The organism is Paenibacillus bovis, assembly GCF_001421015.2.
In the GTDB taxonomy this organism is placed as follows: domain Bacteria; phylum Bacillota; class Bacilli; order Paenibacillales; family Paenibacillaceae; genus Saccharibacillus; species Saccharibacillus bovis.
The window spans coordinates 1,035,343-1,150,685 of sequence record NZ_CP013023.1 but is presented as its reverse complement, the minus strand read 5'-3'; the positions used below and the strand labels follow the sequence as shown (position 1 = coordinate 1,150,685).

92 protein-coding genes and 1 riboswitch (1 of these 93 running past the window's edge) are annotated in these 115,343 nt (G+C 49.6%); of the genes, 40 read left to right on the top strand and 52 right to left on the bottom strand.

The genetic code is table 11. From position 1 onward, the window contains the following. Together AR543_RS04925 and AR543_RS04920 are read left to right on the top strand one after the other, a co-directional pair. Positions 1-837, top strand: the 3' portion of a protein-coding gene (locus tag AR543_RS04925) for a M15 family metallopeptidase (protein ID WP_060532331.1). The gene continues 30 nt to the left of window position 1, outside the view; the window shows 837 of its 867 coding nt (coding positions 31-867); the start codon falls outside the window, past its left edge; its stop codon occupies positions 835-837. A gap of 28 nt (positions 838-865) precedes the next feature. Next, on the top strand, positions 866-1,441 hold the full coding sequence (locus AR543_RS04920) for a VanZ family protein (RefSeq protein WP_060532329.1): 576 nt from the start codon (positions 866-868) through the stop codon (positions 1,439-1,441). Between the two features lie 378 nt (positions 1,442-1,819). Here AR543_RS04920 and AR543_RS04915 read toward each other — a convergent pair whose 3' ends face one another. Further along, positions 1,820-2,128: an MTH1187 family thiamine-binding protein gene (locus AR543_RS04915; RefSeq protein WP_060532327.1), complete on the bottom strand. Its 309-nt coding sequence runs from the start codon at positions 2,126-2,128 to the stop codon at positions 1,820-1,822. A gap of 345 nt (positions 2,129-2,473) precedes the next feature. On the opposite strand from AR543_RS04915, the gene AR543_RS04910 reads away from it, so the two are divergent. From AR543_RS04910 to AR543_RS04895, 4 genes are all read left to right on the top strand, one after another. Beyond that, on the top strand, positions 2,474-4,732 hold the full coding sequence (locus tag AR543_RS04910; protein ID WP_060532325.1) for an anaerobic ribonucleoside triphosphate reductase: 2,259 nt from the start codon (positions 2,474-2,476) through the stop codon (positions 4,730-4,732). Next, entirely contained in the window at positions 4,732-5,235 is a 504-nt protein-coding gene (gene nrdG / locus AR543_RS04905) for an anaerobic ribonucleoside-triphosphate reductase activating protein (RefSeq protein WP_060532323.1), read from the top strand. Before AR543_RS04910 ends, nrdG begins: the two co-directional genes overlap by 1 nt. A 397-nt stretch (positions 5,236-5,632) precedes the next feature. Next, a complete protein-coding gene (locus tag AR543_RS04900) occupies positions 5,633-6,463 on the top strand; it encodes a TerC family protein (RefSeq protein ID WP_060532321.1) in 831 nt (276 codons plus the stop codon). A 327-nt stretch (positions 6,464-6,790) separates the two neighbouring features. Further along, positions 6,791-8,377 (top strand): methyl-accepting chemotaxis protein, encoded by a 1,587-nt coding sequence (locus AR543_RS04895; protein ID WP_060532319.1) that lies wholly within the window; start codon positions 6,791-6,793, stop codon positions 8,375-8,377. A gap of 76 nt (positions 8,378-8,453) precedes the next feature. Here AR543_RS04895 and AR543_RS04890 read toward each other — a convergent pair whose 3' ends face one another. The 3 genes from AR543_RS04890 to AR543_RS04880 form a co-directional block, all read right to left on the bottom strand. Then, positions 8,454-10,163, bottom strand: a complete 1,710-nt coding sequence (locus AR543_RS04890) for an NAD(P)H-hydrate dehydratase (protein WP_060532317.1) — start codon at positions 10,161-10,163, stop codon at positions 8,454-8,456. Between the two features lie 322 nt (positions 10,164-10,485). Further along, positions 10,486-11,118, bottom strand: coding sequence for an NAD(P)-dependent oxidoreductase (locus tag AR543_RS04885; RefSeq protein WP_060532315.1), 633 nt, complete (start codon positions 11,116-11,118; stop codon positions 10,486-10,488). A gap of 81 nt (positions 11,119-11,199) precedes the next feature. Beyond that, positions 11,200-11,646 (bottom strand): Rrf2 family transcriptional regulator, encoded by a 447-nt coding sequence (locus AR543_RS04880; RefSeq protein ID WP_060532313.1) that lies wholly within the window; start codon positions 11,644-11,646, stop codon positions 11,200-11,202. A 343-nt stretch (positions 11,647-11,989) separates the two neighbouring features. Between AR543_RS04880 and AR543_RS04875 the strand changes: the two genes are divergently transcribed. Further along, a complete protein-coding gene (locus AR543_RS04875) occupies positions 11,990-12,313 on the top strand; it encodes a hypothetical protein (protein WP_060532311.1) in 324 nt (107 codons plus the stop codon). 103 nt (positions 12,314-12,416) lie between these two features. Next, entirely contained in the window at positions 12,417-13,268 is an 852-nt protein-coding gene (locus tag AR543_RS04870) for a hypothetical protein (RefSeq protein ID WP_060532309.1), read from the top strand. A 110-nt stretch (positions 13,269-13,378) separates the two neighbouring features. Here AR543_RS04870 and AR543_RS04865 read toward each other — a convergent pair whose 3' ends face one another. The 6 genes from AR543_RS04865 to AR543_RS04835 form a co-directional block, all read right to left on the bottom strand. Next, positions 13,379-14,446 (bottom strand): lactonase family protein, encoded by a 1,068-nt coding sequence (locus AR543_RS04865; RefSeq protein ID WP_060532307.1) that lies wholly within the window; start codon positions 14,444-14,446, stop codon positions 13,379-13,381. A 102-nt stretch (positions 14,447-14,548) separates the two neighbouring features. Beyond that, positions 14,549-15,631 (bottom strand): AbrB family transcriptional regulator, encoded by a 1,083-nt coding sequence (locus AR543_RS04860; RefSeq protein WP_060532305.1) that lies wholly within the window; start codon positions 15,629-15,631, stop codon positions 14,549-14,551. Next, on the bottom strand, positions 15,628-16,356 hold the full coding sequence (locus AR543_RS04855; RefSeq protein WP_060532303.1) for an MBL fold metallo-hydrolase: 729 nt from the start codon (positions 16,354-16,356) through the stop codon (positions 15,628-15,630). Before AR543_RS04855 ends, AR543_RS04860 begins: the two co-directional genes overlap by 4 nt. 126 nt (positions 16,357-16,482) lie before the next feature. Continuing rightward, on the bottom strand, positions 16,483-17,550 hold the full coding sequence (locus AR543_RS04850; RefSeq protein WP_158523930.1) for a GGDEF domain-containing protein: 1,068 nt from the start codon (positions 17,548-17,550) through the stop codon (positions 16,483-16,485). A 303-nt stretch (positions 17,551-17,853) separates the two neighbouring features. After that, a complete protein-coding gene (locus tag AR543_RS04845; RefSeq protein WP_060532299.1) occupies positions 17,854-18,483 on the bottom strand; it encodes a nitroreductase family protein in 630 nt (209 codons plus the stop codon). A 408-nt stretch (positions 18,484-18,891) separates the two neighbouring features. Further along, the gene (locus AR543_RS04835; protein ID WP_060532295.1) at positions 18,892-20,100 is read right to left on the bottom strand and encodes an amidase; all 1,209 of its coding nucleotides are present in this window, start codon (positions 20,098-20,100) and stop codon (positions 18,892-18,894) included. Between the two features lie 232 nt (positions 20,101-20,332). On the opposite strand from AR543_RS04835, the gene AR543_RS04830 reads away from it, so the two are divergent. From AR543_RS04830 to AR543_RS04820, 3 genes are read left to right on the top strand one after another with little or no spacing between them, the layout of a single operon-like run. Continuing rightward, a complete protein-coding gene (locus tag AR543_RS04830) occupies positions 20,333-20,821 on the top strand; it encodes a chromate efflux transcriptional regulator ChrS (protein ID WP_227871836.1) in 489 nt (162 codons plus the stop codon). A gap of 5 nt (positions 20,822-20,826) precedes the next feature. Continuing rightward, positions 20,827-21,459 carry a chromate efflux transporter ChrB gene (locus AR543_RS04825; protein ID WP_269466992.1) on the top strand — a complete coding sequence of 211 codons (633 nt, stop codon included), beginning with the start codon at positions 20,827-20,829 and terminating at the stop codon, positions 21,457-21,459. Further along, positions 21,459-22,019, top strand: a complete 561-nt coding sequence (locus tag AR543_RS04820; RefSeq protein ID WP_060532293.1) for a chromate efflux transporter ChrA — start codon at positions 21,459-21,461, stop codon at positions 22,017-22,019. The genes AR543_RS04825 and AR543_RS04820 overlap by 1 nt, the downstream gene beginning before the upstream one ends. A 159-nt stretch (positions 22,020-22,178) precedes the next feature. On the opposite strand, the gene AR543_RS04815 is transcribed toward AR543_RS04820, so the two are convergent. The 7 genes from AR543_RS04815 to AR543_RS04785 all read right to left on the bottom strand — a co-directional run bounded on the left by AR543_RS04815 (position 22,179) and on the right by AR543_RS04785 (position 32,290). Then, on the bottom strand, positions 22,179-22,631 hold the full coding sequence (locus AR543_RS04815) for an Lrp/AsnC family transcriptional regulator (RefSeq protein WP_060532290.1): 453 nt from the start codon (positions 22,629-22,631) through the stop codon (positions 22,179-22,181). A gap of 255 nt (positions 22,632-22,886) precedes the next feature. Beyond that, the gene (locus AR543_RS04810) at positions 22,887-24,026 is read right to left on the bottom strand and encodes a hypothetical protein (protein WP_060532288.1); all 1,140 of its coding nucleotides are present in this window, start codon (positions 24,024-24,026) and stop codon (positions 22,887-22,889) included. A 40-nt stretch (positions 24,027-24,066) separates the two neighbouring features. Next, complete coding sequence (locus AR543_RS04805; RefSeq protein ID WP_145953944.1) at positions 24,067-25,503, bottom strand: glycosyltransferase; 1,437 nt, start codon at positions 25,501-25,503, stop codon at positions 24,067-24,069. Further along, entirely contained in the window at positions 25,484-26,599 is a 1,116-nt protein-coding gene (locus tag AR543_RS04800) for a HEAT repeat domain-containing protein (protein WP_060532286.1), read from the bottom strand. Before AR543_RS04800 ends, AR543_RS04805 begins: the two co-directional genes overlap by 20 nt. After that, positions 26,596-28,770 carry a response regulator gene (locus AR543_RS04795; RefSeq protein WP_060532285.1) on the bottom strand — a complete coding sequence of 725 codons (2,175 nt, stop codon included), beginning with the start codon at positions 28,768-28,770 and terminating at the stop codon, positions 26,596-26,598. Before AR543_RS04795 ends, AR543_RS04800 begins: the two co-directional genes overlap by 4 nt. A gap of 119 nt (positions 28,771-28,889) precedes the next feature. Then, the gene (locus AR543_RS04790; RefSeq protein ID WP_060532283.1) at positions 28,890-31,901 is read right to left on the bottom strand and encodes an ATP-binding protein; all 3,012 of its coding nucleotides are present in this window, start codon (positions 31,899-31,901) and stop codon (positions 28,890-28,892) included. Further along, positions 31,901-32,290, bottom strand: coding sequence for a response regulator transcription factor (locus tag AR543_RS04785; protein ID WP_060532281.1), 390 nt, complete (start codon positions 32,288-32,290; stop codon positions 31,901-31,903). Before AR543_RS04785 ends, AR543_RS04790 begins: the two co-directional genes overlap by 1 nt. A gap of 578 nt (positions 32,291-32,868) precedes the next feature. Here AR543_RS04785 and AR543_RS04780 point away from each other — a divergent pair. Continuing rightward, a complete protein-coding gene (locus AR543_RS04780; protein ID WP_060536641.1) occupies positions 32,869-33,369 on the top strand; it encodes a CcdC family protein in 501 nt (166 codons plus the stop codon). A gap of 309 nt (positions 33,370-33,678) precedes the next feature. On the opposite strand, the gene AR543_RS04775 is transcribed toward AR543_RS04780, so the two are convergent. Next, positions 33,679-34,695, bottom strand: a complete 1,017-nt coding sequence (locus AR543_RS04775) for an NADP-dependent oxidoreductase (protein WP_060532279.1) — start codon at positions 34,693-34,695, stop codon at positions 33,679-33,681. 539 nt (positions 34,696-35,234) lie between these two features. Here AR543_RS04775 and AR543_RS04770 point away from each other — a divergent pair. Together AR543_RS04770 and AR543_RS04765 are read left to right on the top strand one after the other, a co-directional pair. Further along, positions 35,235-36,191, top strand: coding sequence for an L-lactate dehydrogenase (locus AR543_RS04770; protein WP_082472121.1), 957 nt, complete (start codon positions 35,235-35,237; stop codon positions 36,189-36,191). A gap of 327 nt (positions 36,192-36,518) precedes the next feature. Then, complete coding sequence (locus AR543_RS04765) at positions 36,519-36,980, top strand: hypothetical protein (protein ID WP_158523929.1); 462 nt, start codon at positions 36,519-36,521, stop codon at positions 36,978-36,980. A 236-nt stretch (positions 36,981-37,216) separates the two neighbouring features. Here AR543_RS04765 and AR543_RS04760 read toward each other — a convergent pair whose 3' ends face one another. The 3 genes from AR543_RS04760 to AR543_RS04750 form a co-directional block, all read right to left on the bottom strand. Beyond that, on the bottom strand, positions 37,217-37,663 hold the full coding sequence (locus tag AR543_RS04760) for a universal stress protein (RefSeq protein ID WP_060532275.1): 447 nt from the start codon (positions 37,661-37,663) through the stop codon (positions 37,217-37,219). 186 nt (positions 37,664-37,849) lie between these two features. Further along, the gene (locus AR543_RS04755; RefSeq protein WP_060532273.1) at positions 37,850-39,064 is read right to left on the bottom strand and encodes an MFS transporter; all 1,215 of its coding nucleotides are present in this window, start codon (positions 39,062-39,064) and stop codon (positions 37,850-37,852) included. Between the two features lie 241 nt (positions 39,065-39,305). After that, complete coding sequence (locus AR543_RS04750) at positions 39,306-39,740, bottom strand: MerR family transcriptional regulator (protein ID WP_060536639.1); 435 nt, start codon at positions 39,738-39,740, stop codon at positions 39,306-39,308. A gap of 275 nt (positions 39,741-40,015) precedes the next feature. Between AR543_RS04750 and AR543_RS04745 the strand changes: the two genes are divergently transcribed. After that, the gene (locus tag AR543_RS04745; protein WP_060532271.1) at positions 40,016-40,255 is read left to right on the top strand and encodes a hypothetical protein; all 240 of its coding nucleotides are present in this window, start codon (positions 40,016-40,018) and stop codon (positions 40,253-40,255) included. A gap of 273 nt (positions 40,256-40,528) precedes the next feature. Here the strand turns inward: AR543_RS04745 and gnd are convergent, their stop codons facing one another. Both gnd and zwf read right to left on the bottom strand, forming a co-directional pair. Further along, positions 40,529-41,428: a phosphogluconate dehydrogenase (NAD(+)-dependent, decarboxylating) gene (gnd, locus tag AR543_RS04740; RefSeq protein ID WP_060532269.1), complete on the bottom strand. Its 900-nt coding sequence runs from the start codon at positions 41,426-41,428 to the stop codon at positions 40,529-40,531. A gap of 264 nt (positions 41,429-41,692) precedes the next feature. Beyond that, the gene (zwf, locus tag AR543_RS04735; RefSeq protein WP_060532267.1) at positions 41,693-43,192 is read right to left on the bottom strand and encodes a glucose-6-phosphate dehydrogenase; all 1,500 of its coding nucleotides are present in this window, start codon (positions 43,190-43,192) and stop codon (positions 41,693-41,695) included. A gap of 459 nt (positions 43,193-43,651) precedes the next feature. Between zwf and AR543_RS04730 the strand changes: the two genes are divergently transcribed. Next, the gene (locus AR543_RS04730) at positions 43,652-44,110 is read left to right on the top strand and encodes a MarR family winged helix-turn-helix transcriptional regulator (protein WP_060532266.1); all 459 of its coding nucleotides are present in this window, start codon (positions 43,652-43,654) and stop codon (positions 44,108-44,110) included. A gap of 104 nt (positions 44,111-44,214) precedes the next feature. On the opposite strand, the gene AR543_RS04725 is transcribed toward AR543_RS04730, so the two are convergent. Continuing rightward, the gene (locus AR543_RS04725; RefSeq protein ID WP_060532264.1) at positions 44,215-44,736 is read right to left on the bottom strand and encodes a hypothetical protein; all 522 of its coding nucleotides are present in this window, start codon (positions 44,734-44,736) and stop codon (positions 44,215-44,217) included. Between the two features lie 52 nt (positions 44,737-44,788). Beyond that, entirely contained in the window at positions 44,789-45,391 is a 603-nt protein-coding gene (locus tag AR543_RS04720; protein ID WP_060532262.1) for a TetR/AcrR family transcriptional regulator, read from the bottom strand. Positions 45,392-45,596: 205 nt separating this feature from the next. Here AR543_RS04720 and AR543_RS04715 point away from each other — a divergent pair, with 205 nt between their 5' ends. Both AR543_RS04715 and AR543_RS04705 read left to right on the top strand, forming a co-directional pair. Beyond that, positions 45,597-46,898, top strand: a complete 1,302-nt coding sequence (locus tag AR543_RS04715) for an aldehyde dehydrogenase (protein ID WP_060532260.1) — start codon at positions 45,597-45,599, stop codon at positions 46,896-46,898. A 1,056-nt stretch (positions 46,899-47,954) separates the two neighbouring features. Then, complete coding sequence (locus AR543_RS04705) at positions 47,955-49,469, top strand: CoA transferase (RefSeq protein ID WP_082472119.1); 1,515 nt, start codon at positions 47,955-47,957, stop codon at positions 49,467-49,469. A 90-nt stretch (positions 49,470-49,559) separates the two neighbouring features. On the opposite strand, the gene AR543_RS24870 is transcribed toward AR543_RS04705, so the two are convergent. Next, positions 49,560-49,691: a hypothetical protein gene (locus tag AR543_RS24870; RefSeq protein WP_257790510.1), complete on the bottom strand. Its 132-nt coding sequence runs from the start codon at positions 49,689-49,691 to the stop codon at positions 49,560-49,562. A 349-nt stretch (positions 49,692-50,040) separates the two neighbouring features. Here AR543_RS24870 and AR543_RS04700 point away from each other — a divergent pair, with 349 nt between their 5' ends. Both AR543_RS04700 and AR543_RS04695 read left to right on the top strand, forming a co-directional pair. Further along, positions 50,041-51,810, top strand: a complete 1,770-nt coding sequence (locus AR543_RS04700; RefSeq protein ID WP_060532258.1) for an alpha-glycosidase — start codon at positions 50,041-50,043, stop codon at positions 51,808-51,810. A gap of 379 nt (positions 51,811-52,189) precedes the next feature. Further along, the gene (locus AR543_RS04695) at positions 52,190-53,131 is read left to right on the top strand and encodes a cation diffusion facilitator family transporter (RefSeq protein ID WP_060532256.1); all 942 of its coding nucleotides are present in this window, start codon (positions 52,190-52,192) and stop codon (positions 53,129-53,131) included. A 289-nt stretch (positions 53,132-53,420) separates the two neighbouring features. Here AR543_RS04695 and AR543_RS04690 read toward each other — a convergent pair whose 3' ends face one another. Continuing rightward, entirely contained in the window at positions 53,421-54,089 is a 669-nt protein-coding gene (locus AR543_RS04690) for an SGNH/GDSL hydrolase family protein (protein ID WP_174703727.1), read from the bottom strand. Positions 54,090-54,614: 525 nt separating this feature from the next. Here AR543_RS04690 and AR543_RS04685 point away from each other — a divergent pair. From AR543_RS04685 to AR543_RS04675, 3 genes are all read left to right on the top strand, one after another. Further along, positions 54,615-56,741 (top strand): BglG family transcription antiterminator, encoded by a 2,127-nt coding sequence (locus AR543_RS04685; protein ID WP_060532254.1) that lies wholly within the window; start codon positions 54,615-54,617, stop codon positions 56,739-56,741. Next, complete coding sequence (locus AR543_RS04680) at positions 56,738-58,711, top strand: PTS mannitol transporter subunit IICBA (RefSeq protein ID WP_060532252.1); 1,974 nt, start codon at positions 56,738-56,740, stop codon at positions 58,709-58,711. Before AR543_RS04685 ends, AR543_RS04680 begins: the two co-directional genes overlap by 4 nt. 205 nt (positions 58,712-58,916) lie before the next feature. Then, positions 58,917-60,071 (top strand): mannitol-1-phosphate 5-dehydrogenase, encoded by a 1,155-nt coding sequence (locus AR543_RS04675; protein WP_060532250.1) that lies wholly within the window; start codon positions 58,917-58,919, stop codon positions 60,069-60,071. Positions 60,072-60,336: 265 nt separating this feature from the next. Here the strand turns inward: AR543_RS04675 and AR543_RS04670 are convergent, their stop codons facing one another. The 4 genes from AR543_RS04670 to AR543_RS04655 all read right to left on the bottom strand — a co-directional run bounded on the left by AR543_RS04670 (position 60,337) and on the right by AR543_RS04655 (position 65,348). Further along, positions 60,337-61,362, bottom strand: coding sequence for an EAL domain-containing protein (locus tag AR543_RS04670; RefSeq protein ID WP_060532248.1), 1,026 nt, complete (start codon positions 61,360-61,362; stop codon positions 60,337-60,339). A gap of 412 nt (positions 61,363-61,774) precedes the next feature. Then, complete coding sequence (locus AR543_RS04665) at positions 61,775-64,063, bottom strand: bifunctional 2',3'-cyclic-nucleotide 2'-phosphodiesterase/3'-nucleotidase (protein ID WP_060532246.1); 2,289 nt, start codon at positions 64,061-64,063, stop codon at positions 61,775-61,777. 394 nt (positions 64,064-64,457) lie between these two features. Next, on the bottom strand, positions 64,458-64,646 hold the full coding sequence (locus AR543_RS04660; RefSeq protein ID WP_060532244.1) for an aspartyl-phosphate phosphatase Spo0E family protein: 189 nt from the start codon (positions 64,644-64,646) through the stop codon (positions 64,458-64,460). 285 nt (positions 64,647-64,931) lie between these two features. Continuing rightward, entirely contained in the window at positions 64,932-65,348 is a 417-nt protein-coding gene (locus tag AR543_RS04655; protein WP_060532242.1) for a pyridoxamine 5'-phosphate oxidase family protein, read from the bottom strand. A gap of 215 nt (positions 65,349-65,563) precedes the next feature. After that, positions 65,564-65,673: riboswitch (TPP riboswitch) on the top strand. A 79-nt stretch (positions 65,674-65,752) separates the two neighbouring features. On the opposite strand from AR543_RS04655, the gene AR543_RS04650 reads away from it, so the two are divergent. The 5 genes from AR543_RS04650 (at position 65,753) to AR543_RS04630 (ending at position 69,736) form a co-directional block, all read left to right on the top strand. Next, positions 65,753-66,793 carry an ABC transporter substrate-binding protein gene (locus tag AR543_RS04650; RefSeq protein WP_060532240.1) on the top strand — a complete coding sequence of 347 codons (1,041 nt, stop codon included), beginning with the start codon at positions 65,753-65,755 and terminating at the stop codon, positions 66,791-66,793. Positions 66,794-66,929: 136 nt separating this feature from the next. Beyond that, the gene (locus AR543_RS04645) at positions 66,930-67,220 is read left to right on the top strand and encodes an MTH1187 family thiamine-binding protein (protein WP_017814052.1); all 291 of its coding nucleotides are present in this window, start codon (positions 66,930-66,932) and stop codon (positions 67,218-67,220) included. Next, complete coding sequence (locus AR543_RS04640; RefSeq protein WP_060532238.1) at positions 67,220-68,014, top strand: ABC transporter permease; 795 nt, start codon at positions 67,220-67,222, stop codon at positions 68,012-68,014. The genes AR543_RS04645 and AR543_RS04640 overlap by 1 nt, the downstream gene beginning before the upstream one ends. Beyond that, entirely contained in the window at positions 68,007-68,861 is an 855-nt protein-coding gene (locus AR543_RS04635) for an ABC transporter ATP-binding protein (protein ID WP_060532236.1), read from the top strand. The genes AR543_RS04640 and AR543_RS04635 overlap by 8 nt, the downstream gene beginning before the upstream one ends. Further along, positions 68,858-69,736 (top strand): TatD family hydrolase, encoded by an 879-nt coding sequence (locus tag AR543_RS04630; RefSeq protein ID WP_082472117.1) that lies wholly within the window; start codon positions 68,858-68,860, stop codon positions 69,734-69,736. The genes AR543_RS04635 and AR543_RS04630 overlap by 4 nt, the downstream gene beginning before the upstream one ends. Positions 69,737-70,009: 273 nt before the next feature. On the opposite strand, the gene AR543_RS04625 is transcribed toward AR543_RS04630, so the two are convergent. Continuing rightward, positions 70,010-72,316 carry a response regulator gene (locus AR543_RS04625; protein WP_060532233.1) on the bottom strand — a complete coding sequence of 769 codons (2,307 nt, stop codon included), beginning with the start codon at positions 72,314-72,316 and terminating at the stop codon, positions 70,010-70,012. A gap of 436 nt (positions 72,317-72,752) precedes the next feature. On the opposite strand from AR543_RS04625, the gene AR543_RS04620 reads away from it, so the two are divergent. Further along, complete coding sequence (locus tag AR543_RS04620) at positions 72,753-74,138, top strand: MDR family MFS transporter (protein WP_060532231.1); 1,386 nt, start codon at positions 72,753-72,755, stop codon at positions 74,136-74,138. A gap of 214 nt (positions 74,139-74,352) precedes the next feature. Here AR543_RS04620 and AR543_RS04615 read toward each other — a convergent pair whose 3' ends face one another. The 7 genes from AR543_RS04615 to AR543_RS04585 all read right to left on the bottom strand — a co-directional run bounded on the left by AR543_RS04615 (position 74,353) and on the right by AR543_RS04585 (position 81,806). After that, positions 74,353-76,023, bottom strand: coding sequence for a PH domain-containing protein (locus tag AR543_RS04615; RefSeq protein ID WP_060532229.1), 1,671 nt, complete (start codon positions 76,021-76,023; stop codon positions 74,353-74,355). Continuing rightward, complete coding sequence (locus AR543_RS04610) at positions 76,020-76,511, bottom strand: PH domain-containing protein (RefSeq protein WP_227871835.1); 492 nt, start codon at positions 76,509-76,511, stop codon at positions 76,020-76,022. Before AR543_RS04610 ends, AR543_RS04615 begins: the two co-directional genes overlap by 4 nt. A gap of 301 nt (positions 76,512-76,812) precedes the next feature. Further along, positions 76,813-77,556, bottom strand: a complete 744-nt coding sequence (gene nfsA / locus AR543_RS04605) for an oxygen-insensitive NADPH nitroreductase (RefSeq protein WP_060532225.1) — start codon at positions 77,554-77,556, stop codon at positions 76,813-76,815. 168 nt (positions 77,557-77,724) lie between these two features. After that, positions 77,725-78,138, bottom strand: a complete 414-nt coding sequence (locus AR543_RS04600; RefSeq protein WP_060532223.1) for a hypothetical protein — start codon at positions 78,136-78,138, stop codon at positions 77,725-77,727. Between the two features lie 74 nt (positions 78,139-78,212). Beyond that, complete coding sequence (locus AR543_RS04595) at positions 78,213-80,747, bottom strand: heavy metal translocating P-type ATPase (protein WP_082472115.1); 2,535 nt, start codon at positions 80,745-80,747, stop codon at positions 78,213-78,215. A gap of 339 nt (positions 80,748-81,086) precedes the next feature. After that, a complete protein-coding gene (locus AR543_RS04590; protein WP_060536634.1) occupies positions 81,087-81,299 on the bottom strand; it encodes a copper ion binding protein in 213 nt (70 codons plus the stop codon). 168 nt (positions 81,300-81,467) lie between these two features. Further along, positions 81,468-81,806 carry a metal-sensitive transcriptional regulator gene (locus AR543_RS04585; protein ID WP_060536633.1) on the bottom strand — a complete coding sequence of 113 codons (339 nt, stop codon included), beginning with the start codon at positions 81,804-81,806 and terminating at the stop codon, positions 81,468-81,470. A 381-nt stretch (positions 81,807-82,187) separates the two neighbouring features. Here AR543_RS04585 and AR543_RS04580 point away from each other — a divergent pair, with 381 nt between their 5' ends. Further along, complete coding sequence (locus tag AR543_RS04580) at positions 82,188-82,532, top strand: Hpt domain-containing protein (protein WP_060532221.1); 345 nt, start codon at positions 82,188-82,190, stop codon at positions 82,530-82,532. An 89-nt stretch (positions 82,533-82,621) separates the two neighbouring features. After that, positions 82,622-83,191, top strand: a complete 570-nt coding sequence (locus AR543_RS04575) for a thymidine kinase (RefSeq protein ID WP_060532219.1) — start codon at positions 82,622-82,624, stop codon at positions 83,189-83,191. A 368-nt stretch (positions 83,192-83,559) separates the two neighbouring features. Here AR543_RS04575 and AR543_RS04570 read toward each other — a convergent pair whose 3' ends face one another. After that, a complete protein-coding gene (locus tag AR543_RS04570) occupies positions 83,560-84,513 on the bottom strand; it encodes a GNAT family N-acetyltransferase (RefSeq protein WP_060532217.1) in 954 nt (317 codons plus the stop codon). A gap of 140 nt (positions 84,514-84,653) precedes the next feature. Further along, positions 84,654-85,952, bottom strand: a complete 1,299-nt coding sequence (locus AR543_RS04565) for a hypothetical protein (RefSeq protein WP_060532215.1) — start codon at positions 85,950-85,952, stop codon at positions 84,654-84,656. A gap of 306 nt (positions 85,953-86,258) precedes the next feature. Between AR543_RS04565 and AR543_RS04560 the strand changes: the two genes are divergently transcribed. From AR543_RS04560 to AR543_RS04545, 4 genes are all read left to right on the top strand, one after another. After that, positions 86,259-86,777, top strand: a complete 519-nt coding sequence (locus AR543_RS04560) for a hypothetical protein (RefSeq protein ID WP_158523928.1) — start codon at positions 86,259-86,261, stop codon at positions 86,775-86,777. Further along, positions 86,774-87,223 carry a hypothetical protein gene (locus tag AR543_RS24940; protein ID WP_335582707.1) on the top strand — a complete coding sequence of 150 codons (450 nt, stop codon included), beginning with the start codon at positions 86,774-86,776 and terminating at the stop codon, positions 87,221-87,223. The genes AR543_RS04560 and AR543_RS24940 overlap by 4 nt, the downstream gene beginning before the upstream one ends. A gap of 5 nt (positions 87,224-87,228) precedes the next feature. Then, positions 87,229-88,704: a glutathionylspermidine synthase family protein gene (locus AR543_RS04550; RefSeq protein WP_060532210.1), complete on the top strand. Its 1,476-nt coding sequence runs from the start codon at positions 87,229-87,231 to the stop codon at positions 88,702-88,704. Between the two features lie 225 nt (positions 88,705-88,929). Next, positions 88,930-89,337, top strand: a complete 408-nt coding sequence (locus AR543_RS04545; protein WP_060532208.1) for a DUF350 domain-containing protein — start codon at positions 88,930-88,932, stop codon at positions 89,335-89,337. Between the two features lie 249 nt (positions 89,338-89,586). On the opposite strand, the gene AR543_RS04540 is transcribed toward AR543_RS04545, so the two are convergent. Further along, positions 89,587-91,137 carry a DUF6359 domain-containing protein gene (locus AR543_RS04540; protein ID WP_418304218.1) on the bottom strand — a complete coding sequence of 517 codons (1,551 nt, stop codon included), beginning with the start codon at positions 91,135-91,137 and terminating at the stop codon, positions 89,587-89,589. A gap of 795 nt (positions 91,138-91,932) precedes the next feature. Here AR543_RS04540 and AR543_RS04535 point away from each other — a divergent pair. The 3 genes from AR543_RS04535 to AR543_RS04525 all read left to right on the top strand — a co-directional run bounded on the left by AR543_RS04535 (position 91,933) and on the right by AR543_RS04525 (position 94,761). After that, the gene (locus AR543_RS04535; protein ID WP_060532204.1) at positions 91,933-92,613 is read left to right on the top strand and encodes a FadR/GntR family transcriptional regulator; all 681 of its coding nucleotides are present in this window, start codon (positions 91,933-91,935) and stop codon (positions 92,611-92,613) included. A 3-nt stretch (positions 92,614-92,616) separates the two neighbouring features. Further along, positions 92,617-93,867: a CynX/NimT family MFS transporter gene (locus AR543_RS04530; RefSeq protein WP_060532202.1), complete on the top strand. Its 1,251-nt coding sequence runs from the start codon at positions 92,617-92,619 to the stop codon at positions 93,865-93,867. Positions 93,868-93,930: 63 nt separating this feature from the next. Next, on the top strand, positions 93,931-94,761 hold the full coding sequence (locus AR543_RS04525) for an aldo/keto reductase (protein ID WP_060532200.1): 831 nt from the start codon (positions 93,931-93,933) through the stop codon (positions 94,759-94,761). A 261-nt stretch (positions 94,762-95,022) separates the two neighbouring features. Here AR543_RS04525 and AR543_RS04520 read toward each other — a convergent pair whose 3' ends face one another. The 5 genes from AR543_RS04520 to AR543_RS04500 all read right to left on the bottom strand — a co-directional run bounded on the left by AR543_RS04520 (position 95,023) and on the right by AR543_RS04500 (position 99,490). Then, positions 95,023-95,214: an aspartyl-phosphate phosphatase Spo0E family protein gene (locus AR543_RS04520; protein WP_017814027.1), complete on the bottom strand. Its 192-nt coding sequence runs from the start codon at positions 95,212-95,214 to the stop codon at positions 95,023-95,025. 272 nt (positions 95,215-95,486) lie between these two features. After that, positions 95,487-96,260, bottom strand: a complete 774-nt coding sequence (locus AR543_RS04515) for a GTP cyclohydrolase II (RefSeq protein ID WP_060532198.1) — start codon at positions 96,258-96,260, stop codon at positions 95,487-95,489. Positions 96,261-96,335: 75 nt separating this feature from the next. After that, positions 96,336-97,436 carry an FAD-dependent monooxygenase gene (locus tag AR543_RS04510; protein ID WP_060532196.1) on the bottom strand — a complete coding sequence of 367 codons (1,101 nt, stop codon included), beginning with the start codon at positions 97,434-97,436 and terminating at the stop codon, positions 96,336-96,338. 242 nt (positions 97,437-97,678) lie between these two features. After that, positions 97,679-98,617 (bottom strand): EamA family transporter, encoded by a 939-nt coding sequence (locus AR543_RS04505; RefSeq protein WP_227871834.1) that lies wholly within the window; start codon positions 98,615-98,617, stop codon positions 97,679-97,681. Positions 98,618-98,668: 51 nt separating this feature from the next. Beyond that, positions 98,669-99,490 (bottom strand): purine-nucleoside phosphorylase, encoded by an 822-nt coding sequence (locus AR543_RS04500; RefSeq protein WP_060532192.1) that lies wholly within the window; start codon positions 99,488-99,490, stop codon positions 98,669-98,671. Positions 99,491-99,825: 335 nt separating this feature from the next. Between AR543_RS04500 and AR543_RS04495 the strand changes: the two genes are divergently transcribed. Continuing rightward, positions 99,826-101,037: an ROK family protein gene (locus AR543_RS04495; RefSeq protein WP_060532190.1), complete on the top strand. Its 1,212-nt coding sequence runs from the start codon at positions 99,826-99,828 to the stop codon at positions 101,035-101,037. Positions 101,038-101,296: 259 nt separating this feature from the next. Here the strand turns inward: AR543_RS04495 and AR543_RS04490 are convergent, their stop codons facing one another. After that, positions 101,297-102,436: an NADH:flavin oxidoreductase gene (locus AR543_RS04490; RefSeq protein ID WP_060532188.1), complete on the bottom strand. Its 1,140-nt coding sequence runs from the start codon at positions 102,434-102,436 to the stop codon at positions 101,297-101,299. 257 nt (positions 102,437-102,693) lie between these two features. On the opposite strand from AR543_RS04490, the gene AR543_RS04485 reads away from it, so the two are divergent. Beyond that, entirely contained in the window at positions 102,694-103,272 is a 579-nt protein-coding gene (locus AR543_RS04485; RefSeq protein ID WP_060532186.1) for a TetR family transcriptional regulator, read from the top strand. 43 nt (positions 103,273-103,315) lie between these two features. On the opposite strand, the gene AR543_RS04480 is transcribed toward AR543_RS04485, so the two are convergent. From AR543_RS04480 to AR543_RS24650, 4 genes are all read right to left on the bottom strand, one after another. Further along, positions 103,316-105,601, bottom strand: coding sequence for a DEAD/DEAH box helicase (locus AR543_RS04480; protein ID WP_060532184.1), 2,286 nt, complete (start codon positions 105,599-105,601; stop codon positions 103,316-103,318). Beyond that, the gene (locus tag AR543_RS04475) at positions 105,598-107,031 is read right to left on the bottom strand and encodes an ATP-binding protein (protein ID WP_060532182.1); all 1,434 of its coding nucleotides are present in this window, start codon (positions 107,029-107,031) and stop codon (positions 105,598-105,600) included. The genes AR543_RS04480 and AR543_RS04475 overlap by 4 nt, the downstream gene beginning before the upstream one ends. Positions 107,032-107,038: 7 nt before the next feature. Further along, positions 107,039-110,953, bottom strand: coding sequence for a TerB N-terminal domain-containing protein (locus tag AR543_RS04470; protein ID WP_082472114.1), 3,915 nt, complete (start codon positions 110,951-110,953; stop codon positions 107,039-107,041). 196 nt (positions 110,954-111,149) lie between these two features. Then, complete coding sequence (locus tag AR543_RS24650; protein ID WP_060532178.1) at positions 111,150-112,997, bottom strand: FAD-dependent monooxygenase; 1,848 nt, start codon at positions 112,995-112,997, stop codon at positions 111,150-111,152. Positions 112,998-115,343 lie beyond the last annotated feature (2,346 nt).

Genomic DNA, 115,343 nt, shown 5'->3' with positions numbered 1-115,343 from the left:
GGCATATTGCTCGGCTGCGCGATTCTGGAAGCAGTCGTATGGTTTCATTACAAAGACAGACTGCTTGTTGATCTGGAACCTGCAGGAAATACCGATTGGGATTACAGTGTACCTTTGACCGCCAACCTGCAGAGCTGGGTACATAAAGGAGATTTACTACTCGTCAATACGTCCTATGCAATCCGTCCGGAAGGAGTAAAAAAAGATATTGTGGTTCTTGCAGACCACGACGAGCTGAACAGCGGCTTTGTCTTGCTGGATCGGGATATGAGTCTGTCCCGGCAGGTAGCAGAGCGATTTCAGGAGATGACGTCAGCCGCTGCAACAGAAGGAGTTCATTCCTTTTTGATAAGCAGCGGATACCGTGACCTGGACAAGCAGGATGAGCTGTTCCAGGAAAAAGGGGCCGATTATGCCCTCCCTGCAGGACACAGCGAGCACAATATAGGCTTGTCCCTCGATATCGGTTCTTCCCTGACCAGAATGGAGCAAGCGCCGGAAGGAGATTGGCTGGAGAAGAATGCGTGGAAATACGGATTTATCCTGCGCTATCCAAAGGACAAAGTAGATATTACAGGCATTCAGTACGAACCCTGGCATTTCCGTTATGTAGGACTGCCGCATAGCGCCATTATGTACAAAAAGAATCTGGTGCTGGAACAGTACCTCCAGCTGCTCAGGGAAAAGAAAGAAATGTCGTTCTCGCTGAACAATCATGATTATAATATCCGCTATTACCCTATCGCTTCCGAAGCGAATATTTACGTTCCCCGGCAAGGCTCCTACGTCATATCCGGGGATAATATGCAAGGTATCATTGTGACCGCCAGCAATTAACGGTCCTATGACCGGAAAGGAAACCAGCATGAAGCATAACCATACCTCACCGGGCAATCCGTATAAACACAGCCTGCAGATTATTCCGTTGATCCTGTTCGTCGCCTATCTGTACCTGCTGACACAGATTATTCTGTTCAAAGGAGGCCCTGTAGACCCCGGTATCATCAAAGTACAGCTGATGGCATGGCTGCAGCAGCCGGATCTAATCTATACGCGTACGATCAACCTGACGCCGTTTCAGGAGATTACCAGAGACTGGCACCGACTGTCCCTGCATCCATCGGGTACATCGATCCAGCTGATTGGCAATGTGCTGGCATTTTTCCCGCTGGGGATTTTTATTCCTGTGCTTCTGCGTCACCCGGTATGGTCCGGCATTCTCGTATTGCCGATCTCGCTGCTGCTCAGTCTAGGGTACGAGGTCACGCAGCTGTTGACCGGCATAGGCATATTCGATGTGGATGACCTGATGCTCAACACAGCAGGCGGCGTGATTGGTTATTTGGCATTTATGACAACCGTCTTGTGCGGTAAATGGCTGATCGGTGCCAAATCGTCTTCTGTCACTGCAGCGCCGTCTACAGAAAATAGAGCTTTATAAAAGAACAAAAAAAGAGACTCCATCATTCGCAGCTGATGGAGTCCAAGATATAGTAATTCAAAAGGGGTTATTACAGACATTGTAGCCTGCTCATCTTAAAATAACCTGATAGAAACCTTAAAGAAACATTAATTTTCGATTTTTAGGTATCTTCTTTTATAATATTATGCCAAAAAAAGTGAACGCCACGGTCGCAGTCCATGGCGTTCAATTCGTTTATATATTCAAAAGGGGTATGCATTTACTATAACCGGATTATCTTAAAGGTTTATGAACTGTACCTAAAAATCGCATTAATTTTACGAAAAGCCACGTTAAGAAGCTTTATTCCGCTTGGCAAATGCTATATTCAAACACTTTACTCTACTCTGCAGATGCTCAGGAATCGGCCAATTTCTGCCGAACCGACTCGATTTTGTACTGGGCGGATGTAGGATGGTCACGACGATCATCAATTTTGACAGAAGTCGATACACGGCCTGCTCCCTCGTCGAACGGACATTCATGCAGTGCCAGAATAGCCTGCATCACATCCTTGATATCTCCCTCAATAATCGTACTCATCGGTGTCAGCTGGAAAGTAATTCCCTGCTGGCTGTTCAGCACGCGCTGCATTTGTGCTACATATGCACTCAGGCTTGTACTGCCTGTACCAACCGGAATAACGGTTACTTCTGCAATTGCCATACGATCTCCTCCTTGGTCTGATCAAAATAGGTCTATTCTTATATTAAACCTGTTGGGTGCCCTTTCCAACTGTACCCTCGCAGAAGAGACTTGCAGATGGTCTGCGTTGGGCGCCTGTTGATCCTTTTTTACAACTCTACGCGATCTTCAGTCAGACAGCCAGCTTCTTTTATTCGCCATTTTCCTGTCACATTCTCTTCTTATCCTCCTATGCTGCTATCGTTTGATTTGTCAATATATTGGGTCATATCATCACATACACATCTATATATAGAATAAGATGAGATTTTGTTGCCTTACAACGGACTGCTCGATCCTATACTATATCGGAAAAGGATGATAACCATGACCATACTGCGACCTTCTTCCACCTATCAGCCTGAATCACCGGCTGCTCCTGCTTCAGATACCTACGCCCACCTGCTGCCTCTGGCTGAGCTGGGAGATCATATTATTCACGGTGAACATGAATCCGCCCGCGAGAACGCCAACCTGAACGGAGACAGCTTTTCCGGCAAAATGAGTCGTCTTGGCAGTGAATATGCCCGCTGGTATACCCGCCAGAATGTGCTGCCTGAGCCGGTACAACAAGCTGTACAGCAGAATCGCATCTATATCCATGATCTGGACCATTATGCACTGGGTACCACCAACTGTATTTTTATTCCGTTCGAGAAACTGCTGCGTGACGGATTCAGCAGCGGCAATGGCAGTCTGCGCACACCCAACTCCATCATGACAGCGATGGCGCAGGTCGCGATTATTTTCCAGTGTCAACAAAATGCCCAGTACGGAGGCGTCGCCGCCAATAAGCTGGATTATGATCTGGCACCCTATGTGACCCGCTCCTTCCGTAAGCATCTGCGTAAAGGTCTGCGTTATTTTGAATCATCAGTAAGCCATACTGCGGCGAATGCTGCTGCAGGAACAGGCGAGTTTACAGCATCGAGCGGTTCGTCGGATGTACAACCTCCGTCTGCTGGCCGGCTATCCGATTGTATACAGCATCCAGGTTCTACACTATTTGAGCATGCAAATAGAAATGATCTGGAAGAGATGATTCTGACCGCGTCTATGGGCGATGAGCAGCTGGCTGCCCGTTATCCTCATGCTTATGCATATGCTGTGGAAGAGACGCGTACGGAGACGTACCAGGCGGCAGAGAGCCTGGTTCACAACCTAAATACGATGTCCAGCCGCGGCGGTGGCCAGATTCCTTTTACCAGTATCAATTATGGTACCTGCACATCGACCGAAGGGCGTCTGATCGTACAGAGCCTGCTGGCTGCTACAGTACGTGGATTGGGACATGGCGAGACGCCTATTTTCCCGATACAGATCTTCAAATGCAAGCAGGGCATCAATCAGCAGCCCGGTGACCCCAATTACGATCTGTTCCTGCAGGCTATCGAATGCTCCTCCCGTCGACTGTATCCGAACTTCGCCAATCTGGATGCGCCGCTGAACGCGGAATATATGATTCCCGGCGAGCCCGATACGGAATTTGCTACCATGGGCTGTCGTACACGGGTTGTAGCTGACCGATTCGGACGCAATCATCTGTCTGGCAAAGGAAACCTTTCATTCAATACGATTAATCTGGTGAAGCTAGGAATCGATCACGGAATGTACCGGAACCCGCTTGCTTCGTTCCATCGTCAGCAGAATCAGGAACAGCGACCAGACAGCAGACTCGACAATTCCACACTACGGACGACTCATGTACATATGGCTGCGGACTCCGCTCCTGCACTGCCGGATGAAAAAGGATTCTATCGTGCACTGGACGAGTGTATTGCTATCGCTGCAGAGGCACTGCTGCATCGTTACCGCATTCAGGCAGTACAGCCTGCCAAGGCATCGGACTTTATGATGCGTGAAGGTGTCTGGGAAGGTGGAGATCAGCTGCAGCCGGATGAACAGGTCGGCGACTGTCTCAAGCATGGTACTTTGTCGATCGGATTCATCGGTCTGGCCGAATGTATGAAAGCTCTCTATGGTGCCCATCATGGTGAGGACGAGCAGGTATACGAACGCGCTCTCGCACTGATCACCTATATGCGCGAGGCCTGTGATGCACTGAGTGAACAGCACAATCTGAACTTCTCGTTGATGGCTACACCTGCCGAAGGACTATCCGGCAAATTCGTACAAAAGGATCGCCAAACCTACGGCTCTATCGAAGGAGTGACCGACCGGGAGTATTACACTAATTCGTTTCATATTCCGGTCTATTATCCAGTGACTGCCGCGCGCAAAATCCGGCTGGAGGCGCCATTCCATCACTACTGCAATGCCGGAGCGATCTCCTATATCGAGCTGGACGGCAATGCCAGACAGAATCCCGAAGCAATGAATTCTATTATCCGGTATGCACTGTCACAAAATATCAGCTACTTTAGTATCAATCATCCTATCGATCGCTGTACGGCTTGCGGACATGAAGGCATCATCGGTTCACACTGTCCGAACTGCGGCGCATCCGAGCAGGAAGTGCATATTGCAAGACTTCGCCGGGTCACCGGTTATCTGACAGGCGATTACCAGACCCGGTTCAATCCGGCCAAGCAGGCCGAAGTCCGTGACCGGCTGAAGCACAGCTGATGAATATCTGCGGTTATATTCCCGAGTCGATTAATGAAGGACCCGGACTGCGTGCAGTGGTATTTATCAGCGGCTGCACGCATCGTTGTCCCGGCTGCTTCAGTCCGCATACATGGTCTTTTCAGGCTGGCAAGCCATTTACCCTGGAACTGCAGCAGCAGATTATCGGGGAAATGGCCGAGAATCCATTGCTCGGCGGTCTGACAATTGCCGGAGGCGATCCGTTCTTTTCCGCAGCCGAAACAAGTGAATTTGTGCAGCGCGTCCGGGCAGCTTTGCCGGATTTCTCGATCTGGATTTATAGCGGATATACATGGGAAGAAATTATTCATTCGAATCATCCGGAATATTTGAAACTTTTGCAATTATGCGACGTATTGATAGATGGTCGATTCGATCAGCAGCAGCGCGATGTGTCCCTGCTCTATCGCGGAAGCCGCAATCAGCGTATTGTCGATATTAATCGTAGTATGGTGAGTGGACAGGCGGTATGCCTGCTATAAATCAGCTGTATCCGGCACTGGTATGTAATTTATTCCATATCAGAAAAATGCTGGAAATAAAAAGATTGACTTTCGCGATTGAATTGCATATGATTTGCTTAAAGTAGATTGATTTTGCAAAAAATAGGCTTGATCCATACCGGGCGTAAGCAGCGGTATCAACCTCATAATTCTATTCCTGTTAAAGGGGAGTAGCTGTACAGGCACAGTCGTCATTACGGGTGAATAACCCCGGTTCTGCCTGGCAATGAATCACAACCATTGTTAGCGAGACCTTTACCACAAATTGGTGAAGACTCGCTATTTTTCGAGAAACCTTTACCTTTGTGGTAAAGGTCTTTTTTAATACACGCCGAGTCATTTGACCGGTATATATTATATTTTTAGGAGGAGTCTTATGGATGCAGCTTTGTTGTTAGAGTATGGCTGGGTATTACTCGTATTGATTGCACTGGAAGGTCTGTTGGCCGCAGACAACGCGCTTGTACTGGCGATTATGGTAAAACATCTTCCGGATGATCAGCGTAAAAAAGCTTTGTTTTATGGATTGTTTGGAGCTTTCATTTTCCGCTTCGGCTCCCTGTTCGTCATCTCCTTCCTCGTCGATGTATGGCAGGTTCAGGCGATTGGTGCTCTTTATCTGTTGTACATTTCCATCAATCATATTGTTCGTGCGCTGCTCTCCAAGCGAAGCGAGACCGAGGAAGCTGCCGAGGATAAAGGCCCGGCAGCCAACCCGAAAAAGCAGTCCGGTTTCTGGATGACTGTATTCAAGGTCGAAGTAGCCGATATCGCTTTTGCCGTAGACTCGATTCTGGCAGCCGTTGCGCTGGCAGTAGCCCTGCCGGCCAGTGGATTGCCACCGATCGGCGGACTCGATGGCGGACAATTCATCGTTATCTTCCTGGGTGGTCTGATCGGATTGATCATCATGCGTTTTGCGGCTTCCTTCTTCGTCAAGCTGCTTCAAGAGCGTCCGGGTCTGGAACTTGCTGCATTTGTAATCGTCGGCTGGGTAGGTATCAAGCTGACCGTTATTACACTGGCACACCCGTCTCTGGCTATCATATCTGAGCATTTCCCTGAAAACTCGATCTGGAAGCTCAGCTTCTACATCGTCCTCGTCGGGATTGCACTGGCGGGCTGGTTCCTATCCAGCAAGAGGACTGTTGATGAAAACGGAAATGCTGTCAAAGAGGTTAAAGAAGAAATCAAGCAGGATCTGTAAGTACAATCTTTCGAGCAAGCGAGCGAAGTCTCCATCCGGGGCTTCGCTCGTTTTTTTGTGTATTTTACTTTGTCGATGGCTATTGTAATACCCGATATACATAGACTAGCTAATTAATTTTCCATAATTTTGAATTAACTATTATAATTTTGAATTTATGGACGAAATAATAATCATACGTGCTCAAACAAGGTGAGTTCTTCAGAGCTATATATGGATTATATTTCAAATTATAGAAATTAAAAGGTTTATGATTATATAATTTGGATAACTGTGTTACATAAGCTCTGCAAGAAGCTTACACTACAATACATTGGAGTGAATACTATGCGACTAGCCGGTAATTTCAAAACATTCACTAAATTGATCAGCGCTTTTATTCTTGTAGCCCTTATCCTTGCAGCGGTAGGCATCTATGGACTGAACAATCAGAATATAATGAAAAAAAATATCGACGGTCTATATACTAACAATCTGGTCTCCATGCAGTCCCTGGCCGCCGCCGAACTGTCCCTTCAGAAAATGCGTGTAGCCTCTCGTGATATCGCCCTAAGTACAACTACTGCCGATAAACAAAAAGTAATGGATACCATCCCCGATCTGATCACTACTGTAAATGAAAATATGGCTAAATATCGCAGTACTCCCTTGAGCGCTGCTGAAAGTGCAGAGCTGCAGAACTTTGACAAACTATGGGCCAATTATCAGGAACTGTATAACCGTGCCGTGACTCTGGCAGAAAATTCTTCTCCTGCGCAATTCCAGCGTTTTGTCCAATCCAAAGTGCTTCCTGCCGGAACCGATATGTACAGCAGTATCGGCAAACTGAACGAACTGAATATCAAACAGGCTGGAGAAGCTTACAATACAGCCGGAAATGTATTCAACAGCGCCAAGCTGTGGACCACCATCTGGATTATCGTCTCGTTCCTGTTCTGTCTGCTGCTCGGTACCGTAATTGCCCGAATGATCAGTGCACCACTCAAAAATATCGCCGGCCTGCTCAAAAAGGTAGCTTCCGGTGATCTGCGCGAACGCTCCAGCCTGACAGGCAAAGATGAGATTGGTCAGCTGGCTGCAGCTGCCAACGAAATGACCGAACGTCTGAATGTGCTTGTATCCGAAATTGTCGATTCTGCCCAGACTGTAGCCGCCACTTCCGAACAAATCTCGGCCAGTACACAGGAGATCGCCGGCAGCAGTGCCAACCAGTCTCAATATGCACAATCGATCGCCCAGCTGTTCAAAGATATGTCTGTAGCTATTGATGATGTCGCTCACAGCGCCGAAGAAGCAGCCGAACTGTCCAACAACACCGTTAACAAAGCGCAAAAAGGCGGCGAAATTGTCTCTCAATCCACTACGGGCATGCAGGAAATGAATCAACAGATGTGCAATCTGGAAAAAGACTCCAATCAGATCGGTGAGATTATCGGAGTCATCGATGATATCGCCGATCAAACCAACCTGCTCGCACTCAATGCTGCGATCGAAGCAGCACGTGCCGGAGAACAGGGTCTTGGGTTCGCTGTCGTGGCTGATGAAGTACGCAAACTGGCTGAACGCAGCAGTGCTGCTACCAAAGAAATTACCGGCATTATCCGCTCCATGCAGTCCAATATGAAGCAAAGCCTGAACGCTGTGGAACGCAATGCCCAGTATTCGATTCATACAAGCGAAGCTTTTACGGATATTATCAACCGTGTCAGTGATTCTGCGATGAAGATCAACGGAATTGCCGCCGCCAGTGAAGAACAAAGTGCCCAATCTGTCGAGGTGATGCACTCTGTCACAGAGATTGCTTCTGCCAGTGAAGAAGTAGCATCGGCCTGTGAACAAACAGCTAGTTCTTCCCAGGATCTGGCACAGCTCGCCGACCGTCTGCATTCGTCTATCAATACATTTAAAATCTAATACCGATAGAAAAACCTCCTGTTCGCCGATTATCTGGCAGCGAACAGGAGGTTTTTGTTTATTGCTTGGGTTATTTTTATAAAGATTCAATAATATCGCCAGCCAGCAGAGATGCCGGGTTGCCTGTCCGCTTGCGGGCTGCCTCTTCTCCGGCATGTCCATGCAGATGCACTCCAAATGCAGCTGCCTGCAGTCCGCTTAGCCCTTGCGCCATCAGACCGGAGATGACACCGGTCAGTACATCTCCCGAACCTCCGGTAGCCATGCCCGGATGACCCGTCGTATTTACGAAAATATCTCCCTGCGGAGAAGCCACGATAGTTCGCGCACCTTTCAGTACAAGCACTACCCCGTGCTTGCTCGCAAAATCACGAGCGATCCCGATCCGGTCGCGCTGGATATCGGCAGTGGATACGCCGGCCAGCCGGGCCATTTCTCCAGGATGCGGAGTCAGTACCGTATCCGCCTGACGACGGGGCCAGCGTGACAGTCCTTCGGCTTCGGATAATATATTCAGACCATCGGCATCCAGCACCAATGGCTGCTGTGTCTCTTCCCACAGGGTACGCAGCCATTCGTTATCATCCTCAAACCGACCCAATCCCGGACCGATCGCGAGCACATCCGCTTTGGCGGTCTGCTCGACAATAGTCTGTGCTGTATCTGCTTTCCATTGTCCATCCGGGTCCTCGGAAGCCGGGATCATCATCAGTTCGGGTACATGCCCAACCATATGCTTCATCAGCTGCTCCGGCAGTGCCCAGCTCACCAGACCACTGCCTATGCGAAGTGCAGAGCGGGAAGCCATCAATCCGGCACCACTCATCTTCATACTGCCGCCAATTACCATAACATGACCGTAGGTGCCTTTGTGTCCATCGATCGCACGGGCACGGCTCGTATCGATCTGCAGTACGTCCCGAAGCACATCGTCTGTAATAAGATGCGCGCGCAGGCCGGCTTGCTTTGCAGTAGAACGCGGAATGCCTATTGATCGTACCACGACTTCGCCTGCGGCTGTCGCTCCGGGATACTGGGTAAGTCCCTGCTTGAGAAAAGCGAGACACACTGTAACTTGGGCCTGAATGCAGTTCTCTGCCACCTCTCCGGTATCCGCGTTCAGACCGCTCGGAATATCCGCAGCAATAATCGGTTTACCTGAAATATTCGCAGAGCGGATGATCGATGCATACGGTTCACGCGGCTCACCTTTGCTGCCGGTACCGAGCAGTGCGTCGATAATACCGGTATAGTTGCTCCATGGATGTTGATTATGCTCTGCCTGTTTCGAGCCGGAAGCGGTATGATTGATGCCGCTTTCCTGTTTATTGCCTTCTTCCGTTTCTGCATGCAAATTCCACTCCTCACTCCAGACCCGATATGCAATACCGGAACGATGGGCGGCATCACGCTGTGCTGCTGCATGTCCTGTAAGTTCCTGCGGATCCTGGGCGTAGAGCAGCGTGACCGCGATTCCTGCATCCATCAGATAACGTACTGCGACCAATCCATCTCCACCATTGTTGCCTTTGCCGACCAATACGAGCCAATGCTGACGGGAACGATCCGGAATGACTCTCTCGTCACTGCGGATGCCTCCTTCGTTGGTGAGCGCTCGTCCACGCGGCACATCGGCCTGCTCCTCTTGCTGTCCGCCGCACCAGGCAATTACTTCCTCCGCTATCGCTTTGCCTGCACTCTCCATCAGGGACATCGCCGGAATTCCCAGCTGTTCAATCGTATATTGATCCAGATCACGCATCTGCTGCGCGGTTACAATGTACATGGTTCTGCTCCTTTCCTGATTCACCGTGTAAGGCTTTCTTTTACTATATAACCGTATTTGTGGTTGAACAAAAATCAGGCTTGTTGAATAAGAGCTACCTGTACAAAGTGATTCGGGTTGTCCGGTATATATGTTTGGTATTTTTCAGGCATATTTTTATTGCTTGATACTTATAGCAAAGCGATTATCCACTTGAGCGACTATACCAAACAAGCGACCTTTATCTGATCCGAGATCAATAAAGGTCGCTTGTTATTATTCAAGGTATTCATTTAAAAGGACGACGTTCTAACTGTTCCTTCTGTATTGTTCAACAACCTGATCAGTAAGCTACCGTAAAACGGTCGTGGATAAATTGTGGATCTTCCACTTCGTCAAACAGAGCAGCGGCATAATCCTCAGCCGAAATGCGGCTGGCTCCGTCATCATCCGTGATCAGGCGGGATGTGCCAATACGGAAATTGCCTGTGCGCTTGCCGGGCTCGATCCAGCTAGCAGGACTGACATACGTCCATTCCAGATCGCTGTGACGATATACGTCGTAGGCTTCTACGTGTGCCAGTGCGAGCGGTTTGATTTCTACCGGGAAATCGGGCGTGTCCATCAGACGTACGCCTGGTTCCACTTCCAGACTACCTGCTCCGCCAACAATAACCAGGCGGGAGACACCCGCTTTTTTCATACCTTCTACAATCGAACGCGCTGCTTCCGGCAGATCGGATTCCTGTCCAAATTGCGGACCAAATGCATTAATAACTACATCATGTCCGGCGACAGCCGCTTCGACGCTGGACGGCTCCATTACATCCAGACGAATGCCGCTCAGACGCTCGGTGTTGGGATCGATTTTGGAAGAATCGCGTGTAGCAGCAGTCACTTCATAGCCGCGTCGCAGTCCCTCCTGCACGAGACGCTGTCCAATCGTACCTGTTGCACCAATAATAATTACTTTCATTGTTATTCATCCTTTCCGTCTTGACCGATTAAGCCTGTTTCTGTTTTTTACATACCCTCGGAAGCTGCTGCTGATTCAGTCTTAGCTCTGAATCGCCTGGCGAACTTCTTCCATCTGATGGATATCTGTCGTAATCTGATGCAGTGTAATTTGCTCCAATTCCTGCTCCATCGCACGCTGGGCGCGGGCAAATACCTGTTCCAACTCCTGCTGGATATTGCGTCCAACCTCACAATTGGGATTGGGATTATCGTGTATAGCAAATAATTCATCCCGTGCATCATTCTGCGTCGCCCGGTAAATATCGAGCAGTGTGATCTGGTCAGCGGAACGGGTCAGCTGTGCACCGGCAACCCCTGGCTGGGTACGCAGCAAGCCTGATTTGGTTAACTGGCTAATCATTCGCCGGATGACCACCGGATTGGTATTAACGCTGCCTGCGATCATCTCTGAAGTAATCCGTCCCTCTGTGGAATCAAGCAACGACAATGTATGAATCGCTACAGCAAAACGACTGTTATACGCCATCTGGATTCCTCCTTTCCTGCTGGCATTCTGATACGGCGATCAGGTTCCCATTTATATGAATAATCGTCTATTTATAATGATTACAATTCCAGTCCATAATTTAGTATACCAGCAATTTGCGCAAAACCAATACGGTTTATCGATCAGGTACGGACAAACCGTGCTTTTTGTGGAGACACTTTATACAGAAATAGAGCAATCTGCCATGTATGCCTGCTACCGTCAGAATATCTGCCTTATTTTGAAGCTCAAAAACGGATTTTTCGTTTAATAGAATAAGAGTGAGTATTTTATCGTCCTGTCGGTTTGATATAGATCTTTTTTCGGAAAGGAAGCTGATATCATGTCAACTGCATTGCCTGTATTAAAATGGATCACCTTTGCGCTGGAAGCATTGATGGCAATTCCGATCATAGGCGGAACATTCGTAATCTCCTATGGATATTCGCCGCTGTTTATCGCTTTTATCCTGCATCTGGTCGCGCTGGTGCTGGCCGTACGTCTCGGACGCTCGCCGTTCGGTAACGCTTTTGGTGTTATCACGTCGGCACTGGCCTGGATTCCCTTCCTCGGCTGGATTATGCACTGTATCGCGGCTGTCCTGCTGCTGATCGAATCGATTGCCGTAACCGGAACCCGCAGTACAGATCGTTATCGTCGTTACTAAGCCGGACTCTGCTTCTCTCCCACCTGTTCTTATATTATAAATAGTGATATTATCAGCATAACCATATTGTTCGTATCAATTGATCAACAAAGGAGTGAATCGGGTGGGATCACTGGAATGGACTTCTTTTCAACATGATCCGGCACTGCTGATCGCTGTCAGCTTTGCCGGATTGGTGCTGCTCGTCCTAACGTATAGCCTGTCTGCCAGACAGCGGCAAAGTACAGACCGGGAACGCATGCGCAGGATTCAATCCAGCCTGGATTATTTTACCCAAGCAGCCGGACACTTGTATCCGGCTGTTGCTGCGCCTGTTGCCATGCAGTCTGCTGCCGCAGCCAAGTCGTACAGTATAACAGATAATCGGAGTTCAGCTTCGACAGTTATTCTAGGCTGCAAAGCGGCTCCCTACGCCTCTGGTGAGCTGCTGAAGCGGATTGACGAATACCTGGAGCGTTCGGATCGGCAGTCCACGCTGCTGCTCTACCGGACACTGGAGATGGAGATTAGCCGGCTTACGCGTGAGCGTAATGGACTGCTGACACGCGGCGAGCATCCGCGCTGGGGCACGCTGTTCTGGATGACACTGCGTCCGCTGCTGCCATTTGCAGCATTGATCGTAGAAATGATGTTCTGCTGGCAGCTGATTAACGAGCTGCAGTATTCGGAACCCTCTGGGGACGCGCCTTTGTTCGCTGTCATGCGGTTTGTGTCCTGCAGTGGAGCGCTGCTGCTGCTATATGGTGTGATCCGTACCGAATTCCGGGAAAGTGGGCGACGGGCTTCCTTTGTCATCGTCACGCTGATTATATGCGCGCTGACGCTGCTGCACATACTCGGATTGACCGCTGCGCCGTATATTCTGGTTGCACAGATTCTGATGTATGCTGCCGGATATCGGCTCACCCGTGAACCCAAGCGCAAAGAACGTCCCTATGCCGGAGAATATGAATAAAAAAGGTGCAGTTTCTGCCATAACCTTGATCGGGTTATTCAGATACTGCACCTTTCTTATATGTGAAGCAAGGTTATTTATTGACAATAGTCCAGTGAATCGTAATCCTATCAGCCTTCCACTTCGTTCAGATCTGCCATCAGACAGACTGGACGGTTCAGGGTAAGCTCATGGCCGGTAGGCGTCAGACGACCGGTATCCGGTTCGGCCGCAAACTGGACAATGTTATTGCTGTCCTGGTTGCAGACGAGTACATATCCGCCAGGCACTACAGCAAAGTTGCGTGGTGTCTGCCCTTTGACCGGCACCCATTCTACAGGGGTCAACTTACCAGACTGTTCATCGATATCATAATGGATAAGACTGTCGTGACCACGGTTGGAAGCATATACGTAGCGACCGCACAGGGACAGGCGGATATCGCCGCCGGTATTTTCGCCCTGGAAATCTTCGGGAAGTGTCGATACCGTATCCAGAATTTCCAGTACCCCATTCTCGACGTTACGTGCATAGGAAGTGACGGTGCTGTTTAGCTCATTAATGCCGTAGGCGAGCTGACCGTTCGGATGGAACACCAGATGACGCGGTCCGGACTGCGGTGGCAGTTCGGTGACTCCTGCTTTGACCAGTGTACCGTTCTCGATCGTATAGCTGACAATCTGATCCAGTCCCAGATCGGAGACATAAGCCATGCGGCTATCCAGTGAAGATACAGCAGAATGAAGATGCGGAGCATCCTGACGCTCCGGATGCGTACCACTGCCTTCATGATGAACTTCGCCGCTCATTTCGCCAAGACTTCCGTCTTCTTGCACCGGGAAAATGTTGGCATTCTTGCCGCTATAGTTGGCGACCAGCAGATGCTCTCCATTGGGCGTCAGCTGTACGTAGCATGGTGCACCGCCACCGGTAGCTTTGCGATCGACCAGATGCAGCTCATGCGTCTGCTCATCTATCGTAAAGGCAGCAATCTCACCTTCATCGATCTCGCTGGCAGCATAGAGATGACTTCCTTCTGCGGACAACGCCAGATAAGACGGGTTCTCTACTCCGGCCATTTCCGAGACGATGCGCAGCTCTCCTGTCTCCTGATTCATCACAGCGACATGAATACCGGCTTCTTCCTTGCCTGCATATGTACCAATGTACATCCATACCTGATTATCGGTTACCGACATGACAATTCCCCTCTCGTATCCGTATTGGCCTGCCGCATCATATAGCGTACAGCAGGCTGGTTCATTCTCTAATTAATACCGATTCTACGAGAGGATGAATCATCAGCGCATCGTTATCCTGCGGATAAACATACGCAAAAAGGTCGGTACCGCCAGAAAAATCAGCAGCGTACGGAACAGCTGGTAGCAGCTGACCGTGGCAATATCCGCATTGACCTCATGTGCAATAATCCCCATCTGATCCATACCGCCGGGTGCCATACTGAGCAGCGCGGTTGCCGGTGTCAGCTGATGCCACTGAATCAGAATAACACTCATGACGCAGGCAAAAATAAGCAAAACCACTCCACTACCGACAGCGAGTATAATCATCTGCAATTTGCGGTTCAACTGCTCTGGATGAAGCATTAGTCCAATAGAGCTGCCGATCATTAGCTGGGCTGCGTCCAGCAGAGATGCCGGAAGCGCCGGACCCGGGATACCCATTAGCTGGATAACCGCAGTCACCAGCATCGGCAGCAGCATATAAGCGGTCGGGAAATGAAATCTTTTGCCGATCACTGCCGCAACAGGACAGACAATAGCGAACAACCAGATCGTTGGCGGCAGTGACGACCAACCCGGCGAAGAATGGGTCATGGCTTCTGTCACTGTATTCAGATCCACGCCAAACAGCGGACTGAAAATCAGCAGCGGTACAAAAATCACAATCATCATCAGCCGGGATACCTGCAGAAAGGTAACGACTGTCAGATCAATCCCTTTCAGCTCCTGTGCCAGTAAGACCATCTGGGTCAGTCCGCCGGGAATACTGCCGATCAGTACAGTCGGAAAAGAAATCCCTGTCCAGCGTGAGATGAGATAGGCAGTCGCTGTTGAAAATAAAAGCAGCAGTACCGTCATAACGATCATTGACGGCAGCTGCTGCCCAATCCGGGATAAGGTAGAGACTGTCAGCGATAATCCCAATGAATAGCCGACAATAATTGTACCTGCATCCCGCGCTGCTGTGGGCCAGGCCAGCTGCAGCCTGTGCCCACGGAACAACCGGGAACCGATAAATACCAGAATCATGGGTCCGAGTAGCCATGGCACTGGCAGATTGAGCCATTTGAACAGCAGCCCGCCCAGCAGTGCCAGCAGCAGCGTATAGCCCCAGCTCAGCCATTGGAACCGGTTATTCACAGAGACGGTACCAGTTCATCCAGTCGCTGCTGCAAATCACCACGGAACAATCCGCCATGATAGCATACGACAGTATCTACATCCAGCTCGCGAAAAGCATTGAGTGATTGCAGCGCCTGATCCATATTCGGTGTAAACTGCGGCACCGGTCCCATCAGCTGACCTTCATTGATGACCATCGCATCTGCCGTAATCAGCGTTTTGCTGGCAGGATGGTACAAGCTGATATGCCCCGGCGTATGTCCAGGTGTATGAATAACCTGAAGACCGCCTGCAAATGGCAGCATTTCCCCGCCATGCAAAGTATGGGTTACATTGCCCGGTGTCTCTGTCGAGAAGACCGAGCGGAATGCGTCCTGCTCCGGCTGCGGCAGCGTAGACAGTATTCCATTCAACCGCTCTGGTGAAGCTTTGAGAATAGGTGCTCTGCCGTCAATCGCCGGCTGATCTCCCGTATGTGCATAGACGTTCAGCTTGCCCGGCGCCGCCTCCAGCAGCTGTGGCAGTGTACCGATATGATCAAGATCCTGATGTGTCAGGATCACAGAGCCTACAGAAAATCCTGGACGAATATGCTGCATAAGCGTATCGTAGCCACCCGGAATTCCGGTATCGATCAATACAGCCTGTTCTCCCTCGTAGATCACGACTGGATAAATAACCATTTCATGCTCGCCATATTTCGACTTGATTTCAATAACTTCCATTGTGTCTGTAATATTCATTATGCCCCAAAGTCTAATGCTAGACTTCGGTTCACCTCCTTGTAATGTATACTTGTTCTTGCATCTATTATCCCGTGCTCTATAACCACCTGTCAAAAAGCGAGTCCGACGGCTGTCTGAACTGCTTTATATTCCGGCTGCACAGACCCGGTTGCGCCCTTCGTTCTTGGCCCGGTACAGTTCCTGATCGGCCTGGTCCAGCAGCTCCTCCGCCGACCGATCCGGGAAAACAGAAATGCCGATCGAAGCCGTAATACGCAGCTGTTGACCATCCGGCAGCGGGAAAACATGCTGCTCGATCTGCTGGCGCAGACGCTCTCCTGCCTGCCGGGCCTGCTCATGATTGCAGCAGTGCAGCAGAACGACGAATTCCTCTCCGCCTTTGCGTGCACAATCATCCGAAGAGCGGACAAAATGATGCAGCAGTTCGCCGATCTCGGACAATACCGCATCTCCTGCGCTGTGGCCGTACGTATCATTAACCGATTTGAAATGATCAATATCCATCATCAGCAAAGCAAACGGCTCGTGGGTACGCATGGCATGCAATACCTTTTGTTCAAAAATCGCTTCAAATGCCCTCGGATTATGTAGTCCGGTGAGATAGTCGCGACTGGCACTCTCTTTGAGCAGATAGATGGAACGATTCGAACGGCTCAGGTACGTCAGCAATAGATACGTAAATAACCCGCCCAGTGTATAAACAAACATAACCAGCAAAAATGGCAGTACAATAGTGCCATTGTACATCAGATATATAGGGATGCAGGGCAGCACCATACTGCACTCGACAATAATAGCCCAGCGCCGCCAGGAGTAATTATGTTTCCCGTCAAATAAAAGACTCGACAGCACAAACGCCAGAATCAGCATAGTCGTTCCAATAAACAATCCGGCTGGATTACTCGTATCCAGCAGCAGAAATCGTGCAAGCAGCAAAATAATCAGACTGATGCCTCCTGCCAGACGGCCGGACATATAGACTGCACTGATAATAGCCAGTACACGCAAATCCAGATGAAAACCGCCAGGTGCACTGACATTAAAAAACATCAGCCCAATCCCCAGCAGACCAAGCAATAGCCCGGTAATATAAGGGAAAGTACGGCTGTATTGAGGGAAGCTTTCCTGGATCTTGTTCAGCAGCAGATTGCACAGAAACAGAAAAGTCGTCATTAATGTTAAATTATTCAACAGATTAATCAGCATGATATCCAGCCTTTCATACAAACGGTATTCATGGGATTCGCCTTAGACGAACTCCTTCGGCAGCAATACAGCCAGAAGAACCCATGTATAGTTACGGTCTTCAGAAGCAAATGGTTCATTTGCACAGACCTTCTCCATTATAACCGGATATCTTCTATCATCTGTTACACGTTCTTCATTTATGCGCAAATACATTCCGGGTCAGTTGGTAAGCTTTGCAGAAAACAAATAAAAAAACCTGGCGTCCGATAGGGCCAGGTCTTTTATACTTTTTAGTACAATACGAAATTAGAATGAATTTTTGATAACTGCTTCTTCCAGGGAGAAGCGACCTGACGCATAAGCAGGCTTCGCCGCTTTACCGACAGAGATCAACAGTGTTGGAATATAACGTGCAGGCACATTGAAATGTTCCATGAATGCAGCAGCGTCAAATCCACCCATTGGGCAAGTATCATAACCGAGTGCTTTGGCAGCCAGCATCAGGTTCATCGCTGCATAAGAAGCATTGCGGTTGGCACTGTCACGTGCTACATCAGGGCTCTGGTATGCGCCATTGATCTGGTTAACCAGTGTATCGCGGATTTCCTGTGTCATCGCACCGGCTTCTACCAGGGAATCATAGACAGGTGCTGCATTACGGTTCGCTTCCAGGTCACCCAGTACCGCTACGACAAAAGAACTGTCACTGATCTGGGACTGATTGTAGGCGATAGGCAGCAGTTCCTGCTTTTTGGCTTCATCATCAATTACGAGGAATTTCCAGTGCTGCAGATTCCATGCGGAAGGAGCGGCATTGGCAGCAGACAGGATCGTCTCCATGTCTTCTTGCGGAATAATATAGCCTTTTTCGTATACTTTGACCGAATGACGTTCTTCCATTACCTGAATTGTTTCCGGTTTGACCATATTGGACATCATAACCACTCCTCGGGATATTTTAAGTCAGGAATTATAAGCAGGATGACTGAATGCATAACTATCAATATTAGTTACCAATAGTAATTAAGTATATATTCCATTGTGATTATATAATCATACCTATCCACTGTCAACTATAGGATTTATATATGTTCATATTACCTGTATTTTTGAATATACTGAGGATTTAATCTCATTTTTCAGGAGTGATTAAAAGTGTACAGCGAAAACGGAAAATACCCTGATTGCAAACAGATTAAGCGTGTCGTAGAAGTTCGCGGACTGACAAAAACGCAGCTGCTCCATAAGCTGCAGCACTCTATAATGATGAATGAATTAGGAGAAACATTGACGGATGACAAAAAGGATCGTTGCAGAGATACCAACGATCCTTTTTGTATATATTTATGATGTGATGATTGCACTCTGACGCACCCACTGAAGCAAGCGCAGATCCTGATGTGCCCCGGCAATGACCGACAGGCCGACAGGTGCTCCGTCTACCTCGCCTGCCGGAATCGTAATCTGCGGCAGGCCGGCCAGACCGGCTATCGAGGACAGCTGCATCGTCTGCGAGCGGCGGCGTTCACTATCTTCACCCTGAATATGCAGTGATGGTGCCGGCCCCGTCGCCGTTGGCAAGATCATCAGGCCATCTGTGCCCAGCAGCGTTCGCAGCGAGTCCCGCACGGTATTCATTCTGGTAAAGGCTTCGCTCTGCTCCTCACGCTTTAGCGTACTTGCCCAGGCGAAGCGTTCGGCTATATCCGGGGCAAATACCGGCTGTACCAGTTCGATCCATTCCCGGTGCTGCTCCCAGATCTGAATACCCTGCACACTGCGAAATGCAGTCATCCAGGTACCCAGTCCTTCCGGAGCGATAGAGATCCATTCCCCGGAGGATGAATGCCCCGGCAGTCCGGACAGCAGCTCCTGCGCAGCTGCCAGCAGCAGTTTTCTTGTGTTTTCTTCGGCAATATCCCATGCTTCCCGCGGCCAGTATACCCTGGCAAAATGTCCGTTATCCGGTGAAGTCTGCATTGGGTCAGCCGCCAGCAGAACCTGCCCCACATCATGCAGCAGTCCTGCTGTCTTCGCCATCCAGCCTACCGTGTCAAAGCCTGCTGCCAGCGGAATCACCCCTTCCAGCGATACCGCATTATGGGTTGGACGCATACCGTAGATTCCACAGTAGGACGAAGGAATCCGTACCGATCCACCTGTATCTGTACCGAGAGCAAAATCGCGCAAACCAGCGGCTACCGCTACAGCCGAACCGCTGGAAGAACCACCCGGAATCCGGTCTGCTGCACGAGGATTAACCGGTGTACCATAATGGCTGTTTTGTCCGTTCAGACTGTACATCAGTTCGTCCGTATGGGTAGTGCCTTTCAGGACAGCGCCTGCGTGCAGCAGATTCAGAATCGCAGGAGCAGTATCGGACGATGGCTCATGCGTACGCAGCCAGTCCGGATTGCCTGCCCCTGACGTGTAGCCTTCCAGTGCAAATACATCCTTGACCCCAAAGGTTAACCCGCTTAGCAAACCTTTGTCGTTCTGGTTCCGTGTTAGCGTAAACTGCTCATTTACAAATGCATTCCACTCAGAAGTCATACGGAGTCCTCCCCTATAGTCGGTTAACGGCAGCACAGCCACCCTGTCAAACGTAAGCCGAATTTCATTTTTAATATTGAAAACGATTTTTAAACATTATATATTTATCCATATTGTAATTAAAAGTATTATTTTTCATTCAAAAAGAAAGTTGTCATACTATTATTTCAGCTATTAGGTAATTGTGCATCATGCACTATCGGACAGCTGAACAACCTGGGAGTGAATATAAATGAGCCAATCCAAATCCTCCGGCGGCGGCATGCAGGAGAATCATATTGATGATATCGACCGCAAGATTATTGCTATTCTCAACCAGAATGGACGTATATCCTATACCGATCTGGCCAAAGACATCGGCTTATCGCGTGTCGCTGTACAGGCACGGGTAAATGCATTGATGGAGAATGGAACGATTGAGCGTTTTGCAGCTGTTATTAATCCGGCCAAAATAGGCATCGCTGTCTCTGCCTTTTTTAATGTCGAGGTAGAGCCCAAGCATCTGCATGAAACTGCGGATCAGCTGGCCGAGGAGCCATTTGTAACGAGCCTGTACCATATGACCGGACCCAGCAAGCTGCATATGCACGGTCTGTTCAAGGATAATCAGGAGATGGAGACTTTTTTGCGCGAGAAATTATACAATATGCCGGGTATTATGAGCGTGGACTGTCAGGTGCTGATCACACGCTACAAAAGCCGGATGGGAATGAGGTTATAGGCATCATGACTACACATGCTCCCCCTTCTTCGGCTTCTGCCGATGCCCCGGCTTATCGTCAGGCGACCTATAGTGAACTGGTCTGGTCTATGATCCGTACCGGTGTACTCGGATATGGCGGAGGACCTTCGGTTATGCCCTTATTCCGGTATGAAGCTGTCACCCGTTACCGCTGGATCAGCGACGACGAATTTGGCGAAATTCTGGCGCTGGGCAATGCGCTGCCCGGACCGATTGCGACCAAGATGGCTGCCTATCTGGGCTATCGCGGCAAAGGCATTCCGGGAGCGATTCTGGCTGTACTCGCACATATTGTGCCTTCTTTGATCGCCATGATTGTACTGCTGTCGGCGGTCGCCTACCTTAGCAGCTCCAAAGTCATCCAGGGCATGATCGCCGCCGTCGTACCGGTTATTGCCGTCATGCTGGGTGTAATGGCTTATGAATTTGGCGAGAAAGCAGTCAAGGGACTGGGCAAGACGCTCGGTATTATTTTGTTCGTGATCGTGTTTGTTTTGCTGCAGCTGCTGAATGTGCATGCTGCTATCGTGATTGCGGCATTTCTGATCTACGGGGCTTTTCATTTCAAGCTGGTACAGCGTCTGCGTGAACGACGCATGAATGGAGGTGGACGCTGATGTCACTCGTAAATGACTGGCTGGAATGGCTGCGGCTGCTGTGGGGATTCTTCCTGGCCAATGTACTTGGTTATGGTGGAGGGCCGGCTTCGATCCCGCTTATGTATAATGAGATCGTTACGCATTACCACTGGCTGGATGATACGGCATTCTCCAATGTACTGGCACTCGGCAATACGCTGCCAGGACCGATCGCGACCAAGATCGCTGCTTTTGTCGGCTTTGATGTGGCAGGTATTCCAGGTCTGTTGATCGCTCTGCTGGCGACGATTGTGCCTTCGGCAGCGGCAATGATTATTCTGCTGCGACTGCTGCAAAAGCATCGCTCCTCTCCAGTGGTCAAAGGACTGACGCTACTGGTCCAGCCTGTTATAGCGGTCATGATGCTGGTATTGACATGGCAGCTGGCAGATGAATCCTATGGCTCTATCGGATTGTGGCAGACGCTGGGGATTGCTCTGGTCGCATTCTGGGCTATGCAGATTCGCAAGATTCATCCAGCCTTTGTCATTTTGGCGGCTTTTGCCTATGGAGCTATTGTACTGCCTTATTTTATCTAAACGATTTGTCATTAAAGCGGCGGCTGGGCTGTTATCCGGTTATAACCGAATCCAACTACGCCGAAGACCCTGCCAGATATTCATGGCAGGGTCTTTATTATGGATATGCATTATAAGTATGTATAGACTGCCGCTCGGTGAATAGACGGTATTCTCTATTTAGACCAGCCGCTGATCTTCCAGCAGATTCGGCTTGAGTGCTTTGTGTTCGATCGGAGAGGATAGTACAATCAGCGTTGTATAATCTCCATGATTGCTAATCCTGTCTTCAAAATCCTCCAGCTCGCGGATCGAAGAGGTGACTACCTTGAGCAAATAATTATACGCGCCGCTGGTCCGATGACACTCTACAATCTCTACCGCTTCCCGGCAGAAATCCAGAAAGTTCAGACCATCGCTAGCCCGAAACAAATAATAGGCTGTAGACTGATGCCCAATTTTCTCTGGGGACAGGATCGCCCGGTAGCCCTGAATGATGCCGCTCTCCTCCAGCCGGCGTACCCTTTCGGTCACGGCAGGCTGCGACAGTCCGACCGCCTTGCCCAGATCCGTCATCGAGATACGTGCCTGCTGCTGCAAATGCAGCAGGATATTTTGATCTACCTGATCCATTTCTTTCCCCCTCCATCTTCATGCCGGTCTGTATCCAGCAGCCTCCTGCCATACATGCCGGATTTGTACATGAAGTGCAATCATTCACCTGCTTAATCATCGATATTTCCCCGGTTGTTATATGTATTAGTGCGATAGTATCACAGAAGCGGTATAGAGTAAATCCATCTGACCGCAAATAAAAAGTCTCCATCATGAGCAGGAAAAGCCCGGGAGCTTCCCCGCTTATGATAGAGACAGACAGGTATCACGCCTTTATTTGCTGCTGGCTGCGGCCGTTTCCTGAAGAATCGATTTCATCAAAGGCACATAAATATGCCAGTAAAAAGCGTCTTCGCTGTTGGGACGGTCAAATGTCAGCCAGCGTTTGAAAGTCTCCCAGCCCTGATACTTGCGCCAGAACGAATAGTGATCGTAGTCCGCATAATCTCCTGCAAAGTAATACGATACATAGGTGTCATGCTGCTGCCGGATTACAGCCGGGAATTCATAACTGATCCCGGCGGCCTGCAGCTTGTGCTTGCCATCCTCGGTCAGACCCAGATTGTAATTGGCCAGTACTTCTGTGCCTTCAGCAGGCTTCATTACGTCAAACCAGTAATTGTAACGAATCGTGCTGTCCAGTCCCAGCCGGGCTTTGCCCTGGGTCGTCAATATCGTCTGTACACCTTCTTCGCCGATCTGCTTGCCTTGTTCCAGCACGACCACCCGACCGTCTTCATGGACAAATACTACGCCAGGCCCGGTATATGGCCAGCGATTCGGATCACTGCCATCCCCGCTCAGAAAGGCAGGCACTTCGCCGCCGCGGGTCAGATCGCTGAAATATCTGCCTGTCCATCCGGTCCATTCCGCTCCAATCAGCGGATAAAATTCTTTGCGGGTACCGGGCTGTGTAGGTGTCGCGAGACTATTGAACTCGGCGATCAGCGTTTTTACCCCACCACTTGTCACCGCACTGCGAATCCGCTGCACATCCGGGACGGTCAGTCCTCCGTAGAGCATTCCTGCCGATAGATCACCGGTGGTCGAATTGTCCTTGTTATACTGGGCACGTTCGATACCGTACGTATCGGTTACATAGATCATGTCGGTACCCGTTAAGTCGGCTGGCAGTCCGGTGGTCTCATACTGATGATCCGGCTTTGGAAAAAATCCATAATAATCTTTGGTATAATCATAAGGCTGCTGATCCGCTTTGACATATTTTTGCTGATTGAGCAGCCAGACGAGTCCTTTATGCTCACGGTACGTCGTATCCGGTACCGTTTTGTCGAGAATAGCCACCTGCAGCGTAGTCGCCGGCTTGGCTTCCCACCATATCCACGGGGTCAGCAGCAGGGCGATGACCAGCAGAGGAATCAGCCAGAAGGTCCAGGTACGTTTACGTTTCATGGCTGACCTCCATTAGTCCGGTTATCCGGTTTTTTGGAGTTCATGACACCACCGCGTGCCATACCCCCCAGCCCTGATTTTTGCGCCGTACAATCTGAACCAGTCCTTCAAACCGCCAGAGTGTCATAATCGGACGATACCAGAAGGTCTCGGATAATGCGAACAAAAACAGCCGTGTCAGATCCGCTACCCGGTTGTATCGCTTGAAGCACCATTCCTCGAACAAGACTGCCCCCATGGACAGCAGGGAACCGTACAGCAGCATGAGCAGAGCCAGTACAATCGTAATCCGCACATCGACCGTATCGAGGAAAATCCCTACGATGACAGTCAGCACCCCTGCCAGCTCAACGACTGGTCCGAGCAGCTCCACGAACAGAAAATAAGGCATCGAGATCATACCGATCTTGCCGTACTTGGGATTGAACAGCATCACTTTGTGCCGCCACAGACTCTCATATAGACCGCGATGCCAACGGGTACGCTGACGACGCAGAATTTTGGCTTTCTCCGGGGCTTCGGTCCAGCAGACCGGATCGGGCACATAGACGATCTGTGCTTTGCTTTTCTTTTCCTGAATCCGGCGATGCAGGCGTACGATCAGCTCCATATCTTCACCGACCGTATCGACCTCATAGCCACCGACCTCGATTACCCAGCTTTTTTTGAAAATACCGAATGCACCGGATACGATCAGCAGCAGATTATGCCGGCTGAGTCCGATCCGCCCCATCAGGAAAGCGCGCAGATACTCGATAACCTGCATCACCACCAGCGGCTTGCTGGACAGACGCACACTCTCGCGACTCAGATAACCGCTATCCACATAACTGCCGTTGGCAATCCCCACACTGCCACCTGTAGCGACAATCTCTTCATTGGGACCGGCATCCATAATCGGCTTCATAACTTTGATAAAAGCATCCTGGTCCAGTACGGTATCCCCGTCCAGCGAAGCAAAGTACGGATACTGGCATACATTAATACCTACATTCAGGGCGTCGGCTTTGCCGCCATTTTCCTTGTCGACCAGCACCAGATTGTTATGCTGCAGCGAACGGTAAATCCCCCGGATCGGCTTGGTCGGCTTACCCAGTCCGGACCAGCGCACCCGGCTCTTGACCTCGACCATATCGAATTCATCGATCAGATACTGTACCGTCTGATCCTTGGAGCCGTCATTGACGACTACAATCTCGAACTGCTTGTAATTGATACCCAGCAGCGAACGCACACTCCAGACAATATTCAGTTCTTCATTATAAGCCGGTACGATAATCGACAGCGGCGGAGCGAGCTCTTCTTCCAGCACCTGATCATACTGGCTCTCGTTCAGGTCCTTTTCCCGGTTCAACTTCCGTGCTGCCACGAAAAATAGAACAACATAAGCAATACTGACACTGACGACATAGATCATAATAATAATGCTCAGGATTTCGAAAATGGTTCCTGTAATATCAAGCCAGATTCCGCTCATATTGTTTCCTTTCCAGCGTCTCCTCCGCCATCTCGCGCGCATAGCGGTCCGCATGTTCACCGGCAGCCACCTTTTCCAGCAGCTCCAGTCCGTTTTTGTAGGCAGCCAGGGATTCGGCTGCCTGCTGGCGAACCCGGTAAGCCGAATCCCCCAGCATTTCCTCCAGATAGGGTACGAAGATATCTTCACGGATATTACCCATGACTCTGGCACGCATCAGCCGTTCCGGCCAGGATACCTGTTCTACCGCCTGATCATGCTCATGCTCCATCTTCTCTACCAGCTGCCGGGTCGCTTCCGGCGTTAGATAGCCAAAGTTGGAAATTGCCTTGAGTGCGCGGATACGCAGCTCACTGTCGTTTCCAGCCAGCTGACGCTCCAGCAAGTTCAGCACTTCGGCAGATCGAATATTGCGAATACGCAGCGAATCAATAAAACTGCAGCGCACCCGGAACGGATACTGGTCGAATTCGGCAATCAGCTCGCCCTGCAGCTCATCATTCAGTGGAAGCAAAATCTGCAGCAGCTGACTGTCGGACAGATCATGGTCATTCCCTTTCAAATATTCAGGGATTTTATGGCTGTTCAGTTTGGACAGAATTCGCAGAATCTGAAAATATTCTTCTTCCGAACACTGCGGATCGTTCATCCATTCGAGCAGATCCTTTTCCATAGATGTCATCTGGAACTGTTCAATCCAGAGCAGGGTATTCATACGGGTGCTCCACTGGCGATCATGCAGTGAGTGTTCATATTGACTGGAAAAATACTTTTCCGCAAAATCATAAATCCGGCTGCGTTCCTCAGGCGTACGACTGATCGACAGCCGATGCAGCAGCGCCTCCTGAATCGCCTCCATTCGAAAAGGCTCTTTGGTGGACAGACGGCGCGATGTCTCGCCGGTCAATAGATATTCTTCCAGCACCGAGTCGGATTGCTCCATTTCCTTGCGCAGTTTGTAGACGGCAGCTGCTCTTCGATTGAATCTGGATTTACGTATTGCCAGATAGACATACAGTGCGACCAGTGCGGCCAGCATCACAGCGCAGAGCCATAGTACAACAGTCAGTACGGAATCGGGATCCATGCTGTTCATAATCCCATCCTCCCGAGCAGACGCCGGATACGGGCTTCCAGTTCTACAATACTGAACGGCTTGGTCAGGTAGTCATCCGTGCCGGCCCGGATAGCCTCTGCGACTTCACGATCATCGCCGACACTGGTCAGCATGAGTACCATATAATTGGCCCGCGTCTCCATATTGCGAATCCGGCGCAGTACTTCCATTCCGTTCATTCGCGGCATCATCCGGTCGAGGATAACGACATACTGCGCATCTTCTCCATGCCACGGATCGGTGAAAAAGTCTTCACCATCGCTAAATGTTCGGATTTCCAGCGTATGTTCGATATCCAGTCCGCCCAGCCGTTTACTAAGCATGCCGCGGATCAGGTCATCATCATCAATAATAGCCAATCGCCACGGCTTAATCCCGGCAGGTGGCACAGGAGCCTGCTCTACCTCCGCCACCTGCCGGCTAACGAGCGTCTGCTCCTCATAGCCTACCCATTCCAGCATAGCGCGGTGTCCACCACTCTCTCCGGTTGCTTCACGTTCACGAATCATATCGGTTTGAAGCGGCAGCGAAGATTCCACAACCGAAGATATCTTCTGATCGACAGCACCCGGTAGAACATGATCTTCTTCGAGCATCCCTTCTGCTGAACCGGCTGGATCTACAGACGGTTCACTTTTATCAAACCCAGTAGTTTCCTGTTCGGATGGCATCAATTGACGAGATGGATCTACAGTCGGTGTAGCAGACTGCTCTTCCCGGTCGATAGAGAAAATAGGCTTTTTGTCCGCATATTTCTTGATACGGGAAGAAACAGAGCTTAGCAGCGCTTCTACCTGATTCGCTGCGTGTTTCTCTTCCTCTACGACAGAATCCGGAACGTTACTCATCGTCTCAGCCGATTCCGGGTTGGATCGTACAGTCGCCGCCGATAGTTCGCTTCTCGTTTCTCCGAATAGATGGGCTGGATGAACCTCTGCAATCCGGCGTCGCTCCGGTACGATCATGACCCCGTCATGCCTGCGCTTGGCTTCTGCTACGATGCGCAGAATCTGATCATAGCAAGACTGCGCCGTCATCCCCGCCTTCAGCTCCAGCACTCCTGCCGAAAAAGTAACCCGGTAGCTGTCGGGGCCAATCAGATGTTCTTCCCTTTCCAATCGTTCCAACAGCTGATTGGCAAAAGAAACAGCTTCCTTTTCCCTGATGCCGGGCTGGAGCAGATAAAACCGGTCATGCCGATCACGTGCCCAGATATCTTGCGGTCCGAGCGAACGACGTACCAGATCGGAGAAATAACGAAGCAGTCGATCTCCTTCTGCATAACCGTAACGCTCATTGATATGACGGAAGCTGTCCAGATCGAATAAGGTCAATACCGCCGGCTCATGATGATCGGCTAGCCGCTGCAGATGACGAACCAGTTCCTGGGCAAAATAAGTACTGTTATACGCGCCGGTCAGTTCATCCGACATAAGCAGCGTGTTCAGCTTCATCCTCCGCTGTACCTGATGACGAATACGTAAAATAAATTCTTCCATATCCAGCGGTTTGCCGATAAAGTCATCGGCTCCCGAGGCATATGCTCTCATTCGTGTCGTCCGGTCTGCGCTGGTACTTATCAGAATAACCGGAATCAAATACTGCTCACTGCGTGCCTGAATTTCCTGCAGCAGCTCAAATCCATCCTTATCGTGCAGCATAATATCCAGAATGATACAATCCGGCTTCATATTATAAAAAAGCTCCATCGCCCGCGTACCGTCCGAAGCGGCAAATGTCATATAGCCTGCCTGCTCCAGCTGATCCTTGAGCATTTGCAGCAGACTCGTATCATCATCCACTACCAGCAGCGTACCCTGATAGACCGGAGCCGGCTGGGTCTCCGGCTCATTTGCAGGCACATCGTCTTCTTCGGCATCTTCATCCGCCAGCAGAAATAAATAGACCATCGGTGCCAGCAGCTCTCGTACCTGCTCTGCCGACCATACTTTTTCTCCTTCCGGCTCCAGACGATCTATCAATTCTGCAGCTGCGCCAAACCAGTCATCCAGTCCAATCGTGCCGGAGGTGCCTTTGGCAGAATGCACCAGACGATACAGCTCCGGCTCGGGTGTCGTTTGACCAGTCAACGTCATTTTTTTGATTTTATCTTTCATCTGTTTGATAAAAAGCCGCTGATATTTATCCATACTGCCTCCCCCGGCTGTTCTGCATTTGCGCGATCAGAATACAGCGCCTATGAAGCAGCCAGTTTTCATATCCAGAATAATTTCCTTTTACTGTTTCATTACCCATTTTGGAGGAAGTATCAGTCTTCTTCTCCCAGCAGATCTACGCTAATAAAATCTTCGTTGACCTTCATGTGCACAGCCTGCAGTCCATTCTTTTTCAAAGCCGACTGAATTACCTGTTCATTATGCCCGGCGATCACCACATCCGTTGTATGGGTGCCCTTCTGAATTAGCGCAATACCAAGTTCTTTCATCCGCTCTACCGTAAACGGCTTCTGCAAATACTTTTCATTCGGTTTCTCTGCAAAGTCTCCCGGCTGATCCAGCGCAGACGAGACAATTACAGGCACATGGCGGCTTTCTTCCCGGTTTTTGAGAATACTGATAAAGTCCCAGCCGCTGCGCGAGCCGGACAGCTGAATATCTACAATGCACAGCAGCGGCGGCTTCTCGCTCTGCTCCAGGCTGAGTATGGCTGCTTCTGCTGTCGTCAGCGACAGGATATCATACTGCTGTTCCTCAAAAGTAGCCCGGATCAGACCGGACAGATTATCATCATCCTCGATAATTACGACTTTATTATCCAGCTGCGAGATATTGAACTTGGGTAAACGTACTGCAAATGTACTGCCTTCACCCAGACGGGAATCAAAATAAACGTCCCCGCCTAGATCGCGTACGATTTCACGTACAATCGCCAGACCCAGTCCGGTTCCGCCAATCTGGCGGCGATCCGAATTATCTACCCGATAGAATTTACCGAACATTTTATCCTTGGCTTCGTCCGGTATGCCGAGTCCGTAATCCTGCACCTCGGCGATCCAGTCGGTTCCACCATCGACAATCCGCACATCAATCTGCGGCTGACCCGGCGAATACTTGATGGCATTGCTGATCAGATTGTGCATCACCTGGGTGATCCGGTCTGTATCCGCATCGACAAAACACGGATCTTCCGGCAGCATAATCTGTATCTGGTGCTCCTGCTTGCCGTCCCACTGACGGGCAACATCATGTACAATCGGTCTCAGATCAAATGGAACCCGCGTATAATTTTGCTTGCCGGACTCCATGCGCTGCAGATCCAGAAAATCGCTGATCAGATTGGATAGCCGATTCGCTTCCCGGTGGATAGTCTCCATGTATTTGCGTGATTTCTCAGGTTTCACTTCACGATGCAGCAGTATCTCCACAAAACCGAGAATACTGGCCAGCGGCGTACGCAGCTCATGTGAGACGATGCTGACAAATTCATTTTTCATCTGATCGGCCTGTTCTTCTTCGGTACGATCGCGGAAAACCAGCAGATAATATTCCTTCATATCCGCTCCTGTAATCGTATTGATATACAGTTCCAGATAATAAATAGAGCCGTCACGGCCGCGCAGGGAAAACTGGGTTTTCCAGTCATTTTCCATTCCCTGGATAGCCTGCTGAATCTGTGCACTCAGATTCTCCGCATGAACGCTATGTGTATCCAGATAATCGCCCAGCGCCATAATGCTTGCACCTGTACGCAGATCCGGCAGTACACGGCTTACCTGCTCATTGGAAAAGGAAACCGTTCCTTCCTGGTCGCACAGCACCAGTCCTTCATGCAGCGAGTCGATAATCTCCTGAATGGTATCGCGCTGCTGACGAATCATCAGCTTTTCCACTTCCAGCTCGGCATTCAATTCTTCCAGGCGGATACTCTGCTTGAGACGTTCTTCTCCTGCGAGCTGTGCCTGATAGGCCATTCCGAACTGATTAACCAGTCCTTCGGTCAGCATTTTGTCATGTATCTGAACGGCTGCACTTCCATAGGTCGTCAGCAAAAGAAAACCGATTACTCTCATATGATCATCGCAGAGCGGATAGTAATGATCATCTGCGCGTTCATAGCCCAGATGAATGCCGCGTTCTTCTCCGCTCAGTACCCGGCTGCGTATAATCGGTCTTTTTTCTTCCATCACCTGGAGTGCGGGACCGAATAACCCGGTGCGATGAGACGGCTCTGTATGTCCGGGCCACCCAATCGCATGAATCGTATGAAATACCGATGCTTCCTGCTCCGACTGGATCACGAGCATCAATGCATCATGATGGGTTGCCTGCAGCAGTGCGCGCAGACTGCTCTCCAAAAATTCGCTCATTGTTGTAAAGCCGGTCAGCTTTTCCTGATAAGAGTTAATTAATTGCAGCTGTCTCTCCCGGTCGGTCAATTTGGCCAGAATGACTTCCTGCTCATGCTGCTGTACCAGAATTTCCTCGTTTTGTGCTTCCAGTTCATCATGCTGTTCTGCCATATGCTGCAGCGTTTTTTCCAGTTCCTGATGGCGTTCCTGTAACTGGTCACTCATATGATTAATGCCATCCATAAGACTGCCGATCTCGTCTTCATTCACCCGATGATCCAGCCGTACATGTTCTCCCTGGCTGATATGACGGACGGCAGATTCCATCTGTATGACCGGCTTGACGATCAATTCCCTTAGATAACGGATCAGCAGCAGCGCCGCTATTAGTCCGAGCGCAATAAATACCAGCGGGATAAATAGCACCAGTGAATTGAGATGCTGGCTCTTTTGCATCAGCAGAGTAACTTCGTTGCGTTCAGCAGCAATCAGCTGCTCCATTTCTCCATTAACCGTCTTGACCAGTGCGCTTGTCGTCTGGGACAGACGCTCAATCTCTGTCTGGTTGCCCTCCTGCTTCATCTGCTGAATCGTCGGGAAATAACTGAAATACTCCTCGCTCTGACGCACCAATCCATCCAGCTGTTCGGTCATGGTCGTACTATGGCTCAGCTGTGTACGATAATCGTTCAGTTCACTGCGAAATTGATCCCGATCCGTACGGGCTGCTGTCAGAAAATCTTCACGGTCATATGCCAGATACGCCCGAAAATTCGATACTGTCGAGCGATAGTCTTCCCCCATCTTTTGCAGGCGATTCTGCTGATCAAGATGGTAATTAATCTGATCCGTGATCTGCGAAACCTGCTGCTTGAATGTCCATTCCACAGCAAATACAATCAGTCCAAAAATCAGAAAAACAATGATCGTCCACCGGGCAATTCTGCGTGCCAATCCCCCGCCGGCCTGCATCAGTTATCCCTCTGCGTACCGGATAGCAATTCTTCCACAGCATCCAGCAGCTGCAGCGGACTAAATGGCTTGGAAATATAAAGGGTAACCCCGGCCTGTTCTGCCCGGATCCGATCCTTCTCCTGTGCTTTGGCAGTCAACAAAATGACCGGTTTATCTTCATTGATACCACCGCTGCCCCGCAGCCATTCACATACTTCGATCCCTGTAGCTTCCGGCATCATATAATCAAGAATAATCAGATCATAAGACTGCCCGGCCAGCTTCTCCCGTGCCAGTCCGCCATCCTCGGCTTCTGTAACCTGGTACCCTTCGTCTTCCAATGTCTCCAGCAGCAAAAAACGCAGCGCAGGTTCATCCTCCGCAATTAAAATCTGATATGATGACATCATTGATTCCTCCTTGTATAGTAAATAGAACAAAATAAATAGTTGCTGTTATATGATAATTAACAATAAATGGACTATTTTAAAAACAATAGCAATTTAATTTTAACACAATTGTGCCAATCTGCTCCTGTGGACCTGATAAACCATCGAATTGGGCGGACCTTTACTTTCGTGTTGGAACAAGTATTAGAGATCGGCCTATCCGTTAACTTATCGTCGGTATAAAGGGCAGACTTTCTTCTATAATGTCGGTTGGCGAGTAGAATCTAAAAATAGGACCTAATACGCAATCTGCGTATTGTGTGGGTATAAGTAAGAGGTTGGATCGGAGCATATATCTTATGTACGAAGACGATATTCATATGGATTAGCTTGTATGCGGCAGGCTTTTCGCTATTGTTTAAGCTGTCAAAAGATGTTCAATATGGATTGTCGCACACAATAGGGTTGCTCCCCAAAATATGATATACTAATAAAGTATTTCACTGCATTTTCGATATTCTACTGGATACAGGTCATTCAACATCATTTTGGAATTTAACATATTTTATATTCAGGAGAGGGGTTTGTCCTTTATCATGTTACAATTCAGTCCCTCCTTTTTACAGATAGGTTCTACTGTCGGTCTGCTGGTTATTGCTCTGACCGCTATTCTTGTACGTTCCCGCACCAATCATCGACCAGTTAACGCCAAAAAGATTCTGATCCCGCCGCTTGGCATGAGTACCGGCTTTTTCATGTTTGTGGTGCCGGATTTCCGGGTGTCCTGGCTATGGGCGTTGGGTGCTTTTCTGGTGGGCTGGTTTATTTTCTCGTATCCGCTGATTCGCGGAACCCGGTTTGAGCATAACGGAACCGATGTAGTCGTACAGCGCTCCAAAAGCTTTTTGTTTATTCTGATCGGACTGCTGCTGATTCGTCTGCTGCTGCACCGTTTTATCGAGCATTACATCACCATCCCGCAGACAGCAGGTGTGTTCTTTATTCTCGCTTTTGGTACACTGCTGCACTGGCGGCTCGATATGTTCCGCAAGTATCGCAAAATTACCGAAGCTGCAGATTCCAAACCAACCGCATAAGCAACCTGGATTAGCATCAAAACAAACTATATCATTATCAAAATGAACTTATATCATCAAAAAGCTAGCCATCCGGTCTGATCCGGTGGCTAGCTTTTTTATTTGGCCTAATGCGTTTTTATTGGGTCTGCTGCAATTGGAAAAAGAAAGGCAGTACGATCATAGAAGGAAGTGTAGACTATTGGCTAACCAATCTGCCTTTTCTCCTGCCTGATGGATTATTCCGAATTGCATGAAGTGACAAAACGTGTATTACCTGTACATTCTCTCACAGAACCATTCCAGACAAGACAACATAACGTGATTCTTTTATTCTTCTGCTACTTTGACCAGCTGTTTACCCAGGTTCTCGCCGGTGAACAGTCCGAGGAAAGCTTCTGGAATGCGGTCGAATCCTTCTACAATATTTTCCTTGTATTTGAGCTTGCCTTCACGTACCCATTGTCCCAGTTCCTGCAGGGCCTGTACATTCTCATCGGCGTAATCGCCTACGAGGAAGCCTTTGAGCAGTACGGTACGGGTCAGCAGTGCCGGCAAAATACGTGGTCCAAGCTCCGGATTCTCCTGATTATAGAGCGAGATTTGTCCGCACAGTGGAATACGCGCATTACGGTTGAGCTGCTCGATTACAGCATCAGTAATATCCCCGCCCACATTTTCAAAATAGACATCGATACCGTCCGGGCATGCTTTTTGCAGTGCTTCGCGAATCGGCTGATCTGTTTTGTAGTTAATCACTTCGTCAAAGCCCAGTTCTTCCTTGAGATATCGGTTCTTCTCATCCGAACCGGAGATGCCCACGACACGTGCGCCTTTGATTTTGCCGATCTGTCCGGCGATCATGCCGACCGCACCGCCTGCGCCGGATACGACCATCGTCTCGCCCGGCTGCGGATTCCCGATACGCAGTGTACCGTAATACGCAGTCAATCCGGTCATGCCGAGTACGCCAAGCGCTGTAGTGATCGGAGCCAGTTCCGGATCGACTTTGCGCTGACCTTTCCCGTCTACAATCGCATATCGCTGCCAGCCCCAGCCGCCTGCGATAATATCGCCTTCCTGGTAATCAGGATGCTTGCTGCTCAGAACCTTGCCGACCGACCCGCCGGTAATCGGCTCTCCAACCTGAAATGGTGCCGCATAGGATTTGGCATCTTTCATCCGCCCACGCATATAAGGATCGACAGAGACGTACAGTGTTTTCACTAACAGCTGTCCTTCTTCCGGATTACCCAGTTCTGCCTTGTTAAACGAAAAGTTCTCCATTTGAGGTGTACCCTGCGGGCGACTCGCCAGTGCAATATATTCATTTTGTTCTTCAGCCATGTTGATTCCTCCCAAAAGTATAAGTATCTGCGTTCCATAATATAGAACATCCGCATGCCCAATCATCCCGTTATCCAGTATTATTGGCATGCCACCTTTTATTATTACCCTTTCTACCTGAAATTAAGATGAAATTTATCTATTTCTATATCATGTCTGTGTTGTTAACTCCTTGTTTATCCTCCTGGTATAGATCATTTTGGCTTAAATGTATTGTTAACTTGTTCTTTTATAGGTGAGCTTTTTATTTTGGACAGTTTGTTTTCTTTTTAATTTCGCTTTCCAAAAAACAAATAGACAGTATTGTTCGCTTTTATCTCTGTACGGATAGAATACCAGACCCATTTCCTATCTTTTTTAAGCAATAAGTTAATTATTGTGACATATTTCCTTATTATCATTCTGGTAAAAGTATGTATAATAGTAGATATGGAAAGTAAATTGACATTCAAATATGTATTCTTTCTGATTTAATTTATGTAATTTTTGACATGGTAGAAAGTATATCATGATTATAAATAGCAGGAGGGCTGTACAACGTGGGTAAAAAGAACAGAAAAGTAGCAATTGTCGGCGTAGGAATGGTCGGAGCAGGATGTGCCTATTCAATGATTAACCAGTCGATTGCCGACGAGATTATGATGGTGGGACGCACCCATGAGAAGGCGGTTGCCCAGGCGCTCGATCTGTCGCACTGCATGGACTTTACGTCCCATCGTACCAAAGTATACGCTGGTACACTGCATGACTGCGGAGATATGGATATTGTCATCATTACAGCAGGTCCCAATCCCAAACCAGGACAAGACCGCATGACCCTGCTACATGAAGCGTCCGAGATCGTACGCGACATTACCGATCCGATCATGGCCAGTGGATTTGACGGCATATTTATTATCGCGGCCAATCCGGTAGACGTGGTCACTTACCTCACATGGCAGTACTCCGGTCTGCCGCGCGAACGTATTATTGGTACAGGTACCTCTATCGATTCTTCCCGCCTCAAAACGATTCTGTCCGATGTGTTCTCTATCGATCCACGCAGCGTCCACGGCTATGTACTCGGTGAACATGGCGAATCCCAATTTGTCGCCTGGTCGCATGTGACGATTGGCGGCAAGCCGCTGCTGCATATTATGGAACAGCATGCGCTGCGCTTCCCGGAGCTGAGTCTGGATGATGTCGCGCTCAAGACAAGGGATGCAGGCTGGGAAATTTTCACCCGCAAAGGCCACACCCAGTTCGGGATCGGCAATGCCCTCGCCCATATCGCCCGCTCGATTCTGTACGATGAGCACCGGATTATCGCAGTCTCCGCTATTCTCGATGGCGAGTATAACGAGCAGAATGTATGCGCAGGCGTACCGGCTATTATTTCCGGAGAAGGTATCCAGGAAATCATTGAACTTCGTCTGGAAGAACATGAACAGCGCCAGTTCCATCATTCCTGCCAAGTGATCCGCTCGGCTATTGAACAGGTTCAGGTGATGGTGTAGGACATTCGGCGATTGACCATTGGTATTCAGCTCGTTATATGCACGGAGCCATACGCCAATATTGGATTTACTGTTACGCATATAAAAGCGAATATGGAATGGAATACAATATGATTTTATAAGCTTACAAGACCCAGCGATTTATAGGTATTGTCTATGAACTTATAGGTAGATAGCGATCATATGGATATGCAGAACCCGGGCGATTGATCCGGGTTCTTTCTATTTTAATATCTTGCTTTCATTGTTACTGTGTGTCCTCCTTGACTGAATATGGAATGTGGAATGTGAAATATAGAATATTAAAAGGCTACCCAAAACATCACATTGAATAAGCTAATGGGTTGCGCTATGCTGGAATATAATCATCCACCTTTTGAAAAAGGAGATCGTATTGTGCATCCGCTGATCAAGCATTATGTATGGGTTACACTGCTAACTTCGGCCATTGTTCCTGTCCTGCTCGTGATTATGGATAGAGATTCGGACACCGATCTGATCCATTTCGGCTGGGGAGACCTCATCGGAATAGTCATCTTCGCGATAATGACCAGCTGGAGCTTTATTCTGATCGGCGGAGGTCTGTTATCTGCACTACTTCGTTATTTTGTGGCACAACGGCTGGTACTGCCCCTTTTTCTGGCTATTGCACTGGTTCTATATGTAGTCTCTGTCTTGGCTGCACTAAATATACAAATTTTGCCGATTTATATAGCCGTATTCGGGCTGTTCGATGCACTGCTATATAGAAACAAAGACCAACGAATACAAAAAAGCACCGATACATGACTATAATGTATCGGTGCTTTTCCATTTATCATATTACCTGTTCACACGCTGGATACGACAAAAACAGAAGCACATCAAAACCATATTTTAATTCTCAATAAGTCTTTTCGCTTTAACCTCAATACGTTCAAATCATCTATCCAGAGTCGAAGCAAACCCAGTAAAACTACGGATTATTACATATAATCTTCTGTACGTTCTTATCCATTAATCTTTGTAAGTTCTTATCCGTTCTTTTATTTTACTGTCATAACCGGACATTCCGCATGCTGGATGACCTTATGACTCACACTGCCAAGGAACAATTCGGAAACTGCGCTTTTGCCACTTGTCCCCATAATGACCAGATCCATCTTTTCATCATTGGCAGCATCACAGATCACAGTCGCCGGATCACCGGTATGATAACGAACTTCATACTGTACACCTGTCGTATTCAAATACGTACGATACGGCTCGGTTACCGCATGTCCTTCTTCATCCAGACGTTCATCCACATCCACTCCCAGCGGCGGCTCTGCCACCATCATAACCGGATTGACATGCAGCACCGTCAGACGACTGTCTGCTTTCAAAGATTTCACCAGCTGCACCGCATGCTCCAATGCGCGCTGCGCATGCTCCGAACCATCTACCGCTACCAGTATACGCTCATACGCTGAACTTCCCTGTACTTCTGACATGATCTGTTCCTCCATTTCATCTATTGATATACAACTTCCCTGCACCAAGCGGAGCAAAGAGAATTCTGCCAATGACCGACATTTAAGCAGGGAGATCGACCACTATGTGGTCATTCCAGATCTCCCTGCTTAACCGGAGGGAATGGCAGAATCTCTTTGCGCAGCGGATGATGCAAACAAGCAAAATCAATGCCCGTGCGACACATCAATTCCCGCCAGATGACGACGACGTACCGCCAGCACGATAACCGCTACCAGCACCATCGCACCGCCAAAGTAGAACGGAGTTGCCGAGTTGTACCATTCTGCCAGTTTACCAGCCAGGAACGGCGATACCGCACCACCGAGGAAACGAACAAAGCTGTACGCTGCCGAAGCAACCGAACGTTCGACCGGAGCCGATTCCATGACCGCTGTAGTAATCAGCGTATTGTTGATACCAAGGAAAATACCGGCTACGATAACACCAATAATGACCAGTGTCGGTGAACCTGTCGCTGCACCTAGACCCATAAATACCAGATCCAGTGCGAACAGGGTAAGCATTACGCCCATTGAACCTGCCAGGTTAAAGCGCGCCTGCAGCTTCGGTGCCACAAATACGGAAGTGATCGCCAGCAGAATTCCCCAGCCAAAGAATACATAACCGAGACCATGCTCATCCAATCCCATTACATAAGGAGAATACGCCATCAGGGTAAAGAAACCAAAGTTATACAGAAAAGCAACAATCGCCAGCGTTTTCAGTGCCGGGAATTTCAGTGCGCGGAACGGGTCCGCCAGGGTGCTGCGTGTTTTTGGTTTTGGAATCTTGGGCAGCATCACCATAATAAAGATAAAACCGATCAGCATCAGTACACTAACACCGAAGAAAGGACCTCTCCAGGAGATCGAACCCAGCTCGCCGCCGAGCAGTGGGCCGACAGAGATACCAAGACCGAGTGCAGCTTCATACAAAATAATCGCTTTGGCTGTACCGGAAGTGGACAATCCGACGATAGCGGACAATGCAGTGGCGATGAACAGCGCGTTACCAAGTCCCCAACCACCGCGGAATCCGACGATTTGGCCGATCGTATTGGAATAACCACCAAGTGCCGAGAAAATAATAATCAGTACAACACCGCTGAGCAATGTCCATTTGACACCGATACGGCTGGATACGACACCGGTAATCAGCATTGCCAGACCGGTTACCAGATTATAGCTGGTAAATAGCAGAGATACCTGACTTGGCGTTGCGTTCAATTGACTCGCAATCGCCGGTAGAATAGGGTCAACCAAGCCCAGACCCATAAATGAAATAACACAGGCAAAAGCAACGGCCCATACGGCTTTGGGCTGGGATAACAATCCGCCCTGCTGTGGCAGCTGCTTTGCAGTCGCTGGTTTACTACTCATAATGAAAAACTCCTCCTTGATCCTGCTGATTCACATCAAAATCATTTTATTGTTTTGCTAAGTATTTAGAGACAAAAGGAAAAACCGGCTCCATCGGATACTCGGTGTGTGTAAAGAAAGCCTGTTTTAAAGAAAACAAAAATGAATGAACTGTACTTCAGAGACACTAATGTATCCATTGACATATTAACCACTAATCTGAAATCTATTCAGTCACTAACCAAATGACTGCTAAATCGTATCAATTCTCTACTTCACTGTTCAGCCTCGCCAGTCCATCGCGAACCTGCTCGCGCAGCTGTTCAGCTTCCGCCTTAAATGAATGAATTGTACGAATCTTCTCTTCCATCATCTCCAGCTGCTCACCCAGAGTCTGGTCAATCTGTTCCAGCTGATGTCGGCGTTCCTCATGATCAGTGATGCTGCGATAACGTTCCCGCTGACCTCTCAGCATCTCCACCACTTCGATATACCGCTGCAATTCCTGTAACGAGAATCCCAGCACATCGCGCGCGCTGATGATTTTCTTGAGCCGCTCGATATCTTCGCGTGTATACAGCCGGGTATTGCCATCACTCCGCTGCGGCGACACCAATCCGATCTCCTCATAATAACGAAGGGTGCGCTTGGTCAGATTGCACTCGGTAGCCACTTCATCAATTTTATAGAGTGTTATTGTGTCCACCTTCTCTTTATTTAATTATTTACATATCTTATATGAATATAATAGTACAATCTAACGTTAACGTCAACGTTATTAAGAAAATAAATAGATTTTTTCAGAAAAAAATGAAATTGTGGCAAGGCAGAAAACATTTTTATCCTGTTATTCTGAATGTTCCTCTGTTTCCTTAATGGAGTGCGCTTTGTATTTTGTTTCCGCAGACAGTTATGCTATGGTGAATAAGATCCTGAAAGCGAATACCAAATCTCATTCAGCAGGAGGAACCTATGAATATCACCAAATCACAGGCTTATATCGAACTGACAATTGCCAGCTGGGAAAATACATCCCTGGGCGCGACACTGGCCGAGATCGTCCGACGTCAAAGGCAGTACCAGAATGATTATGTAGAAGTGCATCAAGTCGTTGAACTATTCAAAACCGAGGACAAAGCTGATTTTCTGGTCATTCTGAATGTCATTCGTGATGTGGATAATCCTGGCGATCCTGTCCCTCAGGAGAGCTGATCAGACAGACTTGTACCAAAACAAAATAGTATTTCTATCCTTATATAAAATAAGGACCGATCTTAAAACCCTATGCGCGATAAATACACGGCATACACCATCAGAAGTTCTGAACATCTATAGGTATCGTCTCCATTGTGCCAAGACATAAAAAAGCCTCTGCTGCCCGGACAAGTCATTCTCCGGGTGCAGAGGCTTTGCTGTGAGCAGAAATGCTCCAGCTGCTTTTTCCAAGCAGTCGGTAAGCATTCCTGTTCTGTTTATTTATTGATCTTACTTATTGGATTTCTCAACAGCGTGGCCGCCAAATTCGTTACGCAGAGCAGCTACGACTTTACCTGTGAATGTATCGTTGTCCAGGGAACGGTAACGCATCAGCAGGGACAGCGCGATAACCGGCGTTGCCATTTGCAGATCCATAGCTTCTTCCACAGTCCATTTACCTTCACCGGAAGAGTGCATGATACCCTGGATTTCTTCCAGACGACCATCTTTGGCAAATGCATTTTCAGTCAGTTCCATCAGCCAAGAGCGGATAACGGAGCCATTGTTCCATACGCGTGCCACTTTTTCGTAGTTGAAGTCGTATGGGCTTTTCTCCAGAACTTCGAAGCCTTCACCGATTGCTGCCATCATACCGTACTCGATACCGTTGTGGACCATTTTCAGGTAGTGACCGCTGCCTGCTTCACCAGCATACAGATAGCCGTTTTCTACAGCTGTATCGCGGAAGATTGGTTCTACAACTTCCCAAGCTTCTTTGTCGCCACCAACCATGTAACAAGCACCGTTACGAGCACCGCTCATGCCGCCGGAAGTACCTGCGTCCATGTAACGAATGCCGCTTTTTTTCATTTCGTTGTAGCGACGGATGGATTCTTTGTAGTGGGAGTTCCCTGCTTCGATCACGATATCGTTCTCGGACAGCAGCGGAGCCACTTCAGCCAATACGGAATCTACTACGCCGTGAGGTACCATTACCCATACCACGCGTGGAGCTTCCAGTTTGCTAACCATTTCAGCGATTGTATCTGCACCTTGTGCACCCAGACCGGACAATTCTTTTACCGCTTCTTTGTTCAGGTCAAATGCAACCACTTCATGATTGTGATCCATCAGGTTTTGTCCCAGATTCATACCCATTTTGCCTAAGCCAATCAGTCCGATTTTCATTGTATAGTCCTCCGTGTTGTTGGGGATGTTGTATCCCTCTTTTTTTGGTCGTACTCTCTATCCACTGCAGCGAGTGCGGAACACTCACCCCGGACGCTTGTTTATGCGTCCGAATCTATTACCGCATTATGCATGGAGACACAAAGCGGTTTGACAAAGCCGGAAACCGGCTCTGAAAGCATGGAGAATACGCTCTGTCCATCATTAACCAGAGCGTATGCCACTCATTCAATTATATAAAGATCAATATACGCAATAGATAACTTAGCGTACAACTGCACTTTCTCTTACAGGTGCCGGAGCTTTGTCCCCCAGCCAGCGGAATCCTTGCTCTGCCAGCAGTGCATTCGATGCTTCCGGACCATAGGTACCCGATGCATAATCATGAACCGGCAGGCTGTTGTCTGCAAAAGCTTCCAGTATTGGCTGAATCCACTGCCAGGACAATTCTACTTCATCCCAGTGGGCAAAGAAAGTAGCGTCGCCGTTCAGGGCATCGCCGATCAGCAGCTCGTAAGCTTCAGGATCGTTGTCCGTACCCATTACAAACTCGGAAGTCATCGGCTCCAGCTGGCCGGTTTTGACATTGCGGCGGTTCAGCTGCAGCGTGATTTTTTCTTCCGGATTGATGCTGATAGTCAGCATATTCGGCTGACCGTCGCAATCCACGCAGATATCATTGTTTTGCATGGTGTTTTTGAATTCTACGACGATACGTGTAGATTTTTCTTTCATGCGTTTACCGGTACGAATGTAGAACGGTACGCCCTGCCAGGAGAAATCATCGACCCAGACGCGTGCAGCGACAAAAGTATCGGTGTTGGAGCCCAATTCGATCCCCGGCTCATCCTGGTAACCCTGTACTTCTTTGCCGTTCACTTCACCGGCAGTGTACTGGGCACGTACAAAGTGCTTGTGTGCATCTTCTTTGGAGATCGGACGCAGCGCTTTGGCGATATACTTTTTGTGTGTACGTACATCGTCGGCAGTATGACCGCCTGGCAGCGTCATCGCTGTCATCATCAGCACCTGCAGCATATGGTTTTGTACCATATCGCGGATGGCTCCGGTATGATCATAGTAACCGGCACGTTCTTCCACGCCTACCACTTCGGAAGCGGTAATCTGTACATTGGCGATGTGGCGGTTATTCCACAGCGACTGGATCACAGGATTCGCGGAAGTGAATGATTCCATATTTTGTACCATCGGTTTGCCCAGATAGTGGTCGATACGGAAAATCTCTTCTTCGGCAAAAGTTCTGCTCAGCTGTTCGTTCAGCTGACGTGCAGAAGCCAGATCATGACCAAATGGTTTCTCGATGATCAGACGCTTCCAGCCTGTGGTGTTACCGAGTCCGCTTGCTTTGATGTTATCAGCGATCATTTCAAAGAATTCCGGCGCAACAGACATGTAGAACATGCGGTTTTGCGGGATATTCAGTTCTGTCTCACGCTGTTCTACCAGCTTCAGCAGTTCCTGGTAGCCGGCCGTATCATTCACATTCAGAATGTGATAACGGATCGAACGCAGAAACGCATCCACTGTCTCACGCTCTTGCGGTGTATTACGGGAAAATTCCTGCAGTGCCTGTTCTACATAGGTTTGGAAAGTCGCATCATTGAATGATTTGCGTCCCAAACCGATAATGGAGAATGCTTCCGGCATCTTGCGATCAAGAAATAAATTATACAATGCAGGGAAGATTTTGCGTTTTGCCAAATCCCCTGTTGAACCGAACAATACAAATGTCATAGCTTCCATAATGGTTTCTCCTCCAAAATGTACCCCACCCGGTTCTCTATATGGCCTGGGTGTAAGTATTCAGACTTATTTCATGGGTATACTATACGGTTGATATAGCAACTATATCGGCAAAAAATAAACGAGCGACCCGTTATGTAGCTGCGTTTGGTAAACGGCAGCTGTATATCGAAGCCTCGTCATGAAGTCAATCTTTCATTGTGTCTCTTTTGTGACAGTCATTCTTTACAAAATTTACAATAGACCTTGTGTCGAACAATGTCAAGGGTAAAAATGAAAGTTTCACAATGAATATTACTTGTTGGCTAAATTATTTATCGGTAACTTTTGGCAGTTTGTGAATAGCTTCGTTGACAGCTATCTGTAAAAATGTTAGTCTAACGTCGATTAAAAGGTTGATATAGCAACTATAATACTACATGTATTGCCAAATACAAAATTATTTAAGGGTGAATACTCATGCCATATGACTTAGAAAATAGTTACACCGTATTCATTCGTGACGTTCATCTTGCGATTGCCGGATATATCAAAAATAAATTAGCTCCTTTCAATCTTGCTCCCGAGCAGACTTTTGTATTAATGCTGCTGTGGAAAAAGGACGGACTCGCTCAGAATGAAATCGGCGAGCGTCTGGGCAAGGATAAAACCAATATTACGCGCATGATCTCCAATCTGGAGAGCAAAGGGTTTATTCGCAAGATTACCTGTACCGATGATCGCCGCTGCTTCAAAATCTATCTAACTCCCGAAGGCGCACAGCTAGAGCAGGAAGTCGCTGTCATTATGAAAGAGATCAGCCTGGATCTGATGGACGGGATCTCTGATGACGAATTGATCGTGTTGCGAAGACTACTGAACAAGATCAAAGACAATGCACGCGTGAATGAAGCAGCAACAGCAGGCATCTCCGACTAATGATGATTAAGAAAGAAAACAAAGACGCCCAAAAGGCGTCTTTTTATTGTTATGCAGAATAAATCTTCCTTAGCAAAAATAACTCTTGATCAGCACAATAAAGCTTAATCAATCGAACCCAGTGTCCAAGCTCCATTTGGACCTTTTACAAAATAAAATACATAAGAAGCTTCGCTTACTTCTCCGGTATCGTTATCTGTCCGTTTCCCTTCTACAGGAACAACGATCCGTCCGGATTCCCTGTATGCCGGACTTACCCTGGTAAATTGTACATTATGCTCCAGCAGATAATCGTATCCATTTCCCAAGTCTTTGCCGATCGCTTGATGCAGCTGGTCTACATCCCGGCTTACTATAGCTGCCACAGATGCTTTGATCTGGGCTGCCATATCTTTATTTACAAGCGGATCGTTGAAATCATCCCAATCAATATTATCGGTATTCGGCTTGGCTTGTACCGCCTGCTTCTCGCTGCTGTTTTGCTCGGGCAGATCCGGTGTGGTTGGCTTGGAAGTAACAGCTGGCGTCTGGGAGGAATGAGGCGTAATCGTCTCTTCGGTGCAGCCGGCCAAGCAGACCGTTAACATCAGCGATGTAAAAACAAGAGTGATTTTGTGAATAATCAACACGTCCTCTCCATGCAGATAGATATTGTCGTACGCAGAAGGTGGTGCCGTATTATGATTTATCCTTGTACGAGCGGATAATCTGGATTGGCCCATTGGAGTTGAGCAGGATCATCTGCTCGGTCATTTCCTCCGGTGTATAGGGCATGCCGTTCTCCAGCCACCAGTGAATAATGCCTACATAGGCAGAGCTGATATAGCTGGCGATTACATCCTTGTGTACAGGCAGTTTGTCGTCATCCAGCTCGGCGAACTTCTCCTCATAGAATCGCGCAATATACCTTTTCATATACGATACAAAATTAAACATCGCCTTGCGCTCAAACATTACTTCAAAAAAACGCCGATAACGAATCATATACTCAAAAATGCGCCCCGCAATATAGCGCTGCAATTCGTCCACCGACTGTTCGAATGAACCTGCATCCCTCGCCTCGCCAAACAATTCATCCAGCATCCCGTCCGTAACTGCATACAGCAGATGGTCCTTGGTCTCATAATGCAGATAAAAGGTTTTGCGGTTCACGGTAGCCAGCTTGGTAATATCCTGAATCGTAATTTTGTCATACGGCTGCTCCTGCATCAGCTGCTTGAGTGCATCATGCAGCGCTTTCCTTGTGCGCACGACACGCGGATCGACGGTATGTTCTTTCATGGTCGCATCCTTTCTGTAAGCGATATTTCTCTATTTATTCGGTAGTTATGCCTACATTTATTACCCATCTGTGGCATAAACCTCACATCCAACAGTTCTGGTTATTGTAACATAACATTTCCTGCCTTATAATCCGATATATTGCGAGTGATCATATGTAAATAAATACAATTGCATCAAATATTTATTGAGGAGCTGACTATTCATGCTTAATGTACAACCACTCGTCCAGCAGCAGCGGACGTTCTTTTATACAGGCCAGACCAAAGACGTATCCTATCGTATGACTGCCCTGCGTCAATTGAGACAGGGTATTGAAAACTATCACCAACGTATTCTCGACGCACTGCGCGCCGATCTTAACAAATCCGAAGCCGAAGCCTACGGTTCGGAGATCCGCATCGTTATGGGCGAGATCGACTTTGCGCTGGAACATCTGGAGCAGTGGGCAGCACCTCGCCAGGTGCCGACTGCAGCAGCTCTGCCGGATGCGGTAAGCACCATTTATCCTGAACCTTACGGCGTGGCACTGATTATTGCGCCATGGAACTATCCGTTCCAGCTGGCATTCGGTCCACTGGTTGGTGCAATTGCAGCCGGTAACTGTGCGGTACTCAAGCCATCCGAGCTGACACCTGCCGTATCCAAATTGACCTACGATCTGATCCATGAATTGTTCCCGGAAGAATATATTGCTGTCGTAGAAGGCGAAGTAGAAGCCAGTACGGCGCTGCTCAAAGAGAAATTCGACTATATCTTCTTCACCGGCAGCACCGGCGTCGGCCGAATCGTGATGCGTGCAGCTGCAGAGCATCTGACTCCAGTAACCCTGGAACTAGGCGGCAAAAGCCCTAGCATCGTTCACCATGATGCCGATCTGAAGATTGCAGCGCAGCGCCTTGTACGCGGCAAGTTCCTCAATGCCGGTCAGACCTGCGTAGCGCCGGATTATCTGCTTGTCCACAAGGACGTACGCAGCCAGCTGCTGGAGTTGATCCAGGCAGAAATCAAGGACAAGCAGGGCGACGATGTACTGCAAAATCCGGATTTCCCGCATATCGTGAATACACGCAACTTTGACCGTCTGTCGGCTCTGATGGAAGGCGAAGAAGTGCTGATTGGCGGCCGCAGTGTACGTGATCAGCTGCTGATCGAGCCTACTCTCCTGGGCGGCATCGACTGGGATTCCCGGATTATGCAGGAAGAGATCTTCGGACCGATTCTGCCGGTGATTGAATATGACGACCTGAATCCTCTGCTGGACGAGATCGTAAGTCGTCCAAAACCGCTGGCATTGTACCTGTTTACCCAGGACGAACAACTGCAGGAGCAGGTGCTCAACACTGTATCCTTTGGCGGCGGATGTATCAATGACACGCTGTCCCATATGACTTCGCACTATCTGCCATTTGGCGGCGTAGGTGAAAGCGGCATGGGATCGTATCATGGACAACAGAGCTTTGAAGTATTCTCCCATCTGAAAAGTGTAATGAAACGCAACGCTTGAGTTGATCTTGCTAGTATCGCTTGTGGTTGATAAAGCGACAGTGTAGGGTAGCGTTTTATCTGATAGGCTAGACAGTGTTTATTGTTGGAGTGTGGGATCAAGGATATAGTGCGTCCATCGCTCCGACAAGGAATAGGGGCACGTCCTCCAGTGGAGCCTGGAAATTATGGAAGTAGGAAAAGGTTGATTTCCAGGCTCCAAGGTCGTCCTTTGCCCCTATTTCCTTCTCTCCGCTAAGTGCTGAGGCATCTTTGATGGCATTTGCATATTGCGTAATATGATATAGAAGTAAGACTAAACTGCAACTGCAACTGCAACTGCAACTGCAACTGCAACTGCAACTGCAACTGCAACTGCAACTGCAAAATAAGTGTAATAGACGGGCCGGGGCATGTCATGCTCTGGCCTGTTTTTTTGCATAGTATTTTATTTCGCAACACGGCTTTATTTCTAGGACTGATCGTTAGTTCAAACGCTTCCTTTATTGGATTATTTTTTATTGGATTATTTACTTGATTTTATAGACACTTTCTATTGAATTGAGGCATATGCCACATTTGGGAACCTCTTGTTTATTGAGCTTGGCTAATATTGGTTATATAATAATATGTATAAATTTACTTATCGAAGATTTGTGATTTTCTAAGCACTTTAAGTTCCTAAATATATCATTCCTTTCTATTTTCAATCATCGTGCTATTGAAATTTCTATATCACTGTACTTCTCAATTCTTAATTCCTTCATTATTTAATTGTTAGTTTCTATTGGAATGATGTAGATAATTAACAAAGATATCCTTAGACGAAACGCAGGAAAGGAAATAAGAGCAAAGGACGACCTTTAAGCCTGGAGATCCTCATTCCTTCCCACCATTAAAGGATCTCCAGGCTTAATCGGAGGACGTGCTCTTATTCCTTTCTGGAGTGAATGCTACTAAGCCCGACGCTACTAATCTTAGAGCCTACAATGAGTTCATACGATTACGATGAATCCTGCTACGTATGCCATTCCACCGTGTCATACTTTTACACTATCTTGGAAACGGAGTGAACCCTATGATATCCCAACATACGAATAACACCGAAACGGCAGCTCAGTTAAAAGAAAAAATCCGTCAGGCCGAACAGAATCGCGCGGATCATACAGAGTTTGATATTCATCATGAACTGGAACAGCTGCTGAACAGTATGGGATTATCCGCAGCCGACAGCGGCGGCCAGATTACTTTTACCGGCAAAGATCCTATTGTACCGAGCGTACTGCGCCTGGCCAGTTCGGCAGGTATCGGCATGGTCGCCAAATCGGTTGCTGCTGCCAAGCTATGGCGAATGCGCGGTGGCAAAGGGCAGGATATTTCGCTCGATCTGCGCCAGATTCTGCATCGTCTTTCTCCTTTTTATGATCGGAAATGGGAAAAGTTGAACGGCTATTCGCCAGCCAGTCCTTCCGATCCAAGTCAGGCACTGAAATTCGACTTTTACCAGACAAAGGATGGCAAATGGGTAATGCCGCTGGAGCCGTATCCAAAGCTGAAAATCAATACACTCAAACTGCTGAATTGCCCGGACACGCCGGAAGCGGTAGCTGCAGCCATTGCCCAGTGGGATTCTGCCGAACTGGAGGAAGCCGGACGTCGCGCCGGGATCGTCATGCCTGTCGCACGCACAGTCGAAGAGTTCCTGAGCGATCCGGTATCCGATGTGATCGCCGCCCAGCCGCTGATCGAGATTGAGAAGATTGGCGAGAGTGATCCCGAACCGTTGTCTACCGGCGCCTCTTCTCCTCTTGAAGGCATACGTGCGCTCGGTATGGGTCATGTCATCGCAGGTTCAGGAGTCGGACGTGCACTCGCACTGCATGGAGCGGATGTACTGAATATTTGGCGTCCGGGTGATTGGGAAGTAGATACGACCTATTACACTGCCAATGTGGGCATGCGCTCTTCGACGCTGGAGGTGGCAGATGAACAGGGCCAGGCCAAAATGCAGGAGCTGCTGCGCGACGCGGATATTTTCTTTGCCAATCGTCGCCCTACGTATCTGGAGCGCTTTGGTCTGAGTCCCGAACAAGCGGCTGCTGTACGTCCGGGTATTATTCATGTCTCGGTATCGCTCGGTGGCAATGAAGGCCCATGGGCAGACCGGATCGGATTCGACCAGACAGCCGGTACACTGACCGGCGTAATGTGTCTGGAAGGAACGCCGGACAAGCCGCAGCTGCCTGCGATTCTGGTCGTGAATGACTACATCATCTCATGGCTGGCTGCTGCCGGAGCAATGGCTGCACTGGCACGCCGCGCCGAGGAAGGCAGCAGCTACCGGGTGCATATTTCCCTGAGCCGGGTATCGCTATGGCTGATGTCGATGGGATTGTTTGATAAAGAGTTCGCTCACCGGACGGCGGGATCATCCGAAGAGCATCTTTATCTTGATCCGGAGTTGTTTACCGCAGATACGGTATGCGGACATTATCAGGGCGTGACGGATCAGGTGCATATGTCCGAGACACCGGGCGAGTACCGGACCGTGCTGGTACCCAGAGGATCATGTCCTCCGGAATGGCTGGAATAAATAGTATGGAATAAGTAAAGGAGAATCGATCTGGCTTGGAGCCGGATCAATTCTCCTTTTTTGTGTTTTATTCAGGCATTGGATTGGATTTCAACTGGCTGCTTGCAGTTTCTTTATATCTGTATCAATATGAACTTTCAATTGGCCTTTCATTGCAGCAGAACCGGAAGATACGGTAATACTGTAGGTACCGGATGCCAGCAGATCTGGAGTATAGATCAATATTATTTCAGGATATTTATAGATAATATATTTCAACTCGGCAAGTATATCCTTGTTATAAGAAACTTCTTTTTCATTTGATCATACCATATATGTATAATAATCTTGATACAAACAGCTACCTATATTGTAAATAGAACGATTGAACAAAGCCATAAAGATATACACTCCATTTATAGACAGGCAAACAGCAACTATCAAGCAGAAAGCCGCAATAAAAGAACCATCCTTTCCACATTTTTAAGATTTGGATAACCCTGCTCAAAAGAGATACCAGATTATGGTTCCACTCTAACCTTTCGGGGTAAAAATCGTTAGCCTTTACATAACAATTACAGGAGGAACATACATGCTGATCGAAGCCGTCTATCACCGTCCAAAATTGAACTGGGGTTATCCGTACGACCGCGAGACGATCCATCTGCGTCTGCGCACGAAAAAGCAGGACGTCAAGCAGGCCTGGGCAATCGCCGGTGACAAGTACATGTGGGAAAAATCCAAAGAATTGGTACCGATGAGTATTTTCGCTACCGATGATCTGTTCGATTACTGGGAATGTGCCGTTAAGCCGCCATACCGTCGTCTCAAGTATGGTTTCAAGTTGGCGGATGACCAGGAAGAAATCTGGATGGATGAAGACAAATTTGGCGCGGAAGAACCGCAGATGGATCGTCTGTTTGATATTCCTTTCATCAATCCGGTCGATGTATTCACTACGCCGGAATGGGTAAAAGACGCTGTGTTTTATCAGATTTTCCCGGAGCGCTTTGCCAATGGCGATACGTCCAACGATCCGGAAGGCACGCTGCCATGGGGCGGCAAGCCGGAGTGGAACAATTTCTTTGGCGGTGATCTGCAGGGCATTATCGATCATCTGGACCATCTGACCGAGCTGGGCGTGAACGCGATCTATCTGTGCCCTATTTTCAAAGCGACCACCAACCATAAATACGATACCGAAGATTATATGAAGATCGACCCGAGCTTTGGCGACGAAGAAACGCTCAAAAAGCTCGTCAACACCTGCCACAGCAAAGGCATCCGCGTGATGTTCGATGCGGTATTCAACCATTCCGGCAAAACGTTTGCTCCCTTCGTCGATGTACAGGAAAAAGGCGAAAATTCCAAGTACAAAGACTGGTTCCATGTACGCAAATTCCCGCTGGCAGTCGAAGACGGAATTCCAACGTACGATACGTTTGACTTTGAGCCGCTGATGCCCAAGCTGAATACCGAGAATCCGGAAGTTAAAGAATACCTGCTCGGCGTAGCCCGTTATTGGGCGGAAGAATACGGTATCGACGGCTGGCGTCTGGATGTAGCGGACGAGGTGGATCACCAGTTCTGGCGTGAATTCCGCCTGACCCTGAAAAATATCAATCCGGATATTTATATCCTCGGCGAGATCTGGCACGAATCGATTCCATGGCTGCAGGGCGACCAATTCGACTCGGTGATGAACTATCCTTTCAAAAATGCCGTGACCGATTTCTTCATTAAAGATGTAACCGATGCGCAGACGTTCTCCCATGCGATCGGCAACCAGATGTCCCGCTATCCGCGTCAGGTGGCGGAAGTAGCCTTTAACCTGATCGACAGCCATGATACGCCGCGCGCACTGACTGTCGCAGGCGGTGACAAAAACCGTCTCAAGCTGGCCGCGCTGTTCCAGATGACCTTTACCGGGGCCCCTTGTATCTATTATGGAGACGAGATCGGAATGGAAGGCGAAGGCGATCCGGATTGCCGCCGCTGCATGGTCTGGGAAAAAGAAGAACAGGATCGCGAGCTGTTCGCCTACTACCAGCAGATCATCGCTATGCGCAAGCAGTATCCGGCGCTCCGTCAGGGTACATTCCGTTTCCTGCATTCCCGCAAGGGCAGCAACGAGCTGGTCTACGAACGATTTGATGAGCAGGAGAAATTCATTATTGCGCTCAACAGCTCCAGTGAACCAATCGATATTGAGATTGATATCAAAGGAACACACTGGGAAGATGTGCTGGAAAATCGCGAAGTGGAGCTGGAAGGCGGTATTCTGAAATACCAGCTTCCTGCCTATGGATACCAGGTGCTGCGCTGTCTGGACAAGGACAAAAAGCCACAGCAAACCGGCTGAGTAATCTACTGCCATGAGTAACCTATACACACTGACAGATCATCCATTTGTCTATCAACTAGACGACTGCGTATCCTGTCAGCAAGCGCCTCTTCTGTCCGCAGACGAGGCGCTTTTCCTGTGTACATTCGCCCGGTTAATTCTCTTGGTTAAACGGTGGATTTGTGCTATATTAATACTTCGTGCCATTTCTCCCCATGTTGTTGGGGACGTTCACTGCTGTGTCTCATTCTGCTGAATGGCAGGGATTGATAGGCAGGAATGCTGCCGATTACAGTTGAATCATTTCGTTTACATAATAAACAAGCTTGTTATGTTATCCCTATGCTGATATGCCGATATTATTCTGGCATGATATAGATTGCAGGAGGCCATAGTAATGAGTAGAACTCTTAATTCATCCATGCTTGCAGCCTGGGCCAGTCTGGTCAGTAATATTATCCTGACCCTGCTCAAGCTGATCGTCGGTGTACTGTTCAACAGTCAGGTATTGATTGCGGACGGTATTCATAATGCAGGCGATGTGATCGCTTCGGCGACAGCGCTCGGCTCCATGCGCATCTCGTCCATGCCGCCCGATGAAGACCATCCGTATGGTCACGGCAAAGCCGAGGTCGTCGGAGCCAGCGTAGTAGCCGGTATCCTGCTGATTGCGGCGTTATACATCGGTTATCATTCGTTTATGCTGCTGTTCGAGCCACCTTCACAGCCGCATATTATTGCGCTGATCGCCGCATTTATTTCTCTGGTCTGGAAATTGGTACTGTATGTATACACGATGCGGATCGGACGCGAGACCAACAGCAAAGGCCTAATCGCGACAGCACAGGATCATCTGGCAGACGTATATGCCTCGGCAGCTGCCTGTGCCGGTATCGGTCTGGGTCTGATTGGTGAAGCGTACGGCTGGTCGTTGCTCTCGTATGGTGATCCGCTCGCCGGTATGATCGTCGCCCTGCTGATTCTCAAACTGGCTTATGAGACCGGACGCGACTCTATCGATATCCTGATGGAGAAAGCGGTTCATCCCGAGAAGATCGAAGCCTATGCTGCTGTGCTCAAAAATATGCCGGAAGTCAAACGAATCGACCGTATCCGTGCCCGTGAGCATGGTCAATATATTGTAGTCGATGTGCGAATCGGCGTAGACGCGACACTAACGATCCAGCAGGGACATGATATCTCACGAGTCATGAAGAAAAATATCATGACTGCGGATACACAAGTCACCGAAGTTCTCGTCCACCTGAACCCATGGTATGCCGGCGAGGAACCGGAGCATGAAGTAACCGTGGAATTCGATTCCAGAAAACCGCTGTAACGGCCTGAAACGACGCAATATCCTGCCGTTCTGTCTGGAACGGTGATAGCTATACCTGTTCCTGCTCATCGTTCCTGAAAAGTGCTTGTTATTTTCCTTCTCCACAATCTTTTGCTTCTATATAAAGTAAAAAAACATAAAATAAAAGCCTTAATAAAATGTCTTGCCGCCAGTCCGTTGTCCAGGACTGACAGCAAGGCATTTTGTGTGAAATCAATATTCCGGCTAACCATACAGCAGATGATTACGCCCACGGAGGTTGTTCTTTGCAAGCAAATTGCAGTTTCTTTTAGCCAATTCGAGCCGGACTGTTCTGGACGACCTCCAGCCATCGCTTCGCCAGCAGCCCGTGACCGGCAGTTGTTGGATGGATACCATCCCATATCCAGTACGAAGCAGGCGCTACTGCACAGGCATCGTCAAAAACATCCTGCAACGGGACGAAGACGGCATTGAATTCCTTTGCCAGTCTCCGTACCACTGCCGCGCAGTCTGCTGCCGCCGCTTGCCAGCCGCCCCAATCTGCATCGGTATGTCCGCCTCGCAAAATGAACGGCTCGCATAGTATCCATTGAACTTCCGGCAGCTCTGACTGCGTATGCTGCAATAGATGACGATAGACGTTTTCATACGCTATTTTATCGAAGCCTCCCGGCTTCATTATCGACATCAGGATATCATTAACACCAATCAGGATACTGATGATATCCGGCTGCAGCTGGAGGGTATCTTCGTTCCAGCGAGCCTGCAGATCGGTAATACGATTACCGCTGATCCCCCGATTCAGGAATTCCGGCTGGGTTGGTGCCATCGCATGTCCCAATTCAGCCGCAATCCAGAATGCATAACCATGGCCCATAATATGATTGGGATCGGCGTCACGTCCACGATTACCATCCGTAATCGAATCCCCCTGAAACAAAACTCGCTGCTGATTATGTATCTGATTTTTGTTCACCTATTCTATCCCCTTTCTGCAACGTATTTTCCTGATCTGCTTCATAAAATATATTCGGTACTAGCCTCTATTCTCCTATCTGTTGCCTATTTTCATGGTTGCCGGATATTTATATCTTTTACTTACCCTAAAAATGTTTAGACAAGTTTTGTTCCGGTTTAATGGATGAAGTAATCAGTGTGCAATATGCTGGCATTATCCATCTGAAATTTATTTTCCAGTGTTCCTTTTGTCACTATTTGTCGCATCCTACCAACCAATAATGATCTGGATGACCTACAAGAAACGGTTATTTCCAGACCTCCTCTTTGTTACGAAAAAGGAACTTTTCCTATCTGGTGACATACCCATTTCTGTTCTTTCTTTACCTTTGTCCCTTATGGATAAAGGACAAATCAAGGCATCTTTCCGTTGATCTCCACCCCTCAGAAGCTTAAACTTTTAAGTATAACAACTAGTTCTATTTTCTCACACCGCTTTCATGATATCGTTTTCAATCGGAATTTGGAGAGGAGGCTGTCGATTTTGGAGAAGCTGACCGCACGGCTCACGATGATGCTGCAGTTTCTGGTCGGTTCCCATGGAGAGTATATTACAATCCGTGACCTATCAGATCATCTGGATGTGAGTGAGAAAACGGTCAAGCGTGAATTGCCGGCTGCCGAAGAGTGGCTGCGCAAGCACAAGCTGAAGCTGCTTCGCAAACCGGGTACGGGACTTGCCCTGGAAGGCAGTGAATCCGACTTTGCCAGTACACAGCGTGAACTGGAAGAACAGACACCCCGGAAAGACTATACCCGCGAAGAACGGCATTACTTCATTATCAGCGAGCTTCTCCTGTCCAAAGAACCGATTAAACTATATTCGTTTGCATCCCAGTTCAAAGTAACGGAAGGCACACTGAGTAATGATCTCGACCGAATTGAACAGTGGTTGTCCTCTTTTGGCATTACACTGGTTCGCAAACCGGGGCTTGGCATCTATGTCGAAGGCACCGAGAGTCATATCCGCTCTGCATTGATTCATCTGTTATACGAGAGTGTCGATGAATACCAGCTGAATCATCTGGTACGCGAGCCACTGGCTGTCGATGAAGAAGCCGGACGTGTCCAGTTCCATATTCGCAATCGATTGTTGAATCTGGTCGATGACGGAATGATGGACCAGCTCCAGCAGTATCTCAGCGATCTGGAACGAGATACCCGTATCAAGCTGACCGATAGCGCATACATCGGTCTGACTGTACATCTGGCACTGGCGATTGAGCGCATCCGGCGCGGACAGCGCATTGTAATCGCGCCCCGTATCCTGGATGAGCTCAAGCAGCTCAGTGAATTCCAGACGGCTCGTAAACTGGCGGAACGTCTGGAGCAATCTTTTGACATTGCGATTCCTGAAGATGAAATGGGTTATATCACCATGCATCTCAAAGGAGCCGAGACTCGCCTCAATGCCGAATCAGACCCGTATTACGAGCATGTCAGCTTTGAACTGGTCAAGCTGGCGCGGGATATTCTCAAAATGGCCGAGTCCGAGACCGGATTTGAACTCAAAGGCAACAGCAAACTGTTCGCCGGATTTATCAACCATCTCGGTCCGGCAATTGAGCGGCTCCGTCTGGGACTCGATATTCGCAATCCACTGCTGACTCAGATCAAAGAGCAGTACGGGCCGACTTTTGAGATTGCGCGCAAATGCTCCCGGCTGCTCGGTGAATTCACTCACCGGGAAGTGCCGGAGGCCGAAATTGGCTATCTGGCCATGCATATCGGCGCCATGTCCGAATACGCAGCCGCCCAGCGCAAGCCGGTCAAAGCAATTATCGCCTGCGCAAGCGGACTGGGAACATCCAGCCTGCTTTCGATCAGGGTCAAGCGGGAATTCCCGTCCCTGCAGATTATTGATGTAGTCTCTTCCGCAGAAGCCGTCAAGCTGGAGAACCGGGCAGATATTATTATCTCTACCGTCGAAGTCGACAGCCAGCTGCCGACTGTTCGTGTCTCTCCCCTGCTCTCACCGGAAGATATCCGCGATATCCGCAGTGCTGTCTCCCGGCTGGAAGTGAGCGCAGAGCATAGTCATATGGATTCGGTAGCTGCCGATCCGGCTACACGCCTGACCGATACACTCGGCAATCATAAAGAAACACTGACCGGTATTCTCGATCTGACAGCCGGGCTGGTGATCAAGGATCAATTCCCGGTCTCCTCTGTCTCTGATCTGATCCACCGGATCGCCGGTATGTTTACCGCTTCCGCCGAACGCTCCAGCATTCTGGAACAGGAGCTGCATGAACGTGAACGTATGGGCGAGACGGTACTGTCACAGGACGGACTGATCCTGCTTCACTGCCGATCCAGTGTAGTAAACAAGCTGTTCCTCGGCATTATCCGGTTCAGCGAACCAATCTCGGCAGTTAGCAGTCCAACCGAACTGTATGCCGCTATCGTGCTGCTTGCCCCGAGGGACAGCAGCAAAGCCTATCTTGAAGCCGTAAACGAAGTCAGTAAATCGCTGATCGACCGTCCCGGCTTTGTTACCCGGCTGGTCTCCGATCCCCCTGCCGGACTTCAGGCAGAGATCTCCAGCATGATGAAAGATCTGTACACACGCAAAATAGAACAATATATGATGGAGGTCGAACAATTATGAGCACTGTAAATGCTTCTGCTCGCGAGAAAAAAAGCGCCAGAGACCGCGTCCAGGCATTCGGACGTTTCCTGAGCGCCATGATCATGCCAAATATCGGCGCATTTATCGCCTGGGGTCTGTTGACTGCCCTGTTTATTCCAACAGGCTACCTGCCTAATGCCAATTTTAATGAACTGGTAAGTCCAATGATCACTTACCTGCTTCCGCTGCTCATCGCTTATAGCGGTGGTAAGCTGGTTCATGATCATCGTGGTGGTGTGCTTGGTGCCATCGCTGCAATGGGTACCATCGTTGGTGCCGATATTCCAATGCTGATTGGTGCCATGATTATGGGTCCACTCGGTGGTTGGGTAATCAAACAATTCGACAGAATGATCGAAGGTAAAATCAAATCCGGTTTTGAAATGCTCGTTAATAACTTCTCTGCCGGTATTATTGGTATGTTGCTCGCCCTTCTCGGCTATGTAGGCATCGCACCACTCGTTGAAGTATTTACGCATATCCTGACAGTTGGCGTAAACTTCCTGGTTAACCATGGTTTGCTGCCACTCGTATCCATCTTTGTAGAGCCTGGTAAAATCCTGTTCCTGAACAACGCAATCAACCATGGTATCTTCACACCACTCGGTGCACAGCAGCAGCTGGTAGATGGCAAATCCATCTTCTACCTGCTGGAAGCCAACCCTGGTCCTGGTCTGGGTGTATTGCTTGCGTACTGGATTTTCGCTAAAGGCAGCATTAAAGCATCTGCGCCGGGTGCCATTTTGATCCAGTTTGTAGGTGGTATCCATGAAATCTACTTCCCATATGTTCTGATGAGACCACTGCTGTTCATCTCCGTTATTCTCGGTGGTATGGCTGGTGTATTCACCAACGTAGTTCTGCAAAACGGTCTCACAGGCGCTGCTTCGCCTGGTAGCATTATTGCCATTCTCGGTCTGGCTCCAAAAGGCGAGCATCTTCAAGTACTGGCTGGCGTAGTTGCTGCTACACTTGTATCGTTTCTGTTCTCTGCTCTTGTACTGCGTAGATCTCCTGCAGGTGAAGGCGATCTGGAAAAAGCACAATCCGCTTCCAAAAACATGAAATCCGGCGGCAATGCCGGTCCAGCCCTGACGACTTCTGCTGATCTGCAAACCGGTGAAGTTCGCAAAATCGTATTTGCCTGTGATGCAGGTATGGGTTCAAGCGCCATGGGTGCTTCTTCTTTCCGCAAGAAAGTACAGCAAGCCGGTCTGCCGATTCAGGTAACCAACTCTGCGGTTGACGCGATCCCTGGGGATGCCGATATCGTCGTAACCCAGCAGAACCTGACCAGCCGTGCACGCGGCAAAGCGCCTAATGCACAGCATGTATCGATCGACAACTTTATCAATAATCCGATCTATGATGAAATGATCACCAAGCTCAAAGACGCTGCCGCAGGTAATGCAGGCTCTTCCATTCCTGATGAAGCTGCTGGCGTTAAAAAAGAAGTGAGTGAAGTACTGAGTCACAATGCTCCGCATGTGGTAGAAGATACGAAGGATGGCGTACCAACTTCCGGTTCCGGTGTACTGCGCAAAGAAAACATCGTACTCGGTCTCGCCAGCGAACCGAAAGAAGACGCGATCCGCAGAGCGGGTGAGTTACTCGCCGCTTCCGGTTATGTGAAGCCTGATTATATCGCTGCTATGCACGAGCGTGAGAAAGTTGCTTCCACTTATATTGGTAACGGTGTCGCTATTCCTCACGGTGTCGGCGAAGCGAAGAAACAAATTCAAACATCCGGTATCGTTGTTCTCCAGTATCCGAATGGCGTTGAATTCGAAGGCGGCAAAGCGTATCTGGTTATCGGTATTGCCGGTGCGGGCGGTGAGCATCTGCAGATCCTGACCAAGATTGCCGAGACGATCGAAGACGAATCTGTCGTTCATCATCTGGCCAAAGTAACAGATGCCAACGAAATCTATCGTACGTTCTCTATCTAATCAAACAAGCTTCTCATGGTTAAATCAGCAGCGAATCAGCTGCTGATTTAACCTGTTTATCCATATTCCTGCCCGTAGACGATGTGTGTACGGGCATCTATTTACGGCTGCTGCCCTTTTGCCCATGATGATTGAAAGCCAATATCCGGCTATCTGAATCTTGCTGCAAACTGGCAGCAAGCCTATACTTACGGAGGTGCAAGTTATGAAAAAAGCTATTCAGTTTGGTGCAGGTAATATCGGTCGCGGATTTATCGGAGCATTGCTGGCCAATGCTGGTTACCACGTTGTATTCGCAGATGTAAACGAACAGATGATCCAGGAACTCAACGAGAAAAAGAGCTACCAAATCCATATCCTCGATCTGGAAAAAAGCGTAGAGACGATTACCAATGTCTCCGGCTGCATGTCCAATGGCCCGGAAATCATTGACGAGATCGCCAGTGCCGAGATCATCACAACGGCTGTCGGCCCGAATGTGCTCAAATTCATCGCTCCTACCATTGCACAGGGCATTGAAGCTCGCCGTGCTGCCGGTGCAGGTCCGCTGAATGTGATCGCCTGTGAGAACATGGTAGGCGCGACCAGCCATCTGCAGGAGCAGGTGGAGAGTCATCTGTCCGAAGAAGGCAAAGCCTATGCACGTGAACATGTAGGATTTGCCAACTGTTCCGTAGACCGTATCGTGCCTCCTTTCCAGGGTGAGAATCTGCTGGATGTGGGCGTAGAAGCGTTCCACGAATGGATCGTGGAAGAGCCGAAGCTCAAAGGCGGCACTCCGGAGATCGACGGCATGAAGCTGACCGACAATCTGGTCGCTTATGTACAACGCAAGCTGTTCACGCTGAATACCGGTCATGCGATCACTGCCTACCTGGGTTTCCTGAAAGGAATCGAGACGATCGACCAGAGTATCCAGGATGAATCCGTACGCTCCATTGCCCGTCCGGCCATGGAAGAAAGCGGCGCAGCCCTGGTGAAAAAATACGAATTCGATGCTGCCGAGCATGCGAAATACATCGATAAAATCGAGACTCGTTTCAAAAACCCATATATCCGTGATGAAGTCATCCGTGTCGGCCGTGAGCCACTGCGCAAGCTGGGTCCGGCTGATCGTCTGATCGGTCCTGCCAATATGGCGGCGGAGCTGGGATTGGGTCGTGATCACCTGCTGCAGGGTGCAGCCGCCGCTTTCCTGTACGACAACAATAACGATCCACAGTCTGCCGAACTGCAGGCACGTATCCAGGCAGAAGGCGTGGGTCCTGTAGTGAGTGATGTAACTGGCTTTGCCAAGGATAGCGAAGACTATAACAAAATTATGGCTGCTTACGAGAAATTCAAAAGCCTGAAAGCTTGAGTTAGACGGATAAGCGGCTATCGCTCTGAAAGGAGATTCTGCCACTCCCTCCGGTTAAGCAGGAAAATCCGAATTACCATCTGAAACGGTTGATTTTCTTGCTTAAATGTCGGTCGCTGGCAGAATTCTCTTTTCTCCGCTACGTGCTTGGAGAGTCGTGATGTTATAGGATTTAATGCAGTACATGCATCCGATTATTATTCGATGAACAGAACAAAAGCCCCTACGCATGTAGGGGCTTCTTTTTTTACATATACAATTAAAGTTAAAGCACCGCAAACGGACGCTCTGCCGGCTTGCCGAACAAATAGCCCTGTGCCAGATTGATACCAATACTGCGGCAGAAATCAAATTCCTCGCGCCGCTCGATACCTTCTGCCAGTACGCGGCTGCCGATATCCCAGGTGCGTTCGGCGATATTGCGGATATCCCGCTGCTTTTGCTCGTCCCGGTCGCAACCGTCGATCAGACCACGGTCGATTTTGACATAATCGGGCTTGAGCTTGCCGATCAGCTCGGGCAGAGAGTAGCCGGAACCGACATCATCGAGGGCTACGTTGATTCCATTGCTGCGGTACACATCAAAAATATCCTGCAGCTTGGGCATCTCCATAATATTCTCGGTCTCCACCACTTCAAAAACAAAATCCTGCGGATCAAGCTTTAGACGCTCAATCGCTGCAAACGTATGGCTAAGACAGTATTGCGGATTATAAATCGATGATGGCAAAAAGTTAATAAACCGCTTCACGCCGGCTGGCAGATGAAGCGCACTGGTCTCAATCGCCGAGATTCGCGCTGCACGATCCAAAAAGGAATGCAGACCGGTACGATGGGCGACTTCGAACAGCTTATAAGGCTGAAATCCCGGTCCATCCGGTATCGGACGCAGCAGAAATTCATACGCCATGATCTGCTCCTGCTCATCTACAATCGGCTGCATATGGCTGGTAAACTGCTTTTGCCGAATAATCTCGACAATATCGTGGTGCTGCAGGCGTGTAATCAGCGTCGATAAAGGGAACCATGACGGCTCACCGCCAATATTATCGGTTCCCAGAATACCGATAGACAGATCACTGCCCTGCTCACTCGGAAGCGCTCTGACCCAGTGCAGAATATCCAGCATCTGCTCTCTGGAGTAGTATGAGATGGAGCCAATATCTTCTACTATATAAATGTCATAAGCCTGCTGTCTGATTAACTGCTCAAGAGAAGGAGAAAGCGGGCGCAAAGACACCGTACCTTGATCTTCAATCGGTTGAATAAAACTGCATCCGCTACAATTCATGGAGGTCCTCCTGTTACTAAAATACATTATGCGGGTGTTCACGTTTTTAATCCCTATATATATCGGTTGGTAGAATCCGGATCGTAATACTATTTCTTTACTCTTTCCGAGAAGTTTACCGATTTGGATAAGATATTATTTTACTGGAGTAAATAGGTGAATAAAATAAGCGACATAGTGCGTAAGAATGATACAACATGTGTATATACCCAATTATAGTACTTTTGTAACAGGTATTTAGCCATAAATTAAAATTAATTTAAATTCTCTATTATTATGCGTAAATGAATCATTTCATCTGCCTATTCTCTAAAGCTTTAACTTGTAGATAAACGTAAAAACAGACCACCGGAAATGTTCCGGCAGTCTGTTTTGTCATAGATCCACTTGCCATTAATCTGTATTCATAAAATTAGCTGGCCGGAATCTCCAGTACATCGCCTACCTGCAGACGGGTAGGATCTGTGATTTTGTTGTACTTGGCAAGTTCCTGCCAGGTCACACCGTATTTGATACTAATGCGGTAAAGGTTATCGCCTTTTTGGATTGTGTACGTATCTCCATCTGCTGCCGGAGCTGGCTTAACCGGCTTCACTGGCTTGGCAGGAGCAGTTGGTTTGGCCGGTACTGGTTTGGTTGCAGGAGCAGCCGGTTTGTCCTTGGCTGGTGCTACTGGCTTGGTGCCTGCTGCCGGTGCGGCTGCTTTGGACAGGTCAATTGTATAACTGGCAAATCCGTCTGCACCTTCACCTGCGTAGGCAATCGGCTCACTGGTGCTACCTGCAGCCAGAGATGGTGCTGCTTTCAGGGCATCCTGTGCTTTTGGTGAAGACGTAAAGGTTACTTTGGCATTGCCCTTGATTGGAGCCAGAGACCAGTTGCCGTCGGCTGTCGGATTGATGGTGCCGTTCTCGCGGATATAGTCGATGATTACCTGACGGTTCTCATCCGGGGAAGCCAGAACGATGCGTTTGCCGTCCGGATTCGCCAGCTTGGACGCCGAAGCACGGTAGTTATTCGTTGCTACGATAAATTCCTGTTTTGGATCGATCGGCTTGCCGTTGTACTGCAAGTTGATGATCCGGTTCGCGGATTCATTGACTACGGTACCTTTGGCATCGTATTTCTGCGGCTGGGTCACGTCGATCTGATAGGTTACACCATCGATCACGTCAAAGTTGTACGTCGGGAAGTCCATGTTGATCAGCGGCTGGTCGCCGGACTTGGATGGATCGATCTGGTTGAATTGCCCTGCAGACCATTCCAGCCAGTTTTTCACTTCTGCGCCGTTTACCTTAACGGCGTAGACGGTGTTTGGATACACATACAGGTCGGATACGTTTTTGATCGCAATCGTTCCTGTGGCAATATCCGTGTAGTAGTTCGGGCCGGAGCGTCCGCCTGCCTTGAATGGAGCCCCTGCAGACAGAATAGGCAGTTTCTCATAATCGGTTCCCTGCAGCTTTTGCTCCAAATACCATTTTTGTGCATTGGTTACGATCTGGATGGACGGGTCATCCTGCACCAGCGCAAAATAGCTGGTAATACGGGAAGTCGTTTTGCCTACCGGACCACGTACATATTCCAGCGTCTCTTCATGCTCGTGGTAGACCGCATCCACAACGCTTTGATCGGCTTCTACCAGTGCTTTTTTGGCTTTGGCATCATAAATGGGACGTGCTTCGACTTTGGAGTCGGTTACTTCCCAATCCTCGCCTTTTTGCGTGAGCTGCAGATCGATGATTCCGAGGTGATCTCCCCAGAATCCCGGCTCTACGGAAGGTACGCCATTAATAGTACCTTTTTCCAGATCAACGCCTGTTTTGCCTGCAAAGTCTGCGCTCGGGAATACTTTGTGCGCATGACCGAACATGATTGCGTCAATATCCGGCACCTGGCTCAGATACAGGACAGAGTTCTCCATCAGTTCGGTTTGCGGAATATCTTCAAAGCCGGAGTGCGGAACTGCAACAATGATGTCCGCTCCCTCCGCTTTCATTTGCGGAACGAATTTTTTGGCGGTTTCGATAATATCTTTGGCTACTACTTTACCTGCCAGGTTGGCACTGTCCCACTGCATGATTTGCGGCGGTACAAAGCCGATTACGCCGACTTTGATCGTGTGCTTGGCGCCCTGCTCGTCGGTTACTTCCTTATCGAGGATTTTGTAAGGAGTAAAGTAGTTTTTCTCGCCTTTGCCTGTGCCGTCATCGACATAGATATTGGCATTAATATAAGGGAAATTGGCTCCTTCGATCGCAGTCTTGAGGAAATCGAGACCATAGTTGAACTCGTGGTTCCCAAAGTTGCCGACATCGTAGCCAAATTGGTTCATAGCTTTGTAGACAGGATGTACTTCGCCTTCTTTAAGCGGTTTTACTTTGGCGACATAGTCAGCCAGCGGCGTACCCTGGATCAGGTCACCGTTATCCACCAGTACGCTGTTGGGTGCTTCTGCACGAGCTGCCCGGATCAATGTAGCGGTCTTGTCGTAACCATACTCATCTGTCGGTTTATCCGAATAGTAATCATAGTTCATAATATTGGTGTGAATATCCGTCGTTTCCATGAGGCGAAGCTTGACCGTTGCACCTGATGCAGTCGTATCCGCTGCAAATACCGGTACAGCCGTGATGCCAAACAGCTGCAGCGCTGCAATCGCCGCTACTGTTTTCTTGAGTGTCTTTTTCCCCAGTTTCAAAATTAAAACCCCTCCCGAGTATATTCAGCACGTATACGTTCTCTGATTCATTCAATATAAACGCTTACACTCACCTATGTATAAAAAATATGTAAAGCCGGTATGAAATCTGTATACGGATTTGCGCTACTCGTTACATATTACAGTTCGATATGGGAGTGCAGACGCATAAAAGAGCGAAGTATATAGCTGCATGAGAGAATTTTATACTATAGACTGACATATTTGAAGGGATATTTGATCCAATTTTTAATTTTTTGTAAAAATAGTTACAAAAAAGACGTATATATTACATATATACGTCAGTTATTTTTGCGATTTTTTATCCAAATCCAGCTTTGCCCGGCTACAGTTTAACTACTCTTTATTCCGGTACACAGGATTTTGTATATCCTTATTGACTCCAGCCTGTAGCAGCCTGGTCACCTTTGCGGTGTTTATGCTGCAAATAAGAGTCAAGAATTCGGTCCAGCTGCTCGGATTGATCGATCACCCGGTGATCACGGATTCCATGCTCTTCTGCCATTTGATTCAGTATGCGGCGTTCCTGTTCAATCTGCTGTTCGATCTTTTTCAGGTCCAAGGAAAGCACCTCCTGTAGATTACCCCTTTCACTTCTCGCATTGCCTTATATTTGAAATAGATAAAATTTGTAGTAATACATTGTTTATACCCCAAAATCAGGGGTTTGATCAAGTTCCTACAGTCCCTATTTTATCCTTTTATTGGAAACAAAAAATGACAAAAAATCCGGTGTCCGATTCTGTAGTCTGCCTGCGCATTTTACAAAATTCGTCACCGGATTTTACATCGCTATCCTGAAATTCTTGTTAAGCGAATCGTATCCGTATCGACAAACGAAAGGCGTTTAGCCGTTCCAGGTCTGTTTCTGACCTTCTTTGTCGGTATATTCAATCGTTTGTGGGGTAATATCCAGTACTACATAATCGGGATCATCCGGTCCGGAGAACCAATTTTTGAATTCATCCTTCCAGACACGCTGCTTCAGTTCATCATTTGTCGATACAGCGCAGGTTGCCTCGATTTCGATTACTTCGTTATTGCCGCCTTTTTCGTAACCGAGCAGCAGATAGCAATTCGGATTCTGTTCCAGCTCATCCACTTTTTGCGTTTTGCGGTCGGTAGCCAGATGAATATTCAATCCTTCATTATATACCGCCATATAGCGTACCTTTGGTTTATTGTTCTCCACTGTGCCGAATGCACAAAAACGGTTTTCTTCCAGTGCTTTGACGATAGATTGTTCAACTGATGTTTGACTCATGATCAAGCTCCTTCCGCGATATGGACTTGGATTATTCAATACACCCTGATAACAAGGCGCTGAATTTTAGATAGTACTTAACTTTGAGTGCCTGTATGGATACTTACCCGGTCAGCAGCAAGCTGAACCTTCACCGCTTATCCTATCGTTCCCCGGATGCCTCACTTGCTGGACAGCAGGCAGGCTCTCGTCTATAATTACACCTAGAAAAAGCGCATACGATCTGGGGGAGCTGGGCTAGCCGGCTGAGAGTGTATTCGATCAATACAGACCCTTATACCTGATCTGGATAATGCCAGCGTAGGAAGCGAATCAAGCATTGTATGTGTCCTCATACGATATGCACCTATGTCGTCCCGATCCGGGGCGCTTTTTTTATATACAGAGGAAGAAGGGGTAGAGAAATGAACAAACACTGGAACAAGCTTCTGCCGCTGCTGGCGGTATGCCTGCTGCTCATCACTGCAGGATGCGGAGGCAAAGGAAGCAGTCCGGCCGATAACAGCCAGAGCGCCGAAGGAGCAAACGGCAGTACTCTCAAGGATGTACAGGTCGTGCTGGACTGGACACCGAACACGAACCATACCGGTCTCTATGTGGCTCAGCAGATGGGCTACTACAAGGAAGCCGGATTAAATGTAGAAATTATCACACCGGGACAGGGCGGCGCCGATACAATGGTTGCTTCCGGTAAAGTTCCGTTTGGTATCAGCTATCAGGAAAGCGTGACCCAGGCACGCGTGCAGGGTGTACCGCTCGTCTCGCTAGCCGCTGTGATTCAGCACAACAGTTCGGGCTTTGCTTCACCGGTAGACCGTAACATCAAAACGCCCAAGGATATGGAAGGCAAGTCTTACGGAGCCTGGGGCTCACCGGTCGAGGAAGCCGTGATGAAATCAATCATGACGACCGACGGCGGTGATGTCAGCAAAGTCAAAAGTGTGAATATCGGAGATGCGGACTTTTTTACAGCGGTCAAGAAAGGCATCGACTTTGCCTGGATCTTCTACGGCTGGACCGGTGTCGAAGCCGAGCTGCGCGGTGAACCGCTGAACATGATGTATGTAAAAGATTATTCGCCGAATCTCGATTATTATACGCCGATTATTGTGACCAACGAAAAGCAGATCCAGCAGGACCCGGAACTGGTCAAAGCTTTTATAGCGGCAACAGCCAAAGGATATGAATACGCCATCGCCAACCCGGACAAAGCCGCTGATATTCTGATCAAGGCTGTACCTGATCTCGATCCTGAACTGGTCAAAGCAAGCCAGAAGTGGCTGTCTCCCAAGTATCAGGACGATGCCAAACAGTGGGGAATGCAAAAGCCAGAGATTTGGTCCGGGTATGCCGACTGGATGTATAAGCAGGGTCTGCTCGATGCCAAACTGGACGCTTCCAAAGCATTCACCAATGACTATCTGCCGGCTGCCGGTACCCAGTAAGCTTCCGAGTTATTCCCGGCGTGACCGATGAATAATAGACCGCTCACTGCTCGTCTTTATGATTGATCCTGTCGATTTTATCGAAGACAACCAATCTTATTTTTCACCCAATTCATTTACCCAGGAGGTTATCATGATGGCTACGACTCTACTGAGCATTCAGGTTATTCCCAAAACACCCAACAATGAAAATTCCTATGATTACGTGGATGCCGCTATCGAGGTGATTCAGGCTTCCGGACTGAAATATGAAGTGCACCCACTGGAAACGACGCTGGAAGGCGAGCTTCCACAGCTATTGGAAGTTGTACAGAAGATGCATGAGGCGCTGGTGGAAAAGGGCAGCCCGAGTATCATTTCCCAGATCAAAATCGCGCATAATCCATCCGGCATCAGCATGGACGGACTAACGGAGAAATACCGCTAATGTCCATTAGAGCATGGTGGAAAGGCATATGGCCGCCCTTTGGGGCGGTCGTTTTGTTGCTGGTCATGTGGCAGCTCGCCACTTGCTTTTTCCAGATTGAAGACTGGATTCTGCCAAGTCCCGCCCGTATCGCCCAGGAAGCCGAGAAAAGTTACACCAGTCTGCTCGGGCATACGTGGGCCACGCTGAAGTTGACGCTATCTGGATTTGGCATTGGAGCGGCGACCGGGCTGATCGTCGCCGGTGTGCTGCATTATATTCCTTTTCTGCGCCGTGCACTGTATCCGCTGCTGATTCTGAGTCAAAATATACCGCTGATCGCACTCGGACCACTGCTGATTATCTGGTTCGGTTTTGGACTGTTGTCCAAGCTTATCGTTATTGTACTGGTGTGCTTTTTCCCAATCACGGTGGCAGCACTGGGCGGACTCGCCGGTACCGACCGGGTGATGATGAATTATATGCAAATGATTGGAGCCACGCGTGGACAGATTTTCTGGAAGCTGGAGCTGCCTTACAGTCTGCCGGCTGTCTTCTCGGGACTGAAAATTGCCGCTACCTACAGCATTATGGGGGCGATTATTGCTGAATGGATCAGCAGCAGTGAAGGGCTTGGTTATTATATGCTGCTTCAGCAGTCTGCTTTTCGTACCGACCGCATGTTTGTTGCGATTATGATTGTGATTGCTTTTAGCCTGATCATGTTCTCGCTGATCGTGCTGCTGGAGAAATGGTGTGTACGCTGGCAGAATGACAGTACTTCCAATAGTAAAGGAGGAATCGACCGTGCCTGATTCCACATATCCTCCGGCGGCAACTGCTACAGAAAGAGATGCAGCTGCCACCGCTTCTCCTTTCGCAGAGAATGGGAATGCCAGACCTTTTCTGGAGCTACGGAATATCAGCAAAGCTTTTGCCCAGGGCAAACAACAGCTGCAGGTCATGGAAAATATATCGCTGACTGTACATGAAGGTGAATTTGTCTCGGTAATTGGCCCTTCGGGTTCGGGGAAAAGTACCCTGCTGCAGATGATTGGCGGGGTGCTGCTGCCGGATCAGGGAGATATTGTGCTGCAGGGCCAGCGGATCAATGGCCTGCAGGGCAAAGCCGGTTATATGCCCCAGCAGCCGGCTCTGCTGCCCTGGCGTACGATTGAAAAGAATGTAATCCTCGCCCGCGAGACTGCCGGTATGCCGCGTCAGGAATCGCTCGCTCTTGCCCGGACCTGGCTGGACAAAGTAGGATTGGGCGGATTCGCCCGTGCCTATCCACGTACTCTGTCCGGCGGTATGCAGCAGCGGGTCGCTTTTTTGCGAGCACTGCTTGGACCGCAATCGCTGCTTTGTCTGGATGAGCCGTTCAGCGCGCTGGATGCTTTTACCCGCAGCGAGATGCAGGCTTGGCTGCTGCGCATCTGGGAAGAGAATCGGCGGTCGGTCGTTTTTATTACGCATCATATCGAAGAAGCGCTGCTGCTGTCCGATACGATCTATGTATTATCCAGCCGCCCGGCTCATGTGATCCAAAAAGTCTCAGTGCCTTTTCCAAGACCGCGGCGTGAAGAGCTGGTGGATACGCCGGAATTTATCGCGCTGCGCAGACAATTGACTGAAGCGCTGCGAGCGGAGCTGAACGGATGATGAGCGAATACGATGTTCTGCATTCTTCAACGTCCTCTGTCTCTGCTGCCTCGTTATCCAAACTGCAGGAGAAATCACCCTCCATCCCGTCTATCGATAGCCATATTCATCTGGATCAATATGACGATGATGCTATTCGTCAGATGATGCAGAGTCTGCCGAATCATCAGGTCGAATCGATAATCGCGGTCTCGATGAACAAGGATTCCTGCCAGCGGATCGAGCTGCTGTCCCGGCAATATCCGGGTCTGGTGTACCCTGCTTATGGCTATCATCCCGAGCAGCCTCTTCCTTCCCGGCAGCAGACCAGCGAGCTGCTGGAATGGATAGAATCACGGATGAACCAGTTGGTAGCTGTAGGCGAGATCGGACTGCCTTACTATCTGCGACAGGAGCTGGCTGCGCGTGAAGAGAAACTGGATGAAGCCGGATATATTCAGCTGCTGGAACAGTATCTGCAGCTTGCCGCCAAGCATGACAAACCGGTTGTACTCCATGCGGTCTATGAGGATGCCGATACGGTATGCCAACTGCTGGAAGAGTACCGCATCCGGCGAGCCCATTTCCACTGGTTCAAGGGCTCTGCAGCCACGGTCAAACGAATGGCGCAGCATGGATACCATATCTCATTCACCCCGGATATTGCCTATGAACCGGAGATCCGTGAACTGGCTGCCCTGTATCCCCGTGAGCTGGTTATGGCCGAGACGGATGGGCCGTGGCCTTTTGAGGGTCCATTTACCGGGCAGTCTACTCATCCGCGCATGACCGCAGATGTCTGCCGGGAATGGGCTGCGATTCAAGGGCTAAGCGAGTACGAAGCCCGTCAGATTCTGTATGCCAATACCTGTAATTTTTATCAACTTAACGGGTGATAGGGATGGCACTTTAGTATGTCGAAGACTCACAATCACAAAAAGCCTGATCGGCAAGAAGGAAATTCTTCTTCAGCCAGATCAGGCTTTTCTGATTGTATTGGCAGTCATGGGATCAAATAATCAGCAATACACGACCCGTGTACCGAATCTTGCGATACAGTTGACGACAGCCTGTACTCGCAAATCCTTTACTGATTATTCGACCTGTATCATATGCTGATAAGCATGAGTATACCAGTTGATCACTACGGATAGCTTAACCAAACGATATCAAGCTTTGTAATCATCACCTTTGACGGATGCTGCAGGACTCAGCCATACGAGCAGCATGGAGAACAACTGCTCCATCTGCAGCGGTTTGCTAAGGTAATCGGATGCTCCGGCTTGCAGACAGCGCTGCCGATCATCCTTCATCGCTTTGGCGGTCAACGCAATAATCGGCAGTTCTGCCCACTGTGATTGTCGGCGGATATTCTCCATCGTCACATAACCATCCATTACAGGCATCATAATATCCATCAGGACCAGATCCGGCTGACCCTGCTCCAGCATTTCCAGGGCTTCCTTGCCGTTATAGGCACTTATTACGTTCATGCCTTTGGATTTGAGAGCCCCTTCCAAAGCAAAAATATTACGGAAATCGTCATCCACCACCAGGATTTTTTTGCCTTTGAGCATATCCAGCTCTTCCGGCAGACTGGCAGGAGACGATAAAGCAGTCTCCGGGCTGTCCGGTGCAAAGTCTTCCGGCAGTGAAGGAATATACAGGGTAAATGTACTTCCGCGGCCTACCTCACTCTCGACCGTAATAAAACCACCCAGCAGCCTTGAGAATTCGCGGCAGATCGATAATCCGAGTCCGGTTCCGCCATAGTCACGGTCGGTCCGGGCGCCTTCCGCCTGACGGAATGCTTCAAAAACGACCTGCTGCTTGTCCGGCGCAATACCGATCCCGGTATCTTTTACCGAGATGGCGAGCATATGATCCATCTTTTCTGGCAGTCTGTAACCTTCAGGCAGCGGAACTTTCTCTGCCGGAGCAATCCGCAAGCTAATCTTGCCCTCACTCGTAAACTTGAACGCATTGGAAAGCAGATTTTTGAGAATCTGCTGCAGTCTTTTGCCATCGGTATAAAAGGTCGGCGGTGCATCGGTATCTACTTCCGTCCAGAATTGCAGATTCTTCTGCTCGGCCAGCTTGTTAAAGTTATAGCCCATTACTTCCGGAATATCATGAATAGAAATCAGCTCCCGCTGCACCTCGACCATACCTGCCTCCACCTTGGACAGATCCAGAATATCATCGATCAATGCCAGCAGATCCTGTGCCGATCGGTGAATAATATTACCGTATCCAGGCATTTCATCCTCATGATCCCGTGGAGTGCTTTCGGCAACCAGCTGGGACAGAATCAGAATACTGTTCATTGGTGTACGCAGTTCATGAGACATATTTGCGAGAAATTCCGTTTTGTAGCTGGAGCTGAGCTTAAGCTGTTCGGCGTACAATTCCAGTTCCTGACGAGTTGTTTCCAATTCATGCGCTTTGGTCTCCGCAAAATTTGTACGTTCCCGCAGCTGCTCATTGGTCGCCTGCAATTCTTCCTGTTGTACTTGAAGCTCCTCCTGCTGGGATTGCAGCTCTTCCTGCTGCGCCTGCAGCTCCTGGTTGAGTATCCGGGTATTGCGCAGCAGTTCATCCACCTGCATCCGCTTCTCGATATTGCTGATGATCGCTCCGAAGCCTACACAGATCTGCTCGATCAGCTGACAGTAACGCGGAGCGAATTCAATCGCTGCTCCAAGCTCCAGTACCGCTATCGTACGACCCTCAAAAACAATCGGGGTAACTACAATCTGCCGGGGCACAATATGACCAAATCCCGTCTGAATACGGATCGGATAATCTTCATTTGCTGTCAGCAGCTGTGTTTTCTGTTCCACGGCTGCACGTCCAATCAATCCCTGACCCGGTCCAAATTCATGGATAGTTCCCGTCATATTGCCATGGGCGCCGTATGAATATTCCAAATGGAACTGGTCTCCCTTGGTATCCGGATGCACATAATAAAACAATCCATAGGAGGCTTCCATCAAAGGAACGATTCTGGCAAGCAATTTCTCCGCCAGCTCCGGTGTATTGTTAATCCCCTGATAGACGTTGCCGATCTGTGCTAGCTGGGTCTGTACCCAGTTATTATCCTGCATCTGTTCCGAAGTTTTCCGTACCTGTCGATTATGCTCTTCCAGAGCAATCGACATTTTATTAAACGCCTCGGCGATATTGGATACTTCATCGCCGCCCTCTACCTGGAGGCGCGGAATATCCTGCACGTTATCAAAATCCACATTATTGATAACATGGGTAACCTGCTTGAGTCGTCCAGTGGTACGGCGCAAAGTCCAGACCGTGATTCCGATACCGGATAGCAGCAATAAAATAGCGAGTATACCGGTCATCACCCATCGCTCGGACATAAGCGTATATTGTAAAAAGAAACCTTCTATAATAATGAATAGAATTGCCAGCATCAGCATAAAGCTAAATCCAATAATCTGTTGATGTTTATAATTCATAAATATTGCATTCTTCCTCTCTCGTGATGTAGGCAAGATTATAGCAAAAAAGCTGGCTGAGTATACTTTCAATGATACGTGAACATTGGTACTTTGTCTGTAGAAACTTGGACTTATTTTCATTTAATAGCAGATTGTATTTAGCTTACGAAAGTAAAATAAAAGACTTAGACAGTCAAAAATACATTTTATGTCTGGAATAGAAAAATGATCCGGTAATACGAGGTTTGGAATCTACTATTCTGACTGGGCATTGTTAGATGAATTGTAGTGATTTTTGCTTGACGACTATCTTTATTCCGGTATACGATTTGGAATGCTTCATGACCATGTAAAGGGTGTAATGGTATCCATTACAGATAATCCCGTACATACGGATAGCAGCAGCAATCAACAATAGATATGAAAATCAAGCAGGAGGAAGGAATCAAACTCTATGTCCAAGCAAACCAACCGGGCAATGGTAACGGTCGGATTACTGGCTGCACTTTTTATCGGTGCACTGGATTCCACGGTTGTCAGCACGGCTTCACCACGCATTATCGATTCACTAGGCGGTCTCAGCCTGATCAGCTGGATCTTCTCCATTTATACATTAACGACCTGTATTGCTACTCCCATTTTTGGCAAGCTGGGGGATCTGTACGGACGCAAGTCGGTATTCGCTATCGGACTGGGCCTGTTTATTGTTGGATCGGTGCTGTGCGGATTCGCCGGCTCCATGACCGAATTGATCTGGTACCGAGCATTGCAGGGGATTGGTGCCGGTGCGCTGACACCAGTTACCTTTACCATTGTCGGCGATCTGTATCCAGGCAAGGAACGTGCCAAAGTACAGGGGATTTTCTCCTCGGTCTGGTCGATTGCCGGCTTGTTCGGACCGCTTGTGGGCGGTTACTTTGTCGACTATATCTCCTGGCGATGGATTTTCTTTATTAATCTGCCGGTCGGTATTATTGCGGTATTGTTTATTTTTATGTATTATCATGAATCCTTTGAGAAAAAACAAAAGTCTATTGATTATGCAGGCGCACTTACTTTTACGATCGGGATGACTGCGCTGCTGCTCGCACTGCTCACCGGCGGCGAGGAATATGCGTGGACATCTCCGGTTATTATCGGATTATTTATTGTGACCGTCATCTTCATGGCACTGTTCCTGCGTATTGAAAAGCGGGCAGAAGAGCCGATGCTGCCGCTGTCCTTATTCCGTACCAGTGTATTGACCGTGCCTTATATTCTGGCCTTTACAACCCGCTGGACAGTTATGGGTGTGACGGTATATTGTGCACTATGGCTGCAGGATGTATCGGGATACAGCGCTACCTTTGCCGGACTGGCATTAATGCCGATGTCGATCGCCTGGCCAGTTGCGTCCACCCTGTCAGGGCGATTAATGTACAAGCTTGGCGCCAAAGCGCTGATCATTTTCGGTTCGGCGCTGGCAGTGGCCGGCAGCCTGCTGGTGGCCATCATGAGTTCGGACTCGCCTTATCTGATTATTGTCGCTTCGCTGGTGCTGATCGGGTTCGGGATGGGCTGTATCGTCACTCCGTCGATGGTCATTATCCAGGGAGCGGTAGGCTTCCAGATGCGTAGTGTGGCGACATCGACCAATACGCTGATGAACTCTCTTGGGCAGACGGTCAGTGTTGCGGTATTCGGACTGGTATTCAATGCGATTGTGACCCACAATACAGCCATTGAGCTGGCGCTTGGTATTCATTATGTGTTTATCCTCATGCTGGCCGTCGCTGTCGTGAATCTGCTGGTTGCGCTGTTCCTGCCGCCAAGCAGCAGACTGCTGAATCATCAGCAGTAAGGAAACATGGTTATATGCAGCTATCGACCAGATGAACGCACAAGGCAGCAGATTTATTTTCAATAAGAGACAGTAGGCCGATCGATAAAAAAGGCTGCGATTCCCGAGAATAAGGAATCGCAGCCTTTTTGTGAACAAGAACAATACTATACATTACATACTTCCATAAAAGCGAAATGTAATCACACGTATATCAAGCTGCCTGTCTAGTCTATTATTCATGTCCTGTTGTCCGGCGAGTGCGGCTGTACCAGCGACTCACCTGATCCGCATCCTGGCGCCTCAGCCGATTGGTCTGAAATGTTGTATGTCCTGCCGCTATATACAGGTGGAGACTCAGCAGATTCTGCCTGCGCTGCAGCTGGCTGCCTGTAAAGCTGAAGGCTTCAATATGCTTCCATAATATGCAGTGCGTTGAATGCGTGACATACCGATTGACGATAATCAGACGTTCTCCATCCAGTGCGGCGCCAGAGCGACGATAGCGTCCATAATCCAGCAGGATCAGAACTACAGCCAGCACGCCCCCAATCAACAGACCGTACCCGGATAAAAAATATGTCCCGACAGCAGCGAGTATACTGCTAATCAGCAGACCCGGCCATACGTATGCCCACAGCGCCCGTGATGGCGAACGATAAGCCGGTGTCCGGTACAGAAATCCGGGCACTACCGAATCAAGCAGCATCTGTACTTCGCTGCTGCGGATAAATGGATGCAGTACCGGCACTTTGGCATCTTTGCCGGAGGAGACGACATGCAGCTGGATCTGGGCAAAGCCGAGCCAGCGGCGAATCAGGCTTTCTTTGACCGTTACCGCCTGTACATGCTTCGGATGAAAAACGAATTGTCTGCGTTCCAGCAAGCCATAGCGGACAGACAGCCTTTCCCCGCTGCGATAAACAGAGAATCCGGCGTACTTGATAATAAACAGCACCAGCGACAGCAGCCAGGCGAATACCAGACCGATCAGTACGGCACCGAGCAGCGCCTGAATGCCGGTAATATACCCTTTCGCATTATCCATCAGCTGATTCAGCAGACCCCCAGGCAGTATATCACCTGCAAAGGAATATACCCCCGCTATAAAAGCCAGGCCCAATCCCAGATTAAGCTCGGTCAGTGCCGCACGCAGCAGCTGCGGTGTAGTCAGCTTATAGAGCAGCTGCGCAGCAACCGGTGATGATCCGGCAGGGGTAGCTGTCCGGCCGGCTGATGTTCCCACCCTGCCAGCCGAAGCAATTGAATCCGCAGAATGATCTATAGAGCCAGCTGTTGGTCTTGTTGCATCCGGATATGAATGATTTTCTCCCGAGGCGAATTGATCCCCCGTCTCTGCATCCTGGTTCGTATCCTGATTCTTTGTCGTGAGATTGGTTGATTCGGTATCTGCACTATGGTGCGAAAACGCATCTTCCGTATCCACAGCCACAGCTGCCTGCTCCAGCATCTGCTGTAAACGCTCCGCTTCGGCAGCAGATAATACTTCGAGTACTGCATCTCCATCGGAGCTGCCTCCGGGAGTTTCTATTTTGAGCTGCACTACGCCCAGCAGGCGCTGGATCAGCGGCTGGTCAATACTAACCGAGTGTATCCGTGAATAATAGATCGCTTTTTCTCTGCGCTGAAGCAGTCCACTCTGAATCACAAAGCGATCTTCTTCTTCATGATAGGTAAACCGGCGCCATGTACCGATCTGATACAATCCACTCAGCAAAAGCAGCAGGACAAATCCACCGATCGTCCAGTAAACGGAGGCGGACAGGCCATCTCCGCTCAGAATCCGTACCGCAGCCAAAATCAGCAGGAATGCCAGATTTTTGACGGTACGCAGTACAGCAAAAGCAATATACAACGGATGCATTCGGCGCAGCTGCCGGCTCATTCGTCTATCCTCCTGGCCAGACGGCCAATACGCTGCTTGAGCTGCTCCGCTTCCTCCAGTTTCACGCCGCCGATCGTATGCGTGGTTGCTGCTGTCACAATATGAACTTCAGCCAGACGATACCGCCGTAGAATCGGTCCAATCTCCAGCTCCACATGCTGCACCTTGCTCATCGGAACCAGTGTCTCACTAATAAAAAACAATCCGTTATGTATCTCCAACTCTTCATCCGATACAGCAAACCGAAAACGCTGATATCGTACAGTCGGTGCGATCAGAACGTAAAACACAAACAGCAGCACTCCCAGACCGATCAGCCCTGTCTTGAGCCACCATGGCATCTCAAACCAGCCCAGCCAGCCCGGCAGCAGGGCAATAGCTGCCAGAATCAGCAGGAAGATCCCGTAACCGATTATCGCACCCTGCCGTTCTGCCGATTTCCAGTCCGGATGAAGCGGTCTCATTTCTGCTCCGGTCAATGACATCATATTCCTCCTCTGTCCATCAAATAATATTTGTTATACATCCTGCATATAACTATCTGCTTTCTATAAAAGTATATCTTATCCGTATATACATCTTCTTCCTGCTTAAAGTTGCATATTCTTGCAACCGGATCAGAGATAAAGCAAAAAGCTGCCGAAACAGCAGTGATCGTCCATCAAGGAATATCATTGCTGTTTCGGCAGCTGGGTTCATCACTATAACCTGCACAGTGCTGACAGAATGTCTCAGCTATTACGGATGCTTATTCACCAATGATCGTTTCCGGCAAATCATTGGCTTAGCTTAGCGTTTGTTGAAGCCTTTTCTCTCAAGGAAATCCTTGAGCTGCATCCGGGAAGCTGTAGTGAATTTCTGGGCCATGAGTGCAGACCACGGCGTACTCTTGGTACCGGCTGTACGGGCTGACAGATAATTCGCCATCTGTTCATCATACTCGGCTACTGTCTGCTCTGTCGTCAATGCATCGTAGGATTCATGATGCAGCACGGCTTTGAGCGGCAGCCGGGGACGCTGTCCAGGCTCCTGATTCGGATAACCGACACACATACCGTAGACTGGATAGACCCGATCCGGTAGACCAAGCAGCTCGGACACTTCTTCGATCTCGTTACGGACTCCGCCGATATAAACGATCCCCATTCCCATGGATTCGGCCGCTATCGCTGCATTCTGGGCAGCCAGCGTGACATCGGCTGTTGCTACGATAAAATTCTCGACTGCATCCGTATATGACTCCTCCTGTGGAGCATGCTGCTGGACCGCCTTTTCCAGACGGTGCAGATCTGCACACCAGACGAGAAAAACCGGACATTCCACAATATACCGCTGGTTACCTGCCAGCTCGGCCAATATGGCCTTGCGCTTCGGATCACGAACAGCGATTACACTATATGCCTGTACATTGCTGGAGCTGGAAGCCATCTGACCGGCAGCTATAATTGTCTCCAGCTGCTCATCGGTAACCGGGTCCGGCTTGTAGCTCCGAATAGAGCGGTGACTCATTAACAGATTAATCGTATCATTCACGGTTGAATTGCACTCCTGTCTATACAATGTAATCGTATCTTAACCATGCGCAGGATCAGATGAAGCAGACCAGATTCTGTACCTTATCATACAGCATGCTACAATGCTGCGGAAGCTGACCGCCTCATCCACATCTGCGCCGGTCAGAGACGCTCATGCTGCTTGCAGCTACTCTATCCAGTTTGCCAATCCGATAAACCCGGCCCAGCCTACGATCTGCAGGAGTCCAATCGTCAGGCTAGTTATCGCAAATCCCCTGCCGCGTGAAGAACGCAGCGACAATATCGCAAACACAAGCGACAGTAGAATAATCGCCGCCGAGATGACCAGCCCCATTATAACGAGCATCGGCACCACGCCAAATTCCGCATTGGCGACAACCAGAAGAATAAATACACATACAACGCCCGACATGCTAATCAGACCGATCAGACTCAGTATAAATGAAGTGAGCGCCATAACGAACCGGTCCTTGCTGGTAGGCTGATCCGGATTACGCTCCGATGGAGGCGGCCGGTAACCCGGTGGTGGCGGTGGCGTCTGATACGGCTGGTTCTGCTGGCCAAAATGATCTTCGTTCATAATACCCTCCCAAAAGACTACATCAACTTCTTGTCTGCAGCTCTCACAGGCTGCCTTTAGGAGTATAGTATACCTTATTTCCCAGTATCCGGCTGTACCTTTTGCAGCTTGATACGCTGCAAACGCAGGGCATTCAGTACGACCGAGACGGAGCTGAATGCCATCGCCGCCCCTGCCAGCCACGGAGCCAACAGACCGGAAGCTGCAATCGGAATACCGATGACGTTATACGCCAGCGCCCAGAACAGATTTTGACGGATATTGCGAATCGTACGGCGGCTGATCATGATCGCATCAGCGATACCGTTCAGATCCCCGCGCATCAAAGTCACATCCGCAGCTTCCATCGCCACATCGGTGCCAGTACCGATAGCAATACCAGTATCCGCCGTCGCCAGTGCAGGTGCATCATTGATACCATCTCCGACCATGGCGACGATGCGTCCTTTCTCCTGCAGACGCTTGATCTCGGCCGCTTTGCCCTCTGGCAGAACGCCTGCCAGAATATGATCTACTCCGGTCTGCTGACCAATTGCCTGTGCGGTGCGTTCATTGTCACCGGTAATCATGATCACTTCCATACCCATTTGCTGCAGACGCTGTATCGCTTCTTTGGACGTTTCCTTGACTGTATCGGCTACTGCCAGCCAACCGGTATACTGTCCATTGATCGCAGTCAGCATTACGGTTTTGCCTTTGCTTTCGACCTGCTGTATCTCTTGCTCCAGATCTTCGTTATAAATGTCCGCTTCCTGGAGCAGCAGTCTTGTACCGATCAGCATCTGCTGTCCGTCAGTCACAGAACGTATACCCTTGCCAGGTATATTTTCGAAAGCATCTACAGCTCCAGCGGTAATATTGCGTTCTTGCAAACCTTGTACAATAGCACGGGCCAGCGGATGCTCGGAAGCCGCCTCTGCGCTGATTATACGCTGCAGCCATTCCTGCTCTTCGATTCCGGAACTTCCGGCTACAAAATGAATATCCGTCAGCACCGGTTCACCGCGTGTAATCGTACCGGTCTTGTCCAGTACAACTGTATTCACTTTGTGAGCGGCTTCCAGATGTTCGCCGCCTTTGAACAGAATGCCGTATTCCGCAGCCCGGCCTGATCCCGCCATAATAGATGTCGGTGTAGCCAGACCCAGCGCGCAGGGACAAGCGATAACGAGTACTGCGATTGCTTTTTCCAGAGCACTGCTAAAGTTGCCCGGTTCCAGCCATAGATACCATATCCCAAAGGTCAGCAGCGCGATCCCTACTACAATCGGCACAAATATACCCGAGATGACATCAGCCATCCGCTGAATAGGTGCTTTGGATACCTGGGCTTCTTCGACCACACGGATAATGCGGGCGAGTGCTGTATTTTGACCGATCCGATTAACCCGGAAGCGCAATCGACCATTCTGATTGATGGTTGCTCCGATCACAGCATCACCGGCCGTCTTCTCTACCGGCAGACTTTCGCCGGTGAGCATCGACTCATCGACCGAAGATTGACCTTCCAATACCTCACCGTCTACAGGGATCTTTTCGCCCGGTTTGACGACTACAATATCGTCGATCCGTACATCATCTACCGGAATCTCAACTTCCCGGCCGTCCCGCTCTACTCTTGCCATCTGGGCGCGCAGATTCATAAGACTGCGAATCGCTTCGGACGAGCGCCCTTTGGCGCGATGTTCAAACCATTTACCCAGCAGAATCAGGGTGACCAGAATCGAACTGACTTCAAAATAAAGTTCTACCTGTGTTCCCGGTACCAGCATGGAACGAATAATCAGGAACAGACTATAAAAGTAGGCGGCCGACGTACCCAGTGCGACCAGCACATCCATATTGGCACTGCCGCTGCGAAGCGCTTTGTAAGCTCCTACATAGAATTGCCAGCCGATAATAAATTGTACCGGCGTAGCCAAAATAAGCTGAAACCACGGATTCATCAGAATGGACGGCGTGCTGATCCATGAGGTAATACTGAAATGACCCAGCATTGCCCATAGCAGTGGCAAAGATAATACCGCAGCAATAATCAGTTTCCATTTGCGCACAACCGCTTCGCGTTCACGCCGCTGCTCGATGCCTTCTTCGCGCTTGAGCTGTGCCTGATAGCCGAGCTTTTCGACTTTGCGTGTAATCTCGTCCAGCGTTACGCTGCCGGGATTGTATTGCACGCGCGCAGTCTCCAGCGCCAGATTGACGTTGACCTCCGAAATGCCATCCATGCGCCGGATTCCTTTTTCGATCCGGGTCGCGCAGGCGGCGCAGGTCATTCCCATAATATCGAGGTCGGCAGTTTCCTTGAGCGGCTGATAGCCCAGCTGTTCAATCTTGCGCTCCAATGCAGCTCCATCGATCTGTGCGGGATCATAAATGACCGAAGCACGTTCCAGTGCCAGATTCACATTGGCTTCCTGTACGCCTTCGAGCCGTCGCAGTCCTTTCTCGATCCGGGTTGAGCAAGCCGCACAGGTCATACCGCCAATCTGCAATTGCAGCTGACGTACAGAGCCGCCGGAACCCGAATCAGACGGCAGTACCGGAGCAGACGCTATTTCTTTTGCAGTCGTCGATTCTGTAGGGATCGATTTGGGAGAAGTATTCATGACGTAACCTCCTGTCTGTCATTTTTTTATTCATATATTGAATGGTATACGGGTAATATTTTACTTTTTAAATACCCCCAGGGGGTACATTTTTCTGTTAAATAAAAGCCCATACGGGCTTGGCTACACTGCTGTCTATACAGCATTGTCGGATATGCGAACCGGGATCGGGATCTATCTGTATCACTTGCCTACTTTCCGGGAGACAGATATGTCCTGCACTACCCGGCACCGGATACAGTCCGCTGCAAAACGAATGCCGGGTGTACAGCACCTATTCAACCACGGTTAGCATGCAGTCTGTCGCTGCTGCGATAGACTGCTCAAGCGTTCGAATTCTCAGGCTCCAGCAGAGACAACATCGTATCCCTGTTCTTCTATCGCTTCTGTTAATTTCACAACATCCAGCTGCTGTGCATCATATTCGATATCTACAGATTTGGCTTCCAGATTTACTTTTCCTGTAGCGCCAATCTCGGCAAGTGCACCTTCGACGGATTTTACGCAGTGCTGGCAGGACATCCCTTCTACTTCCAATGTTACCTGTGTCATTTGTGTCATGTGTATTCCTCCTCAAATGTGTATTGGTGCTTGATTCTGAATAGATAGTAGTTCCTCAGCCAAATGGACGGAGCATTAGTATCCTAAATGGATGTTGTTGCTTCATCCTAAATGGATGTTGTTGCTTCATCCTAAATGGATGTTGTTGCTTCATCCATTTTATTTCAATAATTTATTAATCGTAATCAGCAGTTCATCAATCACTTCATTCTCGCCGGCTTCTATACGTTCGACGACGCAACTCTTCATATGACCTTCCAGCAGCAGGCGACCGACCGAGTTCAGTGCGGATTGGGCAGCGGCAATCTGGTTCAAAACATCATCGCAATACGTATCTTTCTCGATCATGCCCTTGATGCCGCGAATCTGTCCTTCGACCCGGTTAAGACGGCGGACCATATTGGTCTTCATCTCGTCGGAATGATGACTGCGCCGGGTGCTGCTGCACTCCGTATGATCAGCCAGAGCTGTATTCTGTGGATATTCTTCCCGGATCATTCCGGCTTCTTCCATTGCATTGCCTCCTCTCACTTCTCCTTGTATCCAATTATCGGACAACAGGAGAAACGATCTTGTAACCTCATCCTAACATACCCTATGGGGGTATACAATAGATTTATTCAAAATATTATTTCACTCTTGGAATTATTTAAAATTTGATGTATTTTACCATTCCCACTCATTCACGAACCGATTATAATTATGTTAAAATAAAAAAGCTCCTTTTTACTATTTTTGGAATTTTCGAAAAGTGTTTTGTCATTCTACGCATATGGTCATGTATCGATTTATCCTTGTTTTTTCGACAATTATCCGGCTGTAACCGTCCCGGATTTCGCTGCTTATCGCGCATCCCTATCATGGAAGAAGGAAACTTATATGTCCAAAGCAGATCGCTATGAGCGAATGATGGAACAGACCCGTATTCATTTTCTTGAGGACGCCGAGCTGAAAATGGCCGATTTGCGTACCCTTTTTCGTGAATATTATAATGATTCTTCCCGTGCCGGATTAGCCGGTCTTCAATATGCAATCCATCGTCATGCCCATGCGATCAAAGGGCTGGCACTGCTGCTGTCCTACGAAGAGATGGACACGGTATGCGGAGATATTCTGGCTATCGTGCTGCAGGAGCCTCCACGCGACTGTACGCCATCCGAGATGGAGCATCTGCATCATCTGGTGACGACACTGGATCATCTGCTCAAACAAGCCTCTGCCTGATTCGTACAGCATTGGTCTCTGCGGTATTTCCTGTTACAATAGATCAGGCTGACAGAGCAAATGATACTGAGAAAGGGGCTTTTTTCCCATTGGCACAGTTATTTTTTAAATATGGCGCAATGAACAGCGGCAAGTCGATCGAGATTCTCAAGGTTGCCCATAACTATGAAGAACAAAACAAGCATGTCCTGATTTTCACTTCGGCGCTGGATACGCGCGATGAGATGGGTTATGTCTCCTCCCGGATCGGTGTACGCCGTCAGGCTATTGCTATTCATGAAGATACGGACATCTATACGATTGTCCAGAATTATACACCCAAGCCTTCCTGTGTACTGATCGATGAATGCCAGTTCCTGAACAAGGAATCCGTGCTGCAATTGGTCGCTATCGTGGACGAACTGAATATTCCGGTGATGGGGTTCGGACTGAAAAATGATTTCCAGAATCATCTGTTTGAAGGCAGCAAGTATATGCTGCTGTATGCCGACAAGATCGAGGAAATGAAAACAATCTGCTGGTTCTGCGAACGCAAAGCGACCATGAATCTGCGTATGAAAGATGGACGTCCTGTGTATACCGGAGAGCAGATCCAGATCGGCGGCAACGAGAGTTACTATCCGGTGTGCCGCAAGTGTTATAACAATCCGCCGATCTAAACGCGGGTGTCGTTGGTTGATGGTTATGCTGCGGATAGGATAATGTAAATAGAAAAAGGCTGATGATATGCACCCAAACACCGTGTATATCATCAGCCTTTTTATTTACATATTGGTATGGGATTTGGGGAGCTAATGTATGAAAAAGGGGCTAGGTTATCCACTCTGGAGAGGAATAAGGGCACGTCCTCCGGTGGAGCGCAGGAATCTACCGAGTAGGAGAGAATGTAGATTCCCGCACTCCAATGTCGTCCTTTGCCCTTATTTCCTCTCCGCCGTTCCGGGGTTACAGTGACTATTGGTGTTATCTTGATATTTTTACTTTTACTCGTACCATTATTATTACTATGTTGTCGATTACTATTATATTATCGATCAAGCTGGAGGCTGATATATTGCAATTCGCTTGTGGTATGGAATCCGGCTTTGTGATACAGGTTTATGGCTGCGGGGTTGCTTTTATTTACACAGAGAGAGACTTCCTCGACCTGAATATATTCAAACAGATGCTGTAGGGCATAATGCAGCAGATATAATCCAATCTTTTTACCGCGGCGATCGGGTCTTACCGCGATATATTCGATTTGACCTTCCCGAAATTCACAGTTTCCTTCCAGATAGACATAACCAGCAAACTCATTTTGGTTCAGACATACAAATAATCGATTGTCTTGATCCAGGCGGTTCAAAATGGTATCGGCCGCATAATAAGTAGATGGAAAACATTCGTTATGCAGATTGCGGAACAGGTATAGATAGGCAGATTGGTTAGCTGACAGAGCGGATAAGGTATTAATCATTTCTCCAATATCGACAATCTGCAGCTGATGATCGCCGATGGTATCTGAAGTGACAGGTTGTATCGGCCGCTTTTCCAGCTTCAGTATACTATGCTGTCCTTGCTTTGCAGCTTGTTTGGCCTGCATCCAGGCAAGGGCATGATAATTATGTATATGATAGAATCCGGCAATAATCTGAATGGAAGGTGAACATTTATCTACAGCAGCTGCCCACAGTTGATCGGCAGCCATCTGCCATTCATAAGAATCTTCTGTCAGGATAAAAGGACCCCAGAGTTCAGCCTGACCCTCTTCTTCATCCGTATCCAGCAGCAGCAGTCCTATCAGCTCTCCCTGTTCATATAAAAGGGTCACATAACGCTCCAATTCATACTCCCCAAATTCTTCATGTATGGAGTATGCAATCTCCTCCGCCTTTGTTCCACAGTAACCGACATGATGAGCCGGTTTGGCATTCTGTTCGCTGATCAATCGGGCTATTGCCGGAATCATTGCCGATGCGCCGTTCCTTGTTTGTCTCATTACAGTCAGCCTCCTTCCCGAATTAAAAATAAGCTGCCGCACAGTAAAGCTATATGTTCCAAATCAAAGACTCACTTTACAGTGCGGCTTATTTATTTTCCAATATGCATAATGCTAATAATTTCGATTAATCCATACTGCTAGTAGCTTCGATTATTTGATACAGGTGGGATATCAGTCCGGTTATTGCGCAGCTCCAGCAGCATAAGAACTGCCATCCAAAGCAAGGCAATCACATGCAGGCAGGTAACCAGTATACCGCCGGTTATCTGCAGCTGGCTGTTTACGACCTGCCACAGATTGTAGGTAATGGTCAGACTGAGCAAGGTTGCCAGACCGATCCATTTCCGATCCAGTATAACGGTAAAAAGGAGCAGGACCAGAGCAGGAATGCTGTAGCGTTCATGAATCTCTGTCGGCAGCATAAAAAAGGCAAAGGATACCCATACCCCTGCCTTGAGCAGAGCAGCGGTATTGATCGTGCGCAGCTTCCATAGATAAATTCCTGCATAGATCACAGCCATGAACAGCAGCAGAAATCCGATACTGCGCAGCGAAATCACTCCCCATAATCGTACCGTATCACTCGTAATAGGTGCGGTACCGACCAGGTAATACCAGATATTCAGTGCGTTCATCGTAACCTGGGTATACATGCCGACCGCGCTCAGATAAGCTGCCCGGAGCATCGCTCCCAGGCCGCCATAACCAGCAAAATACAGACTGATCCCAGCAAAAGGAATACATATCCCGATAACGATCCACAGCAGCGGACGAAATCGCTTGCTAGCCAGCTCACGCAGCACATACCAGCCCAGTACTGGAGCGATAATAATCGACTGCAGCTTGGTCAACAGCGCCAGCGCAAACAAAATACCTGCACCCAGCGGAGACGCAAGCAGCAGCAAGATCGAACCGGCCATCAGCATGCCATTCAGAATATCCACCTGTCCCCAGACTGCGCTATTGACGATTAGCGCCGGATTCAGGGCAAATCCTGCCAGTACCATCCAGCGCAGCCGCTGATCCGCGCGCCCTGCCGACCACCATGTTACTGCTAGCAGAGCCAGCATATCTAGCAGGATCAGAATACTTTTATAAGATAATGATCCGGGTGCTGCAGTGATGCCGAGCAGCTGCAGTACAGCTCCATATCCATGAAGCAGCCAGAGAAACAGCGGCGGATAATTGATGCCGCCATTATGAAGATAGACGCTCCCGAGTCCATATTCCCTCACCTGATTCATCCACTGCACAAACAGCTCTTGATCGCTGACAAAACCGGCGTATTGTCTGCCGAACCAGACCCGTATTCCCAGGCCTGCAGCCATCAGCAGAGCCAGCGCCCACCACTCCTGACGGGTCATCTCTTTTCTAAGACTGCGCAGCGAAATACGTTCTACCGAAACTTTTTTATTTTCTGGTGGTGTGATTCTCATCTGCCATCCCTCCCTGTTATTCACAAGAGACAGACGTTCATCCAAGGAAAGCATGACTGATTCGCAGTTCATGCCAGAAACGTTGCTGCGTTCATTATACAGCGGATAGTAGTGCAGACTGCAACTCTGGCGTGGTGGTGATAAACATTAGTCAGCGTAGTCCAAGTGTACTCTTTGCTACCCATGTCTGCTTGCACCTTATCCGGATTTTTTCTGGTTAAAATTTCCTGTTTGCAAATAGGGCTTTTTATCGGAAAATGGAAATTGTGCATCTTTTTATGCCAGGATGCGTAAACATGGATGTACTTGAAACGAAAGATTCAAAAGGGAGTGAACATCATGCATTATCCTCTACGCTACATAGAATGGTCAGAGGACAAACAGCGCGAATTGGGTCGGATTCATGAATATCCGTCCATGCATTCGGATGAGCTTTTTGTGCACAAGCTTGTAGACGCTATCAAACTGAATCACCGGATTTGGGTACATATATCCCACGAATCCGAAAACACCGGGCAGCATATTGTGTATGCGCGTCCTTTCGCAGAGGAACTGCCTTATCCGTATCAGAAAAGTCTGGCCCGTACCATTACCGGGCAAAAAGATTATCCCTCTTCCCTGCAGCCCGAATACTGGGTGTGGAATGGTGACAGCTTTGAGCGGATCAGCGGCTATGATTATTCCATGGCTGCTCTGGATATTGCCCGCCGCCTGCTGGATCATTACTGGGTAGAGAACGGAGTCACTTACGATATGCTCTATACCGTACTGGATGCAGATCGTCAGAAAGTCATGTTTTTCCTGAGTGAGGTGAGACACGGATGACAAAGGATTTACATAACCAGCCCGAGACACTGCTGTCTGACCCATCTGTACGTTCCATCTATCCATTACCGGCTGCTGCCGCTCATACCGGCAAGCCCGAATCGCTGCCTGAGATTACCGGTGCCTTAACAGAAACATCTGCTGTTCAGCAGCATGCTGCGTCTGCGGACAAGCCGGCTCGAACGCTCGGCTCCAAAGCACGCATGGCGGCGTTCTCTCTTATGCTGGTCGTACCTGTAGCCTTGACCGGCTGCGGAGACGATGATGATTACTGCGAATATGACCAGAATGGCAATCCTTATAATTGTGATGATGACTATAGCAGTGGCAGCCATGGCGGTTCGTACTTTTTTGGCGGGTACAGCTCTTCCCACAAAAGCAGCTCATCCGGATCGCACAGCGGCTTTGGCAGTAGTGGATCGTCCAGCTCTTTCTTTGGAGGATAAAGGCTATGCGTAGGACTGTCACGATTCCGTTATCCCGGGAACAGCTGTTTACCGGCGAGATTGCCCGCCGTATTCCTTACCATACGATGTATGGACAGCCCTACTGCCTGCCGGCTATGACTGTCTATACTGCCGATGAATATGAGCAGCTCCGGCTCGGTTCGGAGCGGGTCGATCATCTGTACCGCAAAACGCTGCATTTTGTTCAGGAGTATCTGCCTGATGAATATCTGATCGAGCAGCTGGGTATCCATCCACTGCTGGCTCATACAGCCCGGCAGTCGATTCCGTGGGATGGACTGACCCGACTGGACTGGATTATCAGCCCGGATGGCGAACCAAAATGTATAGAAAATAATACCGATACCCCGAGTGGTGTGCCGGAGGTCGCTTTTATCGAAAAGGAATTGCTTCGGCATGTATCCGGACTGCTGCCTGCTTCGGACATGATGAACACCCGGATTCAGCATATGTTTCGGGAAGCACTCTCCTATTATTCGGAGCATGGCCTCGGTCCAAAGATTCATTTCACCAGCTATGACTGGCATGAGGAAGACCGGATGAATACGATGTACCTGCTGGAACAGTGCCAGATCGCCGGAATCGAAGCTGTCTATGTACCGCTGGAACAGCTTAAGATCGTACCGGAGCAGGGATTATATGATCAGGAAGAACAGATCACTATCCTGTACCGCCTCTATCCGCTTGAATATCTGGTTGAAGACCGTGAAGAAGAAACCGGCCGGGCGGTGGGAGAAGATTTGCTGCAGCTCGTTGCCGAAGGCAGACTCGGTCTGATCAATCCAGCGCAGCATATTCTTACACAGAGCAAAGGCTTTATGGCGACATTATGGTCGCTGTATGAGCGCAATGACCAGATGCAGGATTATGCCGGTTTCACCCTGTATAATGCCGAAGAATGCAGCTGGATCAAGCAGTATTTGCTGCCGACCTATTTTACAGATGAGCCGTTTCGTCAAAATCATATTCCCTATGTGTCCAAAGGATACTTTGGACGTGAAGGCCAGGGTACCCGGCTCATCGAACAAGCTGGGCAAGCACACACGCCGCAGAAAAACGATCAGGCGATACATAGAGACGATGCAGACAGTAATCGTCCCAGCCTGCAGGATTCGGGCGATCCGCCTGCTTCCAACACGCCCTTTGGCAGCCATGCTGTAGCCTGGAATTCCGAGAACGCTGATCCTACCGAGCCGGATACAGCTGATCAAGAGCGGCTGGCCGCAGAAGCGATTACTGCCTATTACGAGCAGCAGCCTAAAATCTATCAGCAGCTGCATCCGATGGAGCCGATCCGAGCGGTGACGGATACCGGCACATATGAAGGATATCTGCTGACTGGAGCTTTTGTGATCGGTGGTACCTTTGCCGGTCTGCTGCCACGGATTGGTGGTAAAGTGACCGACAATCTGGCCTGCTACTGTGCAGCCGCAGTGACTCCAACTGAAAGACAGGATTGATATCCGGTCTGTAGATCTATGCCTGGAGAAATCAGCACAGAGTTCTGTGGCAGCACCGACTGTTCCGCGCGATCCTATGGATAGAGCATACTTTTGCAAAGCGGTAGGATTCCACGGATTGACCAATATCAATCCACGTATCAAACCTTATCGAACAGATGGAACTACCGATAATTGCACAATTATACGAGATGCATACAAGCATTTTAATTTACAGGAGGGTTAATGTTGAGACATTTTGGAACAGATTTATTACATGTCGGGATTGGACTCTTAATTCTATTCGCCGCACTGCTGGTCGGCTATTATATATTCAGTCTGATTACCCGCTATAACGATAACAAGGAGATCGCCGAAGGCAATGAAGCTGCAGGAATGTACATGGGCAGCAAACTGCTCGGTCTCTGTATTATCGTCGGACTGGTATCTATTAACTCGAACAACTGGCTGGACGTTATTATCTGGTCCGCTGTCGGTATCGTAATTCTATGTCTGGTGTATATCATATTCGATTTGATCACACCCAGCACCAAAGTGTGCGAACAGATCAAAAACGGCAATATGGCCATGGCCCAGCTGCTGCGCTCGCTGATCATCGGTATCTCCTTTGTGATCGGAACATTTCTGATGTAAAAGGAACAATGCTGACAGCAGATCAGATTCTGCGACATAACACAATATCCATCGAATAATGAATAAGATCGGCACATAACAAACAGCCTCTTTCCCTGTAGATCTACAGAGAAAGAGGCTGTTTTGTTATACGCGTTGGTTTTTGGAAACGCCTGCCGACAGCTATACGATATCTGAGGAATCACAGCAGCAATATACTTGCTGCCGGATGATCCCAGGCTGTCTGTATGTGCCGCTTGACGATCTGGCTTAGGAAGCAGCACCGTAAGAACCGGCTTTGTAGGTTTTTGGATCATACCATTTGTAGCCTGCTTGCGGAGCTGCCCATGGTTCTGCCTGCGGCTCTGTGGAAGAAGCCGGGGTCTCGATTGGTAGCAGTGGTGTCGGGCTGTCCAGTGTCAGACCGCTCACTCCGCTGAAGCTGGTGTAGCTTTCTTTGTTGGCGAGCCATCTCACGGTCTGTACGAGCAGTGTGGCATCGTCTACTTCTTTGAATCCATCATAGGTTTTCTTGGCTGCGCCTGTCTCTTCGCGCAGGTATTTCGGTGATGCATCTTCAACCGGAGAAGAGTCCCCGATAAAGGCGGCTTTGCCGGCACCCAGCTTGGAGATTGCAGCATAAGGACCTTCACTTCGTCCGCCGCCATTGTATACGCCCTGATCGACTGCGTTACCCCATTTGGAGACGCCGGATGGAACATATACGATACCTTTGGCTTTGCTTGGGTCAAGGATAGCCAGCGTGGAACCTGCATGCATCGCTACCGATTTGACTCCTGCCGTAATACCAAAAGATTGATTCGAAGCTACGATATCGGTAGCATTCACATCACCCAGTGCATTGTAGCGGAAACGAATACCAAAGTTCGTACCCAGCCAGTCGGAGCTGCTTACACCCTGCATTGCCGGGGAAGCGGCTTCTTCTGCACTCATGCCTTTGGCCGGATTGCTGTACGCTCCGCGGCGATAGCCGTTCATCGCTTCGGAACCGTCCCAGCGGTTTTTGTTGCGGTCGGCATTGTAGTGATCACCGATAAAGAAAATACTGCCGCCTGCTTTGACATATTGCAGCATCGCTGCCTGTTCGCTCGCTTTGAAAGGAACATTCGGCTCTGCAAGAACAAATACATCATAATTTTTGAGCTTGTCATACGTGATCGCCTGCTCGCCAAACGTATAAGGAATCGGACGCTCCAGGGATTCTACCGTAAATCCGACTGCTCGCAGTCCACTGGCAAAATCGGAGAATCCGCCATTGATGACCCAGTCGGCTGCTCCGGCTGTCTGTCCATGCGTATTGTCGAACAGAACTTTTTTGCCTGTGCCATCCGGCAGTGTGGTTCCTGTGCCCGGCGTACCTGGCGTTGGATCTGTTGGGTTCGTTGGATCAGTCGGATCTGTTGGTGTCGTACCGCCAACTGTCATCGCCGTCGGGCTTTTTACACCCGGATAATTATTGTATGTACCTGCGGTACCTGTCACCGTAATCGTCTGACCAATCAGCCCCGGATTGGATTGCAGTCCAAACTGGGAGCGGAAGCTGCTCGGGATCTGTACGTCCAACAGCTTGCTGTTGCTGGTCTCGCCCTTGCTGTCTGCCAGCAGCAGATTATAATCATTGGCAAATGGACTGCTGAAATCAGCTGTCTGTGCACCACTCGCATGTCCTACCACAACTCCGGTTACCGTAATCGTGCCTGCGGTCTGCGACTGAATCGCCTGCGCAACCGTCAGTGCAGTTGCTGCTTCCGCTTTGGAACCCGGCATACCTCCAAACAGGGATACCGCTGTCAGCATCATAGCAAGGAAAATCAGGTGAATCCTTCGGGATACTGCTTTTTGCATATACGTTCCTCCTCTGGCTAAATGGTCAAACGGTGGGACAATCGATTCTTAATTATCATAATTCGTTTTTATCTAGCGTATTCCTCTTTTATGTAAAAATTAAATAAAAAGGAATTTAAATTTGAAGCGGGAAGCGTGGGAGTGGAGAATAGTTACAACGCTGCAGGAATGGATCCTTCTGTCGCCCTCTGTTAAGAACGGATATCTGGAATAACTGCTTTCAGCAGTAGATATCCGTTCTTAAAGGATGGCTTTAGAAGGATTCCATTCCCTCCGCTCCGTGCCAGGATCTCCATTCGCACGTTCCAGATGAAAGATTTAAATTCCTTTTTGTTAGGGGAGGGCGGGAAGCAACGCTATAGACGAAAGATGTAAAGAGACGGGTTATAGTTTGGCAGTGGTTTGTGGGTTATTAACTGCTGTTTTTTAGTTTTTGGTTACTGGCTATTGTTTATGGACAGCTGGTTATTATTTTTTTATTTGTTTTAACATAGTCACACCGCGATACGGAGCGGAGGAAAGGAAATAAGGGTAAAGGACGACTTTTAAGCCTGGAGATTCTCATTTCCAATATCCAATTCAAGAATCTCCAGGCTTAACCGGAGGACGTGCCCTTATTCCTTTCTGCAGCGGCCGAACCCCAAACCAGAGCAATCCCTCTCCCGTCATCACCAAATTAAGTTGCGTAACGCAAAGGATTCTTATAAAATAGCCAAAGTACCAATCATCCTACCTTTGGGAGTGAGTGTTTTGTTTGACAAGTTGGAGAAAAAGTCGCTGGTCGATCAAGTGTATGCGCAGATTGAGCAGCGGATCAAGGATGGGCAGTGGGAGATTGGCACGCGGATTCCGCGGGAAGCGGAGTTAATGGAGCAGTTTGGCGTCAGCCGCAACACCCTGCGGGAAGCGGTGCGGGCGCTGGTGCATGTAGGGCTTCTTTCTACCCGGCAGGGAGATGGAACCTTCGTGACAGCGAGCAGTGAACTCAGCTCGGTTCTGCAAAAGCGTGTGCAGCGTTCGACGATGGTCGAGATTATGGAGGTGCGTCATGCACTGGATCGGGAAGCTGCAAGGCTGGCCTGTCTGCGGCGTACCGACGAAGATCTTCAGACCATGGATCAGTATGCGGATCTGTGTCATCAGCATACCGAAGCGGGCGATGTAGAGGCGTTTGTAGAAGCGGATATGAAGCTGCATCAGGCGATTGTAGCCGCCTCCTACAACGGACTGCTGATCGATCTGTATGCCAATTTATTTGAACAGATCCAGATGTCTATCCTCAGTACGACCGAGATGAGCAATGATCGCTATCATACCGGGCACCGCAATCTGATTGTGGCGATTCGTGAGCAGCAGCCTGATCAGGCGGCCTCCGTTGTAGACGATTATATCTCGCATTTCACAGGTATTCTTTTCGAAAGGAATTTATAAGCAATGCACAAAACCACTATCGACTCTATAGGTTCTTCCGTTACCAGGCGGAATCTGGCTTTTCTCGTTTTTTGTATCCTGTTTGTATCTATTAATATGCGGGGGCCGATTACCGGTCTGAGTCCACTGCTCGAATTGATGCGGCAGGACTTTACCGTATCCAATACCATGGCCGGCTTCCTGACAACGATTCCGCTGCTGGCCTTTGCACTGCTGTCTCCGTTTGTCGCCAAACTCGCCGGCAGCTATGGCATGGAGAAAATTATTTTCTTTGCCATGGTCATTCTGGTGGCCGGCGGCTGGATGCGTCCATTTGGCGGCATCAGTCTTCTGATTACCGGTACATTCCTGACCGGTCTGGCAATCGCGGTACTGAATGTGATTTTGCCGGGTCTGATCAAGCGGGAGTTCCCGCTCCGGATCGGGATTATGACGAGTGTGTACTCGATCTGTACCAACGTATTTGCCGCGATTGCGTCAGCGCTCAGCCTGCCGCTGGCCGTGAATTTGGGGCTGGGTTGGCAGGGTTCCCTGCTTACCTGGACCGTACTGGCGATGGCATCTCTGCTCTGCTGGATTCCGCAGCTGCGGCACAACAAGGTCGCCAAGCTGGCCGCCCGCTCACATACGTCCGGTCATAGTGTATGGCGCTCGCCGATCGCCTGGAAAATCACTTTTTTCATGGGTCTGCAATCGATGATCTATTATGTGTCTATCGCCTGGCTGCCGGATATTCTGCAGGAACAGGGAATGAGCCGTGTACAGTCCGGTTATATGCTGTCTCTGATGCAGTTCTCGATGCTGCCGTTTAACTTTATTATTCCGATTCTGGCTGCCCGGCTCAAAACACAGCGGGTGCTTGTATTCGGCACAGTAGTGCTGTATCTGATTGCGCTATTCGGCATTATGATGGGCAGCGGACATATGGGCTGGATTGCTTTTTGCCTGATTCTGCTCGGAATTGCCGGAGCCGCCGCATTCAGTCTATCGATGATGTTTTTCAACCTGCGTACCCGTACACCGGAGCAGGCCACCGAGGTATCCGGTATGGCTCAATCTGTCGGTTATTTGCTGGCAGCCTGCGGACCGACCCTGTTTGGTATTCTGCATGATGCGACCGGTACATGGACGATTCCGCTGACGCTGCTCGTCGCAGCAGCAGCCAGTCTGCTATACACTGGCTTTGGTGCCGGCAGCCGCGGATACATTTATCCGGAGCCTACAAATGACCAAAATATACGTACTATCGATTAATAACTACGAAATAGGGTATGATTTATAAGAAGCGATCTTAGCATACTGAGGAGGAATACAATCATGACTACTGATATCCGATCCACCAAAAAACTGAACAATGGTGTCGAAATGCCATGGTTCGGTCTCGGCGTATGGCAGGTTGAAGAAGGAGAAGACGCGACAAAGTCCGTCACTGCTGCAATCAAGGCGGGTTATATCTCTATCGATACGGCTGCCGCATACAAGAATGAAGAGAGCGTGGGCAAAGCGATCCGTGAATCCGGTGTAGCCCGTGAAGATCTGTTCATTACGTCCAAGCTGTGGAATGGTGACCAGGGCTATGAATCCGCTCTGGCGGCATTTGACTCCACGATGGAGAAGCTCGGTCTGGATGTACTCGACCTGTACCTGATCCACTGGCCGGTCAAAGGCAAATACAAAGATTCCTGGCGCGCAATGGAGAATTTGTACAAAGAAGGCCGTATTCGTGCCATCGGCGTAAGTAACTTCCAGCCGCACCATCTGGATGATCTGCTGGCAGACGCGGAAGTCGTGCCGGCTGTTAACCAGATCGAGTTTCATCCGCTGCTGACGCAAAATGAACTGCTCGACTATTGTGCACAAAAAGGGATTCAGGTCGAAGCATGGTCCCCGCTGGCACAAGGCAAGCTGTTCGACAATGAAGTAGTCACTACTATTGCTGAGAAATACGGCAAGAGCCCTGCACAAGTGCTGCTGCGCTGGGTACTCGACAAAGGCGTAGTCGTACTGACTCGTTCGGTCAAAGAAGAGCGTATCGTAGATAACGCAAACATTTTCGACTTCCAGCTGACAGCGGACGAAGTGGATCAACTGAATGCGCTCAACAAAAACGAGCGTACCGGCCCGGATCCGGACAACTTCAACTTCTAATCATTCCCGGCTCCAACTACAATACCAAAGACACATCGGTGCATATGCCGGTGTGTCTTTTTTTGGCGGTCAGATTAACCGGCTGCATATTCCATGTACATTTCTGCTCTTTTCTTGTTCACCTTTTAGCCTTTCTTGCTAATAGATATAAAAAAGCCCCCGTGTACACGGGGGCCTATCCATAATGTGCTATTTATTCCTGATTAGATCCCAAGCTATAAGTATAATTCACTCCACTACTTATATTCCCTGCTTGATTACTTATGACCCTACGATTGAACTTCGAGTACCTAATAATGCCTGCTTCAAATGGTTGTAATGGTTAAGTATGGTGTCTACTCTTCTCGACTGGTCCAATACGCGGTGGTCATGAAGGTCATAAAATTGTACCATTTCATTAAGTTCCCGGCGCTCTTGTTCGATGCATGCTTCAATCAATTTAAGCTCTTCCAAGAAACTCACCTCCTACCGCGATGTCTTGAAGAAACAGCTGCAGCTGTCTATCTATTTATTCTATCTTTGTGCAGTCTGTCATCTAATACTCTGTCTACGAATTTTACCAAACGATTCCTATTTCTACCATATCACATTTATATACACTTTAGATTATAAAGTGACAAAAAGCTAAATGATATAGCTCATCCTTTATAGAAATATAACACAACCGGAAGCCAGGCTGCATGAATGTTCCGTGAACAATGCATCTGGTTTCCGATTGTAGAAGGTTAATCTGTAATGATTGGAGTCAGTGGTCCACTGCCGAAATGCCCGGAGCGGTCTACTTTGGTCTGCAGGTATTTTTCGTTGAACTCGGAAATGTCGCCCCATAGCGGTACACGTCCGCTCACCTCTGCACCGGAGCGCTGAAGCGCATCCAGCTTGCGCGGATTGTTGGTGATCAGCGTGACCGGCAGCTGACGCAGCTGATTCAATACGGCGATGGCGTCGTCATAATTGCGCATATCATCTTCGAAGCCCAGCTCCAGATTGGCTTCGACAGTATCCAGCCCCTGCTCCTGCAGTACATAGGCCATCGCTTTGCTGAACAGACCAATACCGCGTCCCTCGTGGTTCGCCAGATAGAACAGCGCACCCGATCCATGGGCCGCGATCATTTTCATCGATTGTTTGAGCTGGTAGCCGCAGTCACAGCGCTTGCTGCCAAAAATATCGCCGGTATGACAGATACTGTGCATCCGGATCAGCGCGTCCGGTGATCCTTTGAAATCACCATAGACGAGTACGCTGGATTGCTGGGCTTCTGCCAGATTGGACGAAGACAGCATCTCGATAATAGCGGCATGGTCGTAATTACGGTCGCCGCAGTTCGCACCCGGCATACTGTCACAGCGCAGCCAGCAGTACCACTGGAAGACTACCGTCTCACCGTCCAGATTCACCGGCAGACGGATCGGGCCGACCAGATAAATCGATTTCTCGCCGCTTGGCACGATTTGAATATGATTCTGGAGCGCTGCTGCAATTTTAGGATTGATCATATGGATTACCTCCGGAATTGGGAATGCTATATTTGTAAATACGTCGATAGATGTCTATTGGATCATTCATTGGTTTCAGGCATGATAAGCCGGAAAATGCGCACGAAAACCAGCTTCTCTCGTAAACTGACTGTCCAGCTCATTCGCAGTCTCCTGCCGGCGTAGCTGTTCAAACTGGCGAAGCCGCTCCAGACTAACATCTTCCGCTTCAAGCGCTTCGATCAGCAGTGGTGCGAGTACATGGGCATCCTGCATCGCGCTGTTCACGCCGATCGCCCCGGTTGGACTGAACGTATGGGCAGCGTCGCCCATAATAACCAGTCCCGGCTGGGCCCATGTATCGCATACACAGCTCTGCACCTTGAGCAGTACAAAATCTTCCCAGGAGCGGATATACTGCTGCACCATAGTCTCCAGCTGCGGAAACGCATCAATCAATGCGCTCGCAAAAGGGTCGACCGGCGATTTGCGCAGCTGCGGATACGTGTCCTGCGGAATATTCCAGCCAATCTGGATATATCCGCCATGCTGGGTGAACAAGGCCAGCTGGGCATCCTGTGCCAGAGCCATGCGTACCGTAGGCGGCCAGCCGTCCGGTGCAGGAATACGTGCCCATAGCAGATCAAATCCGTGACGGAGAATGGTTGTCTGAATACCGGCAAGCTTGCGAACTGTCGAATATCTGCCGTCTGCTCCGATGACGATCTGGCTGTGAATCGTCCACTCTTCGCCGTGATGACGAACCCGTACACCGGTCACCGGACCTTCTGTTGATTCCCGGATCAGCTCCGTTACGGTTGTATCCATCATAAGTCGGTAATTGGGGAAGTTCAAGGACTGCCCGAGCAGAACCTGCAGCAGATTTTTCTGCGGCACATGTATACCGGTGTGGCGCTCCTCCGGTCCGGGCAGGATACTTTTGATCACCTGACCGTCCTGAAAGTACTCTACCCGCTCCATTTCCAGCAGTCCGGCCTCACGCACCTGCTCGTACAGTCCGTGTTCACGAAGAATGGCCTCACCGGTCGTATTCAGATGTTCACCGCGGAACTCTTTATCGATATGTCCATGCCGTTCCAGCAGGATAACGGATATACCCCGGGCAGCCAGCAGATAACCCAGCAGCGCTCCACCGGGACCTGCTCCGACGATACAGACCTGTGTATTCAGATCCATCGGATTCTCCTTTCTCTGACGTTTCTCAGTATCTTTATTTGTCATAGCAATTATATTTAAGGTCGTTAACTTACTTTTAATAAGTAGATTATATTTAAGTGAAAGGATGTTGTCAACTTTTACAGTGCCCGTACGATATAGACAACAAAAAAGCCTCTTTATATAGTTATCGGATCGGATACTAGTATGTTTATCCTGGACGACTATAAAAGATGCTTTTACGTGTGTATTATACTTTTAATCTATTGGTTATGCGACTTGGAAGACAGCGTATGTCGGCGTATAGATATTCTTTTCCATATTTCTGGGAAAACAATACCGAGCAGAATCAGCAGCATACCGAGATAATGCGGCATACCGACCTGCTCATGAAGAACCACTGCAGACATAAGTACCGCGGTAGGCAGCTCTGCAGCGCCCAGAATAGAAGCCATGCCCGAGCCGGTTAACGGAGCTCCCTTGGAGAACATTAGCGTAGACAAAAACGGACCGAGCACAGCTAGTGCGAGACCGTATCGCAGTGCCAGCTCTACGAACAAGCGAGCATCCGACAAAAAGGCTGGTGGCAGCACAATCATACAAATCATACATCCACCGCTCACCATCAGCGCAGTCTTCAGCACCGGATTCACCTGTACCGCTACTCTGCCGCTCAATAAAATAAAGATCGTATACGAGACAGCAGCCAGCAGTCCATACAGGAATCCGAGCCAGTGAATACCGCCAAGCCCTGTCGCAAACAGGTTGGTAGCGCTAAGTGTACCAATCAGCAGCGGGATCAGGGATAGCAATTTGCCTGCACCTGGCAGTCTGCGGTTTATAATTGCCTCTGCCAGCACCCCCATCCAGGTAAACTGGAACAGCAGCACAATCGCCAGCGAAGCAGATATATACTGCAGCGCCAGATAATAGAACATTCCGGTTAATCCTGTCGTAGAGCCGAGTCCGATCAGCAGAATGATCTGCTTATGGCTGGCTGCCGCATATTTGGGCGCAGCACTGTTCTTTTTGCCGAGTCGGCTGACAAGCAGAAAGCCCCACAGCAGCAAGGCTCCGAGCAGCATCTGAATGCCTACCACGTCGTTGACGATAAATCCGTCATGATACGCCAATTTTACAAAGGTAGACAGCACGCCGTAGCTGCAGGCACCCAGTAAAATATAAATTATACCTTTCAACACTTCACCCCATCTTAACTCTCAAGAAGAACGGTATCTTCTGTGACTCACTCTTTATTGCATTTGTTCCAGAATCCCTTTGATCAGTTTGACGAAATCGGTTCTGACCCGTCCGGCCACCTCAATCACTTCTTCGTGATTCAGCGGCTGATCCAGAATACCGCAGGCCATATTGGTCAGGCAGGAAATCCCTAGCACGCCTATGCTGGCGTGGGTAGCTACAATCGCTTCCGGTACGGTCGACATGCCTACCGCATCCGCTCCCATCGTACGAATCATGCGAATCTCTGCCGGTGTCTCATAAGCCGGACCGCTCCACCACGCGTATACCCCTTGCTGCAGGGAAAGGTTCATCTCCTGCGCGACATCGGTCGCTATCCGGCGTAGCTCGGGATGATACACTTTGGAGAGATCGGGGAAACGGGTACCCAGTTCGGGATTATTCGGACCGATCAGCGGATTATTGGCTACCAGATTGATATGATCGGTAATCAGCATCAGTTCGCCCGGCTGAAAATCGGTATTTATTGCACCGCAGGCATTGGTAATAATCACATTCTCTACACCAAGAGCTTTCATCACCCGTACAGGGAAAGTAACTTCATCCAGCGTGAATCCTTCGTAATAGTGGAAACGACCTTTCATCGCAACGACTGTTTTGCCCATTAACTGTCCAATAACGAGTTCATTGGCATGTCCTACCGCTTCGGATTTGGCAAAATGGGGAATCTCGCTATAAGGAATACAATGAGGATTCTCAATATCATCTGCTAAAGCGCCTAATCCCGATCCCAGAATCAGACCAATCGTTGGACGGTGTGCCGTTTGGTTCATAATAAAATCGGTTGCCTGCTGAATATCCTGTAGATTATGCATTATCATTTCCTCCATTATCTGAATCATCTTATCACGTCTGGATGACTGCTCTGTTCGGTATACTCGACGTGATTTAGTCTAAAGGATAAGTACAGGTAAGTAAACACACTTTAACTATTTTATATAAAAAGTATGTATAATAAGAGATTATTTATAAGCTAAATGAATATAATCATTTCTTTTGTGGGTTTTATAGATATACTTTATATATAATTGCAATAAACCTATTTTCGCAAAATATCAGAAGCCATACTCAAACAGCTTCTTTTTCCATATCGAATCCTATAAAATAAAAACATCCTGTTTTCGGCAAATCCATTATGTGGAGGACTATTATGTTAAAGCAATTTATCGGTTCCACTTCTCCCAAGCTCAAAAATCTCAAACTACTCTACAGCCTGGTACGCAAACTGGGACCTGTCAGTATACATACGTTAGCCGAAATGACCGGATACAAAAGCGTGACCTGTGCGCGTCTGTTGGAGGAACTGGTACAGGAAGGATTGATTTACGATAGCGGAATCGGTGAATCCAGCGGTGGACGGCGTCCGCTCATGTACGTTATCCAGCCTACTGCCTGCTATCTGATCGGTGTAGAGATTACCAGCCTGTATACCACGGCACTACTGCTGGATCTCAAACTGAACATTCTGGATACTGCCAAGCTGCAGATGGATGAGCGCTGCACCGGTGAATATACACTGAACTTCATCGCCGACTGTGTCCGGGAATGGATGAATCAACACCATATTCGTGCCGAGCAGCTGCTGGGTATCGGTGTAGGCGTACTGGACCCGATCGATCGGGAGCGGGGTATCCTTCGCAAAGCCCATCTGTTCCCGGCTGGAGGATGGGAGGAGCTGCCTATCGTGGCGCAGCTGGAAGCACTAACCAATATTCGTGTCCTGCTGGATAACGGTACCCCATTGGCTGCATTGGCAGAATACCGGATTCATTATTGGAAGGAGTCGGGCAATCTCGTGTTTGTCTCCAGCGATATCGGTATTCGCTGCGGCACGATTGTGCAGGGCCGGATGGTTGGTAGCAGAACCGAGATGGACGATGCTTTTGGACATATGATTGTAGATATCCATGGTCATCGCTGCAGCTGCGGATCGTATGGTTGTCTGCAGGCATACAGCAGCCTGCCGGCGATCCGCGATGAAGTCGTACGCCGGATCAAGCGCGGCCATGTATCTATGCTGCAAAATGAGAATGACGATATCGAGCAGATCGGATTTCACCATGTGCTGGGTGCACTGGAGCAGGAAGATCCGCTTTGTCTTGAGGTCGTTCGGGACGCGGCTTATTATTTTGGCATCGGTCTGAGCAATCTTGTTTTTCTGCTGCGTCCGGATGTGGTTGTATTTGGCGGCACACTGGTTCCCAAGCCGCTTTTTTATGAAGTAGCTTCCGCTACGGCGCAGAGCCGGCTGAACCATTATCCGAACAGCACGGTGCAGATTCACCAGTCCAGCGAAGCCTACGATATCGTGGCACAGGGAGCTGGCTGCATGGTGCTGGACTATTTTACCGAACAGGAATAAACAAGTGGCTATGTGTATTGATGAATAGACTGGATATCCAGTCTCGACCCTGTTTGCCGGTTGATTTATGCTATGTCTATGTCCAAGCCGTCTATCATGGTAGACGACTGATAGCCTCATAGCCACTGCTGAAGCCACTTTATCTTAATTTATCTTCAGCAGTATTGTAGCAGCTGCTTATGCCTCATTATTTCGGCCATAATCAAAGCAAAAAGCGACTGGAGTTATACTCCGGTCGCTTTTTGCTTTGACAAACATTTCAATAAAGAGTCCCTATCGCATCAGAATGAAACGGCTTTAGTTCATCCTCGCGGCCATCGCGAATCTTGACTGCCCATGCCGGATCGGCAAGCAGTGCACGACCTACAGCGACCAGGTCAAATTCGCTTGTCGCCATTCGTTCTGTCAGATCATTCAGACTCGACGGTTCCGAGCCTTCTCCTGCCATAAAGCCGGCAAAGTCCTGCTGCAGTCCTACTGAGCCTACAGAGATTGTCGGTTGGCCGGTAATCTGCTTGGCCCAACCTGCCAGGCTCAGGGAGGATCCTTCGAACTCCGGCTCCCAGAAGCGGCGAGTCGATGCATGGAAAATATCTACGCCTGCTGCTGCCAGCGGCTTCAGCACTTCTGCCAGCTCTTCCGGATTTTGCGCCAGCCGGGCGGTATACACCGGGAATTTCCACTGGGAGAAGCGGAAAATAATCGGGAAATCCGGCCCAACTGCCTGGCGGCAAGCTGCTATAACCTCGGCAGCAAATCGGGTGCGCTTGGCAATACTGCCTCCATATTCATCGGTGCGGCGGTTCGTACCTTCCCACAGAAACTGATCTATCAGATAACCATGGGCTCCGTGCAGCTCGATCCCGTCAAATCCCAGCCGCTGCGCCTCGGCAGCCGCTTCTGCATAAGCCGCTATAACTTCCCGGATTTCTTCTACGGTCATCGGCTCACCCTGCCGCTCTCCATTTACATCGAGACCGGACGGACTGATCGATGGTTCGGCTCCATCCGGCTGTGGAACAGCGGCTCTGGCTATTCCGGTATGCATCAGCTGCGGGATAATCTTTCCGCCTACACGGTGCACTTCATCCACGACATGCTTCCAGCCTGCCCGGGCTTCCTCACTGTTAAAGTCCGGATAGATCGTTGGGTCCTGATTGGCAGAAGGATGCGGGATCGATATATTTTCGGTAATAACCAGCCCTACCTGCTGTTCGGCACGACGGCGATAATAATCGGCTACATCGGGTCCGGGTACACCATTCGGGGAGAACCCGCGCGCCATCGGCGCCATTACGATCCGACTGGATAATTCAAGCGGTCCATAACGAAAAGGTTCAAACAGCTTTGCGACAGCAGAAGCGGGAACCGCCTGCAGATTATTTTCAGTAAATGTCATTTTTATTCTACCTCCAGCATCATTTTCGTTTATACTATAATCATTACTTTTGAGAAATTAGTATTAAAAAGTAAGTATTGGGACAGCAGCATTTCCTCAGCAGGTGCATGCAACCTGATCGGTTATGTGCTTATTGTATAAGCGGCAGAAGCCCGGTACAACCAACAAAATCCTTGATCTGTCGTTTAAGTGAACATTACTCTGTATCTGTCGTTTAGGCAGAAAACTATTGGATATGGACAAAGGAGGACACCAACTTGACTCTTTCGACTCGCCCCAACGCTCAGGACCCTAGGGTCATCCGGACACGCCAGCTGATTCAGCAGTCTTTTATGGAACTACTGCGTACCCGGAATTTTCAGCAGGTTACTGTCAGCGATGTGACCCGTCATGCCATGATTAACCGGGTGACTTTTTATACTCATTACACGGACAAATATGAACTGCTGGATGACATGATCAACAGCCAGCTGATCCAGCTCATTTACAAAGGCATTGATACCCATAACGGATTACAGCCGGAATCTCTTCCTCTGCTGATCTGTGCCCTGTGCGATTACCATGAATATTCAGCCAATGAATGTCACCGCAATAATCTCGAAGTGCGGCAGATGATAGAAAAGCAGGTAAAGATCCAGCTGGAGGAATACATACTGGATCAGCTGACCAAGCAGCAGCCCGAGCAGGAGCCTGCCCAGCTGAAAGTTACCGCTACTATGATCAGCTGGTCGCTATACGGTGCCACACTGCGATGGAGCCAGGAGCGCAGCAGTGAGCGGGAGACTTCGCAGCAGCTGGCAGCGCGCATGGTGCCGCTGCTGACTGCGCTATTCTGAACTATTTTATTTATATCAAACAAGCAAAAAAAGAAGCTGGAGATCAATATTCTCCAGCTTCTTCGCGTATCGGTTCATGGATAGGTTCATTTATAGGTTCATTGGTGTCTTTGTTTGCCGAAGGCATCAGATTGATCTGCACCCCCGGCATATTCAGTCCGCTGCGTAGTCCCTCCATATCGAGACCATCCATGGCAAAAGCCTGCCGAACGAGTCCCGGTTGGATAAACTCATCGTATTTGCCGAGATACGGAGCTTCCTCATCGGCCAACAGCTGCTCGGGATAATCGATCCGTTTGCACTCGGCGATAATCTCGGCCAGCATCTCTGCGGCATCCGCCTTGCCGGAGACGACCAGATAATACGGCTCCATCGGTGTCACGGCGCGCAGGGCGAGACGCTCGGACAGATTATGCTTGAGTAGCCGCTCCAGTGTTCGGAACGCCTTGCTGCCTACCCATGGCAGGATAAAGCAGGAATCGCCACCTGCAGGAATCACAATCTGTTCCAGCAAACCTGTTTCTCTGGCGAGGCGACGTGCACGCTCCAATCGGGAAGCGGCATTGGGCGCCAGATAAGAGTAAATATCCGACGAAGCGAGAATATCGCGGATCTTTTGCATAATCCGGGTATCCACATCACCGCCTGCTCCTAGCCAGAGGGTATCGACTTTGCCTTTGGACGATTTGACGTAGACCGCTTTGTGACGGGTATCGACCTCTTCCACTTTCCACAGTTTGCCGGCGAGCGAGAAGCAGTAGCCTGGTGGCGGCACCGTGGTGATCGAACCGATTTCTTCCGATCCATTATAGACCGAATGTTCCTCGTCATCCTTGAATACCGCATAGAAGCGGAAATTATTCACGATCTTCTCTCCGGCCAGCCCGATGATCAGTGTGCCTTCCTCGGTACGCTGGATATGATCCAGCTGCAGCAGATACTGCAGGAACAGCTGATACTGCTCCACGGTAAAATGACGAAACGGCGGCAACGTCAGAATCGCGCGCGCCAGCTCGGATGGCTCGGCTTCGCCCATACTTTTGAGTGTGCTCATCGTCTGATGATACAAAATACCGATCGGCAGCTTGCGTGCGCTGAATGGCTCGACCCAGCGCTCTTTGACATATAGTTCGATAACTGCAATCGCGCGCAGCATAATCCATGGCATCCGTGCCGGCAGCTGCGCTTGTTCGTCTTCTTCCTCCGGACACACGAAAATCATCTCGGAGACCGAGCCTTCCCGTCTGCCGGAGCGGCCCAGACGCTGAACAAAGCTGGAGCATGAATACGGCGCGCCCAGCTGGATGACTCGCTCCAGTTCACCCAGATCGATTCCCAGCTCCAGTGTCAATGTAGCGGCTGCAACTGCCGGGCCATACCCTTCCCGCAGCGCAGCTTCGGCTTCCTCGCGCAGCATCGCCGAGATACTGCCATGATGCACATGGAAAATATCCGGCTCCTGCCGTTTGGCGGCGACCCGTCTCATTTCCAGGGTCAGATACTCCGCATCCGAGCGGCTGTTGGTGAAGATAAGTGCCTTTTTGTGATGGGTCTGGTCATATATGAAATTATGATACGCCTGCTGGGCATACTCCAGCTGCTGGGCCTGCTCTTCATTGCGCGCATCGGGAAAGGAAAAATGCTCGATACTGATGCGCAGCTTGCGCGATCCCTGCGGCGAGACGACTTCGACCGGTTGACCGGTATCCGAAGACAGCCAGTTACAGGCACTCTCGTAATCACTCAGTGTCGCAGACAATCCGATCCGCTGCGGACGACAGCCTGCCATCCGCTGAATCCGGGACAGCTGCGACAACACCTGAATCCCCCGGTCCGCTCCCATAAAGGCATGGACTTCGTCCACCACGATATAGCGCAGATCGCCGAACAGTGCCGGGATAGCATTGGGCTTGTTCATGAGCAGACCTTCCAGCGATTCGGGCGTAATCTGTAAAATGCCGGACGGATTCTGCACCAGCTTGGTTTTGTGCGATTGCGGCACATCGCCATGCCAGTGCCAGACCGGAATCTCCGAATCGCGCAGCACACCTTTGAGCCGTTCATACTGGTCATTGATCAGTGCCTTGAGCGGCCCGATATACAGAATGCCGACCGAGCGGGACGGCTGCTCATACAGCGCAGTCAGCGCCGGGAAAAAGGCCGCTTCTGTCTTGCCGGAAGCCGTACCCGAAGCAATCAGCAGATGATGCGGTGTATCCAGCAGCACCCGGCAGGCTTCCACCTGGGCTTCGCGCAGCTCTTTCCAGCCGCTGCGATAGATGTATTCCTGAATAAACGGAGCCAGCCGGTAAAACGGATGCCCGCTCACAGATCAAACTCCGCCAGAAAATCATCGACTTCATCCGGTGCACTGGTGGCAGCCGGTCCACGCTGGGCGGCTGCGCTACGGTTGCCGCCAGACGCAGCGGAAGATCCGGGATGAATAATCATATCGGGATCATTCCGGTCTACATGACCGGCATATACCGGAGCAGGCGCTGCTGCCAGTTCGCCGAGCAATCCGTCAAAGGTCAGCTCTTCGTTAAAGTGCAGCGTATTGAGCAGATCCACAAAATCCCGGACCACTTCCCGCGGGGTCAGCAGCTCGTCTGCTCCCAGGCGCGATACCGCGGTCTGCATAAAGGCGACCAGCTGGTGCTGCTCCAGTACGCTTTCATACTTGTAATGCTGACAATGGATATCCTGCAGCTTGTGCAGCATCAGCAGAATCTCTTCATGGGACAGCATCTCCAGCCGAATGACCGGACCGGCAAAGTTCTTGGTACCACTGCTGCCAAACCGGCTCTCCGCCAATCTTGAGCGCAGCGCCTCATAGCTGTACAGTCCGCGGCGCGGATCTTCGACGAACTGCGGCGTACCACCGACAAATACGCCCAGATGACCGGCTTTGCCCTGCATCGTATCGTTGAAGATCGTCAGCAGTTTCTCATAGTTGCTCTGACGGGAGACACTGTTGGAGATTTTATATAAATTCACGCCTTCATCGACGAACAGCAGCAGACCCTTGTATCCGATCCGGGCAGCAAATTCTGCCCACAGCTTCATATAGTCATACCAGCCATCATCATCGATAATGACACTTACATTCAATTCACGACGTGCTTCGGTGCGGGTCTGATATTCGCCACGCAGCCAGCGCAATGCGGACTGCTTGAGGGTATCTTCATTCAGGCGAATGCCCTGCCAGTAGGCAGACAGTACTTTGGCAAAATCAAAACCATGCACCCAGCCTTCCATCTCTGCGGTTACCGCATGAATCCGGCGCTGCACTTCGATACCGATCGAAGGATCGTCCGGAGAGACATTATTTTCTTCCATAACCTGCTGCTGCAGATTGGAAATCCACTTTTGCAGCATGGATTCCAGTGCTCCGCCGTCCGGACGGGTGCGGGTTGACAGGTTGATCATCAGCTCCCGGTAAGTAGCGAGCCCTTGTCCCTTGGCACCGGTCAAGCGACGCTCCGGAGACAAATCGCCATCCGCTACGACGAATCCGCGATCCATTGCATAATTGCGGATCATTTGCAGCAGAAAGCTTTTACCGCTGCCATAACGTCCGGTGATCAGCTTGAAAGCAGCTCCGCCATCCGCTACATTTTCCAGTTCACGCAAAATGGATTCCACTTCATATTTACGACCGACTGCGATATGCTCCAGACCGATCCGCGGGACGACACCGGCAGCAAAGGAGTTCACCAGCGCCGTTGTGACACGTTTGGGTATTTTCACTTCATTCATTTCCAGTTCACCTCATGATGATTGCATCCAGCAATGATCTGTATTCTTCCATCACGGTTCCATCTTCCAGCAGAAGATCACCGATTGTATCCATCGCCAGGTCGTTAATCTCATCGGCCAGCAGCGCGGCCATTGTACCATGCGTACCGGCAATTTTTTGCAGTTCATGATCTGCAGCGCCATTCAGGATAGCAGCCAGGAAGCTGATATGCTGTGGCTGCAGCGCACCGGCCCAGTCGATCCATTCTTCCTCCAGATCCTCCGGCAGATGAATACGGCCGGTAGGAGAGGAGGCTGCGGATGTATGCACCGGAATGGCAGGTTGTTCCGTCTCCCATAATACAGCATCGGCAGCTTCAGTATACAAGCCGCCTGCTTCGGTATCAGCAAACATTGGTTGGGCGTCCGCTAATGTCACAGACGTATCATGCAGATCCGGCCAATCGTGCCGGTCGGACTCGATATTTCCATTTTCATTTTCATTTTCGTCTTCATGTTCATCTTTATCTTCATCTTTATCTTCATGTTCATCTTTATTACGTATGTCCTGATGATTGGTATTATGAACAGCCCATTCGCTATTGAAAATATCCTGCACGGCAGTGGCTTCGGTCTGTTCTTTGGTCGCCTGGTCCTCAGCAAACACTGTTGTATCTTCCTCTGCCGCCGATATCTGGTTCCAGCTCTCCAGCATGGCTTCTTCGGCCTGCTCGCGGCGAATCGCCGCTTTTTCTTCCTCTTGCAGAGTGAGCATATCGCGTACCACGTCCGAATCCGCCTGCAATTTCTGCAGGACACTGGCATCAATCTGTACCTGACGCGGTGCCGGTACTTCTTCCGGTACGGTAAAGGCGCGCTTGAGATAGCGTTCGATCAGACGGGCAATCTCCGGCTCAACCGGCGGAGTGATCCGCAGACGGCCGCTGAATCCCAGATGACGACGCAGTTCATTTTCCGTCAGCTTGACGATACCGGTAAGAAATTCACGCAACGGACCATGCTCGGACAGCGGCAGACGACGGATCGTACAGGTACGACCATAACGGGTCGCGTCATACACCGCACTGCGGAACAGATAGCGATCGGTCTCGCGATACACCGGCGGACGGAATAGCTGGATCAAGCGGACTCCCTGCTGCTTGTCCAGAAAAGCATCGACTGCAGCGAGTATTTTGGGAATATATTCCCGCATCTGCTCGCCGCCCATCTCTGCGTAGAAGCGGCTGCGCTCGATATCATAATTGATCAGCTGGGGCAGCAGGTCAAATGGAATCACCGCCGGAGAGGCATTCCAGATACGTTCCCACTCCAGATCAGCCAGTTCTACCGGCAGATGGCGCGGCACTTCCCGCAGCAGCTCAATCAGCGGCTCCTGCAATTCATGCACCTGGGCAAAGTCCACGATCCACTGCGGCAAGTAACGATCCAGCTTGTTGAACCGGTGTCTGTACTGCTGCCACAGGCTCATCAGTAAATGGTGTCCCTGGATCGGCTCCTGCCATCCTGCACCGTTGATCACTTCATAGCAGAGCAGGAAAATGTAGGATAGATCTGTCGCCGGGTAAGATCCTTGGCGGACTTGCTGACGCCAGTAGAAATACCACTTTTTCTGCCGCCAGGTCATACTCTCATAAGTCGGCCAATAGCTCATAAACGGTACGAATTCCGCTTCTTCCTCGACTTGTTCCATCATCTCATATGCCCGCCGGGCAAAAATATGCTCGGCACTCTGAATCGAGGACATGGAACGAGTCTGCTCCTGTTCGGTCTGCATCCTCATTCGTTGGTCGCTCACACCTGCAGATGGCATGGTAAAAGCAGAGACATCAAGCGGTTCGATCGAAATATCCATATCCAGTTCATAACCATCCGTCAGCACTTCCCCGTCATCTACTGCAGCAGCAGGGAAAACATTTTCCGGCTCTGTGCGTAACAGGGGACGATCCACAGAGTTGGGATCATATTCCGGAATAGTAACCGAGCCGGATAAATCTGCAAGCTGAATATTATGCATAGACGGAGCTTTTACCGGTTCCAGTGAGATTTCAATACCGGCATATTGATCATCCGCTCTGTCTGACATCTCATCGGTCAGAGGCGGGATCAGTGTTGCTCTCGGTTCTGGTTCTGTCTTTTCCATTTGCTGTTCGAGACGTTCGGTGCTGCTGGATAAGTGACTACTCGCAGACTGACCGGGAATACCAATCTCTATGCCCTGCAGGGACAGTTCTTCCAGCAGTCCGGCTGTTCGCTCCGAGCGGCTGGAAGACTCGTTCCAGGGACTGCGGGGTATCTGGCGGGATGCAGTAGCTGGCCGTTCCTCCCGCGCCGGGATACTCCATCCCTGTCCTTCACTGCCCAACTCGAACTCGGCGAATCCTCCGGTTCGCAGCTCTGCTCCTCCCGATGCAGCTGCAGACGGTTTACGCATGGTCATGGCAAAAGCAGGCGGAAGACCGGTAAGCGGATGATCCGGGTCGGCTATCGCATATTCGCGTACAACCGAATGGAATAATTTGAGCAGACTGGTCTGAGCGGTTCGCATATGCGGGTCATCGAGCCGCTGCTCTTCCGAATAGATGGACAGACGAAGACGGGCATTGATTTTATTCATTGCTTTGTACATTTTGCTGGATACGTCGCCGGTCATTTCGTCCGGCTCCAGATAGATCACGATATCCACTCCGCCCGGCAGTACTGCGCCGCGCTGTGTCAGCATGCTGACTGGCACAGCGATCAGTCCCCCCTGCTCGGCACTGCTTTTGCCAGCAGGGCGTGTATCGGCTTCCTGCCAGAATCCGCCAAGCGTCACCGCCCACATTTTGTGCAGTGTATTCAATAGTGTCTTTTTGCCGACCAGACCGATACGGCATCCGGAAGCGCGGCGAAGCAGCTCATACAGCCACTCGCCCAGCTCTTCGGCGTGTCTGGTGACTCCGCCCAGCATACCGCCGGATATTCCCCAGCGGCACAAAAAGTCAAAATGACCATGGATTCCGTCTGTAGTATCCGGCAGCTGCAGATCCGGAATCATCATTTCTTCCCATGGACCGCGCAGTCGCTCGGAGCCGCGCTGAATAATCTCCTGCGGAGTCAGCTTGCTGTTGCGATCCAGAGAAGTTCCGTCCGCCATTCTGCCCATAGGCCCCAGACCCAGCTCACGTAAGCGTTCGGTCTCGAGCTGTCCGTGTCCGTCGAGCTGCACGTAGGCACCCGCCGATCCCAGGCGGCGTGATAGTTCAATCGCCGGATAGCGTATGCCTCCGATCTCGATCATCGGGATCGCTGTCACCTGTCCGATACCGCTGCGTTCTTCCCGTCGTCCTTCCAGCACCCAGCGGACTTCCTGATGAATATCCCCGGCAAACGATTCCTCTTCATATGGAATATACTCATCTATTCCGGTGCTGCCGGTTCCTGTCTGAAGCTCCGTAGTGTCAGACTGCTGGGAATACCGCGCAGCATCCAGTCCATTCGCAGAGTACGTCACATGCTCTTCATAAACAGCAGCATATTCATTTATGGAATCATCCAGCGCATAGTCGGATTCATAAAGGGATGCCGCCGAATCCGACCCGCCGCCCGCCAGCACGGCAGCGGCATGCTTGTCCCAATAGGTCTGTACCGGAATACCTTCTTCCAGCTCCAGCGTACCGGGCAGCAGTCGCAGCAGACGGCTGTACAGCTTGCCCGCTTCCTCGGGCATGAGCAGACATTCGCTGTGTCCCGCGGCACTAATCTGCCAGCGGTCACTGCCGCTTAGGGAACGGCCCATCACAATCTGCTGCACTTCCATGGCTTTCTCCAGCTCCATCGCTTGAGTTCCGTAGGAAATATGCAGGAAAAAGCCCCGATCTTCCTCGAAGCTCAACAGGGCCGTATACGATTTATCCGTGCGGGATACTGGAGAAGATAACATCATAGTGCAACCTTGCCTTTCTTCCGTAATTAGTCAACATAATATCCCATATTATACATGATGCCTTCCCCGGATTGGTATAGGAAACGAACATATTTTCGTGAATCGGGCGGGCGGCAGCATTGTCATCGTTATCATGAAAGACTCACAATAGCCGCTGCTTATACAATTTCATGCTGCTGCGCGGCCTAATATTTTTTTAGGAATAACGGGCCGGAATACGAAAAAATTGATTAATACACCCAATTAACTCCAGTTCGTCGGCCAGACTTCCCACAAATCCGATATAACCGTCCGGTCGCACTATCACATATCCGCCGCGCTCCATCCCGTATAGACGATGCAGCAACAAGTCAGAATCTATTTCATACTGGGCAGGCAACGGTTGTGGCAGCATGAGTGGCTCGTCCGGCAGCATAATCACCAGATCGATCACTTCTTTCCATGAATCCGACACCCTCATCCAGAGTGGACGCTTATCCTCTTCCTCCAGATTTTCTTCATATGGGCGCGGGATAGAGGATATAGGCATCTTGGGAGGAACCGTATCAGGGAAGACCAGCAGGGTATGCTTGCCCGAAAGGATGCTTGTAGCGGGTCTGCCGTTATCCGGCGCCCGTTCTCCAGCCAGAGGCATGCCTCTACGCCAGCCTTTTCCCTGCCGGACAATCTGGCTGTGCGGATAGCGAATACCGGTCTCCGACAGGCGCTCCGCCATACGCAGCTGTACAAAGCGGCGCGAAGAAAGTAGCGGTGCCGCTGTATTACGCATAAAGGTCAGCGGACGAACCCGGCTGATTACCAGGCGCGTAAACAAGCCTGTCCAGCGCAGCAGCTCGCGGGCAACAGGCTCGCGCTCTTCCTCGTAGCTATCCAGTATAGCCGGCGATGCCTGACCCTGACTGACCAGTGCCAGCTTCCAGGCCAGATTGACCGCATCCTGAATGCCGGTATTCATCCCCTGTCCACCTACCGGTGAGTGAATATGCGCTGCATCACCTGCCAGGAATACCGCTCCTTGACGATAACGCTTCACCTTGCGTTCATTGACCCGGAAATGCGCTATCCAGATCGAATCGTGCAATATCACCCGATCCTGCTCGGGCATACAGATATCCAGAATCCGCTGAATATCCGGTAGTGTAATATCTCCTGAACCCAGCCCTGTTCCCTCTGCTGTATACGATCCTCCAGCATCTGCACCCTCCGAGGAGGAAGGTTCCTGGTTTGACAGAACCGACTGCCGGGATGTAGACGAATGATCCTGCGGCGGCTGATCTGTCAAAGGCACATCCGGCGGTGCAGCGATAATAACGCGATATCGCTCACCCGGCATCGGGAAAAAGGCTGCTATATGCCCCGCGTGCAAATAGATACGTACCCCTTCTGGTTTCACTGGCCATTGTACCTCCACATCTGCCAGAGCAAACTGCTGATCGATTGCACTACCGTCAAAGGAAATCCCCAGCAGGTGCCGGACCGTACTATGGGCGCCATCGCAGCCCACTACCCAGCGCGCCGGAATAACCTCGGAGCCGCTAGGCGTGGCTACTGTAGCTCTGACAAAAGGATCTGCCGATCCGGTCATGTCCGTTTCTACGTCCAGCTGTTCCAGCGCCAATAGTTCGGTGGATCGCTCAACCTGCCCACCCAGCTTGTACAGATGCTCGTATAATATCTGTTCGGTATCACTTTGGGGCAGCGTCAGAATATAAGGATACCGGCTGCGGATAATCGGTGTCAGCTTCACATCCGCCAGCAGATGGCTGCCGCTGCGTACCTGCACTTCTTTTACCGGATGTCCATGCTTCACCAGCTGCTCTGTGATCCCCGAATGATCCAGCAGCTCCAGTGTACGCGCCATAATGCCCAGCGCTTTGCTCTGGCGCGAAGGCTGTGCCGCCTTGTCGATAATCCGGCAGGTCACCCCTCTGCGCATCAGTTCGATAGCCAGCGTCAATCCGGTAGGGCCTGCACCAACGATCAGCACATCGCATGATGGCGGATGCGGCTGTTTCTGCTGGATAGGTCTGTCATTGCTTGTCATATTCTTCCCTCCTCGGACAGATTGGAATATCTTGATCGCCATGCCTGGTTGGGTGGATCGGTTGTGCCTGCTCCATGATATTGATTTTGCCGGTATAAAAAAGACCGCTATTTATAATATATAAACAGCGGCCAAATCAGTGTCGTCCTGTCTTCGTGAAACAGTAGAATATATTTGTATTTATGAATGTGCTTACTTTTTATAGGTTTACTTCATTAAGGTGTCTCGGTAGTCGATTCGGAGTCATCTGCCGCTTTGGCCAGTGAAGTCACCGGATACTGCTTGTTGTCTACTTTGACCTGATTAATATTGGTCACTTCAATCGTTGGAGGCAGGCTGACAATCACTGTATACGGATGTGTGCTCTCCAGCTGCTCTGCGGTCAGCGTATTGAGTGCACTCGAAGCATCTGCACCTGTACTATTGGTTGTAGAACCGTCTGCAGTCGTATCGCTGCCAGTCGAGCTGACAGCACCGGATTCGCCAGCAGAACCGGAAGTCGACGATCCGTTATCGGGAGCAGTTGTTGTATCGCCTGTTGCTTCGGTAGACGTACCTACGTCAGAGGCAGTTCCTTTACTGTCTGCAGAAGCAGACGTACCCGAATCAGTCCCTGCCTCGCCGGTTACACCAGTCGTTCCAGTGCCACCTGTTGTTGACTCTGGGGATGCGGTTGTATCACCAGCTGTACCGGTATGGCTGCCTGACGTAGACGAGCCGTTCGTATCGGTAGCATCTGTCCCTGCGGCAGCATTGCAGTCAGATTGCGGCTTGAGACCTGTATAATCTACCGTCTGTCCGGTACCCATAATGAATGTCGCCTGTTTGGGCTGGAATGCCTGGCAAGCTGTCATACTGGTAAAATGGAACACCATTCGCACATCGTCTGTACTGCTTGTCGATCCGGTACTACTGCTTCCTTTACCGGCAGAAGTATCGGTACTACTCGTGCGCACGATTTGGGAAGCATCAGCAGTACTGCCTTGTGTCCGGGAAGCTCCGGTAGAGCTGCTGCCTGAATCTTCAGCTGCTTCGTCGTCAGGCAGACCTGTCAGCGTTACAATTACTGGCGGCAAATCGACTGCCGGTGGTTGTTCGGTAGTCGCATTTTCCTGCGGTTCTGCCGGTGTCGCAATCCGGATCGGATCACCGCTGAATACGTTGACCAGATACACACCCAGGAAGATCACCGCTGCCAGGCCAATTACCGACAGCAAGGTCAGAAAAGGCAGTCGCTTGCGGTTGCGTTTCATCCATTTGGCAAACGGAGTAGCCAGCTCGTCGCGGGCGCGGCTGTAGACCGCCCGCAGTGCAGGACCTTCATTGCCAAAATCGCCTTTGGACAGCGTCCCTTTGCGGAATGCTTCCGGATCATATTTGCGGAAATAGGCGAGAATCGCCGCTTCATAAGCAGGTACAAAGCGAGGCGCGGCTATACCGCGCTGTCCTGTACGCTCGTTACGCGTGTCGCGATCGCCTGTTTTACGCGGCGTCGGCTCGGCGAATCCGCGTTCACTCGCTCCAGTACTTTGCATGAATTCCGGACGGCCTTCCGACCAGCGGAAAAAGTCATACATTGTCTGCGTATCCGGTGCCTGCTTGCGTACCGCTTCTACCATGGATGAGTAGTCCAGATCATTCGGCTGCGTACTATAGCTAAAAGCTCCCAGCAGACGGCCAAACTGCTTGCTGCGAATATCTTCGCGCAGCCAGGAGCGTCCCAACTGCTGAATTTGATCTTTTTCAGCTACTGGAAGATTATCCAACCAGCTAATCGCACGTTCCAGATTTTCTTTTTCCGTAAACCAGATATACAGCACCTGCAGCGCCAGTTTTTTGGAAGCCATACGGCGATCGGCCAGCTCGGGATAATCGTCGCTCGGAAGTGGACTTGAGAGGAAATCGGCCTGCAGCAGATGTTCACGGGTAAGAGAAGACCACTCCAGCTCACTCATCAGATAACGCTCTGCCAGAGCACGCATTTCCTCACCCAGACCGGAACGTAACCAGACTTCAGAGTCGATCTCACCAGCTTCGCCTGTACTTTTCTCTACTTCATCCAGCATATGAAAAGCATTGCCGGTTGCCGTCATCACATCCGGACTACGTCGCAGTGCCTCCATAAAGGATTGATTTGCACGATTACAGTAATCTTCCATTTCCAGCAGCTGCGGATATTTGCTGCCCCACTCGGCGGCCAGATGGATCACTTCCTCCACGGACTGCGCCTGCTGGAATTTACGTTCGATTAACGGCGTCAGCAGCAGCGTCGCCAGATTCGGCTGGCTACCAACAATCGCGAGGAACGATTCATACAGACTTGGCTGATTTTCCATCATTGCATAA

Excerpts from the sequence above, each read along its gene's own strand:
- AR543_RS04815 (WP_060532290.1), bottom strand. The coding sequence starts at position 22,631 with ATGGATCAGGTAGATCAAAATATCCTGCTGCATTTGCAGCAGCAGGCA.
- AR543_RS04670 (WP_060532248.1), bottom strand. The coding sequence starts at position 61,362 with ATGAATTGTAGCGGATGCAGTTTTATTCAACCGATTGAAGATCAAGGT.
- AR543_RS04885 (WP_060532315.1), bottom strand. The coding sequence starts at position 11,118 with ATGAAAGTAATTATTATTGGTGCAACAGGTACGATTGGACAGCGTCTC.
- AR543_RS04835 (WP_060532295.1), bottom strand. The coding sequence starts at position 20,100 with ATGACTTCTGAGTGGAATGCATTTGTAAATGAGCAGTTTACGCTAACA.
- AR543_RS04825 (WP_269466992.1), top strand. The coding sequence starts at position 20,827 with ATGACTACACATGCTCCCCCTTCTTCGGCTTCTGCCGATGCCCCGGCT.
- AR543_RS04700 (WP_060532258.1), top strand. The coding sequence starts at position 50,041 with ATGCTGATCGAAGCCGTCTATCACCGTCCAAAATTGAACTGGGGTTAT.
- AR543_RS04865 (WP_060532307.1), bottom strand. The coding sequence starts at position 14,446 with ATGTCGGTAACCGATAATCAGGTATGGATGTACATTGGTACATATGCA.
- AR543_RS04855 (WP_060532303.1), bottom strand. The coding sequence starts at position 16,356 with ATGAATATTACAGACACAATGGAAGTTATTGAAATCAAGTCGAAATAT.
- AR543_RS04680 (WP_060532252.1), top strand. The coding sequence starts at position 56,738 with ATGAGCACTGTAAATGCTTCTGCTCGCGAGAAAAAAAGCGCCAGAGAC.
- AR543_RS04780 (WP_060536641.1), top strand. The coding sequence starts at position 32,869 with ATGTTACAATTCAGTCCCTCCTTTTTACAGATAGGTTCTACTGTCGGT.
- AR543_RS04790 (WP_060532283.1), bottom strand. The coding sequence starts at position 31,901 with ATGCAGGCCGGCGGGGGATTGGCACGCAGAATTGCCCGGTGGACGATC.
- AR543_RS04705 (WP_082472119.1), top strand. The coding sequence starts at position 47,955 with ATGATATCCCAACATACGAATAACACCGAAACGGCAGCTCAGTTAAAA.
- AR543_RS04720 (WP_060532262.1), bottom strand. The coding sequence starts at position 45,391 with ATGAAAGAACATACCGTCGATCCGCGTGTCGTGCGCACAAGGAAAGCG.
- AR543_RS04795 (WP_060532285.1), bottom strand. The coding sequence starts at position 28,770 with ATGGATAAATATCAGCGGCTTTTTATCAAACAGATGAAAGATAAAATC.
- AR543_RS04525 (WP_060532200.1), top strand. The coding sequence starts at position 93,931 with ATGACTACTGATATCCGATCCACCAAAAAACTGAACAATGGTGTCGAA.
- AR543_RS04645 (WP_017814052.1), top strand. The coding sequence starts at position 66,930 with ATGGCTACGACTCTACTGAGCATTCAGGTTATTCCCAAAACACCCAAC.
- AR543_RS04775 (WP_060532279.1), bottom strand. The coding sequence starts at position 34,695 with ATGGCTGAAGAACAAAATGAATATATTGCACTGGCGAGTCGCCCGCAG.
- AR543_RS04630 (WP_082472117.1), top strand. The coding sequence starts at position 68,858 with ATGATGAGCGAATACGATGTTCTGCATTCTTCAACGTCCTCTGTCTCT.
- AR543_RS04785 (WP_060532281.1), bottom strand. The coding sequence starts at position 32,290 with ATGTCATCATATCAGATTTTAATTGCGGAGGATGAACCTGCGCTGCGT.
- AR543_RS04830 (WP_227871836.1), top strand. The coding sequence starts at position 20,333 with ATGAGCCAATCCAAATCCTCCGGCGGCGGCATGCAGGAGAATCATATT.
- AR543_RS04820 (WP_060532293.1), top strand. The coding sequence starts at position 21,459 with ATGTCACTCGTAAATGACTGGCTGGAATGGCTGCGGCTGCTGTGGGGA.
- AR543_RS04655 (WP_060532242.1), bottom strand. The coding sequence starts at position 65,348 with ATGAGTCAAACATCAGTTGAACAATCTATCGTCAAAGCACTGGAAGAA.
- AR543_RS04845 (WP_060532299.1), bottom strand. The coding sequence starts at position 18,483 with ATGTCCAATATGGTCAAACCGGAAACAATTCAGGTAATGGAAGAACGT.
- AR543_RS04810 (WP_060532288.1), bottom strand. The coding sequence starts at position 24,026 with ATGAAACGTAAACGTACCTGGACCTTCTGGCTGATTCCTCTGCTGGTC.
- AR543_RS04805 (WP_145953944.1), bottom strand. The coding sequence starts at position 25,503 with ATGAGCGGAATCTGGCTTGATATTACAGGAACCATTTTCGAAATCCTG.
- AR543_RS04760 (WP_060532275.1), bottom strand. The coding sequence starts at position 37,663 with ATGTCAGAAGTACAGGGAAGTTCAGCGTATGAGCGTATACTGGTAGCG.
- AR543_RS04800 (WP_060532286.1), bottom strand. The coding sequence starts at position 26,599 with ATGAACAGCATGGATCCCGATTCCGTACTGACTGTTGTACTATGGCTC.
- AR543_RS04875 (WP_060532311.1), top strand. The coding sequence starts at position 11,990 with ATGTCAACTGCATTGCCTGTATTAAAATGGATCACCTTTGCGCTGGAA.
- AR543_RS04495 (WP_060532190.1), top strand. The coding sequence starts at position 99,826 with ATGTTAAAGCAATTTATCGGTTCCACTTCTCCCAAGCTCAAAAATCTC.
- gnd (WP_060532269.1), bottom strand. The coding sequence starts at position 41,428 with ATGAAAATCGGACTGATTGGCTTAGGCAAAATGGGTATGAATCTGGGA.
- AR543_RS04510 (WP_060532196.1), bottom strand. The coding sequence starts at position 97,436 with ATGGATCTGAATACACAGGTCTGTATCGTCGGAGCAGGTCCCGGTGGA.
- AR543_RS04640 (WP_060532238.1), top strand. The coding sequence starts at position 67,220 with ATGTCCATTAGAGCATGGTGGAAAGGCATATGGCCGCCCTTTGGGGCG.
- AR543_RS04650 (WP_060532240.1), top strand. The coding sequence starts at position 65,753 with ATGAACAAACACTGGAACAAGCTTCTGCCGCTGCTGGCGGTATGCCTG.
- AR543_RS04615 (WP_060532229.1), bottom strand. The coding sequence starts at position 76,023 with ATGAGCCGGCAGCTGCGCCGAATGCATCCGTTGTATATTGCTTTTGCT.
- AR543_RS04895 (WP_060532319.1), top strand. The coding sequence starts at position 6,791 with ATGCGACTAGCCGGTAATTTCAAAACATTCACTAAATTGATCAGCGCT.
- AR543_RS04920 (WP_060532329.1), top strand. The coding sequence starts at position 866 with ATGAAGCATAACCATACCTCACCGGGCAATCCGTATAAACACAGCCTG.
- AR543_RS04625 (WP_060532233.1), bottom strand. The coding sequence starts at position 72,316 with ATGAATTATAAACATCAACAGATTATTGGATTTAGCTTTATGCTGATG.
- AR543_RS04620 (WP_060532231.1), top strand. The coding sequence starts at position 72,753 with ATGTCCAAGCAAACCAACCGGGCAATGGTAACGGTCGGATTACTGGCT.
- AR543_RS04515 (WP_060532198.1), bottom strand. The coding sequence starts at position 96,260 with ATGATCAATCCTAAAATTGCAGCAGCGCTCCAGAATCATATTCAAATC.
- AR543_RS04590 (WP_060536634.1), bottom strand. The coding sequence starts at position 81,299 with ATGACACAGGTAACATTGGAAGTAGAAGGGATGTCCTGCCAGCACTGC.
- AR543_RS04580 (WP_060532221.1), top strand. The coding sequence starts at position 82,188 with ATGTCCAAAGCAGATCGCTATGAGCGAATGATGGAACAGACCCGTATT.
- AR543_RS24650 (WP_060532178.1), bottom strand. The coding sequence starts at position 112,997 with ATGACAAGCAATGACAGACCTATCCAGCAGAAACAGCCGCATCCGCCA.
- AR543_RS04610 (WP_227871835.1), bottom strand. The coding sequence starts at position 76,511 with ATGATGTCATTGACCGGAGCAGAAATGAGACCGCTTCATCCGGACTGG.
- zwf (WP_060532267.1), bottom strand. The coding sequence starts at position 43,192 with ATGGAAGCTATGACATTTGTATTGTTCGGTTCAACAGGGGATTTGGCA.
- AR543_RS04695 (WP_060532256.1), top strand. The coding sequence starts at position 52,190 with ATGAGTAGAACTCTTAATTCATCCATGCTTGCAGCCTGGGCCAGTCTG.
- AR543_RS04470 (WP_082472114.1), bottom strand. The coding sequence starts at position 110,953 with ATGATGTTATCTTCTCCAGTATCCCGCACGGATAAATCGTATACGGCC.
- AR543_RS04910 (WP_060532325.1), top strand. The coding sequence starts at position 2,474 with ATGACCATACTGCGACCTTCTTCCACCTATCAGCCTGAATCACCGGCT.
- AR543_RS04530 (WP_060532202.1), top strand. The coding sequence starts at position 92,617 with ATGCACAAAACCACTATCGACTCTATAGGTTCTTCCGTTACCAGGCGG.
- AR543_RS04745 (WP_060532271.1), top strand. The coding sequence starts at position 40,016 with ATGAATATCACCAAATCACAGGCTTATATCGAACTGACAATTGCCAGC.
- AR543_RS04755 (WP_060532273.1), bottom strand. The coding sequence starts at position 39,064 with ATGAGTAGTAAACCAGCGACTGCAAAGCAGCTGCCACAGCAGGGCGGA.
- AR543_RS04545 (WP_060532208.1), top strand. The coding sequence starts at position 88,930 with ATGTTGAGACATTTTGGAACAGATTTATTACATGTCGGGATTGGACTC.
- AR543_RS04675 (WP_060532250.1), top strand. The coding sequence starts at position 58,917 with ATGAAAAAAGCTATTCAGTTTGGTGCAGGTAATATCGGTCGCGGATTT.
- AR543_RS04600 (WP_060532223.1), bottom strand. The coding sequence starts at position 78,138 with ATGAACGAAGATCATTTTGGCCAGCAGAACCAGCCGTATCAGACGCCA.
- AR543_RS04475 (WP_060532182.1), bottom strand. The coding sequence starts at position 107,031 with ATGAATGAAGTGAAAATACCCAAACGTGTCACAACGGCGCTGGTGAAC.
- AR543_RS04550 (WP_060532210.1), top strand. The coding sequence starts at position 87,229 with ATGCGTAGGACTGTCACGATTCCGTTATCCCGGGAACAGCTGTTTACC.
- AR543_RS04500 (WP_060532192.1), bottom strand. The coding sequence starts at position 99,490 with ATGCATAATCTACAGGATATTCAGCAGGCAACCGATTTTATTATGAAC.
- AR543_RS04585 (WP_060536633.1), bottom strand. The coding sequence starts at position 81,806 with ATGATCCGGGAAGAATATCCACAGAATACAGCTCTGGCTGATCATACG.
- AR543_RS04570 (WP_060532217.1), bottom strand. The coding sequence starts at position 84,513 with ATGAGACAAACAAGGAACGGCGCATCGGCAATGATTCCGGCAATAGCC.
- AR543_RS04900 (WP_060532321.1), top strand. The coding sequence starts at position 5,633 with ATGGATGCAGCTTTGTTGTTAGAGTATGGCTGGGTATTACTCGTATTG.
- AR543_RS04730 (WP_060532266.1), top strand. The coding sequence starts at position 43,652 with ATGCCATATGACTTAGAAAATAGTTACACCGTATTCATTCGTGACGTT.
- nrdG (WP_060532323.1), top strand. The coding sequence starts at position 4,732 with ATGAATATCTGCGGTTATATTCCCGAGTCGATTAATGAAGGACCCGGA.
- AR543_RS04715 (WP_060532260.1), top strand. The coding sequence starts at position 45,597 with ATGCTTAATGTACAACCACTCGTCCAGCAGCAGCGGACGTTCTTTTAT.
- AR543_RS04540 (WP_418304218.1), bottom strand. The coding sequence starts at position 91,137 with ATGATGCTGACAGCGGTATCCCTGTTTGGAGGTATGCCGGGTTCCAAA.
- AR543_RS24940 (WP_335582707.1), top strand. The coding sequence starts at position 86,774 with ATGACAAAGGATTTACATAACCAGCCCGAGACACTGCTGTCTGACCCA.
- AR543_RS04595 (WP_082472115.1), bottom strand. The coding sequence starts at position 80,747 with ATGAATACTTCTCCCAAATCGATCCCTACAGAATCGACGACTGCAAAA.
- AR543_RS04565 (WP_060532215.1), bottom strand. The coding sequence starts at position 85,952 with ATGAGAATCACACCACCAGAAAATAAAAAAGTTTCGGTAGAACGTATT.
- AR543_RS04890 (WP_060532317.1), bottom strand. The coding sequence starts at position 10,163 with ATGTACATTGTAACCGCGCAGCAGATGCGTGATCTGGATCAATATACG.
- AR543_RS04915 (WP_060532327.1), bottom strand. The coding sequence starts at position 2,128 with ATGGCAATTGCAGAAGTAACCGTTATTCCGGTTGGTACAGGCAGTACA.
- AR543_RS04880 (WP_060532313.1), bottom strand. The coding sequence starts at position 11,646 with ATGGCGTATAACAGTCGTTTTGCTGTAGCGATTCATACATTGTCGTTG.
- AR543_RS04490 (WP_060532188.1), bottom strand. The coding sequence starts at position 102,436 with ATGACATTTACTGAAAATAATCTGCAGGCGGTTCCCGCTTCTGCTGTC.